Source organism: Rhodococcus sp. BP-160, assembly GCF_019836205.1.
Lineage (GTDB): Bacteria > Actinomycetota > Actinomycetes > Mycobacteriales > Mycobacteriaceae > Rhodococcoides.
This window is the reverse complement of record NZ_JABUEK010000002.1, coordinates 974081-1089423: the sequence shown is the minus strand read 5'-3', so window position 1 is coordinate 1089423 and position 115343 is coordinate 974081. Positions and strand designations below refer to the sequence as shown.

Genomic DNA, 115343 nt, shown 5'->3' with positions numbered 1-115343 from the left:
CGTGGGCCACCACGTCGTGCAGTTCGCGGGCGATGCGGGTGCGCTCGGCGGACACCGCCTCGACGGCGCGTCGGTCACGATCGGATTCGGCGACGGCGAGCCGTGCGCTGACCTCGGCGACGTAGGCCCGGCGAGTCCCGAGGAACTCCGCCGTGATGTAGGCCAGGGCGTAGAGGAGGACGAAGAAGATGGTGGAGGTCCAGTCGGACCCGAGCACGAGCCGCACGACGACGATGTCGGCCGCGAGGCCCAGCGCGAAGAGCAGGGTCGTGCGCCGGTCGGTGTACACGGCCAGCGTATAGAGCATCACCACGAAGCCGAGCTGCCCGGGCGGCAGCGTGCGCGGTTCTTCCGACGCCCACACCATCAGAGTCGCGACCTGGCCGAGTGCGAGCGCCGTCCAGGCGGCGGCCACCGGGTAGCGGCGGCGCCAGGCGATCGGCGTGGACACGGCGACCGCCATCGCCACGTAGACGAGGGGCTGCTGCACGGCAGCGACGGCCGTGAGCTCGATGAGGAAGAGTGACACCGCCAGCGCACAGTCGACCGCGAACGGACGGTGGCGGAGCCATTCGCTGAATCGGCGCATCGTGGTCGAAGCGTAGCGCGGGAGCTGTGATCGAATGTCCGCCATGGGTGCTGGTGACTGGTCGGTGTTGCTGGCTGCCGCGCTGGCGGCGGGTTGGGTGGACGCCGTGGTCGGTGGCGGCGGGCTCATCCTGCTGCCCGCACTCCTGTTGGTCACGCCGGCGGCCACGACCCAGCAGACGGTGCTGGCCACCAACAAGCTGGCCTCCGTCGCCGGCACCACCGCCGCGGTGCTGACCTTCTCCCGCAAGGTCCCGATGAACTGGCGGCTCCTCGCACCCGCCGGAGTGGTGGCCGCGGTCGGCGCGGCGTTCGGCGCCGCCACGGTCAGTCTCATCGACAAGGACCTCTTCATCCCCATCGTGCTGGTGGTGCTGGTCGGCGTCGCGGTGCTGGTGACGCTGCGCCCCACCGTCGGCGTCGTGGTGGGTGATCCGCCGACGCGCCGCCGCATCACCATCGTGGTGGTGGTGGCCGCCGTCGGCATCGGGTTCTACGACGGCATCCTCGGTCCGGGCACCGGCACCTTCCTCATCATCACGTTCGCCACCCTGCTCGGCACCGAGTTCGTGCGCAGCGCGGCGATGGCGAAGGTGCTGAATCTGGGATCCAACATCGGCGCCCTCCTGTACTTCTCGGCGACCGACGACGTCCTGTGGTTGCTCGGCCTCGCCATGGCCGTCGCGAACGTCGCGGGCTCGCTGGTCGGCTCACGCATGGCGATCTCGCGGGGCGCCGGGTTCGTGCGCATCGTGTTGCTGGTGGTGGTGTTCGCGCTCGTCATCCGACTCGGGTGGCAACAGTTCGGCTAGCGTCACCGATGTGAGAGACGTCGACAGCGATTTCGTCGCCCTGCCACTGCACGCGCTCGCGGACGCGGCGCTGACAGCGGCACGTGCGTCCGGTGCCACGCATGCGGATCTGCGGGTGCATCGACTGCGGACGCAGTCGCTCGCTCTCCGCGACGGCGAGGTGCAGTCGAGTGTCGAGGCGACGACGCTCGGCCTCGCGGTCCGGGTGATCGTCGACGGAACCTGGGGATTCGCGTCCGGTGCGGTGCTGTCGGTGGACGAGGCCGTCTCCGTCACCTCGCGCGCCGTGCTCGTCGCACAGGCGTTGCGCGACCTGAACCGGGATCCCGTCGTGCTCGCCTCCGAGCCGGTGTACGAGAACGTGTCGTGGGTGTCGGACTACGAGATCGATCCCTTCGACGTCCCCACCACCGACAAGGTCGATCTGCTGGGCGAGTACTCCGGCCGTCTGCTGGCCTCGGACGGCGTCGACCACGTGAGTGCTTTCGTGCTGCAGGTCAAGGAGCAGTCGTTCTACGCAGACCTCGCCGGGTCGCGCATCACGCAGCAACGGGTGCGACTCCACCCGCAGATCGACGCCGTGTCCGTCGATTCCGCGTCGGGTGGCTTCGATTCGATGCGCACCCTCGCTCCCCCGACGGGACGTGGCTGGGAGTACCTGACCTCCGACGGGACCGGCGCCGACGGACTGTGGGACTGGGACGACGAACTCTCGCGCATCCCCGACTGGCTCGCCGAGAAGACGAAGGCCCCCGGCGTGGAGCCGGGTCTCACCGATCTGGTGATCGACCCGACCAACCTGTGGCTCACCATCCACGAGTCCATCGGCCACGCCACGGAATATGACCGAGCCATCGGCTACGAGGCCGCCTACGCCGGAACGTCCTTCGCGACGCCCGACCAGCTCGGCACGCTGCGCTACGGCAGTGAGTCGATGCACGTGACCGCCGACCGCACCGAACGCCACGGGTTGTCCAGCATCGGGTGGGACGACGACGGCGTGGCCTCGCAGTCGTGGGATCTGGTGCGCGACGGGGTTCTCGTCGGCTACCAGCTCGACAGGGTGTTCGCCCCCCGCCTCGGGCTCGAGCGGTCGAACGGGTGCTCGTACGCGGACTCGCCCCACCACGTCCCGATCCAGCGGATGGCCAACGTCTCGCTGCAACCGGACCCGCACGTCGATCGCAGCGTGGACGATCTCATCGCCGACGTCGAGCACGGCGTCTATGTGGTGGGCGACAAGTCGTGGTCGATCGACATGCAGCGCTACAACTTCCAGTTCACCGGCCAGCGCTTCTTCCGCATCGAGAACGGGGCTCTCGCGGGCCAGGTCCGGGACCTGGCGTACCAGGCGACGACCACCGATTTCTGGGGCTCGATGGAGGCGGTGGGCGGACCGTCCACGTGGCGTCTGGGCGGCGCGTTCAACTGCGGCAAGGCGCAGCCCGGTCAGGTGGCGGCGGTGTCGCACGGCTGCCCCGCTGCTCTCTTCCGTTCGGTCAACGTCCTCAACACACGAACGGAGGCGGGTCGGTGAGCGTCAGCACTCCCCTCGGCGGCCACGATCTGGTGGAGCGTGCGCTGTCGTACGCCACCGTCTCGGACACCGTCGTGATCGTCGCCGACATCTCGGAGGCATCCCTGCGGTGGGCCGGGAACTCGATGACCACCAACGGCGTGGGTGACTCGAGGTCCTGGACCGTCGTCTCGATCGTGCGGGACGGCACGGCGGCGCGGGTGGGAACGGTCTCGTCCACGAGCATGGATCCGGATGATGTCGCCGGCGTCGTGGCAGCCGCCGAGGACGCCGCTCGTGCGGCTCAGCCCGCCACCGATGCGATGCCCCTCGTCGAGGGCGCCCCGACGCCGGACTCCGGCTGGGGCGACGTCCCGCTCCGCACGGGGATCGACGTGTTCGACTCCGTGGTACCGGGCCTGGCGCGGGGATTCGACGGAGCCGATGCGTTGTACGGCTTCGCGCATCACACGGTCCGCACCGTGTGGCTGGGCACGTCCACCGGGGTACGGCGGCGCGTCGTCGAACCTGTCGGGTCGCTCGAGATCAACGGTAAGAGGGGTGGTCTCTCGGGCGGTGCCAGTGCCTGGGTGGGCACCGGTACCCGAGACTTCCGCGACATCGATCTGGATGCGTCCCTGGCCGAACTGACGCGCCGGCTCGACTGGTCCGCCCGGACCGTCGACCTTTCCGCCGGACGCTACGAGACGATCCTCCCACCGTCCGCGGTCGCCGATCTGATGATCGATCTGCTGTGGTCGATGGACGGCCGGGGCGCGCAGGAGGGCCGCACCGCCCTGTCCGCTCCCGGCGGCGGCACCCGCGTCGGTGAGGTGCTCGGACACCTCGGTCTCACGCTGTACTCCGACCCGTCCGAGAACGGCCTCGAGTACGCCCCGTTCGTGGTCACCGGATCCTCGAGCGACGCGGTGTCGGTGTTCGACAACGGAATGGACGCCGGCCGCACCGACTGGATTCGCGACGGTGCAATCACCTCCCTTGCCTACCCACGTTCCGCCGCAGCAGAATTCGGGGCCACACCCACTGTGCCCGGTGACAACCTCGTCATGGTGGGCGGCGCCGGCGGTTCCGTCGACGACCTCGTCGCGCGCACCGAACGCGGACTCTTGTTGACGACCCTCTGGTACATCCGCGAGGTGGACCCGACGACCATGCTCCTCACCGGGTTGACGCGGGACGGCGTCTACCTGGTGGAGGACGGCCGAGTGACTGCTGCCGTGAACAACTTCCGGTTCAACGAGAGCCCGCTCGACATCCTGCGCCGCGCGACAGAGGCGGGTACGACCGTTCCCACCCTGCCGCGTGAGTGGTCGGACTGGTTCACCCGCGCAGCGATGCCCCCGATGCGGATCCCCGACTTCCACATGTCGTCCGTGAGCGCGGCCCAGTAGGAGGGGCCTCACTCGCCGGGTGCGGTGAAGTAGTCGGTGCCGTGCGAGTCGCGGACATGGACGATCCCGTCCCGGAGCATGCGGTGGTGCCACTGCCGCCGGGTCTTCAGGCCGTGGTGCCGACGACACAGCGGCGTGAGGTTGCCTGTGACGGTCCAGCCGCCTCTCCGGGGGTCGGTGTGGTCGAACGGGACCACGTGGTCGAGGTCGCAGTCCGCACTCGGCACAGCACACCCCGGATGGATGCATGTCGGATACAGGGCTGTCATCAGGGCGGCGATCGCCTCGGACGGCCGGTACGTCAACGCCCCGGCCGGGGGTACGGCGAATCCCCCATGTCCGTCGGGGTCTGCGACGGCACGGTCCAACGCCGATGGTGCGAGCGTGCGGAGGTACTCGACCTGCTCCCTGACTTTGCGGGCTGTCGTGCTGCCCAGTTTCCCCTTGATGGGGGTCCACCCCGCGGGCATGCGGCGGGTGCGGCGGACTTCCCGCCCGGCGGCGGGCACAGGCGGGCCCGGTGGTTCGGAGTCGGTCGGTGGGTCGTGCTCCGGGCATCGGCAGCTGCACCCCGCCCGCGGTTCAGTTCCGCCAGCTGCGGTGATGAGTGCTTGCCACGTCGCATCCTCGGCGATCCTCCGTGCAGTGTCCGCAGGAACCGGACCCCAACCCATGAGATGCCCGGGTTCCCCCGCCAACCCCGCCGCCGTGGCCGCGTCGAGCACGATCACCGCGGTGGCCTCGGTACGGGCGACCGTCTCCCGCTGTTCGCAGTCCTGGCCAGCACATTCACACGCGACAGCTCCGCCGGCGAGCACCGCGTGCGCTGCATCGAACAACCGCGCGGACAGCGGCCGCGGATCCGTCGCGCACACCCCACGCGCCGCCGACACGATCGCCCGCCACATCGCCGCGACCTGCTCCGCCGGGCCACGAATCGTCAGCTCCGCCTGACCGCGCGGGAGCTTCCGCACCGTTGCCGACCGCTCCCGCGTCGCCCGTTCACGCGCTTCCCGGTGCCACTGCGCGTCGAACTCCGCGAGGATCCGGTCGACCGCCGCTGCCACCGCACCCGGAGTGCACCTCGACGCGGCAGCGATCACCCGCTGCAGCAGCGCTTCGGTGGCGTTCGGAACCCCGGCCACCGACCGGCACACCGTCCGGAACGCCGCATACGCCAACCGGCCCGCATCGAACGCCTCCGCCACCGCAGGATGCGCGGTGCGGGTCAGGAACAGCCACTCGGTCACCGTGCGCGTCGACACCGACAACGCCGCCGCGACCTCCGCCACCGCACAGATCTCAGCAGCCTCCGCGTCGAACACCCCACCCGGACCGAGCACCGCCGGCCGACGCGACGACTCCTGCACGTACGCACACGACGCCCACACGGTCCGGGCGAACGACGCCTGGGCGTCGACCTTCGCCGACACCACCACATCCGTCGAAACCACTGTGTCGTACACGAATTCACCCCCGGTGATGCCCCGATCAGACCGCCCCCCGACGACCTGACCACACAGTAACCGACACCACCGACACGGAATCAGGCCGCGCGCAACGCCAACCCGACGGTGCTGCTCTTACCCTTGAAGAGCGAGCTCATCGTCACCACGATGCGGCCGGTGATGCCGTACTTCTCGATCACCACGTCGCGGGTACGCGCGGTGCCTGCGTCGTCCAGCACCTCGGCGACAGCGTCCATGGCCGGGCCCACGTTCTTTCCACTGCGGTCGCAGGTCGCGACCGTGACGCGCGGCGTGTTGCGGATCCGCTTGACCTTCCACGACTCCCGTTGCGTCCACATGAGGAGCCGGTCCCCGTCGAGCGCCGCCCAGATGGGTGTCGGCTTGGGGGTGCCGTCCTTGGTGAATGTGGTCAGGAGGACGTACTTCGCGGTGCCGACGTCACCGAACGGGTTGCTCATACGAGACAGGATAGGCCGGTCAGTCGCCCTCGAGCTCGCCTTCGCTCTCGAGGTAGGCCGCACGGAGGTCCGCGAGCACTGCCGGGTCCGGTTCCGCCCACATGCCGCGTTCCACGGCCTCGAGCAGTCGCTCGGAGATTCCGTGCAGCGCCCAGGGATTGGACGTCGACATGAACTTCCGATTGGTCTCGTCGAGGACGTACTCCTGCGTGAGCTTCTCGTACATCCAGTCCTGCACGACTCCCGTGGTGGCGTCGTACCCGAACAGGTAGTCGACCGTCGCGGCCATCTCGAATGCGCCCTTGTACCCGTGCCGCCGCATCGCGTCCATCCAGCGCGGGTTGACGACGCGCGCACGGAACACGCGGGACGTCTCCTCGTGCAGCGTGCGGGTGCGCACCGATTCCGGGCGGGTGCTGTCGCCGATGTACGCCTCGGGAGACGTGCCGGTGAGCGCACGCACGGTCGCCACCATGCCGCCGTGGTACTGGAAGTAGTCGTCGGAGTCGGCGATGTCGTGCTCGCGGGTGTCGGTGTTCTTCGCCGCCACCGCGATGCGCCGGTAGGACGAACGCATGTCGTCCGCTGCCGGGACGCCGTTCAGTCCGCGGCCGTACGCGAAGCCGCCCCACGTCGTGTAGACCTGCGCCAGATCCTCGTCACTGCGCCAGCTCTTGCTGTCGATCAACTGCAGCAGTCCGGCGCCGTACGTGCCGGGCTTGGATCCGAAGATGCGGGTGGTGGCTCGGCGGTCGTCGCCGTGCTCCGCGAGATCGGCCTGTGCGTGCGCACGCACATAGTTCTGCTCGTCGGTCTCGTCCAGGCCCGCGACCATGCGGACGGCGTCGTCCATCATCGCGAGCACGTGCGGGAATGCGTCGCGGAAGAAGCCGGAGATGCGGACCGTCACGTCGATACGCGGCCGTTTCAGCTCGTCCAGAGCGATCGGTTCGAGGTGCGTGACGCGGCGCGACGCCTCGTCCCACACGGGCAGCACGCCGAGCAGTGCGAACACCTCGGCCACGTCGTCACCCGAGGTACGCATGGCGCTGGTCCCCCACACCGACAACCCGACAGAGCGCGGGTACTCGCCGTGATCCTGCAGGTAGCGGGCCACGAGCGACTCGGCCATCGCCTGGCCGGTCTCCCACGCGAGCCGCGACGGCACCGCCTTGGGGTCGACCGAGTAGAAGTTGCGGCCGGTCGGCAGCACATTGATGAGTCCACGCAGCGGCGACCCGCTGGGACCGGCCGGGATGAATCCGCCGTTCAGCGCATGCAGTACACGGTCGATCTCCTGGTCGGTTCCGCGCAGACGGGGAACCACCTCGGTGGCCGCGAAGCGGAGGATCTCGGCGACGGTGTCGGGCAGTCCCGCGGTGATGCCGTCGACGGCGTCCACCGACCAGTCGGCGCGGTGCAGTGCCGCAACGAGACCACGTGCCTGCTCCTCTACGGCATCGACCGACGTACGGGCCTCGTCGCCGTCCTCGCTGAGACCCAATGCTTCCCGCAGACCCGGAACGGTGCGCTCCCCACCCCACATCTGACGGGCCCGCAGCATGGCAAGCACGAGGTCGACCTCCGCCTCACCGCGCGGAGCCTGCCCGAGGACGTGGAGCCCGTCGCGGATCTGCACGTCCTTGATCTCGCACAGCCAGCCGTCGACGTGCAGCAGCATGTCGTCGAACACCTCTTCGTCGGGGCGTTCCTCCAGGCCGAGGTCCTTGTGCATCTGGGCCGCGGTCATGAGCGTCCAGATCTGCTGACGGATTGCCGGCAGCTTCGCCGGGTCCAGAGTCGAGATGTTGGAGTGCTCGTCGAGCAACTGCTCGAGGCGGGTGATGTCGCCGTAGCTCTCGGCGCGGGCCATCGGCGGGATGAGGTGGTCGACGAGAGTCGCGTGCGCGCGGCGCTTGGCCTGTGTCCCCTCACCCGGGTCGTTGACCAGGAACGGGTAGATCAGTGGCAGATCGCCCAACGCGGCGTCGGTGCCGCATGAAGCGGACATGCCGAGAGTCTTGCCGGGCAACCACTCGAGGTTGCCGTGCTTGCCGAGGTGCACGACGGCGTCCGCGGCGAAACCGCCGTCCTCCTCCGGGGCCGCGAGCCAGCGGTAAGCGGCGAGGTAGTGGTGGCTGGGGGGAAGATCCGGATCGTGGTAGATCGCCACGGGGTTCTCGCCGAACCCGCGAGGCGGCTGCACCATGAGGACGACGTTGGAGAACCGCAGTGCGGCGATGACGATCTCGCCCTCCGGATCCGCTGAACGGTCGACGTACAGCTCGCCCGGTGCCTCGCCCCAGTGTTCGACGACGCCGGATCGCAGGTCCTCCGGCAGCGTGTCGAACCAGTGTCGGTAGCGCGCGGCCGAGATACGGATGGGGTTGCCCTCGAGCTGCTCGGCGGTGAGCCAGTCGGCGTCCTGCCCACCGGCGGCGATGAGCGCGTGGATGAGGGCGTCGCCGTCCTGCGCGGCGAGGCCGGGCACCGCGTCGTCACCGTCGACGGGTCCGATGTCGTAGCCCAACTCGCGCATCCGCGTCAGCAGACCGATCGCCGACGCCGGGGTGTCGAGTCCGACGGCGTTGCCGATGCGGGCGTGCTTGGTCGGGTACGCGGACAGCATCAGCGCGATGCGCTTGTCGGCTGCGGGAATTCGGCGCAGTCGAGCATGCCGGACCGCGATGCCGGCGACACGCGCACAGCGCTCGTGGTCGGGTACGTACGTGCTGAGGCCGTCGGCGTCGATCTCCTTGAACGAGAACGGCACCGTGATGATGCGACCGTCGAACTCGGGCACCGCGACCTGGGTCGCGACGTCCAGCGGGGACATGCCGTCGTCGTTCGCGTCCCACATCGCGCGGGAGCTGGTGAGGCACAGGCCCTGCAGGATCGGCACGTCGAGCGCGGCGAGCTCGGCGACGTCCCAGGCCTCGTCGTCGCCACCGGCGCCCACGTTGGCGGGACGGGTTCCGCCGGCCGCGAGCACGGTGACCACCATGGAGTCGGCTTCGCGCAACGCCTCGAGCAGTTCGGGTTCCGCGCTGCGCAGCGACGCACAGTAGATCGGGAGCGCGCGGGCGCCCTTCGCCTCGATGGCGTCGCACAGGGCATGGATGTAGTCGACGTTGCCCGCGAGGTGCTGGGCTCGGTAGTACAGGACGGCGATCGTGGGCTCTGCCCCCGTGCGCCTTTCGCGTACCTCTGGATGCGCAAAAGGCGCACGGGTGCGCAGCACACCCCACGTCGGGAGATGGGCGGGCGGCTCGAATCCGTGACCGGTGAGCAGAACGGTGTCCGACAGGAACCACGACAGCTCGCGGAGGTTGTCCGCGCCACCCTCGGCCAGGTACTGGTGCGCCTGCGCAGCGACATTCGCCGGCACTGTCGACAGTTCCATCAACTCGGCATCAGGAGCCTGCTCGCCGCCCAGCATGACCACCGGAACGGGGCCGCGGAGCACCGCGTCGATACCGCTCTCCCACATCCGGCGCCCGCCGAGAATGCGCACGACCACCAGGTCGACACCGTCCATGAGCGTCGGCAGATCGGCGTCGACGAGGATGCGGGACGGGTTGGCCCAGCGGTACTCGGCGCCGGACGCACGTGCGCTCAGCAGGTCGGTGTCGGATGTCGAGAGCAGCAAGATCACGGTGGTGGAGCCTTCCCTGGGGTTTTCGCGCCCCGTCGGCGTCGGTGTGCACCCCAGGTCTGACTTCTCCGGAGACGCTGGAGTCACAGTGGCGCGACCGCGCCGGAGTCTCACCGGCTTCCGGGGTGCTTCGCGATGATCGTACGTCGTAGCCTGGACTGCATGAGTGATGCCGGGGACAGGACCAGACGGGACGCCTGCCCCGGGGCGCTCCAACTGCACGAGGCGAAGGACGGCTTGCTGGCTCGGGTGCGTCTGCCCGGCGGCGCGCTCAGCGCCGAGCAGATGGGTGTGCTCGCGGCGGCGTCGACAGATTTGTCCGACGGTGAGTTGGTGCTCACCTCCCGGGGGAACGTCCAGCTCCGCGCGGTACGCGATCCCGACGACCTGGCCGACCGGCTCGCGGCCGCGGGACTTCTGCCGTCGGAGACCCACGAGCGGGTCCGCAACATCCTGGCGTCGCCACTCTCGGGTCGTCTCGGCGGAACGGCCGACGTCCGCGACCTGGTGTCCTCGCTGGACACCTCGCTCACGAGTGATCCTGAGCTGGCCGACCTGCCGGGTCGGGTGCTCTTCTCGGTCGACGACGGCCGCGGCGATGTGACGGGTTTCGGCGCCGACATCGGCGTCCACGCCGTCGACGAGGACGCCTTCGCCCTCATCCTCGCGGGCGCCGACAGCGGCGTCCGGGTCCCGCGGGCCGACGCGGTCGCGGTGATGCTCGACGCGGCACGCGGGTTCCGCCGCGAGCGGCAGGGGCACTGGCGCATCGCGGAGATGCCGAACGGCGTGGAGGCTGTGCTCGGTCACGTCGATCACGCTGTCGGCGACCACCCTCGGGTCGCCGTCGAGACGTCGGTGGAGCCGCCGATCGGATGGTTCGTGCAGGACGACGCCACCGTCGCGCTCGGTGCCGCACTCGCCCACGGCGTGCTGCCGGCCCGCACCGCCCTCTTCCTCGCGGCGGTCGAGAAGCCGATCCACGTCACGCCGTGGCGCGGCATCGTGCTCCTCGATCTCGACGAGGGCGTCGCCGAGCAGGTCGTGCGTGTGTTGGCCCCGATGGGCCTGATCTTCGACGCGGAGTCACCGTGGGTGCGGGCCAGCTCGTGCGTCGGCTCTCCCGGCTGCGCGAAGTCGCACTCCGACGTGCGCGCCGATCTCGACGTCGCCGTGGAGAACGGCGAGGTGGGCGACGGCCGGGAGCACTGGGTCGGGTGTGAGCGCCGATGTGGCCGACCCCGCGGTGAGGTCACCGACGTGGTCGCGAACGAGAGCGGTTACCAGCGCTCCTGAGCCGCCTGCATCCGATCAGGAGCCCGGTGCGGTCACGATCAGGTAAGTACAGCGCGGCACCGATGGTCAGTATCTGTTGGCCCGGGAAGGCGTAGTTGTCGACCAGCCAGTGGCCGGCGAGGTCGAACAGATCGCTCGGAAACATGGTTCGGCTCCGTTCTCGTCGACGACCCCGCGGTCGTTCGTCTCGGCAACGTTACGGACGATGCAGCGCGACCGGAACAGACCGAGCGTCACGATTCGGTGTCGATCCGTGGTGCCTCTCCCCCGTGCCGCGGCGCCGGACCCTGGCCGACCGCGGCGCGTCATCGCTCCCTATCGTGGAGCCATGCACGACTACATTCGCGACGGCGACGAGATCTACCGGCGCTCCTTCGCGACCATTCGCGAGGAAGCCGATCTGTCGGCCTTCTCCGACGATGTGGCCCAGGTCGTCGTGCGCATGATCCATGCCTGCGGCGAGGTGAATCTCGCACAGTCGATCGCGTCCACACCCGACGTCGTGGCCAAGGGTCGCGCGGCACTCCGCGCCGGGGCCCCGGTGCTGTGCGACGCGACGATGGTCGCGTCCGGCATCACCCGTCGACGGCTTCCAGCCGACAACGAGGTGATCTGCACCCTCAACGCACCGGACGTCCCGGAGATGGCGCGCGAGCGCGGCACCACCAGAACGGCCGCAGCGGTAGATCTGTGGGTCGACCACCTCGACGGCGCCGTCGTCGCGATCGGCAACGCACCCACCGCACTGTTCCGGCTCATGGAGTTGATCCAGCAGGGCGCTCCGCGCCCGTCCGCGATCCTGGGTGGGCCCGTGGGCTTCATCGGCGCCGCGGAGTCGAAGGACGATCTCGTCGCCTCCGTTCTCGGCCTCGACCACCTGCTCGTCCTCGGCCGCCGCGGTGGCAGCGCCATCGCCGCAGCCGCCGTCAATGCCATTGCGACGGAACGCGAATGAGCGGCAAGCTCTGGGGTGTCGGTATCGGCCCGGGTGATCCGGAGCTGGTGACGGTCAAAGCCGCGCGGGTCATCACCGCCGCCGACGTCGTCGCCTTCCACAGCGCCCGGCACGGCAAGAGCATCTCTCGCCGCACTGCGGAGCCGTACCTGCGCGAGGGTCAGATCGAGGAGCACCTGGTCTACCCGGTGACCACGGAAGGCACCGACCACCCCGGCGGGTACGACGGCGCTCTCGCGGACTTCTACGTCGAAGCGTCCGAACGTCTGGCGGCGCACCTCGAGGCCGGTCGCTCGGTCGCGCTGCTCGCCGCCGGCGACCCGATGTTCTACAGCTCGTATCAGCACATGCACGTTCGTCTCGCGCACCGCTTCGACACCGAGGTGATCCCCGGCGTCACGTCGGTCAGTGCGGCGTCCGCGGCGGTCGGGGAACCGCTCGTCGAGGGTGACGAGGTCCTGACCATCCTGCCGGGGACCCTGCCCCGCGCTGAACTCACGCGGCGACTCGAGGACACCGACTCCGCCGCGATCCTCAAGCTGGGCCGCACGTATCCCGCTGTGCGCGAAGCCTTGCGCGACAGCGGCATGATCGACCGCGCCCGCTACGTCGAGCGCGCGAGCACCACCGGCGAACGCGTTCTCGCCGCCGACGACGCGACGGACGTTCCGTACTTCTCCATCGCCGTGGTCTCGAGCCCGTCCTACGTGGTCAGCGAACCCGCTGCGTCGGGCGAGGTGGTGGTCGTCGGATTGGGTCCGGGCTCGGCCGAGTGGACCACGCCGGAGGTGCGCGGCGAGCTGCTCCGCGCCACCGATCTCGTGGGCTACACCACCTACATCGACCGGGTGCCCGTTCGAGCCGGCCAGCGTCGACACGCGAGTGACAACCGAGTCGAATCGGAACGGGCCGAGATGGCACTCGATCTCGCGTCTCGCGGCGGTCGGGTCGTCGTCGTGTCCTCCGGCGATCCCGGCGTGTTCGCCATGGCCGCAGCGGTTCTCGAGGTGGCGGCGCAGGACCGATGGCGCCACGTTCCCGTGCGCGTCTGCCCCGGGGTCACGGCCGCCAACGCGGTCGCGAGCCGCGTCGGCGCTCCCCTGGGCCACGACTATGCCGTTCTGTCCCTGTCCGATCGCCTCAAGCCGTGGGACGTGGTCGAGCGCCGCATCCGCGCGATCGCGGCGGCCGACATGGCGTTCGCCGTCTACAACCCGGCCTCGCGCTCGCGGACCTGGCAGGTGGAGGCGCTGAAGACGCTCGTGCTCGAGCACCGTGGCCCGGACACTCCCGTCGTCGTGGGCCGCGACGTCTCGGGACCCGAGGAATCGGTGACCGTCGTCCGGCTCGGGGATCTCGACCCGGCCACGATCGACATGCGCTGTCTGCTCATCGTCGGAGCGTCCACCACGACGGTCGATCACACCGCGGACGGCCCGCGGGTATTCACGTCACGGCGTTACGACACCGTCGATCCCATCGCCCGCGTCGGGAGCGGCGCGGGGAGTGCGTCGCTTCAGTAACCAGGTCACGCACTTGTCGGCTGTCGGCACCACGGGAACGTCGTCCTGAACGGGCGGCCGTTCCACCATGACGACGGGGATGCCGCGCTCGCGGGCGGCCTGAAGCTTGGCCGACGTGAGCTTGCCGCCGCTGTTCTTGCTCACCACCACGTCGATGCGGTGCTCGTCCAACAGCTCGCGCTCGCCCTCGAGGTCGAACGGCCCGCGTGACTCCAGAATGCTCGAGTGCGCGGGGACCTCGCCCTCGGGCGGATCGATGCACCGCACGATGAAGTGCCGGTCGTCCAGGGACGCGAAGTGGTGCACGCCCTGTCGGCCGATGGTGAGCAGGACGCGGGCGAGAGCGGGTCGGTCGGCGAGTGCCTGCGCTGCCGCCGGCATCGACGGCACCGTGATCCAGTCGTCCTCGGCCAGCGGGCTCCACGGCGCGCGACGCACCAGCACCAGCGGCACGTCGGCCGCCGTGCAGACCTCGACCGCGTGCGCCGTCATCGTCGCGGCGTAGGGATGCGTGGCGTCGACGACGTGCGTCACCTCGTGCTCCGTGATCCACTCGCGCAGACCGTCCACTCCACCGAAGCCGCCGATCCGCACCTCCCCCACCGGGAGCACGGGATCGGCCACTCGGCCGGCGAGCGAGGAGGTCACGGTGGTGCCGTGCAGTCCGTCCAGCTTGATCGCGAGCTGACGTGCTTCGGACGTGCCACCGAGAACCAGAACATGCATTGGGGCGACCTTACCGGCCCCGGACGGTCAGTGATCGAGCCGTCGCCGGGCCGCCGAGTACAGGAAGCTGTCCGGGAAGCCTTGGGCCGACAAGACGCGGCCCACGACCACGACCGCCGTCTTGACGATGCCCGCCGCCACCGTCGCGTCCGCGAGATCGGCCAGGGTGCCCCGCACGATCACCTCGTCCGCGCGGCTGGCGAAGGCCACCACCGCTGCGGGACAGTCGGATCCGTAGTGCGGCACGAGTTGCTCGGTGATGCTGTGGATCTGGCGCGCACCGAGATGAATGACCAGTGTCGCCCCGCTCCGTGCCAACGTGGGCAGATCCTCGCCGTCGGGCATGGCCGTCGACAACGTCGACACCCGCGTCAGCACCACGCTCTGCGAGATCCCGGGCACGGTGAGTTCGCGACCCAGCGCGGCCGCAGCCGCGGCGAACGCCGGAACACCCGGCACGATCTCGTAGTCCACGCCCGCCGCGTCGAGCCGTCGCGCCTGCTCGGCGACGGCGCTGTACAGCGACGGATCGCCGGAGTGCACGCGGGCGACGTCGAGGCCGTCACACGAGGCGGTGACGAGTTCGTCGACGATCGCGTCGAGCGTCATGCGAGCGGTGTTCACGACGCGGGCGTCTGCCGGGCACGTGTCGAGCAGTTCGCGTGGCACCAGCGACCCGGCGTACAGGCAGACCGGGCTCGACGCGATGATGCGGGCTGCGCGGACGGTCACGAGATCGGCTGCACCGGGTCCCGCGCCGACGAATCTGACGGTCACGCTGTCTCCTTCTCGTTCTTCGCGACGCTCCACTGCGTCACCGGCATCTGCGGACGCCACCCGGTGAATCCGCCGAGCGGTTCGCCGCGATGCACCTGCAGTCGTCGCAGCAGACCACCGTGCCGCTGATACCACTGCAGGAGAAGCGATTCCGACTCGGCGGTGACGGCATTGGCCACCAGCCGCCCACCCTCGGGCAGGGCGTCCCAGCAGGCGTCCATCACTCCGGGTTGCGTCGCGCCGCCCCCGACGAACACGGCGTCGGGTTCGGGCGCACCGGACAAGGAATCGGGTGCCGCGCCGCGGACGACGAGCGACGGAACGCCCAGGGCGACAGCATTGGTCCGGATGGTGGCGGATCTGGACTCGACGCGCTCGAACGCGATCGCGGAACATGCCGGATGCGTGCGCATCCATTCGATCGCGATGCTTCCCGACCCGCCGCCGACGTCCCACAGACGTTCACCCGGTGAGGGCGCGAGGGCGCTGAGAGTCAGCGCCCTGACCTCGCGTTTGGTCAGCTGACCGTCGCCCACGTAGAGCGCGTCGTCGAGTCCGGGTGCGCGCGAGACGGTGCGGCCCCGCACCTCGAGCGCGACGACGTTCAGTGAGTCGACGTCGCGCGCGTGTACCCAGTCGGTGACGGGCAGCGCACGCACCCGCTCGCGCGGTCCCCCGAGTTGCTCGAGCACGGACATGGCACTGGAGCCGAGGTCGCGGCTCAGCAGCAGAGTCGCGAGTTCGGCTGCGGTGCTCTCGTTCTCGGCGAGCACGAGGACGCGGCGTCGGTGTGTCAGGGCAGGCAGTACGGTCTCGATCGGCCTGTTCACCAGGGACACCACCTCGACGTCGTGGAGCGCCCAGCCGAGACGGGCGCACGCGAGCGACGCCGACGAGGGGTGCGGAAGGACGCGCACCGCATCGGCACCGAGGAGCCGCGTCAACGTCACGCCGATCCCGTGGAACATCGGGTCACCGCTCGCGAGCACGCATCGCCGCGTACCGGCATGCTCGTCCAGGAGACCGGTCAGAGCGGGCAGCATCGGGGTGGGCCACGCGATTCGCCGAGCCGCGGTGCCCGGCACCGCGTCGAGTTGACGCTCGGAGCCGAACAGGACGTCCGCGGATTCGACGGCGTCACGGGAGGTCGGCGACAGCCCGGCCCACCCGTCGGCGCCCACGCCCACGACGTCGATCATCGCGGCATCCGGCGCCAGATCGGACGTGGGAGGACGCGCATCAGAGCGACGAGTAGGCGCAGACGGCCGGGCACCCACACGACGTCGGTCCGCGAGCTCAACGCGCGGACCACCGCGTCGGCCACCTGGCCGGGTGTGCTCGACATCGGTGCGGGAGACATCCCCTCGGTCATCCGGCCGATGACGAAACCCGGTCGGATCAGCAGCAACCGCACACCGGTCCCGTGCAGCGCGTCGGCGAGACCGGACGCGAATCCGTCCAGTCCGGCCTTCGCCGACCCATAGACGTAGTTCGCCTTGCGGACCCGAGCGCCGGCGACGGAAGAGAAGACGACGAGCCGGCCGGATCCCTGCTCGCGCAGCGCCGTCGAGAGATGTGTCAGCATGCTGACCTGCGCCACGTAGTCCGTGTGGACGACGGCCACCGCGTGCGCCGCATCCGTCTCGGCGCGCGTCTGATCGCCGAGGATGCCGAAGGCCAGGACCGCCGTGTCGATCGGCCCGTGAGCCAGAACCGACGTCACGAGACCGTCGTGCGACGCCAGGTCGTCTGCGTCGAACTCGAGCGTCGTCACCCGACTCGCGCCGGCCGCGCGCACTCGATCCGACTCGGCGACCAGATCGTCGGACCGACGGGCGGCGAGGACGACGTGGCGGCCGCGCGCGAGGCGCTCCGCGATCTCGAGACCGATGTCGCTGCGACCACCGAGGAGCAGCAGGATGCCGGTGCTCGACTGGTCGGGTGTGGTCAGGTCACGGCCGGCCGGTGGGTGGGTCACGGCGTCCAGTGTCCTCGATTATCGTGGCGGTCATGCCCGCCACCCCCTCCTCGCTGAACGCCGACGCCGGAACCTTCCTCACCGAGCGTCATCTGGCAACGCTGGCCACGAAGCGTCAGGACGGCACACCGCACGTGGTGGCGGTGGGATTCACGTGGGATCCGGAGGCAGGTCTGGCGCGAGTGATCACGCGGGACGGATCGCAGAAGGTGCGCAACGCCGAGCGCGGCGGCTACGGCGCCGTGACTCAGGTCGACGGGGCGCGATGGCTGACCCTCGAGGGGCCGGCGCGCATCCTGCGCGAACCCGACGCCGTGCGTGATGCGGAGAACCGTTACGCCCAGCGCTACCGGACGCCGCGGGAGAACCCGGAGCGCGTGGTCATCGAGATCACCGTCACCCGGGTGATGGGCTCCCAGTCGTTGCGGGACTGAGCAATCGGGCGGCGGCCTCCCTGGCCGCCCGCGCGGTCTCGCTCGACCGCGTGATGGCCGCGGTGGTCTGAGCACCCTCGGCCAACAGCGCGATCTGCAGTCCCACGGTGGGCGACGCCCCGGCCGCGACGGCCAGCGTCGTGACATGGTCGATGAACGTCAGCTTGTGGGCGCGCGCGGCATCGGACACCGCGGGCATCGTGGCGCCGAGTTCCCCGAACGAGTTGATGAACGCGCACCCGCGGAAGTCGTCCTCGAGGAACCAGTCGTGCAGGAAGTCGAAGATAGACAACAGCTTGTCTCGCGGTGACTCGTGTGCGCTCTCGGCCTCGTCGATGCGGCTGTTCCACATCGTCGTCCGGCCGTCGAGCACCGCGGTGACGATCGCGGACTTGGACGGGAACTCCGCGTAGAGCCGTTTGAGCGGAACGCCCGCCTCGGTGCGCAGTTCGTCCATACCGACGGCCTGCACCCCCTTGGCATAGAACAGCGTGTCTGCCGCCGAGAGGATCCTGGCGCGATGATCGGTCTCCACGAACCCTCCTGTCGTCATGAGCACTTGCGGCGAGAACCAACGTTCTCTACTGTAGCCGACACGAGCGAGAACGCTCGTTCTCCACGAGAGACATTCCCGTCGAAAGGTCGCGCACGCCATGGGAAACATCACTGTCGGACACGAGAACAGCACCCCGGTCGACGTCTACTACGAGGATCACGGCAGTGGACAGCCCGTCGTCCTCATTCACGGATATCCGCTCGACGGACACTCGTGGGAGCGCCAGACCGCGGCTCTGCTCGACGCCGGCCACCGCGTCGTGACGTACGACCGTCGAGGCTTCGGACAGTCGAGCAAGCCCACGTCCGGGTACGACTACGACACCTTCGCCTCGGACCTGAACGAGGTGCTCGAAGCGCTGGATCTGCGCGACGTGATTCTCGTCGGATTCTCCATGGGTACCGGTGAACTGGCGCGGTATGCCTCGCGATACGGGACCGACCGTGTGGCGAAATTCGCCTTCCTCGCGTCGCTCGAGCCGTTCCTCCTGCAGACCGACGACAACCCGACGGGTGTGCCGCAGTCGGTGTTCGACAGCATCGAAGCCGCCGCACGCGGAGACCGCTTCGCCTGGTTCGACGCGTTCTACAAGGACTTCTACAACCTGGACGACACGCTCGGCACGCGCATCAGCGAGGCCGCCGTCCGCAACAGCTGGAATGTCGCGGCGGCGAGTGCGCCGATCGCCGCGTACGCGGTGGTTCCGACGTGGCTCACCGACTTCCGCGCCGACGTACAAACCGTCCGGGAGTCGGGCAAGCCCACGCTGATCCTGCACGGCACCGCGGACAACATCCTGCCGATCGATTCGACGGGTCGCCCGTTCCACGACGCCTTCCCCGAGGCCACCTACATCGAGGTGGAGGGCGCGCCCCACGGTCTCCTGTGGACCCACTACCAGGAGGTCAACACGGCGCTGCTCGACTTCCTCGAGTGACGTCAGAAGCGGGACGCGTCGAGCAGTGACTCCGCGACCGAAGTGTCACCGAAGACGGTGAGCACGTCGAGTGGTCGACGACGGCAGAGCACCAGCAGCAGGTGCTCTGCCGTACCCCGCAGTGCCACATCGGCTTTCCCGTGCCCGCGCGCACTGGCGAGGACGTCGGCCCCGAGCGTGAACGTCCACTCCAGGTCGTCCACGTCCGTTCCGTGCACGTGCACGGTGCGCCCGATCGACTCGGGCGTCAGGCGGTCGAGGAGCAGTCGGTGCGGATACTGCACCTCGGTCAGCTCGGCCACGGCGTCCGCGGCGGCGTCGGGATCGAGCGCCTCGGGCGCCACTCCCCCGGCGGCGCGGACGGCGTCGGCGGCGTCGATGCGGTGCACGGCGACCTCGTGTGCCTGCCGTCGGAGCCACCACGCGGCCGTGCGCGCGCCGACGAACGTCTCCACGACCGCCTCGGGATCCGTCGACTCGAACGTGGCGACCATCGCCTCCAGCGACGATCGGTACGCGGGGAGACTGTCCGGGCCCTTGGGTAACGATTCGACCTGCTGCTTCGCCACCGCGCCCGTGTCCGCACCCGGGCCCGCCAGGATCACCGCGTTCGCCCACCGGTGGACCTTGCCCGTGTGTCGGACCACGTGCTCGAGCGTCCATCCCGGCACGGTGGGTACCGGCGCCGTCAGCGCATCGACAGGCATCGACGCGAGGCGGTCGCCCTCGCGTCGCAGTGTGGCGAGGAGGTCGAGGCTCATCGCACCGGAAGCACGGTCAGGCCGTGCGGCCGCGTGTTGACCGACTCGCACCCCTCCGGAGTCACGATGACGATGTCCTCGATGCGGGCGCCCCACTCGCCGGTGAAGTACACCCCCGGCTCGATGCTGAACGCCATCCCCACCTCGAGCGGAATGTCGTTGCCCGCCACGATGTACGGCTCCTCGTGCACCGAGAGGCCGATGCCGTGCCCGGTGCGGTGCACGAAGACGTCGCCGTAGCCGGCGTCGACCAGGATGTCGCGTGCGGCGGCGTCGATCGACTCCGCGGTGACTCCGGGACGGACTGCATCGACGGCTGCCTGCTGCGCGCGCTCGAGGACCGCCACGGTCGCAGCGACCGAGTCCGACGGCTCGCCGATGCTGTAGGTCCGGGTGGAGTCCGAGTTGTAGCCCGGCTCGACGGGGCCACCGATGTCGATGACGACGACGTCGCCCTCCTCGATCACGCGCTCGGACACCTCGTGGTGCGGGTCGGCGCCGTGCGGGCCCGAGCCGACGATGACGAACGCCGCCTCGGTGTGTCCCTCCTCGAGGATCGCGGCCGAGATGTCGGCAGCGACCTGCGCTTCGGTGCGCCCGGCCGCGAGGAACTCGCCCATGCGCGCGTGGACGCGGTCGATGGCGGCGCCCGCCGTGCGCAACGCGCCGATCTCCGCGTCGTCCTTGGTCATCCGGAGCTCGCGCAGGACCGCCGTCGCCAGGACGGGCATCGCGCCGAGCGCCTCGGTCAGCGGAACGAGATGCAGGGCGGGCATGGCGTCGGTGACAGCGGTCCGGGCCGGGCCGGGAAGCAGCGCCGCGACTGCCTGATGCGGATTCACGCCGTCGACCCAGTCCCGCAGCTCGATTCCCAGGTCGGCCGCGGCCGAGTCCTTCAACGCCGCCAGTTCGATGCGAGGCACCACCACCGACGCGGGCGTGCCGTCCGCCGGGACGACGAGGCAGGTCAGACGCTCGAACGACTCGGCGCGCGAGCCGAGCAGATAACGCAGGTCGGGTCCGGGCGTGATCAGCAGCGCGTCGAGACCGGCCTCGGCAGCGAGAGCCGCCGCTCGGTCGAGGCGGGTGCGATACACGGAGGAGGGAAACCGAGACGTCATGACGCCAGGCTATCGACTCCGGTGCCGCCTACATGCGGCAGGATGTGGCGCATGACGGCCGAGAGCAGAGACACGGTACTTCTCCTCGATGCGGCGAGCCTGTGGTTCCGGGCCTTCCACGCGTTGCCCGAATCGATCACGGCGCCCGACGGTCGGCCGGTGAACGCGGTGCGTGGTTTCACCGACATGGTCGCGTCCCTCATCACGCGGACGGGTGCGTCCCGACTGGCCGTCTGCCTCGACCTCGACTGGCGTCCCACCTTCCGGGTCGATCTGGTGCCGTCCTACAAGGCGCATCGGGTGCTCACCGAGTCCGCTGCGGGCCCGGACGCGGAGGAGGCACCCGACGCACTGGGTCCGCAGGTGAACCTGATCCTGGAGATCCTCGAGGCCGCGGGCATCGCGACGGCCGGAGCGGAGGGTCTCGAGGCGGACGACGTGTTGGGAACCCTCGCCGCCACCGAGCGCGACGGCACCGTGGTGGTGGTCAGCGGAGACCGCGACCTGTTGCAGGTCGTCTCCGACGATCCGGTTCCGGTGCGTGTGCTCTACGCGGGACGCGGACTGGCGAAAGCCGAGCTGTTCGGCCCGGCAGAAGTGGCCGAGAAGTACGGGGTGCCCGCGGACCGACCCGGGCCGGGCTACGCGGAACTCGCACTGCTGCGCGGTGATTCGTCCGACGGACTGCCCGGGGTGAAGGGCGTCGGGGAGAAGACCGCGGCGTCCCTCATGCAGAAGTTCGGCTCCCTCGAGGCGTTGCTCGCCGCCGCCGACTCGGGCGACCCCGAGATGTCGGCCGGGGTGCGCGCGAAGATCCAGAGCTCCCGCGACTACATCGACGCTGCACTCCCGGTGGTACGGGTGGTGACCGATGCGGACATCATCTGGTCGCGCCCCGACGTGCTGCCGCACGAGCCCGTCGATCCGGAACGCCTCGCGGCGCTCGCCGAGGAACTCGGCGTGCAGAACTCCGTCGGCCGCCTTCTCACCGCGATGGCGCGGTGAGCTACTGGGGCCGGCCGACCTCGTAGGTGCCCTGGTCGTCCTTGACGGTCACCGTCACCGAGCGCGCCTCACCGTCCACCGTCAGGTCGCAGGAGAAGGTCGTGTTCGCCTCCACCTTCTGGCCCGACGGGCAGGACACCGCGGAGACGTCGATCGCGCCGTAGGACTCCGTCACGATCTTGGCCACCCCGCTCTGCACCGCGGAGTTGTCCAGGGTGTCGCCGCCCAGCGACGTGGCCGCGTAGATCCCACCCGCCACGACGATCGCAGCGATGACGACGCCGCCCACGATGAACGGCACCTTCGACTGCTTCTGCGCCGGCGCGGCGTTCCACTGCTGGTTGCCCTGCGGGTAACCCGGCTGTCCGTAGGGCTGCTGGCCGTACGGGGGCTGCTGGCCGTAGGGCTGTTGGCCGTAGGGCTGTTGGCCGTACTGGGGCTGCTGGCCGTAGGGCTGTTGGCCGTACTGGGGCTGCTGGCCGTAAGGCTGCTGCCCGTACTGGGGTTGCTGACCGTAGGCCTGCTGGTCGTAGCCCGGCTGCTGACCATAGGGCTGCTGACCATAGGGCTGTTGACCGTAGGGCTGCTGACCGTAGGCCTGCTGGTCGTAGCCCGGCTGCTGTCCGCTCGGGTACTGGCTGGTGGGCGTGTCCTCACCGGCCGAGGAACGGTCGTCGGGGTTGTACGGGCCGCTCATCATCGCCTCCGGTGGGTGCCTGTGGTGACTGCAGTGACTGTGGAGACCATCATGCGGCATCGACGGCGACGACTCCGCGCCGTATCGCCGAGATCGCCTTCGTGGCGGTCGCGGTGACCTCGTCGTCGGGGGACGCCGAGCGGATCTGGTCGAGCAGATCGATGACCTGGCGGCACCACCGTACGAAGTCCCCGCCGGACAGGGCGCGGCCGTGCTGACCCGCGGCGAACAGCACGTCCTCGAGCGACTCCTTGCGAGCCCACTTGTAGACGGCCACCGCGAACCCGGTGTCGGGTTCCCGCGTCGGAGGCAGCTTCAGTCGGATCTCGTCCGCGCGGAGCTCGTGCCACGCAGCGACGGTGCGGGTCAACGCGTGTCGGATGTTCCCGGTCGGACCCTGCTCCGCGCTCTCACCCTCCTGGCGCGACTCGTACACGACGGTCGAGACCACGGCGGCGAGCTCGGCCGGCCCGAGGCCTCGCCAGATTCCCTCGGCGAGGCACTCCGCGACCAGCAGGTCCGACTCCGAGTACAGACGTCCGAGCTTGGCTCCACGGTCGGTGACCGCGACCTCGCCGTCAGGACCGGCGGCCAGATAGCCGCGCTCGGTGAGCAGCGCCAGGATGCGATCGAAGGTACGGGCCAACGAGTTGGTGGTCGCGGCGACCTTCTGCTTCATCGCATCGGTGTCACGTTCGAGCCGGCTGTACTTCTCGGCCAGCCGGGCGAGGTGCTCACGATCCGGCCAGGTGTGGCACGGATGCGAGCGGACGGCGCGGCGCAGCACTCCGAGCTCGCGATCGTTGCCTGCCGACGACTGCCGGCGCCGACCGCGTCCCGGCGCGCTGATCCCCGTTCCCCGGAGCGCGGACGCCAGGTCCCGACGGGTCTGCGCCGTGCGGTGATCGACGTGGCGGGGAAGGCGCATGTGGCCGAGAGCCGACACCGGTGTGGGGAAGTCCGCCGACGACACGCGCCCCGCCCACTTGTCCTCGGTGAGCACCAGCGGCCGCGGGTCCACCGAGTTCGCGTCGGTCTCCAGGACGACAGCCAGTCCCGAGCGTCGACCGGACGGGATGGAGATGACGTCGCCGCGCCGCAGCGACACCAGCGACGTGACGGCATCGTTGCGACGATCCGTGCGGCCCTGACGCTCGAGCTCGCGTTCGCGCTCCTTGAGGCGCGCGCGCAGGGCGGTGTACTCGACGTAGGGCGAGTCCTCGCCGCCCAACTTGCCGAGCAACTCGCGCCGAGCCACGGCGTTCTTCTCGATACCGCGCACCAACCCGACGACGGACGCATCGGCCTGGTACTGCGCGAACGACCGTTCGAGCAGCATCCGGGACGCGTCGACACCCATCCGGTCGACCAGGTTCACCGCCATGTTGTACGACGGGCGGAACGAACTCCGCAGGGGGAACGTACGGGTGGAGGCCAACCCGGCCACCTCCGTCGGCTCGACACCCGACTGCCACAGCACCACCGCATGACCCTCGACGTCGATACCGCGACGACCGGCGCGGCCGGTGAGTTGCGTGTACTCCCCCGCCGACAGGTTGGCGTGCGCCTCACCGTTGAACTTCACGAGGCGCTCGAGCACCACCGTCCGCGCCGGCATGTTGATGCCGAGGGCGAGGGTCTCCGTCGCGAAGACCGCGCGGACCAGACCGCGGACGAACAGTTCCTCGACCGTGTGCCGGAACACCGGCAGCATCCCTGCGTGATGCGCGGCGATGCCCCGCTCGAGGGCGTCGCGCCACTCCCAGTAGCCGAGCACCTCGAGGTCGCTGCGCGGGATCTCGGCGGTGTGGCGTTCGACGACCTCGGTGATCTCGCGCGCCTGCTCCTCGGAGGTCAGCCGCAGTCCCGATCGAAGACACTGATCGACGGCGCCGTCGCACCCGGCGCGGCTGAAGATGAACGTGATGGCGGGGAGCAACCCCTCCTCGTCGAGGAGCTTGATGACGTCGGGCCGCGGGATCGGACGAGATTCCGGCCGGCCGGGGCGGCCACCGGACCGACCCGACCGCGGGCCACGGCCGCGTGGGGCCTCCCAGGCGCCCATGCGCTCGGCCTGCACTCGTTCCTTGACGTACCGGACGAGGTTCTTGTCCACGACCACGCCGCCCGGAGCACCGTTGTTCGCCTCGACGTCGAAGAGGTCGAACAGGCGGCGACCGACGAGGATGTGCTGCCACAGCGGAACCGGGCGGGTCTCGTCGACGACGACGGTGGTGTTGCCACGCACCGTCTCCATCCAGGCGCCGAACTCCTCGGCGTTGCTCACCGTCGCCGACAGGCTGACGAGCCGGACGTCCTCGGACAGGTGCAGGATGACCTCCTCCCACACGGCGCCGCGGAACCGGTCGGCGAGGTAGTGCACCTCGTCCATCACCACGTGCGAGAGTCCGCGCAGCGCAGGCGATTCCGCGTACAGCATGTTGCGGAGCACCTCGGTGGTCATGATGACGATCGGTGCGTCCGAGTTGATGCTCTGGTCACCGGTCAGCAGGCCGACGTAGCCCTTGCCGTAGCGCGCGACGAGCTCGGCGTACTTCTGGTTGCTCAGTGCCTTGATGGGGGTGGTGTAGAAACACTTCGCGCCGCTGGTGAGTGCGAGGTGGACGGCGAACTCGCCGACGACGGTCTTGCCGGCTCCGGTCGGCGCGCACACCAGTACGCCGTGCCCGTCCTCGAGGGCCGAGCACGCACGGATCTGGAAGGGATCGAGCGGGAACGGAAGCGACGCCGCGAACTCGGTCAGCTTCGGCCCGTCCACGAGTCGAGTCCGGATGTCGCCGGTGTTCTGCTGCCCGCTGTGATTGGCCACGACTCCAGATTAGAGGGTGTCCGCCGATGGGGGTCACTCAGACAGCGTGGGCAACTCAGAGAGTGTCGGAGTAGTCGGCGTCGGCGTCGTGACGCACCGGGACGGGCCTGCCGACCGGGGCGGCCGAGGTGTCGAGAGGCGACGCCTCGTCATCGGAGACGTTCCCCCACTCCTCGGTCTCGCGCCGTGCGCGCCGTCGATCGTTGACGCGCGCGATCTGGATGGCGAACTCGACGAGGATGCTCAGCGCGAGCGCCAGCGCGGTCATCGAGAAGGGGTCACCGCCGGGCGTGACGACGGCGGCGAAGGCGAACATCGCGAAGATGAGCCCGCGACGCCAGCCGCGGAGCTTCTCGTACTTCAGGACGCCGACGGCGTTGAGCGCGACGATCAGGAGCGGGATCTCGAAGCTGACGCCGAAGATGACGAGCAGGTTGATGACGAAGCCGAAGTACTCGGCGCCACTGAGAGCGGTGACCTGGACGTTGTCGCCGATGGTCAGCAGGAAGTGCAGGGCCTTCGCGACGACGATGTAGGCGAGGACGGCGCCGGAGACGAAGAGCACGGCCGCCGCCGTGACGAACGAGATGGCGTAGCGCCGTTCCTGGCGGTAGAGGCCGGGCGTGATGAACGCCCACACCTGATAGAGCCAGATGGGGCAGGCGAGCACGACGCCCGCGGTGATGGCCACCTTGAACCGGAGCATGAACTGCTCGAACGGTCCGGTGGCGAGCAGCCGACACGTGCCGTCGTCGGTGAGCTCGGCGCGACTCTCGGACGGGAGCGAGCAGTACGGCCCGCGGAGCAGGTCACCGAGCGACTCGATGCCCAGCAGCGAGTGCGAGTACCAGAAGAACCCCACGATCGTGGTGAGGACGATGGCCAGCATCGACCACAGCAGACGCGTGCGGAGCTCGTAGAGATGCTCCACCAACGACATGGTGCCGTCGGGATTGACGCGACGCCTGCGCTGTCGCGGATCGAACGGTATGCGCACGGTGACTCTTCGCCTGTCGACTGCGGTGCCTGGACTGAAGACTGTGGTTCGCGGTGACGGGTGCCGAGGTGCGCACGCCGCAGCGGGCGCGAACCTCGGTCACCACCCACGAAACGGCCGAGGCGACATCGCCCCGACCGTGGTGCCTGCGAGTGTCAGGCCGAGCGCGGGTGCTGCTCGTGCGTCGGTTCGGTCGACGCGACGGTCGGGGTGACCGTGTTCGGGGACGGCAACTGCGACTGCGGTGCCGGCGCCGAGTTCGTGGTGGTGTCCGGCTTCTTGCCGTCGTTCTGCATCTCCTGCACTTCACTCTTGAAGATGCGCATCGAGCGTCCCAGGCCACGTGCGGCCTCGGGCAGCTTCTTCGATCCGAACAGCAGTACGAGCACGACGATCAGGACGATCCAGTGCCAGGGTTGTAACGCACCCATGAAAACCTCCCAGTTTCGGTGGATTCGATGCTACCGGACCCGAGGGCTCCCACCCGGTGTCCGGTGGACCCGCGTACCGACCGTTCGCCGAGAGTTCACCGGACGAGTCCTGCATGTCCGGACGACTCGAGATGGGCCGGTCACGCTCCCGAGACGGCGCGATAGACGTCGAGGGCGTCGCGCGACCGAGCGGTGACCTCACGAACCAGTGCGGGCGGTCCGAGCACCCGCACTCCCGACCCCAGACCCAGCGCCAGACGGCTCATCCAGTCGAGCGTCGCGAATCGCATCGAGACCTCGATCGAGCCGTCGTCGTGCGCAGCGGTCTGCGTCATGGGGTAGTAGTCCAGAATCCACACGTGGTCGGGTGCGACGACGAGCCGTGCGAGCGGCAGCGACGGATCGTCGTGGAAGAGATCGAGTGCGTCCCCACCGGTCCGGGCCTGCTCGGGCGGTGCGGACGGCTCGTCCAGCTCGGTCGCGGCATCGATGCGGTCCAGCCGGAACAGCCGGACGCCCTCCGCGTCGCGGCACCAGGCCTGCAGGTAGCTCTGATCGTCGACGAGGACGATGCGCAACGGATCGACGGTGCGTTCGGACACCACGTCCCGCGATGCCGAGTAGTAGGTGATGTGCAGCGCGCGACCGCGGGCGAGCGCCCCACGGACGGTCGTGACACTGGGACTCTCCTGCGGCTCGGGCGTGTCGTCCGGCCCCTCGGCCGCCGCGACACCCGCCGCGGCCTCGATCTTCGCGATGGCGCGGTACGCCGCGGACGGGTCCACCATGCCGGGCATCTCGACGAGTGACCGCAGCGCGATGAGCAGTGCGGTCGCTTCCGTGGACGTCAGGCGCAGCGGCCTGTCGATACCGGCGGAGAACGTGACCTCGATGCTGTCCTCGGAGAACGACAGATCGATGAGATCGCCCGGACCGTATCCGGGCAGTCCGCACATCCACAGCTGGTTCAGGTCGTCCATCAGCTGTTTGGTCGTGACCCCGAGCTCGGCCGCGGCGTCGGCCGCGCTGATACCCGGATTGGCGATGAAGTACGGCACGAGGTTGAGCAGCCGGGCCAGCCGCGAGGACAGGCGAACGCTCATGAGCTGCTCCCGGGCGAGACGGCGTCGGTCGGCGCGCGGTGCGCGCTCACGGACAGGGTGCCGACGACGATGTCGCGGAGTTCGGTCGGCGACAGCACGATCGCGTCGGCGCCGTGGCCGGCTACCACCCGGGCGATCCACTCCCACGACCGCACCGGGATGCGGACCACGGAACCGCGTCGCCCCACGAGCTCACGCGTCTCCACCTCGGTGCCGAGACGGCGCAGCTCGAGTCCCCGTCCCTCCGACACCCAGACGTCGGCGCTGCCCGCCACGTCACCGCTCGCGGCGGCGCGGGCCACGATGACACCGAGATCGACGTCGTCGGGCTTGCGCACCGATCCCGCCGGTCCGAAGGCCACGACGTCGTCCCCGATCCGTGACAGGCGGAAGGTACGGACGGCGTCGCGCTCGGTGTCGTGCCCGACGAGGTACCAGCGTCCGGAGTGGGTGACCACTCCCCACGGCTCGACGGTGCGCTCCCGGAAGGGGGCGGCCGGGGTGGAACGGTGCGAGAACCGCACGGACCGGCCGGCGTCGATAGCGGCGAGCAGCTTGCCCAGCGCGGGCTCGGAACCTCGACTGCGGGACGGAACGGCGGTCACGGCGGCCGGCGAGTTCTCGGTGTCCACCTGCACGCCCGCGGCGCGCAACTTCAACATCGCGCTCTGAGCGGCGGAGGTGAGCTCGGGCGACTCCCAGAGTTGGACGGCCACGGCGACCGCAGCGGCTTCGTCGCTGGCCAGGTCGACATCGGGGAGTTCGTACCGGTCGCGGTTGATGCGGTACCCCTCGACAGTCGAGAAGCGCGAGATCTGACCGGTCTCGAGCGGGACGCCGAGATCACGCAGCTCGTTCTTGTCGCGCTCGAACATGCGACTGAAGGCCTCGTCGCTCGCCGAGTCCTCGTATCCGGCGACGGACTCGCGGATGCGCTCGGCGGTCAGGTACTGCCGTGTCGAGAGCAGGCAGATGACGAGGTTCATCAACCGCTCGACTTTGGAGATCGCCACCGACCCAGCCTAGTGGCTGAGCATCTCCCCACCCGTGCGCATCGCCGGGGTGGGGAGGACGGGACTCCTGTGGAGAAGGAGGACCGTCGGCCTCTACATCGACGCGATCAGGCGCTCCACGCGCTCGTCGACCGAGCGGAACGGGTCCTTGCACAGCACCGTGCGCTGAGCCTGGTCGTTGAGCTTGAGATGCACCCAGTCGACGGTGAAGTCGCGTCCCGCCTCCTGTGCGGCGCTGATGAACTCGCCACGCAGCTTCGCGCGTGTCGTCTGCGGCGGCGTGTTCACCGCCTCGTCGATCTGGTCGTCCTCGGTGACGCGCTTGACCAGTCCCTTACGCTGCAGCACGTCGAAGACGCCGCGGCCGCGCTTGATGTCGTGATAGGCCAGGTCCAGCTGGGCGATCTTCGGGTCGGACAGGTCCATCGAGTACCTGTCCTGATAGCGATCGAACAGCTTGCGCTTGATAACCCAGTCGATCTCGGTGTCCACCTTGGCGAAGTCCTGCGCCTCGACGGCGTCGAGGGTGCGGCCCCACAGGTCGACGACCTGCTCGATCTGCGCGTCCGGCTCGCGGTTGCGCAGGTGCTCGACGGCGCGGGCGTGGTACTCGCGCTGGATCTCGAGTGCACTGGCCTGGCGTCCCCCCGCGAGGCGGACGGGGCGCCGCCCCGTCGAGTCGTGGGACACCTCGCGGATGGCGCGAATCGGGTTGTCCAGGGCGAAGTCTCGGAACGAGACGCCCGCCTCGATCATCTCCAGGACGAGCGCTGCGGTGCCGACCTTGAGCATGGTCGTCGGCTCGGCCATGTTGGAGTCGCCGACGATGACGTGCAGACGACGGTACTTCTCGGCGTCGGCATGCGGTTCGTCGCGCGTGTTGATGATGGGCCGTGAGCGGGTGGTCGCGGACGACACGCCCTCCCAGATGTGCTCGGCGCGCTGCGAGAGGCAGAACGTGGCGGCCTTCGGCGTCTGCAGGATCTTGCCCGCGCCGCAGATGAGCTGGCGGGTGACCAGGAACGGCAACAGCACGTCGGAGATGCGGGAGAACTCGCCGGCGCGCACCACGAGGTAGTTCTCGTGGCAGCCGTAGGAGTTGCCCGCGGAGTCGGTGTTGTTCTTGAACAGGTAGATGTCGCCGCCGATGCCCTCCTCGACGAGACGCTGCTCGGCGTCGATGAGCAGGTCCTCGAGAACACGCTCGCCGGCGCGGTCGTGCGTGACCAGCTGCAGAAGGCTGTCGCACTCGGCAGTGGCGTACTCGGGATGGGAGCCGACGTCCAGGTAGAGCCGCGCACCGTTGCGCAGGAACACGTTGGAGCTGCGTCCCCACGACACGACACGCCGGAACAGATACCGGGCCACCTCGTCCGGGCTGAGTCGACGGTGCCCGTGGAACGTGCACGTCACACCGAACTCGGTCTCGATCCCCATGATTCGTCGCTGCACACTTCGACAGTACAACGGCATCGACCGCGGCATCGGCTACCCGAGCCCGTGGCAGCCGTAGTGTGGCGCAGGTGAATCCCCGATCGCTGCGCGGCCGTACCCGTTCCGTCGATCTGGCGCTGGTGAAGGCCAGTTTCGCGTCGCGACCGTCGGGGTTGGACCCGGCGCTGCGCACGCTCACCGGGCTCGCCGATCACAGCGTTCTGTGGGCGATCGTGGCGTCGGCGCTCGCCGCGTCCGGCGGCCCCCGACGACGAGGTGCCGTACGCGGCATGCTCGCGGTCGTGGGTGCCAGCTCGCTCGCGAACGGGGTGCTCAAGCCGCTGCTCCCCCGCGATCGTCCACCGGCCGCGTCGGTCCCCGCACTCCGGCGGATCATGACCCCACCCGTGTCGTCGTCGTTCCCGTCGGGTCACGCCGCCTCCGCCGCGGCGTTCGCGACGGGCGTGGCGCTCGAGGCTCCGCTCGCCGGTCTCCTGGTCGCCCCGCTGGCCGCGACGGTCGCGTACTCGCGAGTGCACGTCGGTGTGCACTGGCCGTCGGACGTGGTGGTGGGCGCGGCGCTCGGGGTCGCGGTCGCGCTGTCGACCCGCCGCTGGTGGGCCGTGCGCTCCACCGAGTCGGCCGAGTTGGGCCCCGCGGGGCTGGCGCCCGCCCTGCACGAGGGTGAGGGAATGCTCGTGCTGGTCAATCCGGGCGCGGGCACCCACAATTCGGAAGTCGTCGCCGACGTGGCGAAGGCCCTGCCGAGGGCGCGGTTCCTCGAGCCGGACGCCGACGACGACTTCACCGCCCAGTTCGTCCGCGCCGCAGGATCGGACGTGCTCGCGCTCGGAGTCTGCGGAGGGGACGGCACGGTGGCCGCTGCCGTCGCGGCCGCGGTGCGGACGGGGCTTCCTCTCGCGGTGTTCCCCGGCGGCACGCTGAACCACTTCGCACGGGACGTCGGCGCGGTGGAGGTGTCGGTCACCGCGGACGCCGTCACTCGCGGCGCGTCCAGCCGGGTGGATCTCGGCGGTGTGAGCATCGACGGCGGTGAGGAGATCCTCTTCGTCAACACCGCCAGCATCGGGGGCTACCCGGATTCGGTTCGGCTGCGGGACAAGTGGAGCTCACGCATCGGGAAGTGGCCCGCGGCCGCGGCCGCGATGGTGGCCGTCCTGGCGGTGGCCGAGCCGATGCACGTGGAGATCGACGGGCGCCGCGACTCGGTGTGGATGATGTTCGTCGGCAACGGCACCTACACGCCGGGTGATCAGGTGCCCATGTCGCGGCCGTCGATCGCGAGCGGTGTGCTGGACGTGCGGTTCCTGCGCGCGCACATGCGGCTCTCGCGTACCCGCCTCGCACTCGCCGCGATGACCGGGACTCTCGGCACGTCGCCCACCTACCGCCATCTGCGGGTGCCGGCGGTCTCGGTGCGCAACCTGCAGACCACGGTCGCGGTGGCGGTGGACGGGGAGGTGGCGGGCGAGGGCCGGGCCTTCGACTACCGGGCCCGGCCCTCGCTGCTCACGCTGTACGGAACGGGCACCGCCGACGCGCCGCGCGCGTGACGGGTGCTTCGTAGCCGGTCGGTCAGGTGCCCGCAGGTTCCGAACCGGGGGGCAACAGTCCCTGGAGCGCCGCTCCGGAGATCCGCCGGAACGCACGCCTCGGCCGCGTCTGTTCGAGAACGGCCACTTCGAGGCTCGTGACCTCGAGGACGCGCTTCTCCGCGGGCTCGCTCGCGGCACCGTTGGTCGGCGGCGTCGACGTGGAGTCCTGGAGCGCACCGACTGCCAGCGCGACCGCCGCGTCGAGATCGAGCCCCGAGCGGTACTTCTCGCGCAGGACCGTCGAGATCGGTTCGGTGGCACCGCCCATGACCACGAAGTCGACCTCGTCGACGATCGAGCCGTCGTACGTGATGCGGTAGAGCTGGGACCGGGGGCTCTCGTCGACGGCACCGACCTCGGCCACGCAGATCTCCACCTCGTACGGCTTGAGCTGCTCGGTGAAGATGGTGCCGAGCGTCTGCGCGTACGCCTTGGCCAACGATCGTCCGGTGACGTCCGCACGGTCGTAGGTGTAGCCCTTGGTGTCGGCGTGCACGATGCCGGCGCGGCGCAGATTCTCGAACTCGTTGTACTTGCCCACCGCGGCGAAGCCGAGGCGGTCGTACAGCTCGCTCACCTTGTGCAGTGCGGAGGACCGGTTCTCGGCGACGAAGAGCACGCCGTCCGCGTAGGTCAGCACGACCACGCTGCGACCGCGTGCGATTCCCTTGCGCGCCAGTTCCGAACGATCGCGCATGATCTGTTCGGCGGACGCGTAGTACGGCATCGTCATCGGCGCGCACCCCCTTCTTCCGATCGGTCCTGCAGTACCGCACGGGCCAGAGCCTCGATGCGGTCCGATCCCACCAGGTTCGCTCCCCCGGCACCGATGGCCACCGCCGTCGGGTAGATGCCGCGGGTCAGATCCGGTCCGCCGGTCGCCGAATCGTCGTCGGCAGCGTCGTACAGCGATTCGACCGCGACGCGCAGTGCCTCGTCCTCGGTCATGTCCTCGCGGTAGAGCTTCTTCATCGCCGACTTCGCGAACAGCGATCCCGATCCCACCGCGTGGTAGCCGGACCGTTCCTCGTAGCGGCCACCGACCACGTCGTAGGAGACGATGCGCCCCGCATGGCGGGCGTCGACGGCGTCGAGGTCGTAACCGACGAGCAGCGGAACCACAGCCAGACCCTGCATGGCCGCACCGAGATTGGCCCGCACCATGGAGGACAGCTTGTTGGCCTTGCCGTTGAAGGTGAGGGAGACGCCCTCGATCTTCTCGTAGTGCTCGAGTTCGACCGCGAACAGCCGCACCAGCTCGATCGCCATGCCGGCGGTTCCCGCGATGCCGGCGGCCGAGTAGTCGTCCGTGACGTACACCTTGTCGACGTCGCGACTGGCGATGAGGTTGCCCATCGTCGCGCGGCGATCACCCGCGAGGATGACGCCGCCGTCGAAGGTGACGGCCACGATGGTGGTGCCGTGCGGTGCGATGTCGGACTGCATCGTCGCCTCCGGGGACAGAGCGAGATCCGCACGAAAACGGTTCTCGGGCAACAGGTGCGGTGCGTAGGCCCGCAAGTGTTCACTGAAGGAGGAGAACGGCGACCCGTAGCGCAGGGTGGTGTCGCTCTCGTGGGGACGGGGAACGGAGTTCGCGTCCGTCACTGGCCGCCCTTTTGCACGTAGGCGCGGACGAAGTCCTCCGCGTTCTCCTCGAGCACGTCGTCGATCTCGTCGAGGAGATCGTCGGTCTCCTCGGCGAGCTTCTCGCGTCGTTCCTGACCCGATGCGCCCTCGGCCGAACCGTCGTCGTCATCGCCACCGCCGGAGCGTGTGGTCTGCTCTTGTGCCATAGCCGACCTCCTCGTCACGAACCGCGTGTTCTCTCGACACGCAGCGAAACTTCACCCTACCGAGCATGCGCCGTCACAGGGTGACAACCCACCGTACGTCCGGCACGGGCGGACCGTCAGGTGGTGAGCTGGTCCACCAGTTCTGCGGCCGAGTCCACCGATTCGAGCAGAGCACCGACGTGGGCCTTGCTCCCCCGCAGTGGCTCGAGGGTGGGGATACGCACCAGCGAGTCTCCACCGAGGTCGAAGATGACCGAGTCCCAGCTCGCGGCCGCGATGTCGCGGCCGAACTTGCGGAGGCACTCGCCGCGGAAGTACGCGCGGGTGTCGGTCGGGGGGTTCGAGACGGCGTCCATGACGTCCTGCTCGGAGACCAGCCGTTCCATCGATCCGCGCGCGACGAGCCGGTTGTAGAGACCCTTGTCGAGGCGGACGTCCGAGTACTGCAGGTCCACGAGGTGCAGTCGCGGCGCCGACCAGCCGAGTCCCTCGCGGTTGCGGAACCCTTCGAGCAGCCGCAGTTTCGCCGGCCAGTCGAGGAGGGACGCGCAGTCCATCGGGTCGCGCTCGAGCTTGTCGAGGATCATCGCCCACTTCTCGACCACGTCGGCGGCGCGCGGATCCTTCTCGCCCTGTGCGTCGAGATGCGCGGAGACGCGCTCGAGGTAGATGCGCTGCAGTGCCAACGCCGTCAGCTCGCGACCGTCCGCGAGCGCGACCGTGCGGCGCAGCGTCGGGTCGTGACTGATCTGGTGCACCGCCGTCACCGGACGGGCCAGCTGCAGATCGGACAGGTCCACGCCGGCCTCGACGATGTCGAGCACCAGGGCCGTCGTTCCGACCTTGAGATAGGTCGCCATCTCGGCGAGGTTGGCGTCACCGATGATCACGTGCAGGCGCCGGTACTTGTCGGCGTCGGCGTGCGGCTCGTCGCGGGTGTTGATGATGCCGCGCTTGAGCGTCGTCTCGAGGCCCACCTCGACCTCGATGTAGTCGGCGCGCTGCGAGAGCTGGAATCCGGGCTCGTCCCCGGACTGACCGATGCCGACGCGGCCCGAGCCGGTGAACACCTGGCGGGAGGCGAAGAACGGCGAGAGCCCGGCGATGATCGCGGAGAACGGGGTCTCGCGAGACATCAGGTAGTTCTCGTGGGTGCCGTAGGACGCGCCCTTGCCGTCGACGTTGTTCTTGTACAACTGCAGGCGCGGGGCGCCGGGCACGCTCGAGGCATGGCGCGCAGCCGCTTCCATGACGCGCTCCCCCGCCTTGTCCCAGATGACGGCGTCGAGCGGATCGCGCACCTCCGGTGCGGAGTACTCCGGGTGGGCGTGGTCGACGTAGAGACGCGCGCCGTTGGTGAGGATCATGTTGGCCGCGCCGACCTCGTCGGCATCGATGATCGGCGCCGGGCCACTGAACCGGCCCAGGTCGAACCCGCGTGCGTCACGCAGCGGCGATTCCACCTCGTAGTCCCAGCGCGTCCGCTTGGCCCGCGGCACACCCGCCGCGGCGGCGTACGCCAGCACCGCCTGGGTGGATGTCAGGATCGGATTGGCGGAAGGCTCGGTAGGAGAGGAAATTCCGTACTCGACCTCGATGCCGATGATGCGCTGCATGCTCTCGACCCTAGGCTATCGACCCTGTGACCCCTGATCGAGTGGGAGCGGTGACGCATGCCTGACGACGAGATCGTGGCCGTGTACGACGAGCGTGGCCACGTGGTGGGCGAAGCGCCGCGCACCGAGGTGTACGAGCGCGGCCTGTGGCACGCGAGTGCCGGCGTGCTGGTGCGATCCACCGACGGGTCACGCGTGTACGTCCACCGCCGCACGACGACCAAGTCGGTGTTCGCGGGGATGCACGACGTTCTGGCCGGTGGGGTCGTCGATGCCGGGGAGGACCCTCGACAGACCGCCTCGCGAGAACTCGCCGAGGAACTCGGCGTCGTAGCGGACGTGACGGGCGACCCGGTGGTCGGCCGCTGGACGGGACGATCCGGCGCTGCGACGGTGCGCTGCCACCTGTTCGCGTACGAGGTGCGTCACGACGGACCGATGCACCACCAGCCGTCCGAGATCGCGGACGGCTGGTGGTGGTCGGACGTCGAGGTGCTGACACACCTGGACGATCCCGCGTGGCCCTTCGTTCCGGACACCCGCGTGATCGTCTCGGCGCTGCTACAGGTGGGCGGTCAGAGGTACTGACCCGTGTTCGACTCGGTGTCGATCGAGCGGCTCGCACTGGCGTTCTTACCGGTGACGAGCGTGCGGATGTAGACGATCCGCTCACCCTTCTTGCCCGAGATGCGCGCCCAGTCATCGGGATTGGTGGTGTTGGGCAGATCTTCGTTCTCGGCGAACTCGTCGACGATGGAGTCGAAGAGGTGTCCGACGCGCAGACCCGGTGTCCCGGTGTCGAGCACCGACTTGATGGCGTACTTCTTCGCGCGGTCGACGATGTTCTGGATCATCGCGCCCGAGTTGAAGTCCTTGAAGTACAGGACCTCCTTGTCACCGTTGGCATAGGTGACCTCGAGGAATCGGTTGTCGTCGCTCTCGGCGTACATGCGCTCGACGACGCGTTCGATCATGCCGCGGATGCAGGCGGCGCGATCGCCGCCGAACTCCGCGAGATCGTCGGCGTTGACGGGCAGCGAGTCGTCGAGATACTTCGAGAAGATGTCGAGCGCGGACTCGGCGTCCGGCCGCTCGATCTTGATCTTCACGTCCAGACGGCCCGGGCGAAGAATGGCCGGGTCGATCATGTCCTCGCGGTTGGACGCACCGATCACGATGACGTTCTCGAGGCCCTCGACACCGTCGATCTCGGCCAGCAGCTGAGGAACGACGGTGGTCTCCACGTCGGACGAGACGCCCGACCCACGGGTACGGAAGATGGAGTCCATCTCGTCGAAGAACACGATGACGGGAGTGCCCTCCGACGCCTTCTCGCGAGCCCGCTGGAAGATCAACCGGATGTGGCGCTCCGTCTCACCGACGAACTTGTTGAGCAGCTCGGGGCCCTTGATGTTGAGGAAGTAGGACTTCGCGTCGCGTGCGTCCTGCCCCCGTGCCTCGGCGATCTTCTTCGCCAGTGAGTTGGCGACCGCCTTGGCGATGAGTGTCTTGCCGCAGCCGGGAGGCCCGTAGAGCAACACACCCTTGGGCGGGCGCAGCGAGTACTCACGGAACAGATCCTTGTGCAGGAAGGGCAGTTCCACGGCGTCGCGGATCTGCTCGATCTGCCGCCCGAGGCCGCCGATGTCCTCGTAGCCGACGTCGGGGACCTCCTCGAGCACGAGGTCCTCGACCTCGGCCTTGGGAATGCGCTCGAACGCGTAGCCGGCCTTGGTGTCGACCAGCAACGAGTCGCCGGGGCGCAGGCGGCGCGACGGCCCGTCCGGATCCTCCGGTGCCTCGTCGTCGGCCATCTCCTGCAGCGGAGTCGCCAACCACACGACACGTTCCTCGTCGGCGTGGCCGACGACGAGGGCGCGCTTGCCGTCCTCGAGGATCTCGCGAAGGGAGCTGATCTCGCCGACGCGTTCGAATTCACACGCCTCGACGATGGTGAGGGCCTCGTTCAGACGCACGGTCTGGCCGGGCCGGAGTGCGGTGGCGTCGACGTTCGGCGAGCACGTCAGGCGCATCTTGCGGCCCGAGGTGAACACGTCCACCGTCGCGTCGTCGTAGGTGTGCACCAGGACGCCGTAACCGCTGGGCGGTGCGCCGAGCCGGTCGACCTCCTCGCGCAGGGCGATGAGCTGCTGGCGCGCCTCCTTGAGCGTCTCCATCAGCTTCGTGTTGCGTGTGGAGAGCGAGTCGACCCGCGACTCGAGATCACGCACGTCGGTGTTACGGGTGTCCGCCGACGGCGCACCCCCACGGGAAGCGTCGAGTTGTCGGCGCAGGACGGTGGCCTCGGCTCGCAGGGCATCGAGTTCGGCCAGGACTGCGGACTGGTCCGGGTTGTCTGTAGGGCTCATGCAGGACTCCTCCCAAAGCGATTTCTCAACGCTACCGGGCGAAACGCGAACGTGTGTGACGACCGTGGTCAGACACTGTCACCGACCACCGACAGACAGCGGACGAACGGCACACGGTCGGTGCATGAACCCCCGGTGTCAGGCGGGTTCGGTGGGGGTCTTGCCGGCCCGTCGCTGCGGTTTCGGGGTGACGGTGCCCTCGGCCAGACGACGCGCACTGACCAGGAACGCGGTGTGCCCCTGCATGCGGTGCTCGGGTCGCACTGCCAGCCCGACGACGTGCCACCCCCGCACGATCGACTCCCACGACCGCGGCTCGGTCCAGCACTCCTGCGCACGCAGGGCCTCGACGACCTTGGACAACTGCGTGACGGTGGCCACGTAGACGATCAGCACGCCGCCCGGAACCAGCGCACCGGCGACGGCGTCGAGTGCGTCCCACGGCGCCAGCATGTCCAGCACCACCCGGTCGACCATGCCCTCGTGACGCGCGACGTCGAACGCGGCGACGTCGTCGATCACCAGGTCCCAGTTCTCCGGCCGCTCGCCGAAGAAGGTCTCCACGTTGCGCACCGCGTGCACGGCGTGGTCCTCGCGCACCTCGTAGGAGATGACGCGCCCCTGCGGACCGACGGCACGCAGCAGCGAACACGTCAGGGCGCCGGAACCGGCACCCGCCTCGAGCACGCGGGCACCCGGGAAGACGTCGCCCTCGTGCACGATCTGGGCGGCGTCCTTGGGGTAGATGACCTGCGCGCCGCGCGGCATCGACAGCACGTAGTCGACGAGGAGCGGGCGCAGAGCGAGATACGGGGTGCCGTTCGTCGACTTCACGACGCTGCCCTCGTCGACACCGATCAGATCGTCGTGGCGGATCCCGCCGCGGTGGGTGTGGAACTCCTTGGCCGCGTCGAGCACCACCGTGTAGTGCCGCCCCTTGGCGTCGGTGAGCTGCACGCGATCACCGACGCGGAACGGTCCGCTCGCGCGCGCAGACGTGTCGGTGTCGGTCGGTTCCACGGGTGGTCCTCTTTCCGGTGCACTCTGGTCCCGCCCACGAAGCGGGGCGCTCTCGGGGCGCGACGCGCCCCGGGGAACTGTAGGGCAGATACCGGATCGTGTCGGTGAGCGGGCATAGTGTCGGCGCCGTGAGCATCTCGACCGAAGACCCCGTCGTCACCGACGTCGCCGCGGCGGCACCCGACCGTCCTCGCCGTCGTCCCGCGTTGTCGCCCTCGCGCGCAGCGGATTACAAGCAGTGCCCCCTGCTCTACCGGTTCCGGGCCATCGACCGCCTGCCCGCACCGCCGTCGAAGGCGCAGTTGCGCGGCACCCTCGTGCACTCCGCCCTCGAGTCGCTCTACGCGTTGCCCGCGGTGGACCGGGTCTCGACGCGGGCCGGCACCCTCGTGCAGGAGGAATGGGACGCCATGGTCGTGTCGCACGAGTACGCGGCCGATCTCGTCGAGGAGCACGAGCGCGAGAAGTTCGTCGCCGAGGCGCAGTCGCTCGTGGCGTCCTACTACTCGCTCGAGGACCCCACACGGTTCGACCCCGAGTCGTGCGAGCAGCTCGTCGAGACCGAACTGGACGACGGCGTGCTGTTGCGCGGCTACATCGACCGCATCGACGTCGCGCCCACCGGGCAGCTGCGCGTCGTCGACTACAAGACGGGCAAGGCGCCGCGCGAGATCGCCGAGGCCAAGGCGTTGTTCCAGATGAAGTTCTACGCGGTGGTGCTGATGCGCACGCGCGGCATCGTTCCCGCGCAGCTGCGCCTGCTGTTCCTGAAGGACAGCCAAATTCTCACCTACGCCCCGGACGAGGACGAGCTCCGCCGGTTCGAACGGACGCTGTCCGCCATCTGGACGGCCATCCGGTCCGCCGGCGAGACGGGCGACTTCCGCCCCAAGCCCGGAAAGCTGTGTGGGTGGTGCGACTTCCAGGCCCTGTGCCCGTCCTTCGGCGGCACTCCGCCCGAGTACCCGGGGTGGCCGAGCGAGCCGACGGAGGTCACGGCGTGAGCGAGGATGCACTCTTCGTCCGTGTCGAGGGAACCGATCGCTATCGTGCCACGCGGCTCACCACGAGTGTGTGGGCGGAGACCATGCAACACGGCGCTCCCCCGTCGGCGCTGCTCGCGCGAGCACTGGAGCAGTGTTCGCCGGTGCCGGGCACCCGGCTCGCGCGGGTGACGATGGAGATCCTCGGGCCGGTGCCCGTCGGAGAACTCACCGTGCAGGCCCGTGTGGAACGCCCCGGTCGACGGGTCGCCATGCTGTCGGCCGACCTCGTCGCGGATCTGCCCGACGGGTCGACCAGGGCGGTCGCGCGTGCCACGGCCTGGCGCGTGGCGATGACCGACACCTCGGCGGCCGGGCAGACTCTCGATCCACCGTTGGTGCCCGGTCCGGACGAGTCCGAGGCCGGGTGGGCATTTCCGGACCACTGGCACGGCGGGTTCCTCGACAGTCTCGAGTTCCGGGGCGCCCGCCCGGTGACGGCGTCGGAGCCCGGCCGGGTGTGGGCACGTCCGAGGTATCCCGTGGTGGCCGGCGAGCAGACGTCGCCGATCGTCGGACTGTTCGCCGTGGCGGACATCGCCAATGGCGTCGCGGCGCTTCTCGATCCGACGGAGTGGACGTTCCTCAACACCGATCTGACGGTGCAGATCGTGCGCGAACCCGTCGGCGAATGGGTGGGTGTGCAGGCCCGCACCGCGATCGGCGACGACGGCATCGGGCTGTGCACCTCGACGTTGTACGACGCGACGGGGTCGGTGGGCCGCACGTTCCAGACACTCGAGGTGCGCGCTCGCGCCTGACGTCTCCACACCGGATCAGCCGAGCCGGACCACCTGTCCGACGCGGAAGATCCCCGCGGGATCGTGCTGTTCGGCCAGGGCTCCGAGCCAGGCCCGAGTGTCCTCGTCGTAGACCCGTGCGAGGTGAGCGGGGTCGTCGGACGCCGCGAAGTTGGGCAACGCACCACCGGTCGACCACGGTGCCAGAGCCTCCACGACTGCCTCGCCGTGCGCGATCACCGCATCGGCGACGGGAGGCGCCAGCACTCCGATGCACAGGAGGCTGTAGGCGGCCTCGCGATGGCAGTACACGTCGGGATGCGGTCCCGGCCGGCCGAGAGCGCCGCCGAGCAGCCTCAGCTCCACGATCACCTGCGGTGAACTCGACGCGGGGCCGGTCATGACCAACACGGTCGCTGCCGCCTCCTCGTCGAATACGCGGAGCATCGTCGTGGCCTCACGTGTCGGCATCGGATCCACCGGGTCGGCATGCACCGACCCCACCGCCGCGTACGGAATGGTCGTGACCGTGTCGATGACGGTCGGGGCCGCAGCGCGCATCGGCGCGAGAACGTCGGCTGCGATCCCCGGCTCCGCGACCGATGCGAAACGCACCGCGACCACGAACTTCCCGGCCAACGGTTCCGGCACGCCGGGCAGCGGTGGAAGCTGGAGGAACGCCAGCGAGGTGTTGTGCTCCTCGGTCAGCGTGGCGCTCCACACCCGCCACGCCTCGAGTACCGCCGCCGCGTGCCGGCCGTCGTAATACAGTGCGCCCGCGTAGAACTCGGCGATCGGCAGCAGCTCCGTCTCGACCGCGGTGACGATGCCGAGTGTCGACTTGCCCCCACACAGGCCGCGGAAGAGATCGGCGTCGCTGTCCGGTGTCACCCGGCGCAGTGTGCCGTCGCCCGTGACGAGATCGAACGCGCGCACACGACTCGACGAGACCCCGTACGTCCGAGCCACCGGCCCGATTCCCCCACCGGTCAGAAATCCCGTGACGCCGGTGTTCGGCGACGACCCACACAGCGGCGCCGATCCGGACGGCGCACCGGCGTCGAGAACCTGCTGCCACAGGACCCCGGCGCCGAGCCGGGCGACGCGCGTGTCGGGGTCGATCGTCAGTTCGTCGAGATCACCGGTGAGGACCAGAATCGTGTCCGGACCGATGCGCACCGCCCCGTGTCCGGTGGCCTGCACGGCCACGCGAAGCCCGGCCTCGCGCGCTGCCCGCACGGTGGCGGCGACATCGTCCGCGGTGGCGGCCGCGACGACTGCCACCGGATCGACGGGGACGGCGACGTTCCACGGCACCGACCGCTCGTATCCGGGCTCCCCCGGACGCGACAGTGTTCCGGTGAGTGCGGCGGCGAGCGAGACCAGCAGGTCGGGGCTCGCAGAATCGACGACGGTCATGACGGATCCTCTCGACGACGCGACTCTAGCGACGAGAGGAGACTGGTCGGTACCGATCAGAAACTACTGGGACCGATCACAACGGAGCGGACGCGTCAGAATGCGCGGCACGACCGGATGTCGGACGCCAGAATCGCCTTGGCGCCGAGCTCGGCGAGCTCGTCCATCACGGCGTTGTGTCCCTTGCGCGGAACCATGGCACGAATGGCCACCCACGCCTCGTCAGCGAGCGGGGACAGCGTCGGCGACTCGAGGCCGGGCGTGATCTTGACGGCGTCGTCGAGGATGCTGCGCGGGCAGTCGTAGTCGAGCATCAAGTACTGCTGGGCGAAGACGACGCCCTGGACACGCGCGATGAGCTGGTTGCGCGCCTTGTCGTCGACGGGCGAGCCCGCCTGCTCGATGAGCACGCCTTCCGAATCGCACAGGGATTCACCGAACGCCACCAGGTTGTGTTGACGCAGTGTGCGTCCCGAGCCCACGACATCGGCGATCGCATCGGCGACACCCAACTGGATGGAGATCTCGACGGCTCCGTCCAGACGGATCACGGTGGCCTCGAGGCCCCGCGCCGCGAGGTCCCGGCGGACCAGGTTGGGGTACGACGTGGCGATGCGGAGCCCCGCCAGATCGTTCGGGGTCCACTCCTTGCCGGCCGGCGCGGCGTAGCGGAAGGTGCTGTTGCCGAATCCGAGTGCGAGCCGCTCGGTCACGGGTGCGCCCGAATCGAGCGACAGATCCCGGCCGGTGATGCCGAGATCGAGCTCACCCGAGCCCACGTAGATGGCGATGTCCTTGGGACGGAGGAAGAAGAACTCGACGTTGTTGGCGTTGTCGAGCACGGTGAGATCGCGGGAATCGGCGCGGCGACGGTAGCCCGCCTCGCTCAGAATCTCTCCGGCGAGCTCGGACAGGGAACCTTTGTTGGGGACGGCGACGCGAAGCATGGTGGGACTCCTGGGGTGCGGGAAGATCGGTGGCGGTGGAAGTGGGGTGGTCCGCTCACAGATGTCGGTAGACATCCTCGAGGGAGAGGTTCTTCCCGACCATCAACACCTGGATCCAGTACAGGAGCTGCGAGATCTCCTCCGCCAGCGCCTCGTCCGTCTCGTGTTCCGCGGCGATCCACACCTCGCCGGCCTCCTCGAGAATCTTCTTGCCCTGCTGATGCACACCCGCGTCCAACGCGGCGACGGTGCCCGAGCCCTCGGGCCTGGTGGCAGCGCGGTCGGTGAGCTCGGCGAACAGGGACTCGAAGTTCTTCACGGGTGATGATTGTTCCACGACGCGGCCCGCGGACCGCTATCAGTGTCCCCCGGCGCGCGCAGACCGGAGATCGTCCAGGGTGAGCCCCTCGAGGCTGGTATGGAACGTACGGCCCGGTCCGCTGGGCACCTGCACCTCGGAGGGCACCACGACGACGGCGCATCCCGCCGAGACGGCGGACTCGGTTCCCGTGGGCGAATCCTCGACGGCGACGCACGACGCCGTGTCGACACCGAGCAGCTCTGCGCCCCGGCGGTACGGATCGGGAGCGGGCTTCGCGTGCGTCACCTCGTCGCCGCACACGGTCGCGCCGAAGCGGTGACGGCCCAGCGTCTCGAGCGCGATCTCCGTCAGCATGCGCTCGGTGTTGGTGACGAGGGCACAGCCCAGACCGGCCGACTGCACCAGATCCAGCGCCGCCTCCGCACCCGGACGCCACGGCAGACCACCCGCGAACAGCTCGACAACACGGCCGTTGAGCCAGGCAGCGGACTCCGCCAGGTTCTCCGGCGACGCCTCCCGTCCCACGTGCGCGTAGACCTTCGCCAGCGCACCCATCATCGAGTTGCCCAGAGTCGACTCCCGCACCTCCGGAGTGAGCTCGCGCCCGAGTGACTCGGACAGCTCGTACACCGCGATGTCCCACAGGCGCTCCGAGTCCAACAGCGTCCCGTCCATGTCGAACAAGACGGCCTGGAGCTCAGACATCCGACCGGCCTCCGGCCTGCCCGCTCAACTCCGACCGGCCTCCGGCCTGCCCGCTAGACATTGAAGTACTTCGCCTCCGGGTGGTGCAGCACGAACGCATCCGTCGACTGCTCGGGGTGCAACTGCAACTCGTCGGACAGATCCACCCCGATGCGCTGGGGTTCGAGCATCGCGACGAGCTTGATGCGGTCCTCCAGATCGGGGCACGCGCCGTACCCGAACGAGTACCGGGCACCGCGGTACTCGAGCTTGAAGTACCCCTCCACGTCGGACGGATCCTGGTCCACCAGCGACCGGCCGTCGGGAAGCACGAGCTCCTCGCGCACGCGGCGGTGCCAGTACTCGGCCAGGGCTTCCGTGAGCTGGACGCCGATGCCGTGCACCTCCAGGTAGTCGCGGTACGCATCCGCCTTGAACAGCTCGTTGGCGAAGTCGGCGATGGGCTGACCCATCGTCACCAGGTTCATCGGGAGCACGTCGACGACGCCGGTCTCCCGAGCGAGTTCGCGGGAGCGCACGAAGTCGGCGATGCACAGGAACCTGCCGCGGTCCTGACGCGGGAAGGTGAAGCGGAAACGTTTCGCCGCATCGGGTTCGGGTGATTCCAGCACGACGACGTCGTCACCTTCGGACACCGCCGGGAAGTACCCGTAGACCAGCGCCGCGTGCGCGAGGATGCCGTCCGTGCTGAGACGGTCCAGCCAGTACCGCAGCCGCGGCCGGCCCTCGGTCTCCACCAGATCCTCGTAGGACGGGCCCTCACCGGCGCGTGCGCCGCGCAGACCCCACTGACCGAGGAACAGGGCACGCTCGTCGAGAAGCCCCGAGTACTCGGACAGCGAGATGCCCTTGACGATGCGGCTGCCCCAGAACGGCGGCGACGGCAGTTCCTTCTCGACGGAAACGTCGGACCGCTCGGGGATGATCACGGGTGCTTCGGCGGCCTTGCGCTTCTCCGCGATGCGACGCGAACGCTCGTGCCGTTCCTTGCGCTCGGCGGTCTTCTGCTTCGCGGCGAGGGCTTCCTCGCTGTTCTCCGCCGGTGCCACACCACGCTTGGTGTTCATGATCGTGTCCATCAGGCGCAAGCCCTCGAACGCGTCACGCGCGTACGACACCTCACCCTCGTAGACCTCGGCGAGATCGTTCTCGACATAGGACCGGGTGAGCGCTGCGCCACCGAGCATGACGGGGAACTTCTCGGCGACGCCCTTGGCGTTGAGCTCGAGCAGGTTCTCCTTCATGACCACCGTGGACTTCACCAGCAGACCGGACATGCCGATGACGTCGGCACGCTTGTCCACCGCGGCGTCGAGAATCGCCGAGATGGGCTGCTTGATACCGAGATTGACCACCTCGTAGCCATTGTTGCTCAGGATGATGTCGACGAGGTTCTTGCCGATGTCGTGGACGTCGCCCTTGACGGTGGCGAGCACGATGCGGCCCTTGCCGTCCTCGTCGGACGCCTCCATGTGCGGCTCGAGGTGTGCCACAGCCGCTTTCATCACCTCGGCGGACTGCAGCACGAACGGAAGCTGCATCTGCCCGGACCCGAACAGCTCACCGACGGTCTTCATGCCGGACAGCAGCGTCTCGTTGATGATCGCGAGCGGCGGCTTCTCCTGCATCGCCTCGTCGAGATCGTCTCCCAGCCCGGCACGCTCACCGTCGACGATGCGGCGCTCGAGGCGATCGAACAAGGGAAGGCCGGCCAGTTCCTGTGCCCGCGACTCGCGTGCGGACGCCGCGGAGACGCCTTCGAACAGCGCCATGAGCGCCTGCAACGGGTCGTAGCCCTCGCGGCGACGGTCGTACACGAGGTCGAGCGCGACCTGGCGCTGCTCCTCGGGGATACGCGCCATGGGGAGGATCTTCGACGCGTGAACGATGGCCGTGTCGAGCCCGGCCTCCGTGCACTCGTGCAGGAAGACCGAGTTGAGCACCTGCCTCGCAGCAGGATTGAGGCCGAACGAGATGTTCGAGATACCCAGGGTGAAGTGCACCTCGGGATGACTCTCGTGCAGTCGACGGATGGCCTCGATGGTCTCGATGCCGTCCCGCCGGACCTCTTCCTGACCCGTCGAGATGGGGAACGTCAAGGTGTCGAGGATGATGTCCGATTCCGGCAGACCCCAGTTGTCGCGGATGTCGGCAATGAGCCGCTCCGCGATGCGGATCTTCCAGTCCGCCGTCCGGGCCTGACCCTCCTCGTCGATCGTCAGCGCGACGACCGCCGCTCCGTGACGCTTGACCAGCGTCATGATGCGCTGGAAGCGCGAGTCGGGCCCGTCGCCGTCCTCGTAGTTGACGGAGTTGACCGCGCTGCGCCCACCGAGGTGCTCGAGCCCGGCCTCCAGGACTGCGGGCTCGGTGGAGTCGAGCATGATCGGCAGCGTCGAGGAGGTGGCCAGGCGCGAGGCCAGAGCCGACATGTCGGCAGCACCGTCGCGGCCGACGTAGTCGACGTTGAGATCGAGCATGTGCGCGCCGTCGCGCGTCTGGTCCTTCGCGATGTCGAGGCACTTCTGGTAGTCCTCGGCCAGCATCGCGTCACGGAACGCCTTCGAACCGTTGGAGTTGGTGCGTTCGCCGATCATGAGGATGCTGGCGTCCTGCTCGAACGGCACCGCTGCGTAGAGAGACGAGACACCCTTCTCGGGCTTCGGGTCCCGCACTCCGCGGCGCGCGTCGTGCACCGCGTCGGCGACCTGGCGGATGTGCTCCGGGGTGGTTCCACAGCAGCCACCCACCAGGGAGAGGCCGAACTCGGTGACGAAGCCGCTGAGCGCCTCGGCCAGCTCGTCGGGACCGAGCGGGTACTCGGCACCCTTGGGGCCGAGCTGCGGCAGGCCGGCGTTGGGCATGACCGAGACCGGCACGGTGGCATGCCTGCTGAGGTGACGCAGGTGCTCGCTCATCTCGGCGGGGCCCGTGGCGCAGTTGAGGCCGATCAGGTCGACCCCGAGCGGCTCGATCGCGGTCAGTGCCGCGCCGATCTCGCTGCCCAGCAACATCGTGCCGGTGGTCTCGACCGTCACGTGCGTGATGATCGGGATGCGGATGCCCAGCTGCTCCATCGCGGCCTGACTGCCGAGGATGGCGGCCTTCACCTGGAGCAGGTCCTGGCACGTCTCGATCAGGACGGCGTCGGCGCCACCGTCGATCATTCCCAGCGCTGCTTCGGCGTAGGCGTCGCGCAGCGCCCGGAACGGGGCGTGGCCGAGGGTGGGCAGTTTGGTGCCCGGCCCCATGGACCCGAGCACGAAGCGGCCCATGCCGTCTCGCCCGGTACCCATCTCGTCGGCGACCTCGCGGGCCAGGATCGTTCCCTTGTAGGACAGCTCGCGGATGCGGTCCGAGATGTCGTAGTCGGCGAGGTTGGGGAGGTTGCACCCGAAGGTGTTGGTCTCGACGGCGTCCGCGCCCGCCTCGAAGTACTCCCGGTGGATCTGGCGGAGCACGTCGGGACGCGTGTCGTTGAGGATCTCGTTACAGCCTTCGAGGCCGCGGAAATCGTCCAGCGTCAGGTCTGCGGCCTGCAGCATCGTTCCCATGGCACCGTCGCCGATGACAACACGCTGGGACAGCGCATCGAGCAGGCGTGATCGGAATTCGACAGGCATGCCCCCAAGCGTAGTGGTCTGTCCCGACAGCTCTGGTCGTAGGCTGGGCGGGTGAGTGCGCCAGAAACGCCCGAGGGCGATCTCCCCGTGGTCCAGGACCCCCCGACAGACCTCGCCGCCGGCGTCGCTGCCGAGCTGGTGGCCGGTGTCGGAGCGGACGATCAGGACTCCGCGACGGACGAGTCCGAGCTGGACGAGATCCTGCCGACCCTGCGCAGCCCGATTCTCGTCGCGGCGTTCGAGGGATGGAACGACGCGGGCGACGCCGCGAGCGGCGCGGTGGAGCATCTCGAACTGATCTGGGACGCGACGCCCCTGGCCGAGCTCGACTCCGAGGACTACTACGACTACCAGGTCAACCGCCCGACGGTCCGACAGGTGGACGGTGTGACGCGCGAGATCGAGTGGCCGTCGACGCGATTGTCGGTGTGTTCGCCTCCCGGCAGCGACCGCGACGTCGTGCTGCTGCGCGGTATCGAGCCCAACATGCGGTGGCGGAGCTTCTGCGACGACCTGCTCGAGTTCATCGACCAGCTCGGGGTCGAGACGGTCGTGATTCTCGGCGCACTGCTCGCCGACACGCCCCACACCCGGCCCGTTCCCGTGACCGGCACCGCGTACAGCACCGAGTCGGCGGAGCAGTTCAACCTCGAGCAGACCCGGTACGAGGGCCCGACCGGCATCACCGGTGTTCTGCAGGACGAGTGCGTCAAAGCGGGGATTCCGGCAGTGTCCCTGTGGGCGGCGGTACCGCACTACGTGTCCCAGCCGCCGAACCCCAAGGCCACCGTCGCCCTGCTCCAGCGTGTCGAGGACGTCCTCGACATCGAGGTGCCGCTCGGCGAGCTGCCGTCCCAGGCGGAGGACTGGGAGGAGTCGGTCACCGAGATGACCAAGGACGACGACGAGATCGCCGAGTACGTCCGCACCCTCGAGGAGCGCGGCGACGCCGAGGTCGACATGTCCGAGGCCGTCTCCAAGGTGGACGGCGATGCGCTGGCCGCCGAGTTCGAGCGCTACCTGCGCCGACGCGGGCCGGGCAGCTTCGGGCTGTGACGCGCGCTCGTCACCGGTGAGCGCGCGACTCGCACGGCTCCGCATCGGCGCTCTGTACGCCGGCGGCTTCCTGGGCCCGTTCGGCGGCGGAGTGGTGTCCTCGATGCTGCCCGAGATGGGCGCGGATCTGGGGGTGTCCACCGGGTCGGCGGCATCGACTCTCAGCGCGTACCTGTTCCCGTTCGCCCTGGCCATGCTCGTGTCGGGCACCCTCGGCGCGCGATGGGGCCGGGTGCGCACCGTGCGCCTCGCCTACCTGCTCTACGTCGTTTCGTCGCTCCTGTGTGCGGTCGCGCCCACGCTCGACCTGTTGCTGGGTGCGCGCGCACTGCAGGGCATCGGCAATTCCTTCACGACGCCGCTGCTCCTCGCGTCACTGGCGGCCGTCACTCCCCGCGAGCGACTGGGACGGGTGCTGGGTACCTTCGGCGCCCTGCAGGCGGCGGGTCAGACCAGTGCGCCGCTGGTCGGGGGCCTCGCCGCCGAGTTCGACTGGCGGTACGCGTTCGTCGTGCTGGCCGTCGTCGCCGCGATCCTCGGGCTGGTCGGGCTCCCCGCGGCCACCGCGCCGTCCACCCCCGGCGGTCGTCCCGAACGGTTGCGCGACGCTCTCACCGTCCCGGTCCTCCGCGTGGCAGTGGTCGCGCTCCTCGGCTGGGGCGCGCTCGGGGGACTCAACTTCCTCGTCGCCTTCCGCGCCGAAGACACTTTCGGTCTGTCCTCCACACAGCGCGGACTGCTGCTGACCGTGTTCGGGGTCGCCGGAATCCTGGTGGCGCGACGCGTCGGTGGACTGATCGACCGCATCGGGCCACGCCGAGCGATCGTGGGTGCCGCTCCTGTCGGCGCGGTCCTCATCGCCCTCGCCGGCACCATGCCCAGCCTGGTGGTCGTCGGCCTCGTCTGGGCGGCAGCGGGTGTCGCCAGCCAGTTCATCCTGGTCGGCGTCAACGCCGCTGTCCTCGGCTCGTCGGGGGCGAACCGCGGCGGCGCCGTGTCGGTCGTCCAGTCGTTCCGGTTCTCCGGGGCGGCCTTCGCTCCTCTCGCGCTCACCCCGCTGTACGCGGTGCACCCGACGTCGGCCTTCGTCATTCCCGCCGTCCTGCTGGCAGTGGTCGCGCCGCTGGTGATGACCGGGCGGAAGACCTGACACTGCGGCGGCCGCGCTCGAGAGTGAATGATGACGCCGCCGTAACACGGGCGCAGCAGTGCCGTCACCGCGTGCACGGACAGTCGTCCCATGGCCAGCACTCCGAAGTTCATCCAAGGCGTCTTTCCCTTCGTCGGGCACGGCCTGGGCAAGTCCGAGCTTCTCGACGCCGCCACGGCGTACACCGTTCCGTCGGGCCTGACCGCCCAGCCGCTCTACTTCCGCGGCGGTAACTCCTCCGACGAACTGGTCGTCGTCACGCTCACGCGCGACGGAGAGTCGATGCGCGTGTTCCCGATGGGCGCGAAGGCGAGCGTCAACGTTCCGCTGCGCGTCGTCGAGGACGTCGATCCCGACTCGGTTCTCGAGCTCACCGTCGCGGCGCCCGACGGCTGCAGCGGCGAGGTCGTCGTCGATTTCGGGATGATGATCTTCTGATGCCGGCTGCAGGAGAACGGCAACGACTGCTCGTCGTCGGCAACGGAATGGCGGGGGCTCGCACCGTCGAGGAGATCCTCGGCCGCGACCGTGCGAAGTTCGACGTCACGATGATCGGCGACGAGCCGTACGGCAACTACAACCGCATCATGCTCTCGCACGTGCTCTCGGGCGAGTCGTCCATCGACGACGACGATCTGATGCTCAACCCGATGGCCTGGTACCGGGAGAACGGTGTCACCCTCCACGTCGGAGACCGGGCGGTGGCGTTGGACCGCTTCGCCAAGAACGTGACGTGCGAGAGCGGACGCGTCGTCCCCTACGACACCGTGATCATCGCGACCGGGAGCACGACGTTCTTTCCCAACATGGACGGACTGCGTGAGGCCGACGGCAGACTGGCGCGCGGCGTCTTCGGTTTCCGGACGATCGAGGACACCAACGGCATGCTGCAGATGGCGTCCTCCCGCGACGGCATCCGCGCCGTCGTCATCGGTGGTGGACTGCTGGGCCTCGAAGCCGCCTACGGTCTGCGCACGCAGGGCATCGACGTGGACGTCGTGCACTCCCCCGGTCACCTGATGAACCAGCAGCTCGACGAACGTGGTGGACGCGTGCTGCGCAACAAGATCGAGGACCTCGGCGTCGGCGTGTACACGTCCAAGCGCACCACGGCTGTGTTGCGGGACGAGAGCGGTGCCGTCACCGGGGTCGCGTTCAACGACGGCTCCACCCTGCCCGCGGACATGATCGTCGTGACGGCCGGTATCCGCCCCAACGTCGACCTCGCGCGGCGGGCCGGACTGGTGATCGAGCGCGGCATCGTCGTCGACGATCAGATGCGGTGCGAGGACGAGGGAGCGATCCACGCCGTCGGGGAATGCTGTCAGCACCGCGGTGAGGTGTACGGCCTCGTGGCCCCGCTGTGGGAGCAGGCGTCGGTCCTGGCCGACGTGCTGACCGGCGCGAATCCGGCTGCGGCATATCATGGTTCGAGGCTGACGACGAAGCTGAAGGTCGCGGGCGTCGATGTTGCGGCCATGGGTGTCAAGGGTCCCGAGCGGGACACCGACGAGTTCGTGCAGTTCTACGAACCCCGCAGCGGCACCTACAAGTCGGTGGTCGTGCGGGACAACAAGCTGATCGGCGCGATGCTGCTGGGCGACATCAGCAAGGTGAGCTTCCTGACTCAGGCGTTCGACGAGAAGGTACCGCTTCCCGACGAGCGCATCAGCATGCTGTTCGACATGGGTACGCCGAGCGCGGAGACCGGCGCCGCCGAACTGTCCGACGATGTCCAGGTGTGCAACTGCAACGGGGTCACGAAGGGCGACATCGTCGCCTGCGTGCACGGCGGGGCCACCACCGTCTCCGAGGTCGTGGGAAAGACCCGTGCGGGCAAGGGATGCGGATCCTGCAAGGGCCTGGTCGCCGACATCGTCGCCTGCGCCGCCGGTGGAGCGCTCGCGGTCGATCCCGCGGCGGACTGGTACGTCCCCTGTATCCCGATGTCCAAGCCCGAGCTGATCGAGGCCGTCCGCTCGCAGAACCTCCGGTCCGTCTCCGCAGTCTTCGATGCGTTGGCCGACGCCGAGGACGCGACCGCGAAGATGCCGCTGGCCTCGCTGCTGCGCGTGGTCTGGGGACCCGACTGGGTCGACGAGCGAGGCGCGCTGTTCATCAACGACCGCGTTCACGCCAACATCCAGCGCGACGGCACCTTCTCCGTCGTGCCGCAGATGAAGGGCGGCGTGACCACCCCGGACCAGTTGCGGCGCATCGCCGATGTGGCCGACAAGTACGGGGTCCCGCTGGTCAAGGTCACCGGTGGACAGCGCATCGATCTTCTCGGCATCAAGAAGGAGGACCTGCCGAAGGTGTGGGGCGATCTCGACATGCCGTCCGGGTTCGCGTACGGCAAGAGCATGCGCACCGTGAAGACCTGTGTCGGCAGCGATTTCTGCCGTTTCGGACTCGGTGACTCCACCGCACTCGGCATCGCGATCGAGGAACGGTTCCAGGGTCTCGAAACTCCCGCAAAGCTCAAACTGGCCGTGGCCGGATGCCCCCGCAACTGCTCCGAGGCGCTCTGCAAGGACTTCGGTGTGGTGGCCGTCGGCGACGGCCGCTGGGAGATCTACATCGGCGGCGCGGCCGGCGCACACATCCGCAAGGGCGACGTCCTCGCCACGGTCGACTCCCCCGAGGAGGTCCTGACCCTCGCGGGCCGGTTCATCCAGTATTACCGCGAGGAGGCGAAGTGGCTCGAGCGCACCTACGCCTTCGTCCCGCGGGTCGGCCTCGAGACGTTGCAGCGACTGCTCGTCGACGACGCCGAGGGTCTCTGTGCAGGACTCGACGAGCGCATCCAGATATCCATCGACGGCTACACCGATCCGTGGAAGGAACGCGCGGCGCCGCGGTCACCGGCCCAGTTCGCGCCCTCCCTCCCGCTTCTCCCGCTGCCTCAGGTGCCGGTTCGATGACGACGGCACAGGCGACCGTGGTGGGAACCGTCGACGATCTCACCCCCGGCGAGGGCCGGACCTACGTGGTCGACGGACGACAGATCGCCGTCTTCCTCCTGACCGACGGGACGGTCCGCGCCATGGACGCGGTGTGCCCCCATCGCGGCGGGCCGCTGGCGGACGGGCAGATCGACGGGGCCGTCGTCGTGTGTCCCCTGCACCAGTACCAGTTCTCCCTGGACACCGGCCGGTGCACCACCGACGGCATCGGAACGGTCGCGACCCACCGTGCCGACGTCGTCGACGGGCAGGTGGCTGTCCGACTGTCCTGACCGCCTACCCTGTTGCAGTGACCGAATCCGCCGACTCCTTCGTGGTGGACGACAGGCTCCGGCTCTTCTCGTTCGCGACAGCCGAGAAACGGGCCGACTACCTGCGGGTTCTGCGCGCTTTCGAACATGCACGCACCGGCTACGTCGTTCTGCTGCACGCCGGCGAGGTGGCCGAGATCCTGGCCCGCACCGACGGCGGCGACACTCTGACCGGCGTCGAGATCGGCCCGCTGCTCGAACAGTTGCACACGTGGGGCGTCCTCGAACGCAGCTACGACGGCACCCGCGCGGCCACGCTCGCCGAGTACCGCAATCGCCACTACGTCTACCAGTTCGGTCAGGTCGGCTACCAGGCATACCGCGCCGTCGAGGACGTCCTGGCCGCCCGCCCCGAGGACGCCTCGCTCTCGCGTCTGGTGCTGCCCGAGCTGCTCGCCGACCTGGAGGATCTCGCGGCGGCGAACCTCGCCGGGGACGCCGACCTGGTGTACCGCAAACTCGATCGGCTCGACACCGCTCTCAACGACATGGCCACCCGCGCCGCGCACTTCTACCTGTCGCTGGGCGACCTCGTCCGCACCACGGACGTCACACCCGAGTCGTTCCTGGCACACAAGGACGCATTGCTCTCCCACATGCGGGAGTTCTCCCTCGACCTCGCCCGCTTCGGCCCCAAGCTCACCGCCGCCATCGAGCGGGTGGATGCCACCGGACTCGACTCGCTGCTCGACCGGGTGGCAGCCAGTGACGAACGCGTCTTCCTCAGCCGCGAGGAGCGCCGCGCCGACTGGGCGGGCCGGTGGACCGGTCTCGTGCACTGGTTCACCTCCACCGACGGCGAGCTCACCGAGTCGGATCGTCTGCGGGAGGGCACCATGAGCGCCATCGCCGCCGTGCTGTCGCTGCTGCGCCGCGTCACCGAGACCCGCAGGGGCGGAGTCAGTCGCGAGTCCCAGCTGCGACATCTCGCCGGGTGGTTCGCGTCCGCTCCCTCCGAGGAGTCCGCCCACGCCCTGTTCGGTGCCGTGTTCGGCCTCGGCCGGCCTCGTCACCTGTCGATGGTCCACCCCGACGACGACATCATTCCCACCACGCGATCGTGGTGGGACGCTCCGCCCGTCGAGATCTCGCGCACGCTCGCCGAGACCGGTCGGCCCCCCGCCGCCGGTGCTCCTGCCAGGGTCCACCGCAACGACGCCGGTGTCCGGCGTCTGCGCGAGGAACAGCTGAGCGTGCAGCGTCGCCGCGCTCAGGCCGCGCGATCACTCGCCGAACACGGGGTGTACGAACGGGATCTGACCAACGAGGAGACCGACGTGCTGCTCGGGCTGCTCAACGCCGCCCTCACCGCACGCGTCCCGGTCAGCGGCCGCGTGGGCAGCTCGACCGGCTCCGAGGGTGGCGTCACCCTGACACTGGCACCGCACGAGCAGTCCACCGTGGTGCGCACCGAACGCGGTCTGCTGCACCTCGAACGGCTGTCACTCACCATCGGCGCGCGGCGATGAGAGCACGCACCATTCCGAGCCTGGCACTCGACTCCTACCAGCGCGCCGCCCGAGTCGTGTTGTCCCACCACCTGATCACCCGCACCTACCCGGACCGCATCGCCCTGCCCCTGGTTCGCCGATGGGCCACGGAACTGCGCGAGGACATGCTCGATCTCTTCGGATACCGACTCGAGGTCACGGAGACCACGGCCCGGCTCTACCCCGTACTCGACCGGTTGGACGCGAGTCGACCGGCCCGCACGACCTCCGACCGCGTCTTCGACCGTCGCCGCTACGCATTCCTGGCGCTCACCCTGGCGGCACTCGGTCGCGCGGGTGACCAGATCACGTTGTCCGAGTTGGCGGTTCAGGTCGCCTCCGATGCCGGACGGGTGGTCGGGGTCGACCTCGACACCGAACGCGCGACCGACCGGGACGCCTTCGTCGACGCCGTCGGCTGGTTGTCCGTTCGCGGTGCGATCACCCTGGCCGACGGTGATGCCGGCGGGTGGGCGCACAACCCCGACGCGGGAGAGGCCTTGTACGACATCGACCGCTCCGTCGTCGTGGCCCTGTTTCGTCCACCGCGCGCGCTCCAGCATCTGCGCAGCACGGCACACCTGCTGCACAGCACCACGGACGACCCGGCCGATCGCGCTCGCCGTGCCCGCCGTGCGCTCGTCGAGCAGCCCGTGGTCCACGGCCCCGACTCGGTGCCGGACGACCGGTCCGTCGAGGATGTCCGGCTGCTGACCGGACTGTCCGTCGAACGCCGGGCGGAGGGCATCGCGCTCATCGACACGTCGGGACGCCTGTCGGACATCAGGTTTCCGTCCACCGGCACGGTCGCGCAGGTCGCCCTTCTCCTCGCCGGTGAGATCGCGGAGCGGGTACTCGATCCCGATGCCGACGATCGGACCACGCTCGAGGCGGACATCGACCCCACCGACGAGCTGCTCGCGGCACTCGACAGCGCGATCCCGGACGGCGGCGTCGTGGACGACCTGGTCGACGACTCGGTCGCCCCGGACACGGTGGAGGCGTCGGACGAGCCGATCCGGCACCCGTTCGTCGCGGACTCCTGGCTCGACGAGACCGTCGGCGCCCTCGTCGACGCCTACGGCCGCACCTTCGCCGCTCAGTGGCAGGCGGACCGTGCCGGGGTTCGCGCGGCCGCTGTCGCACTCCTGACGAACCTCACTCTGGTGGCACCGGTACGCGGGGGCATCGTCGCGTTGCCGGCCCTGGCGCGCTATCGGGGAGTGGTCGTCACCGTCCGAGAACAGGCGTCCGCCGGCCTCTTTCCCACCGATCACACGAGCACCCTCGAGGAGCACACCCCGTGACGCGCAGCACCCGATTCCGGCCCACGCGCGCCGGCATCATCAACCTCTGGGACTACCGCGATCAGGAGTTCTCGTTCGCCGACGGTCGGCTGGTGTTGCGTGGCCCCAACGGATCCGGCAAGACCAAGGCACTCGAGGTGCTGTTCCCGTTCGTGTTCGACGGCCGGATCGAGCCGCGTCGCCTCAACCCGTTCGCGGGTGAGGAACGCACCATGAAGTCCAATCTGCTCTACCGCGGCCAGGATTCGGCGCACTCGTACGTGTGGATGGAGTTCGCACGTGGCGATCGGGACGAGCCCGAAGCGGTGACCGTCGGCATCGGCATGCGTGCGACACGGTCGGCGGACAAGGTGACGCGCTGGTACTTCGTCGCCGACGGCCGCGTGGGCGTCGACTTCTCGCTGCTGGGCACCGACGACAGGCCGCTGACGAAGAAGCAACTGGCCGAGCAGATCGGGACCGACGCCATCGTCGATCGGCCGGTGGACTACCGCGCCGCCATCGACGCGCGACTGTTCGGTCTCGGCGCCGAGCGGTACGACCAGCTCATCACCCTGATTCTCACGCTGCGACGCCCGCAGTTGGCGAAGAACCTCGACCCGAAGGGCTTGTCTCGCGCGCTGTCCGACGGACTGCGCCCCCTCGACGAGCACCTCGTCCTCGAGGCGGCGCGCTCCTTCAGCGACATGGAGGAGGTGGGCCGCGCCCTCGAGGGACTGGTGCAGGCCGACCAAGCGTCGAAGAGGTTCGTCGAGGTCTACTCGAAGTACCTTGCCGTCCAGGCGCGCACCGACGTCGATCAGGTCGGTCGACGTCTCGAGGCCGTCGACCACGCCACCGTCGCCCTCTTCGCCGCCAAGGGCTTGCGTGAACGACGACGGGTCGAGCGCGTCGAGGCGGAGAAGCGGTACGAGGCAGCCGAGCGCGCACTCGATCTCGCCGTCGCCGACCAGCAGACCTTGCAACGGTCCACCGCCTACGAGGGCAAGCAGCAGCTCGACGATCTCGCGGATGCGGTCCGCAAGCTCGAGGTGTCCACCGTGCAGCAGCGCGACAAGGCTCGCAAGGCGACGGAGGCCGTCGACGTCCGGCGACGAGAGGCAGACGAGGCCGCAGTGGCGCTGCGGGAGTCGACCGCGTCGATCGTCCGCGCCGAGGACGAGCTCCTCGCGGCCGCCGAGGACGCCGGCATCGCCTGGACGCCACTCCCCCGCGACGCCCGTACCGACCAGATCACGGCAGCGGTACGCGGTCATGCCGAGGAGCGGGACGGGGACGTCCGGGCCGTACGTGCCGCGCTGTCCGTCGTCGACCGTGCCACCACCGAGCGTGCCCGTACCGAACGGGCCGCCGACCGCGCCCACACACTGCACGACGCCGCGGTGGCCTCCGTCCGCGAGGCCGAGGCCGCCGTCGAGTCGTCCCGTGCCGTGACGGCGGAATCGCTGCGCGCGTGGTGGGCCACGCACGCCTCGGTGCTGGACGACGGCGAGATCCTCGAGTCGTTGCACACCGCGCTCGCACGCATCGGCGAGGACGACGCACCCACGCTCGGCGAGGTACTCGGCGACGGAGTTCGCGAGCTGCTCGACACGGTGCGGGACCGACGGAGTGCTGCACTGCAGGACCGGGACGACGCGGCGCGCACCATCACCGAGTCGACGGCCGAGCGCGCGTCGGTCGCCGCCGAGCACGACGACGCTCCCCCGGCGCTGCGCACCCGTACCGGCGACCGTGCGGGTCTCGACGGCGCACCGTTCTGGACACTCGTCCGCTTCGCCGACGACGTCAGCGCCGACGATGCCGCGGCCCTCGAGGCCGCGCTCGACGCGGCCACCCTGCTGGACGCGTGGGTCGCCGACACGGCTCCGACGGGGCTCGTCTCGGATCAGTACCTGACCGCCACCGCACCGGTGACCGGGCGATCGCTGGCCGACGTCCTCGTCGTCGAGGACGACATCCCCGTGCAGCACAGCACCGTGCGGGCGATCCTCGACTCGATCGCTCTGGACGACGTGGGCAGTTCTGCGGGGGTCGGACGGGACGGGAGCTTCGCGCACGGTCTCGTGCGCGGCGCGCACCACAAGGACGCCGCCGAGTACATCGGAGCGACGGCACGAGCTGCACGGCGCACGTCCCGCATCGCGGAGATCGACGAGGCCTTCGAGGTGGCCACCGCGCGGCGCGACGAGGCCGATCGAGTCGCCGAGCAGTGTCGAGAACGTCTCGACTCGATCCGCGCCGCCGTCTCGACGGTTCCTCGTACGTCGGAGGTCGCCGCGGCGCTCCGGGCGGTCACGTCGGCCGCCGGCGCTCTGCGATCGACGACCGAGTCGGTCGCGTCCGCCGACCGAGAACTGGACCACGCGATCGCCGAACTGTCTGCCGCCGAACGACGTCTGCGGACGGACGCCGTCGCGCGGCGGGCTCCGTTCACGCCGCGAGACCTCGACGCGCTCGCGGCGGCGATCCGCCACTTCGAGAACACCGGTTCCGCCATCCTGCGCCACCGCGGCGACGCGGACCGGTCCGCCGAGCGCGACCGGGAAGCTGCCGGGCGCCTCGACGAGGCCATGATTCTGGCCGAGGAGTACGCGGAGGAAGCGGCCATCGCCGAATCCGAATACGAGCAACAGCACGCCAAGTTGGAGATGCTGCGGGACTCGCTCGGTGCGAGCGCCGAGAAGATCGATGCCGAACTCGACGCGATCAGGATGCGCATCGAGGCGTGCAAGACCGAGCAGCGCGCCGCCACGAAGGCGGACCGTGAATCGGGCGAGGCCATCGGCAAGGCGGAGGGCGCGCACGAGACGGCCGTCGCCGGACTGACGACCGCGTTGACCGAAGCGCTCAGCGACGCCGCGCGACTGGCTCCCTACGCGCACCGCGATCTGCTGGCGGTGCTCGGTGCGGCGCGCGACTGCTCCTGGCCGGCGAGCGACGCGGCCTGGTCGACGGTCGAGCAACTGCTCTACCGAACCGACACGGCTGCCGGGCCAGACGAGGCCCCGGACGTGCTGCCCCCGGAAGTGCACCGACTGCACACCGAGCTGACCGAGGCGACGGCGCAGGTCAAGGTCAGCGATGCGAGCCGCCGCTCCACACGCAGCGCGCTGACGGCGGCGTTGCAGGAGTTCGACGCTCAGCTGGCCGCGTCGGGTCAGGATTTCCGGCTCAGTTGGGACGCGGCCGACGGGGTCACCGTGGTGCGGGTGCAGGACGAGCAGGGCCACTCCACCATCGCGGACTTCGCGGATCGCATCGACGCGGCACGACGCGACCAGGAGACGCTGCTCACCGATGCCGAGCGCCGCATCCTCGAGGACGCTCTGCTCACCGGCCTGGCGCAGCAGATCCACGAGCGCACGGTCGACGCCCGCGAACTGATCGCCCGTATGGGATCGGAGATGAAGCAGCGACGCATGTCGTCGGGCAACACCATCGGCGTGCACTGGGTGCTCGCGGACAACCTCGACGACAGCACCCGTGCCGTGTCGAAGCTGCTCGAGCGGGACGCCTCCGCGCTCGGACCCGAGGAACTGGCCGAGATGCGTGTGCACTTCGCGGCACAGATCCGGACGGCGCGGGCGCAGCATCCCGAGCGCTCGTACCCCGAGATCCTCAGTGCCGCACTGGACTACCGGCAGTGGCGCGTCTTCGCGTTCACGCTCATCTCCGGTGACGGCTCCGAGGACCGGCTCACCGTCGCACGCCACAGTGCGCTCTCGGGCGGCGAGCAGTCGGTGTCGCTGCACCTCCCGCTCTTCGCGGCGGCGCACGTGATGCTGTCGTCCGCGGACCCGCACTCACCGCGCTTGCTCGCACTGGACGAGGCGTTCGCGGGTGTCGACGACAACGGCCGCAGCGAACTCCTCGGTCTCAGTGTGCAGTTCGACCTGGACCTCTTCATGACGGGCTACGACCTCTGGATCACCTACCGCGACGTGCCCGGGTGCGCCCACTACGACCTCGCGCACTCGACGGTCGAGAACACCGTCAGCGCAGCGCTTCTCGTGTGGGAGAACGGGGAGTTGCTCGCGGAGCACGACGGGTCCGACCTGGCGGCGGCACTGGGCTCGCCGTTGAGCCGCCGCGTCGACCTCCCCGCGGAGGGTGGGCTGGACTTCGCCGAGGTGTGATGGTGGGTGTGGTGCTCCTCTCGTGACCCCATTCGAGCGGGAACCCGCTCGAAAGCTGGGCGAGCGGAGCAGAACCATCACCGCCGCGCGTGCCGACGACGTCGTACCTCCGCGACGATCTCGTCGGCGACGGCACCGGGATCCTTCAGCACGTCGAACGCGGCATACCGCAGAACTCGCAGATCGCCGAGGATCAGAACGTTCTGCCGTCGCCTGTCGTGGCGAAACACCTCCGGTGCACTGTGGAATGCGTACCCGTCCACCTCCACCACCAGGTTGGCGAGCTCGTCGTAGAAGTCCACCACGAACGCACCCACCCGGACATTGGTCTGCATGCGGAGATGTCGCCGAATCAGCTCACGCCCGAGTACTCGCTCGGGCTCGGAGGCGAAGCCGCGCGCAGCGGTGTCGACGAGGCGCCGCGCACGGATGTGCCCGCGCCGGCCAGGTAGTGCGTCGAGGAGCGCGCGAACGCGGTTCTCGTCGACCTCGTGCACCAGAGCGTCGTCCACGAGCCGCTCGGCAGCGGCATCGCTCAGCACCGCCGCGCAGTCGATGAGGGTCTGCTCCCGAGTGGTGACCGGCAACCCCAGCACCTCGTCGCAGGCACCCTGCCTGCGTCTGTGCACCGTCAACCATTCAGGTGCCCGTGGCCTTGCGAATTCGCCGACCAGAGCGTGAACACCGGACGGTTCGCCGATCCACCCGTACAGCCGGGCAGCACTCGTATGACTCAGCAACGCGTCGGGGCGCCACAGAGTCACGGCCAGGCAGCGGTCGAACCAGGCGGGCTCCTCCTGGCAGAAGACTCCGGGCAGCACGCGGTGGAAGCGTCGACGAATCGTCGTGGCGGACATTCCGGCACCGGTCAACTGGGCGAGGGTCGACACTCGAGTGACGGGCACAGCATCGACGATGGCCCATCGCGGACACTGCCCGATGACGGCGATCTGCGGCGATGGTCGACCCCGGGGACGGACGGCTACCTGTGGATGTGGAGTTTCTGCTCCGCTCGAGCGCCGAATCGGCGGGATCCCGCTCGATATCGCACCGAGAAGAGCAAAAACACCACTCCCGACGAGCTAGAGCTTCACACCCAGCAGCGCGTCCACCGCCAGCGACACCAGCCCCGGCGCCGCGGGGTCGGAGCCGCCGAGCGTCACGGCGTCGTGTGCCCACGCATCGATCGCGTCGAGTGCCTTGGCGGAGTCGAGATCGTCGGCCAGGTGCTGGCGTACGCGGGCGACGGTGTCCTCGGCGGACTGTGCCGACTCGAGCGCCACGGCCTTGCGCCACAACGCGAGTCGGTCCTGCGCAGCGGCGAGGATCTCGTCGGTCCAGGTGCGGTCCTGCCGGTAGTGGCCGGCGAGGAGACCGAGGCGGATGGCACCGGGATCGACACCCGCAGCGGTGAGCTTCGAGACCAGGACGAGATTGCCCAGCGACTTGGACATCTTCTCGCCGTCGAGGCCGATCATGCCGGTGTGCACGTAGTGTCGCGCGAAACGGTCTGCGCCCGTGAGCGATTCGGCGTGGGCCGCGGAGAATTCGTGGTGCGGGAAGATGAGGTCACTGCCGCCACCCTGCACGTCGAAGCCGGATCCGATGCGGTTCAACGCGATCGCCGCGCACTCGATGTGCCAGCCGGGGCGCCCCGGACCGAACGGCGAGGGCCACGACGGCTCGCCCGGACGCTCGGCCTTCCAGACGAGGGCGTCGAGAGGGTCGCGCTTGCCGGGGCGGTCGGGATCTCCGCCGCGCTCCGCGAAGAAGGTGTCCATCGTCGCCCGGTCGTACCCGGACTCGTAGCCGAACTGCTCGGTGGCGTCCGCGCGGAAGTACACGTCGGGGTACTCGGCGTCGTCCACCACGTAGGCGGCGCCCGAGGCGACGAGCTTCTCGACGAGCTCCACGACCTCGGTCACGGACTCGACCGCGCCGATGTAGTCGCGCGGCGGGATGACGCGGAGCGCGGTCATGTCCGACCGGAAGAGGTCGGTCTCGCGCTGTCCGAGCGACACCCAGTCGTCGCCGTCGCGTGCCGCGCGCTCGAAGAGCGGGTCGTCGACGTCGGTGACGTTCTGGACGTAGTGCACGTCGTGGCCGGCGTCGCGCCACACCCGGTTGACGAGGTCGAACGTCAGGTAGGTGGCCGCATGGCCCAGGTGCGTCGCGTCGTACGGGGTGATGCCGCAGACGTACATGGTGGCGGTCGAACCGGGCGCGACGGGACGCACGGCGCGATCGGCCGTGTCGTACAAACGGAGCGGCGGGCCCTCGCCCGGCACGCTGGGAACGTCCACTTCGGGCCACGACTGCATGGGTGAAGACTATCCGGTCGGGCCGGAGCCGCCGCCGCGTGCCCGGTCTAGAACGCGGGCCAGGGAATGGGCCTGCTGGAGTCGGGCGCCGGCATGACCGGTTCCGCGAGCAACCGCGACACGCGACCGGCCAGCGCCTCGATCTCCTCGTCGGTGATGTGCGGCGCGAGGGTGTCCCCGAAGGCACCGCGCAGGTCGCGGGAGAAGTCGACGAGGTCGGCCACCAGCGCGGCGTCGACGGGTCGACCGGCCCACCCCCACAGCACGGTCCGCAGCTTGTTCTGCCGGTGCAGGGCGATGCCGTGGTCCACGCCGTACACGGAGCCGTCGAGTGCCTCGAGCACGTGTCCGCCCTTGCGGTCGGCGTTGTTGATGACGACGTCGAGCACGGCCATCCGGTGCAGCCGCGGATCGTCCGCGTGCACCAGTGCCACCTCGTCGCCGGCATCGTCGTAGGCCCGGAGCACGGGGATGTAGGACGAGGGCACTAGGTCGGGGCGGCAGAGGTCCACCATGTCGTAGCCCTCGCCCTTCTCGGGGAGGCGCTCGACGGTGTCGATCCACCGCTGCACCATGCCGACGCCGAGCGGACCGTCCCGTAGCACGGTCGTGGGCACGACGCCCCAGCCCAGTGCGTCGGAGATCAGGTAGGACGAGATCTCGCGGCCCGCCAGCGTGCCGTCGGGGAAGTCCCACAGCGGCTGTTCCCCGCGCACCGGCTTGTAGACACAGCGCAGTGCCGGCGCCGGATCCTCACGCTCGATCTCGCACACGAGCGTCGCGTTGGACGCCTGCACCACGCGACCGACGATGGTCATCTCGCCGTGCGCGAGCAGGTCCGTGTCGTCGTCGGTCCAGGGCGCGGTGGCGTCGCCGGCGGAGGTCAGGACTCGTCCCCGAACTCGGTGGTGTCGCTTCCCAGCACGGTGCCGCGCCGGTACCCGTTGGTCCGCACGCACATGTGACCACCGGGCGCGAGGGGCTCACCGCAGAGCGGGCACGGGGGCCGACCGGCAGCGATGACGCGCTCGCTGCGCGCGGCGAACTCACGGGCCTGCTCCGGACTCAGGAACACCCGCACGGCGTCCGGACCCTCGTCCGTGTCGTCGAGCACCACCGACTCGTCGATCTCGGTCTCGGTGATGGCGAGCAGCTCCACCACGACGGCGCCGGCGTCGGCATCCCAGCCCAGACCCATGGTCCCGACCCGGAACTCGGCGTCCACGGGCATCACCAGTGGGTCGACGTCGCTCGGATCGGCTTCCTCGGGTGGCACATCGGTACCGAAGCGCCTCGCCACTTCGTCGAGCAGGAGCCCGACACGGTCGGCCAGGACCTGAACCTGCTGCTTCTCGAGTGCCACCGACACCACTCGGGCGTCGTGCACTGCCTGGAGGTAGAAGGATCGATCGCCGGGCTCACCCACCGTTCCGGCGACGAACCGGTCGGGGGTGCGAAAGACGTGAATCGCGCGTGGCATATCTGCACCTCCAAAGATCGCGCCGCCGAACTGCCGCGGCTGTGACTCCCATTATCCGCGTGTTGTCACTGTCCGGTGGAACCACCGGGGACGGCGTCCGATTCCGACGCGGTCGGAGCCTGGTCGGACGGGGCCTCGGCAGTGGTGTCCGTCTCGGCGGGCGGCGTCGGAACGAACTGCGTCAGATCCCCACCGAGATCGCCGAGACGATGGACGAACGGCCGCGTCTCGGTGTACCGGACGACACTGATCGACGCCGGGTCCACCACGATGCGCTGGAACTGGTCCAGGTGCGACCCCAGAGCATCGGCCAGGACGGACTTGATGACGTCGCCGTGCGAACAGGCCACCCACAGCACGTCGGCGCCGTGCTCGGCGGCGAGCCGCGCGTCGATCTCACGGATCGCGCGCACCGCCCTGATCTGCACGTCGGCGAGGCCCTCACCCCCGGGGAAGACGGCAGCGGACGGGTGCTGCTGCACCACCTTCCACAGCGGCTCCCCCACGAGATCCTTGATCGGCTTGCCGGTCCACTCGCCGTAGTCGACCTCGAGCAGCCGATCCTCCACGACGGGTTCGAGCTCGCGCGCCGCAGCGAGGGGCGCGACCGTCTGTTCGCACCGGAGCAACGGTGATCGCACGATCGCCGCGAGCGTAAGCACCTCGAGACGGGCGACGACGCGCTCCGCCTGCTCCCGACCGAGATCGTCGAGTTCCACGCCGTCCGACCTGCCCGCGAGCGTGCCGGCCGTGTTGGACGTCGAGCGTCCGTGGCGCAGAAGTATGACCGTCATGACCTCAGCCTAGTGAGACGCGAGGGGCGCCCGGCGTCGCGGTGGCGTCAGTTCGCTGCGACGACACCCGTGGCGAGGAGGCCGAGAACCGCGACGCCGACGACGATGCGGTACCCGACGAACCAGTACAGCGAGTGGTTCTCGACGAAGCGCAGCAACCAGGCGATGGAGGCGTACCCCAGTACGAAGGCCACGAGCGTCGCCACGACGAGCTGGGATCCCGACGCCTGCAGACCTTCGCCCGCCGGTTCGAAGGCATCCGGCAAGGAGAAGAGTCCGGACGCGGTGACGGCCGGGATCGCGAGCAGGAACGAGAAGCGGACCGCGGCGGCACGCGTCAGCCCCATGAACAGACCGGCACTCGTGGTGGCGCCGGATCGGGACACGCCCGGGATGAGCGCGAGACACTGCGCCGCGCCCATGACGAGGCCGTCGCGGGTGGTGAGCTTCTCGATCGGTCGCGTCTGTCGGCCGACCTTCTCCGCGACGGCGATGACCACGGCGAACACGATGAGCAGCGTCGCGATGATCCACAGGTTGCGCGCGCCCGTCCGGATCGCGTCCTTGAAGACGAAGCCGAGCACCCCGATCGGGATGGTGGCGAAGATGACGTACCACCCCATGCGGTAGTCCAGCGTGTCGCGCTGGGACTTGTCGGCGATTCCGCGGAACCACGCCGCGACGATGCGCCCGATGTCGCGGGCGAAGTAGAGCAGGACCGCGGCCTCGGTACCGAGCTGCGTCACCGCGGTGAACGACGCGCCGGCGTCGTCACCGAAGAAGACCTCGGAGACGATGCGCAGGTGTGCAGAGGAGGAGATGGGGAGGAACTCGGTCAACCCCTGCACGGCGCCGAGCACGAGGGCCTGCACCCAGGACATCGATTCCGCGATCATCGCTGCTCTCCTGCCGTCCGATTCCGCGGCGCGCAGACGCCACCGACGAGGTTTCCTGTCGAAGTCACGAGGCACGACCGTACTAGGGTCGTGCCTCGACCACCGTGTCGGCAGGACGAGACACGGACGGAACACGGCGAAACGGATGCACTGCCTTCATGAAGCACAGAACGGTCGGGAGCAGCGGGCTGCGGGTGTCACGCCTGGGGCTCGGAACGGGTGAATGGGGACGCGGAGTCGACGGTGACGACGCCGCGGCGCAGGTGACGGCGTTCGTCGACGCGGGCGGGACCCTCGTCGACGCGTCCGCCTCGTATGGAGACGGACGCGCGGTGCGGGTGTTGGCCGAAATCGTCGACGACGTGGTTCCGCGCGGTGAGCTGGTTCTCAGCATCGATTCCGGCGTCTCGCGTCCGGACACCTCGGGGCACTGGACCGTCGACTGCTCGCGGCGCGCGCTCCTCGCAGACCTGGACAGGACACTGCGCGAGCTCGGCACCGATCACCTCGATCTGTGGAGCGTCGGCGCGTGGGATCCGCAGACCCCTCTCGGTGAGGTGGCGGCGACTCTGGAGCACGCGGTCTCGTCCGGGCGGGTCCGCTACGCGGGTGTTCGCGGCTTCACGGCGTGGCAGCTGGCCACCGTGTCGGCGTCCGTCGACATCACCGCGGCGCAGGCGGAGTACTCCCTGCTCGCGCGCGGCGCCGAGGACGAGCTGTTCCCCGCGGCCGACCACCACGGCGTGGGCGTTCTCGCGGTGTCGGCTCTGGCGGGCGGCGTGCTCACGGGCAAGTACCGGGACGGTGTACCCGCGGATTCACGCGGCGCGGACGATCACCGACGCCACGCGCTCGCACCCTTCCTCGGTGAGGACGGCGGGAAGGTGGTCGAGGCTGTCATCACGGCGGCCGACGGTCTGGGCACGTCGCCACTCGCGGTGGCTCTGGCGTGGGCCCGAGATCGCCCCGGTGTCGCGTCGGTCGTGGTCGGGACGCGGGACATCGGTCAGCTGACGGGTGTGTTGGCCGCCGAGGAGGTCGCGCTTCCGTCGGCCATCACCTCCGCGCTGGACGACGTCAGTTCCTGACCGTCACTTCGGGTCGATCGCGTTGCCCAGCCGCCCGAGCAGCGATCGCAGGAGTGTGGTGTCGGGCGGCTGCGGCGAGTCGAGCGGACGGACGTCGGCGACCGCGTCCCGGACCGCGGCGACGATCGAGCGCTCGTCCGAGAGGTCGACGTCCGTGACATCGCGCTCCGCGACCGCGTCGACGTCGAGATCGTCGGGAACGGCCTGCGCCAGGTCGGAGCGGTAGACCTCCACGCGCAACGACTTACCGCGTACCCGGAAGGCGAAGCTCCGCCCGTCCGGAGTGGACCCGAACCCGTGGGCGTGCGCCCCCACCGACACGTCCTCCACCGAGAACTCCGCATTGCTCGGCCCCGTCATGCGCCCTCCCTCGCTCTCTCTCGTCGACAGGCACTCGTCGAAAAGTACAGACGCGTCATGGTGGACACATCCCTCCCCTGTGCTCGCGCCGGGACGGCGAGATGATCGGATGAGAGAAGACCTGAAGGAGAATCACCCCCATGGCACCCCGACCGACCAGTGCCCACTCGGCACGACGCAGCAGTACCCGTTTCGTCCTTCTCGGCCTCGCCCTGGTGACGACGGTCACAGCAGGATGCGCGAACTCCGACGATCCGGAGCAGCTGAACACGCGTGAGCCGGAGGTCGCCGCGGTGTCCCCCGACACGACCGTCACGCCGGCGGGCGTCACGGCCGACCCGCGCTTCGGCGGTCCGGCCACCGTCGACGGCCTCGCGATCGAGCCTCGCGACCGGATCGCCGGGATCCTCACCGACGACGGTACGACGCTGCTGCTGACCCCGCTCGACTCGGAGGAGAATCCGCGCTCGGTGCGACTCTCCGCACCCGGCACGTCCGTCTCCGCCGGCAGGGACGGCGAACTGTTGGTCACGTCGTCGTCGGGCATCAGCCGGGTGGACGCGCAGTCCGGTGCGACGACGGACGTCGCGGTCGACGGCGGCGCCGCCTCGGTGACGCCGTGGGACGACGGGTACGCCATCGGGACGCCGACCGGAACCGTCGTGATCACGGGAGCCGACGGCGCGGTCGAGAGCACCATCCCCGGTCAGGCGTCGGTCGACGGTCTCGTACGCACCGGAGACGATCTGGTGTCCCTGGACACCCGGCAGACGTCGGTGACGTCCGTGAACGTCGGTGCCGAACGTCTCGGCGCCGCGCTGCGCGCAGGCGACGGGGCCACCCGCATGACCGGATGCGCCGACGGTGCCGTCGTGGTCGCCGACACGACCGACGACGAACTGCTCGTCTTCACGGGCGACCCCGATCTGATCATGCGACAGCGCTACCCCGTCGCCGGCTCCCCGTTCGCCGTCGCGTGCGAGGACGACGGCACCGTGTGGGTGACCGTGACCGCACTGAACGAGGTGGTGGGATTCGACATCACCTCCGGAATTCCTGTCGAGTCGGCACGGTTCCCCACAGTGCGCCAGCCCGACTCGCTCGCCGTGGACTCGCAGTCCGGCGAACTTTTCGTAGGCTCGAACAGTGGCGCCGGGGTCCAGGTGATCCCGACCCGGGCGTGAGTGCCCGCGAGGACGAGAGCGAGATCCGTGAACCGGAACAACCGTGCGATGCCCGTCGGCTGGGAGACCCAGTCGGACGACTGGGAGTACGTGCCCATCAAGCTGCCGCCGGACGTCACCCGAGTGACGGCCTCGATGCGGCTGGCCATCTCCGCCGAGTTCGGTGGGTGGGAGCTCTCCCGGGTCCGGCTGTACACCGACGGCAGCAGGCGAGTACTTCTCAAACGACGCAAGACCGCGCACCACGTGCCCGATCCCGGTCTCTGACCGAGTGGCGGCGCCGCACCACCGACGAGATTCCCCGACGAGAGGTTTCCAGGCTGTGAGCCCCTACCGGCTGCTGCTCCGCGCGATGTTCCTGCTCCCTCCGGAACGCATTCATCACCTCGCATTCGCGGCGATGGTCGCGGTGACTCGATTCGCGCCCCTGCGTGCGCTGGTCTCGCGCGTGCTCTCGGTCCGAGATCCGGCACTGCGGACGACCGCCTTCGGCGTGACGTTTCCCACCCCGGTCGGGCTGGCCGCCGGTTTCGACAAGACCGGTGAGGGTGTCGACGCGTGGGGTCCGCTGGGGTTCGGTTTCGCGGAGGTCGGCACCGTGACCGCGCAGGCGCAACCCGGAAACCCACAGCCTCGACTCTTCCGGCTTCCCGCCGACCGAGGCCTGCTCAACCGCATGGGTTTCAACAATCCGGGTGCTGCGGCGGTGGCCGAGCGTCTGCGCGGACGACGCGGGGACATCCCGGTCGGCGCCAACATCGGCAAGACGAAGGTGGTTCCCGCGGCGGACGCCGCGATCGACTACACGGAGAGTGCGCGGCTGCTCGGCCCGCTGTCGGACTTCGTCGTGGTCAACGTGAGTTCGCCGAACACCCCCGGACTGCGGGATCTGCAGGCGGTGGAATCGCTGCGGCCTCTGCTGGCCGCCGTGGCGAGCGTCGTGACGGTGCCCGTCCTGGTGAAGATCGCGCCCGACCTGTCGGACGACGACGTCGACGCGGTGGCAGACCTGGCCATGGAGCTGGGATCCGCCGGCATCGTGGCGACCAACACGACCATCGGGCGCGACGGGCTGCGGACGGCCGGGGCCGCGGATCTCGGAGCGGGTGGCGTCTCCGGCCCGTACGTCGCGGACCGATCACTCGAGGTGCTGCGCCGACTGCGTGCACGCGTCGGGGACTCGATGACGCTGATCTCGGTCGGCGGCGTCGAGACCGCCGACGACGCGTGGGAACGCATCCTCGCCGGTGCCACCCTCGTGCAGGGGTACACCGGCTTCGTCTACGGCGGTCCGTTCTGGGCGCGTCGCGTCGCCGTCGGCCTGGCTCGACGAGCTCGGGCCGCGGGATTCGCCTCGGTGGCCGACGCGGTCGGCACGGAGACTGTCCCGCGGCCCGGGCCGCGCTGACTCGGTTCTCGTCAGCTCTGCTCGTACGTGCCCACGATGACGGCACGCGCGATGGCGTGACTGAAGAGGTTGAATCCGAGGTACGCCGGTGACGCACTCTCGTCGATCTCGAGCTTCTCGACGTCGACGGCGTGTACCGCCACGAAGTAGCGGTGCGGTCCGTGCCCCTGCGGGGGTGCGGCACCGATGAACCGGGCCAGGCCCGCGTCGTTGCGCAGCGTGATCGCGTCGTTCGGCAACCCGGTGGAGCTGTCGTCGCCCGCTCCGGTGACCAGGGTGGTGGTCGAGACGGGGATGTTCGCCACCGCCCAGTGCCAGAAACCGGACGCCGTCGGCGCATCGGGGTCGTAGACGGTGACGGCGAAGCTCTTGGTCTCCTCCGGGAAACCCGACCACGACAGCTGCGGCGAGTTGTCGTGGCCGCCTGCGCCCATGATGCCGCTGACCTGGTCCTCGTGGAGCGGCTGACCGTCGGTGACGTTGTCCGACGTGAGCTCGAACGACGGCAGCGACGGCAGTGCGGCGTAGGGATCGTGTGACATGAGGTCCTCTCGGGAGATATGGGTTCGGGGGTTGTCAGCTGTGCAGAAGGAAGTGCTCGAAGACCTTGGTACCGAAGATCAACGACTCGACGGGTACCCGTTCGTCCACGCCGTGGAACAACGCCGCGAAGTCGAGCTCGGGCGGCAGCTTGAGCGGCGCGAAGCCGAAGCAGCGGATGCCCAGCTTGGCGAACGCCTTGGCGTCGGTGCCGCCGGACAGCATGTAGGGCACCGTGCGACCGTTCTCGTCGAACGCCAGGATCGCGTCGTTCATCGCGTCGACGAGGTGCCCGTCGAACGTGGTCTCGTACGGCTCCAGGTCGGTGATCCAGGACCGTTCGACGTGCGGACCGATGAGCGCGTCGACCTCGCGCTCGAACTGCGCCTTGCGTCCCGGCAGGACGCGGCAGTCGATGGTGGCGGAGGCCGTCTGCGGGATGACGTTGGCCTTGTACCCGGCCGAGAGCATCGTGGGGTTTGCCGTGTCGCGCAGTGTCGCGCCGACGATGCGGGCGATGCTGCCGAGCTTGGCGAGGGTGCCGTCGATGTCGGGCGACTCGGGGTCGAAGGCCAGGCCGGTCTCCGAGCTCACGGCGGCGAGGAACTCGGTCACCGAGTCCGTCATCACCAGCGGGAACTGGTGGTTACCCAGTGCTGCAACGGCTTCGGCGAGGTACGTCACGGCGTTGTCCTCGTGCAGGAACGATCCGTGACCGGCGCGAGCCTTGGCCGTCAGACGCATCCAGGCGAGCCCCTTCTCCGCCGTCTCGACGAGGTAGAGGCGACGCTCGTCGCCCTCGGGGGTGGACACCGTCAGCGAGAAGCCGCCGACCTCGCCGACGGCCTCGGTGACACCCTCGAACAGATCGGGTCGGTGCTCGACGAGCCAGTGCGACCCGTACCTGCCGCCGGCCTCCTCGTCGGCCAGGAACGCGAAGACCAGGTCGCGGGGCGGGACGGTGCCGGCCGACTTGAACTGTCGGGCCAGCGCCAGGGCCATGCCGACCATGTCCTTCATGTCGACGGCGCCGCGTCCCCACAGGTAGCCGTCCTCGACGGCACCCGAGAAGGGATGCACGCTCCAGTCGGCGGGCTCGGCCGGAACGACGTCGAGGTGGCCGTGCACGAGCAACGCGCCGCGTGAGCTGTCGGCGCCGGCCAGTCGGGCGAAGACGTTGCCGCGGCCGGGCGCACCCGACTCGACGTACTCGGTCTCGTACCCCACGGCCTCGAGCTGGCGCGCCACCCACTCGGCGCACTCCTTCTCGCCGGCGGTGGTCTCGAGCTCACCGGTGTTGGAGGTGTCGAAGCGGATCAGCGACGAGACGAGGTCGACCACCTCGTCCACGGCCACGGTCTGCTTCTCGGTCTGGTGGTCGTTCTCTCCTGTTGCGGACACAGCTCGTTCCTACCACTCCAGGTGCCTCGGCAGGTGCTGCGACGTGCGGTTTTGGTCCAGGGCGCGGTATCGGCTAGATTTAGCGACCGCACCGAGAACATGGGTGCGACGCGATCGTGAACTGTGTGTGACCAGCAGGGCGTGACGCGGGTTGTCCGAGTGGCGGAATGGCAGACGCGCTAGCTTGAGGTGCTAGTGTCCTATTAACGGACGTGGGGGTTCAAGTCCCCCCTCGGACACCGAAGACAGACCGACGAAAGCCCCGATTCCTCACGGAATCGGGGCTTTCGTCATGACACGGGAGCGTGGAGGCGGCGATGACGGAGCACAGCGTGACGGGCATCGACCCCGACGAACTCGCCGCGTGCCTGCGCGTGCTCGACCGCGCGGCGGCCCTGGACGACGATCACCCCGACGCCGTGACCGTGCAGCGTGCCACGGCCGGCATGTTCAAGGCCGCGAAGAAGCGTCGCCGCCTGGAGTCGCGCGCCCGCGTCGCCGACGCCGACCGCGCCGTCGTCGCCGCCACGGCGACCGGATCACCCGACCGCATCGACGACGAGACCGCCGGGCTGGCGCTGACGTCGGCCACCACCACCGAGACCGCGGGCACACTGCAGCGTGCGCGTCCCTGCTACATCTGCAAGCAGCGGTACACGACGGTGGACGCGTTCTATCACCAGCTCTGCCCCGAGTGCGCCGCCCTGAACCACGCGAAGCGGGACGCCCGGACCGATCTCACCGGCCGCCGCGCCGTGCTCACCGGCGGGCGCGCGAAGATCGGCATGTACATCGCGTTGCGCCTGCTGCGCGACGGTGCTCACCTGACCATCACGACGCGCTTCCCCGCGGACGCGGTGCGCCGGTTCTCCTCGATGTCCGACAGCCACGACTGGATGCATCGGCTGTCCGTCGTCGGCATCGACCTGCGTGATCCCGCGCAGGTGGTCGCGTTCGCGGACTCCGTCGCGGCGGAGGGCCCGCTCGACATCCTGATCAACAACGCCGCTCAGACCGTCAAGCGGTCCGCCGGCTCGTACACCGCCCTCGAGGACGGTGAGCACGGCGTCGATCTGGCAGCGCTCGGGGTGCGCACGTTCGGCGCGACGAGCGATGCCCACCCGGCAGCGCTGGTGGGAGCGTTCGGCGAGACCGACGGCGACACCGTCGCTCTCGACACCGCCGTCATGGCGAACATGGGGCCGTCGCAGGTGACCTCCATGGCCCTCGTCGCCGGTTCGGCGTCCCTGCAGCGCATGGCTGCCGGAACGGCGATCGACGCGGGTGGGCTGGTACCCGACGAGGCGCCGACCAACAGCTGGGTGCACACCGTCGACCAGGTGGATCCCGTCGAGCTGCTCGAGGTGCAGCTGTGCAACTCGGTGGCGCCGTTCATCCTCGTCTCGCGCCTGCGCGCCGCCCTGGCGGCGTCGCCGCATCGTCGGTCCTACGTCGTCAACGTCTCCGCGATGGAGGGCCAGTTCGGCCGCGGCTACAAGGGACCGGGGCATCCGCACACCAACATGGCCAAGGCCGCACTGAACATGCTGACGCGCACCAGTGCGAACGAGATGCTCGACGACGGCATCTCGATGAGCGCGGTGGACACCGGCTGGATCACCGACGAACGCCCGCACCCGACGAAGATCCGCCTCGCCGACGAGGGCTTCCACGCGCCCCTGGATCTGGTGGACGGCGCGGCTCGTGTCTACGACCCCATCGTCCAGGGTGAGCTCGGTGTCGATCTGCACGGGAAGTTCCTCAAGGACTACGCGGCCTCGCCCTGGTGACACCGCCGAACCCCCGTGTCGTGCGCCTGGCGGCCGCCCACGTGGTGCAATGTCGTGATGGGCGACGAGGTCGAGCAGCGCACGTTCAGCCGTAAGGACCGGCAGATGTTCCGGCACAAGGTGCAGGAGTGTCTGGACGCCCTGGCGGCGATGTTGGCGGACGACACCTTCCGGGTGGACGAGCCACGCCTGGGCATGGAGATCGAGCTCAACCTGGTGGACGAGTCGATGCAGCCGGCCATGGCCAACGCGGCCGTGCTCGAGGCGATCGCCGATCCGGACTTCCAGACCGAGCTGGGCCAGTTCAACATCGAGATCAACGTGGCCCCGGAACCGCTGGCGGGCGACCGGATGCGCATCCTGGAGAACGGATTACGCACCTCCCTGGACACCGCGGACGCCCGTGCTCGTGAGCAGGGATGCGCCCTGGCGATGATCGGGATGCTGCCCACGCTGGGCAAGGATCACTTCGCCCACCATTGGTTGTCCAGCAATCCGCGATACGACCTGCTCAACCAACAGATCTTCGCGGCGCGCGGCGAGGACATCGAACTGTCGATCACCGGGGTCCCTCTGCCCGGCAGCCACGACATCGAGTCGTTGAACGAGATCTCCGACACGATCCTCCCCGAGGCCGCGTGCACCTCCGTGCAACTACACCTGCAGGTCTCGCCAACGGAGTTCCCCGCGCACTGGAACGCCGCGCAGGCGCTGGCGGGAGTGCAGGTGGCACTGGCCGCCAACTCCCCCTTCCTCGCCGGCAAGGCACTGTGGCACGAGACCCGGATCCCCCTGTTCGAACAGGCGACGGACACGCGCCCACAGGAACTCAAGAACCAGGGAGTACGACCCCGCGTGTGGTTCGGCGAGCGCTGGATCACGTCGATCTTCGATCTGTTCGAGGAGAACTCGCGGTATTTCCCCGCGCTGCTGCCGGTCGTGTCCGACGAGGATCCGATGGCCGAACTCGCGGCGGGCCGAGCGCCCGGCCTGACCGAGCTGAAGATGCACAACGGCACCGTCTACCGATGGAACCGTCCGATCTACGACACCTCGAACGGCGAGCAGCACATCCGCCTCGAGAACCGCGTTCTTCCCGCAGGGCCGACCGTGCTCGACGTCCTCGCCGACGCGGCGCTGTACTACGGCACCCTGCGGTCGCTCGTCGACGCGGACCGGCCGGTGTGGACGCAGATGTCGTTCGACGCCGCCGTGGAGAACCTGCACTCGGCGGCCCGCGGCGGGTTCGACTCGAGGCTCTACTGGCCGGAGGTCGGCTGGATCTCGCCGCAGGAGCTGGTCCTGCGCCGACTGCTGCCCATGGCCGAGGCGGGTCTCGCGTCGTACGGCGTGGACACCGAGGTGCGCGACCGCTACCTCCGGGTCATCGAGGGTCGATGCCTGCGCCGTCAGTCCGGATCGGTGTGGCAACGCAATGCCGTCGTCGCACGCGAGCGTGCCGGGGAGTCGCGCGAGCGCGCGGTGGCGGGCATGTTGTCCGACTACCTACAGCTCATGCACGAGGGCGAGGCCGTCCACACGTGGTCGTGGTGAGTGATGGTGGGTCACAGGAGCGCTTGTAGGCTCGGGTGATGGCCGAGACTTCCGCACCTGATCCATCCGAACTCGACACTGCGTCCGATCTCGACACGGCAGGGGATCGCGAGTTGGACGTCGTCGTCTACGGCGCCACCGGTTTCGTGGGCGCGCTCACCGCCGAGTACCTGGCGAATCATGCCCCGCAGGGCACGTCGATCGCTCTCGCGGGCCGGTCCCGATCCAAGCTGGAGTCGACCCGTCGCGGTCTGCCGTCCCGCGCCGCCGACTGGCCACTGCTCGTCGCGGACGCGGACGACGAGGCCGCGCTCACCGACATCGCTTCTCGCACACAGGTCGTCATCACCACGGTCGGGCCGTACGCGAAGTTCGGACGCACGCTCGCGCACGTCTGCGCGGCGCACGGCACGGACTACGTCGACCTCACCGGCGAAGTGCTGTTCGCTCGCCTCAGTGCCGACCAGAACCACGATCTCGCACACTCCACCGGCGCTCGGATCGTGCACTCCTGCGGCTTCGACTCGGTGCCGTCCGACATCGGCGTGCACGCGCTCTACTCCAAGGTCCACGAGGACGGAGCAGGCGACCTGACCGACACCACCCTCGTCGTGACGTCGATGAGCGGCGGAGTCAGCGGCGGCACCATCGACTCGCTGCGCGGCCAGATCGACGAGATCACGAAGGACCGCGCCGCGGCGAAGATGGCGGCGAGCCCCTACTCGCTCAGCCCCGACCGCTCGATCGAGCCGGATCTGGGACGCCAGAGCGACACCCCCATCGTCAAGGGCGCCGACATCCACCCCGATCTCAAGGGGTGGAAGGCACCGTTCGTGATGTCCTCGTACAACACTCGGGTCGTGCGCCGCACGAACGCGCTGCTCGGATACCCGTACGGCAAGAACTTCCGCTACAGCGAGGTCATGAGCGTCGGCTCGTCGCCCGCCTCCCCGGTGATCGCCGGTGCCGTGCTCGCCGGACTGGGCGCCTTCGTCGCGGGCATGGCCTTCAAGCCCACCCGTTTCCTCCTCGACAAGATCCTGCCCAAGCCGGGCGACGGTCCCAGCGAGAAGACCCGGCAGAAGGGGCATTTCACGATCGACGTCTACACCACCACCAGCACCGGTGACCGGTACGTCTCGCGCGTGAAGGCGAAGGGCGATCCTGGCTACGCGGCCACCGCCATGATGCTGGGCGAATCGGCACTGGCGCTCGCGCTCGACCGTGACGCACTCCCCTCCGTCGGCGGCGGCGTGCTCACCCCGGCCTCCGGAATCGGTGACGCGCTGATCCACCGACTCCGCGGCGCCGGCATGGAGATCTCCGCGCGCAAGGTATGACCGACCTGCTGCACCGGTACCAGGCCGACCTGGGTCTCGCTCAGGCCGCCGACATCACCGTGCGACCCGTGTCCGAGGGCGTGTTGTCGTCGACCCTGCCGGTGGCCGCGCTGGCCGTCGGTGCGGTCGCTGCACTCGGTTCCGCGGTCGACCGGTTCCGCGTGGCCTCGGGGCTGACCGCGCCGTCACCGCGCGTGGTGGTCGGCGATCGGGTCGCGGCGTCGTTCGCGGGAGACAGACTGTTGCGCATCGACGGGCGGCCGGTCGCAGGGTTCGCCGCCCTGTCCGGCTTCTTCCGCACCGCGGACGGGTGGGTGCGCACCCACGCCAACTACCCGCACCACCGGGCGCGACTGCTCTCGCTACTCGAGCTCGCCGACGACGCCGACCACACCGCCGTCGCGGCGGCTCTGCTCCGCCACGAGGCTCTGGACGTGGAGGAGCGTGCAGCAGAACTCGGCGCGCTCGTCGTGGCGGTGCGGACCCCGGACGAGTGGTTCGGCTCGGCGCCCGGCCGTTTCACGCGTTCCGGCCCCATCGTCTCGTCCACCGTGCGTCCCGACGGTCTGCCGTCGCTCCCCGAACCACCGACCGACCCGATGCGACCGCTGGCCGGGGTGCGCGTACTGGATCTCACGCGGGTCATCGCCGGCCCGGTCGCCGCGCGCGATCTGGCCCTCCTCGGTGCATCGGTACTGCGGGTCGACTCCCCACTGCTGCCGGAGATCGAAGCCCAGCACCTCGACACCGGCGCCGGCAAGTACTCGACACTCCTGGACGTGCTCGTCGACGACGACGACGAGCGACTGACGGCGCTGATGTCGTCGGTGGACGTGGTGGTCGGCGGCTACCGGCCGGGCTCCTACATCGACGACCACCTCCGCGCGCACCGGCCGAGCGGAGCGATCATCGGGACGGTGAGTGCGTGGGGCGGCCGGGGGCCGTGGGCACGGCGGCGCGGATTCGACAGCCTGGTGCAGGCGGCGTCCGGCATCGCGAACATGTGCGGCGGGAAGGCCGGAGGCCGGTCGGATGACGGCGGGAAGGCCGGAGGCCGGTCGGATGACGGCGGGAAGGCCGGAGGCCGGTCGGATGACGGCGGGAAGGCCGGAGGCCGGTCGGATGACGGCGGGACGGCCGGGGTTCCGGGGGCGCTGCCGGTGCAGGCGCTCGACCACGCGTCCGGCCACCTGCTGGCGGCGGGGATCGTCGACGCTCTGACCCAGCGCCTCGACGGTGGCATCGGTAGGACGGTGTCGGTCTCGTTGGCACGCACTGCCGCCTGGCTGCTCGATGCCGACGGCAGGGTCGACACTCCGGCCGACCCCGTGCTGCCGACGGACGAGCACACCGTCCTCCACGACGACGTGCGCACGGCCCGACCGGCGCTCGCGGAGTACGACGATCACCCCTTCCCGGCCCGCCCGTGGGGATGCGACGAGCCGCGCTTCCCGTCCTGACAGGATGGCGGCATGACCGACGTCGACTCCCCCGCCCGCACTCGACTCCTCGTCGACGTCGACACCGGAATCGACGACTCCCTCGCTCTGGTCTATCTGGCTGCGAGTCCGGAGGCCGAGATCGTGGCCGTGTGCTGCACGGCGGGCAACGTGCCCACCGCGCAGGTGACACGGAACACGCTGTCCTGGTTGGAGATCTGTGGTCTGACCGACGTGGAGGTGGCCGTCGGCGTCGACGCACCTCTGGTCGCCCCGCTGATGACGACGGAGGACACGCACGGTCCGCTGGGAGTGGGCTACGCGAATCTGCCGGCGCCCACCATGACCGTCTCCGATCGGACGGCGGCGCAGGCGTGGGTGGACCTGGCGCGCGAGAACCCGGGCGAGCTGGTCGGACTGGTGACCGGTCCGATGACGAATCTGGCTCTGGCACTGCGGCTCGAGCCCGCACTACCCGTGCTGCTGAAGCGTCTGGTGATCATGGGCGGCAGCATCGATCACCCGGGGAACACGACGCCCACCTCCGAATGGAACGTGGCGGTCGACCCGGAAGCTGCGAAGGAGGTGTTCGACGCCTTCGACGCGGTGCCCTCGGGCCGGGAGCCGATCGTGTGCGCCCTGGGCCTGACGGAACGGATCGAGATGCGTCCGTCTCACGTGGCACGTCTGGCAGAGATCGCCGGATCCGTTCCGGTGGAGCATCTCTCGATCGACGAGGTGGGAGCACGCTCGACGGCGTCGGTGCCCGTCGTGCGGTACCTGACGGACGCGGTGCGGTTCTACATGGAGTTCCACCACGCGCAGGGTGAGGGATACCTGGCGCACATGCACGACCCGTTCGCGGCGGCCGTCGCACTGCACCCGGAGATCGCCGAGTACGCCCTGGCCACCGTCGACGTCGAACTCGTCGGGACCCTCACGCGGGGAACGACGGTGGCCGACCGGCGCGGGTTCTGGGGACGTCGCCCCAATGCCGCGATCGCCGTGTCGACCGATCCGGACGCCTTCTTCGATCACCTGCTCGCGACGGTCGGGGCGTTCGCCGCCGGGACCTGAGTTCAGCCGTCGAAGGCGGTCAGGATCTCCTGCGCACCCAGTGCGGCCGTGAGCGATCCGTCGGCCACGCGCCTCTCCACGTCGGCGCGGACGGCGGTCACCGCGGGACTCGACGACAGTCGGCGCATCAGCTGGTCCTGCACCATGGTCCACACCCACTGGACCTGCTGGTCGCGGCGGCGGGCGTCGAAGTCGCCTGCCGCGGTGAGGACGTCGCGATGGCGGCACACAGTGTCCCAGAACTCCGTGAGTCCGGTCTCCTCGATCGCGCTCATCGTCAGCACGGGCGGCGTCCACAGGGCGTCGTGCGGGTAGATCAGTCGGAGCGCTCCGGCGAGTTCGCGCGCGGCACCCTTGGCGTCGCGGAGATGGTTCCCGTCGGCCTTGTTGACGGCGACCACGTCGGCGAGTTCGAGGACACCCTTCTTGATGCCCTGCAGCTGATCTCCCGTGCGCGCGAGCGTCAGGAAGCAGAAGGTGTCCACCATGCCCGCGACCGTGATCTCGGACTGCCCGACCCCCACGGTCTCCACCAGCACGACGTCGTAGCCGGCCGCCTCGAGCAGCACGATCGTCTCGCGGGTCGCCTTCGCGACACCGCCGAGGGTTCCCGACGTCGGGGACGGCCGGATGTACGCCTCGGGCGCGACCGTGAGCCGTGCCATCCGTGTCTTGTCCCCGAGGATGGAGCCCCCGGTACGGGTCGACGACGGATCCACCGCGAGAACCGCGACGCGGTGGCCCTTCTCGATGAGCGTCATGCCCAGGGCGTCGATGAACGTCGACTTGCCGACTCCCGGTACGCCCGTGATGCCCACCCGATGTGACCCCCCGGCGTGCGGAAGGAGCTCGAGCAGCATCTGTTGGGCGAGGTCGCGATGGTCGTCGCGGGTGGACTCGACGAGGGTGATGGCACGCGCCAGCCCGGCACGCTCACCGGCCCGCACCGAGGCCACGAGCGCGTCGAGATCGATCGCCGGACGCGTGGGACGTGCTGCGGTCGCGTCGGACATGCTCAGGCGTTCGCTCCTGCGTCCGAGACGGCCGCGCCGTGACCCAGGCTCTCCGCGAGCTGGCCGATGAGATCGACCGCGGCGTCGGCGATCACCGTGCCGGGCGGGAAGATCGCGGCCGCCCCGGCCTCACGCAGCGCGTCGAAGTCGCCCGGCGGGATGACGCCGCCGACCACGACCATGATGTCGGACCGGCCGACGGCGGCGAGTGCTTCCCGCAGCGCCGGAACCAGCGTCAGGTGACCGGCGGCGAGCGACGACACCCCGATGACGTGGACGTCGTTGTCGGCGGCCTGGTTCGCCACCTCCTCGGGGGTCTGGAACAGGGGGCCGACATCGACGTCGAAGCCGATGTCGGCGAACGCCGTCGCGATGACCTTCTGCCCGCGATCGTGTCCGTCCTGCCCCATCTTCGCCACCAGGATGCGGGGTCGGCGGCCCTCCGCCTTCGCGAACGCCGTCGCCAGCTCGCCTGCATGCACCATGTTCGTGGCCTTCCCCGCCTCGTCCCGGTAGACACCGCTGATCGTGCGGATCTCGGCGCGGTGCCGTCCGTAGACCTTCTCGAGAGCGTCGGAGATCTCGCCCACCGTCGCCATGGCCCGCGCCGCGTCGACGGCGAGGGCGAGCAGGTTGTTCTCCATCCCGCCGTCGGTGGACGCGGCCGCCGCGGTGAGGGCGGACAGCGCCGCCTCGACGCGGCCGGGGTCGCGCTCCTCGCGCAGCCGCTCCAGCTTCTCGATCTGCTCGGTGCGCACCCGCGAGTTCTCGACCTTGAGCACCTCGATGGCGTCGGGCTCGTCGGGAACGTACTTGTTGACACCCACCAGCGGCTGCCGACCGGAGTCGATGCGCGCCTGTGTCCGCGCCGCCGCCTCCTCGATGCGGAGCTTCGGGATGCCCTCGCCGATGGCCTTGGCCATTCCGCCGGCCTCCTCGACCTCGGCGATGTGCGCGCGGGCCCGATCGGCGAGCTGGTGGGTCAGCCACTCCACGTAGTACGAGCCGCCCCACGGATCGATGGGCCGCGTCGTGCCGGACTCCTGTTGCAGCAGCAGCTGGGTGTTGCGGGCGATCCGGGCGGAGAAGTCGGTGGGCAGCGCGAGCGCTTCGTCGAGCGCGTTGGTGTGCAGTGACTGCGTGTGTCCCTGCGTCGCCGCCATCGCCTCGATACACGTGCGGGAGACGTTGTTGAAGACGTCCTGCGCCGTCAGCGACCAGCCGGACGTCTGCGAATGTGTGCGCAGCGACAGTGATTTCGCGCTGGACGGGTCGAACTTCTGCACCAGCTCCGCCCACAGCAACCGGCCCGCGCGCAGCTTGGCGACCTCCATGAAGAAGTTCATGCCGATGGCCCAGAAGAAGGACAGCCGCGGGGCGAACGTGTCGATGTCCATGCCCGCGGCCAGCCCGGCGCGGATGTACTCCACCCCGTCGGCGAGGGTGTACGCGAGCTCCAGATCGGCCGTCGCGCCGGCTTCCTGGATGTGGTAGCCGGAGATGGAGATCGAGTTGAACTTCGGCATGTGCGTCGAGGTGTACGCGAAGATGTCGGAGATGATCCGCATCGACGGCTCGGGCGGATAGATGTAGGTGTTGCGCACCATGAACTCTTTGAGGATGTCGTTCTGGATGGTGCCGGCGAGCTTCTCCGGTCCGACGCCCTGCTCCTCCGCCGCGACGACGTACAGCGCCAGGATCGGCAGCACGGCGCCGTTCATGGTCATCGACACCGACACCGACCCCAGGTCGATCCCGTCGAAGAGTTGGCGCATGTCGTAGATCGAGTCGATCGCGACACCCGCCATGCCGACATCGCCCTGCACGCGCGGGTGGTCACTGTCGTAGCCGCGGTGCGTCGCGAGGTCGAACGCGACCGACAGCCCCTTCTGACCGGCAGCGAGGTTACGACGGTAGAACGCGTTGGACTCCGACGCCGTCGAGAATCCGGCGTACTGACGAATCGTCCACGGTTGGTTGACGTACATCGTCGGGTACGGACCGCGCAGGAACGGAGCCGTGCCCGGGTAGGAGTCGAGCGGGTACCCGGCCTCGGCCGCCTCCGCCCGGTCGGCGCCGGTGTACAGGGGTCGGACGTCGATGCCCTCGGGGGTGGACCACACCACCTGCTCGGGCGAGTAGCCGTGAGCCGCCGCGGCCGCCTCGACGTGGGCGCGCGCATCGTCGGCCGCCGGCGCTGCCGCGTCCGCACCGCGGGGGTCGACGAGCGGAACGTCCGCGAAACTGCCCACGGGGCCCATGTCACCAGCGTCGTCGGTCATGCGGTGTGTCCTTCCGTACGAGCCTCGCCGGTGAGTGCATCGAGAAGAGCACTCAGTTCGGCGACGGCATCGATGGTGAGCGTGAGATGTCCGTCCGGGGTCTGTTCCGGCGACGCGTCCGCGAAGGCCGAGGCACCGCCGGCGACGAGCACCGTCCGCACCCCCGCCGACCGCAGAGCGGCGACGGCGTCCGGTCCCTCGGCGGCGTACCGCTTGTCGGTGCCGCACAGCACGGCGATCGGCGAGGCGGTCTCGCGTGCCACCGCGGCGAGATCGGCTCCCGCACCGGGGTTCACCGCCTCGATCCCGCCCGACGCCATGAGGTTCGCCGCGAACGTGGTGCGTCCGTTGTGTTCCGCGACGCTGCCCAACGGCGCCAGCAGCACCACCGGGCGACTGCCCTTGTCCGCCAGCACCGCGTCGCTGCGATCACGCAGCGCCTCGAACTCGGCGGCGTACCGCGTCGCGGGACGTCCGGCGACGGTGCCGTTCCCCGAGGCCGCGGGCGTCGGCTCCTGCAGGTTCGGGAACTCGTTGACACCGGTGACCGCGGTGCGGCGGTGGGCGATGTCGCTCGCACGGGCGGCTCGGGTCTCCTCGACCCGGCGCGCGATCTCACCGGACTCCAGCGCGGCGCGGTAACCGCCGGCGGCCTCGACCGCCTGCAGGACCGACCACGCCGAGTCCGCGAGCGCGTCGGTGAGCGACTCGACGTACCAGGAACCACCGGCCGGATCGACCACCCGACCAAGGTGGGACTCCTCGAGCAGGAGCAGCTGGGTGTTGCGCGCGATCCGTGCGGCGAAGGTCTGCGAGACGTCCGCGGCGCCGCCGGGAATCGCGGCGTCGAACGGCAGGACGGTCACCGCGTCGGCTCCGCCCACACCGGCGCCGAACGCGGCCAGCGTCGTGCGCAGCATGTTCACCCAGGGATCGCGCTGCGTCATCATCGCCGCCGAGGTGACGGCGTGCTGTGGGGCCCCGCCGTGCTCCGGCGCCCCGAGCACCTCGGCCACCCGGGCCCAGACCCGCCGGGCCGCACGGAACTTGGCGATGGTCTCGAACTGCTCGTCGGTGGCCGCGAGCCGGAACTCCACCTGTCCCAATGCCTCGACAGTGGACAGTCCCGCCGCCGTGAGCGCGCGCAGATACTCGAGTCCGGCCGCGACGGTCAGACCGACCTCCTGCGCGTCTGCCGACCCGGCAGCGTGGAACACGGTGCCGTCCAACGTGATCGCGCGCACCCGCTCGGTGCGCGCCACTGCCCGCACCGCGAGATCGATCGCGTCCTGCTCGCTCGCACCCGGGAGGTCGGCGAATCGATCGGTCAGCGGTGACGCCCCCAGTCGGACGTCGGCGGCGGCACCGCGCTCGTCCAGGAGCGCGAACAACGCGTCGGCCACCGCTGTGACGTCCGCACCCGCGTCCAGTGTCAGGGGCGCGAGGTCGAGCAGGACCCCGTCGAGTGCGCGGGCCAGGCCCTCGGCGCCCACGGACGCCGTGTCGAGCCACAGGGCGCTCGTGCCGTTCTGCAGCGCGTCGAGGAGCTGGTCGTTGAGCGTCGCCGCGTCCGAGTCCGCACCGGCGGGACGACCGAACCGACCGGCGACCAGCCACCCGACGTTGACGTCGCGATGCGCGTCCGTGCCGCGCGTGAAGGGGAAGGTGCCGGGCAGCGGAGCCTCGGCAGTCTCGTCCAGCGGCCCGTACAGGGGCCGCACCGTGACCCCGTCGTACGTGGTCACTTCGAGCAGCGTCTCCGGATGCTCGGGGAGCTCCGAGACGTCCACCCGACGAGCCTTGGCCAGCACCCCGGCCACGCCGCGGCGCCAGGTCGCGAAACCCTCCTCGGCGCTGCTCACCGGTACGGCCGCGCCGACGTCCTCGGCAGCGACGGAATCCGGTGTCCCGGTGTGTGACGTGGCCATGTGTCCCTTTCGCGCCTGCGGATGCTGTGATGTTAACCGCACTCCGGGCACGCTATCCCGAGTCCCATCACAGTGGCCTGAGACAAACTTCACACTAGTAGGGCGTCCGAGCATCGGTCCTCCTAGTGACCGTTCCGACCGCGTCGACGAGCACCGCTCGCATCGCTCTTCGGTAGCGTGAGCAGACGTGACGACCCCCGACATCGACCCGCACGACACAGTGCCGTCGGAGGAGTCGATCGTCGTCGGAGGCCGCCGCGCGCTCGTGCTGCGCGTGGCCGCGACCGTCACCGTGCTCGCCGCCCTGATCGTCGTGGCACTGCTCGTACCCCTCCCCACCATCGACCGCGTGCGGGAGTGGGCCGTCGCCGTCGGGCCGGCCTTCCCCCTCGTCTTCTTCGCGGCGCACGCGATCATCACGGTGGCGCCGATCCCCCGCACCCTGTTCACGGTGTCGGCGGGTGTGCTGTTCGGACCCGTGACGGGGGTCGGTGTGGCGGTCGCAGCGACGACCGTGAGTGCAGTGCTCGCGTTCCTGCTGGTCCGAGCACTCGGCCGCGACGTGGTGACCGCACGCTGGGACCATCCGGTGATCCGGGCCGTCGATTCCCGTCTCGCGCGACGGGGATGGTTGGCGGTGGGGAGTCTTCGACTCATCGCGCCGGTGCCGTTCTCGGTGGTCAATTACTCCGCCGGCCTGTCTTCGGTGGCCGTGGTGCCGTTCGCGCTGGCGACGGTGGTCGGGGTGATCCCGGGAACGGTCGGCATCGTGTTGCTCGGCGACGCTCTGGCCGGTCACGGCGATCCGGTCCTGCTCGCGATCTCGGGGGTCTGCATTGCCGTGGGCGTCGTGGGACTGATCCTGGACGCGCGGATGCCGGTGGCCGGCGATCGATGAGGTCAAGGTCATGGGCTTGATGTGGACGGATCAAGGTCGACGACGAACTTTGTACGTCGCAACGCATCAAGACTCGAGGCTTGATTCCGACTGATCAAGCTTCTAGGGTTGATCGATGTTCGTTCTGACCGTGGACCAACGCGGAAGTCGACGCGACATCGATCGCGTCGCCGACATCCTCGACCGAGCCACCGACCTGGTGCGCCCGTTCGAACGCACGGCCGGCGACGAGGTCCAGGGTGTGGCGGACGACGCGTCGGTGGCGCTCGACCTCGCCCTCGACTTCCTCGAGGACGGGCACTGGAGCGTCGGGATCGGGGTGGGGGCCGTGGAGGATCCGTTGCCACGCTCCACCAGAGCGGGTCGGGGCCCGGCGTTCGAAGCCGCGCGGGACGCCGTCGACAGCGCCAAGAACGCCGTCGCCCACATCGCGGTCCGCGGCGGTGACGCCGAGTCCGCCGGCGATGCCGACGCCGTGGTGGCACTGCTCGCACTGCTCCTGGTCCGGCGCACCGAGCAGGGCCGCGCCGCGGTCGACAGTGTCCGCAGGCTCGGATCGCAGACCGCCGTCGCCGAGGAACTGTCCATCACACCGCAGGCAGTGTCCCAACGACTGGCCGTCGCGGGGTGGCAGGCCGAGCGTGCAGCACGACCGGTCGTGGCGCGGATGCTCGCGCTCGCCGATCTGCGCGCACGCGGAACGGACGCCTGATGGCGACCACCCTCGCGCTGCTCGCACTCGCGCTCTCCGCCGGAGCAGCACTGCTTCCCGCCCGACCGGTGCCGACGATCCCACCGACGGCTGCGCCGGGACGCCGCGTCCGGTGGCTGCCGCCGCTGCGCTGGTGGCTTCCGGCACTCCTGTCCGCCGGGATGCTCGCACTGGCGGGTCTCGCCGCCGCGATCGCCGGCGCACCGGTCACCGGGCCACCACTCGTCGTCGCGATGGTCCTGGTCGTCGCGGTCGCCGTCACCGGCGGCACCGTCGTCGTTCCCGCGGTCTTCCATCTCGCGCGCCGACGGCCCGAGCCCGGAGACGGCGATGCCGACGACGAGCGCCCCGTCCTGCGTGGGGGGCTCGTCATCGGCACACTCGAACGCATCGCCGTCGTGGTCGCGGTGCTCACGGGGTGGCCCGAGGGCATCGCCGTGGTGCTCGCGGTGAAGGGACTCGCGCGCTACCCCGAACTCCGTGACCCGCGGGCGTCCGAGTACTTCATCATCGGAACCTTCACCAGCGTGCTCTGGGCACTCGCCGCGGGCGGCATCGGCGCGGGCCTGGCTGCCTGACCGTCAGCGGTCCAGTTCGCGCGGTGCGTCGTCGCCCGACCCGGACCCGTCCGGCGTGGAGGCCTCGACGGCCTTCGCGGGCTCCGGAGCCGAGTCCCGCGCCGGGTTGGGTGCGGCGGCCAACGACGTGTCGACAGGCTTGCGTGCCACGGCCTCGGCGTCGGCGACCGCCCGAGCGATGGCCGGGTCCGTCTTCGTGTCGAACCAGTCGGCCACCTCCGCGGAGTCGTCCTCCGGCTTGGAGTGCGTCTCGCCCTGGTCGCTGGGCTCGAAACGGAAGACGCCGTCGTCGCCCGGCGCACCGAGATTCTTGGCGAAGCCCTTCAGGGCATCACCGAAGTCGGACGGCACCACCCACATCTTGTTCGCATCACCCTGCGCCATCTTCGGCAGCGTCTGCAGGTACTGGTAGGCGAGCAACTCGGGCGTCGGCTTGCCGGCCTTGATAGCCTCGAACACCTTCTCGATGGCCTTCGCCTCACCCTGTGCGTTGAGGTACTTGGCCGCCCGCTCACCCTGCGCACGGAGGATGCGGGACTGACGCTCACCCTCGGCGGAGAGAATGGCGGCCTGCTTGGCGCCCTCCGCGGACAGGATCTGCGACTGCTTGTCACCCTCGGCCGTCTTGATGGACGACTCACGGTGTCCCTCGGCCGTGAGGATGGTGGCGCGCTTCTCGCGGTCCGCCTTCATCTGCTTCTCCATCGACTCCTGGATGGAGGGCGGCGGATCGATGCTCTTGAGCTCCACTCGGGCGACACGCAGGCCCCATCGCCCGGTGGCCTCGTCCAACACTCCGCGGAGCTGGCCGTTGATGGAGTCACGCGAGGTGAGCGTCTCCTCCAGGGTCATACCGCCGACCACGTTGCGAAGCGTCGTCGTGGTGAGCTGCTCGACGCCGACGATGTAGTTGCTGATCTCGTAGACCGCGGCCTGCGGGGTGGTGACCTGGAAATACACGACGGTGTCGATGGACACCGTCAGGTTGTCCTGCGTGATCACCGGCTGCGGTGGGAAGGACACGACGCGCTCACGCAGGTCGACCTTCGCTCGGACACGGTCGACGAACGGCACGAGGAACGTGAGCTGCCCGGAGACCGTCTTCGAGTATCGGCCCAGACGCTCGATCACCGCGGCCTCGGCCTGCGGCACGAGCGTCACCGACTTCGCCACCACCACGGCGACGAACAGCACCACCACGGCAAGGGCGATCAAGGCGGCATAGTCACCCATCTAGGGTCCTTTCCACACGACGGCCGTGGCGCCGTCGATCTTCATCACGGTCACGGTCGTTCCGGCCGCGTACACCTCGGTGGGATCGAGCGGACGAGCCGTCCACACGTCACCGTCCAGCCGCACCGTGCCGGAGTGCTGATCGATGGCATCCAGCACCTGCGCGGATCGCCCGGTGAGCGCGGCGATCCCGGTGGGGGTCGGCGGGGGCGTCGAGAACCGGCGGGTCAGCACCGGCCGGACACCCAGGATGAGGGCTCCGGACAGGATCGCGAACACGATCGCGTCGCCCCACACGGGGAAGTCGGTCAGCGCCGAGATGCCCGCGGTACCCAGGGCCCCGCCGGCCAGCATGAGAAGGAAGAAATCTCCGGACAGCGCTTCACCCGCAGCGAGAATCACCGCTCCGACGAGCCACAGAAGTGCAACCACGAACTCCACAGTAGCGACGAACGACGAGCCCGTGGGGTGCGCGCGACCGTCGTGGGGAGATCGTTACCGACCTGTCTCCCCGTTCTCGTCACCCAGGGTGACGAAGTCGACGAGGCGCTCCACCGCGCCGATGAGCGGCGCCTCGAGATCGCGAAAACTGGACACCGCACCGTAGACCCGGCGCCACCCGTCCTGCGGTGTGCCCCAACCCAACTCGCGGCAGATGCCGGTCTTCCAGTCGGTGCCGCGCGGGATCCGTGGCCATGCCTCGATGCCCACCGCGGCGGGCTTCACCGCCTCCCACACATCGATGTAGGGGTGTCCCGTGACCGTCACGTACGGGCCGAGGGACCGCGTCAGGCGGTCCTCCTTCGAGCCGTCGACGAGGTGGTCGACGAGAACCCCCACCCTGCGTCCCGGCCCGGGTCCGAACTCCTGCAACCGCTCTGCCAGGTTGTCCAGTCCCTCGAGATGCTCGACGACCACACCCTCGACCCGCAGGTCGTGGCCCCAGACCCGTTCGACGATGGCGGCGTCGTGAATGCCCTCCACCCAGATACGGCTGGGCAGAGCCACTTTCGCTCGTACGTTCTCCACCCGCGTCGACCCGGAGGCCGAGCGGGTCGGAGCGACGGCACGGGTCGGCGCCGGACGCGTCAGCGTCACCGGGCTTCCGTCGACGAGGAAGGCGGCCTCGCGCATCGCGAAGAGCCTCCGTACGCCTCGGCCGTCCTCGAGCCGGACGAAGTCACCGTCGTACGTGCGCTCGAAACCCACCACGGCGCCGCAGAATCCGGTCGCCGCGTCCTCGACCACCACGTCCCGTTCGGCCGCCATCGTCGGGACCACGCGTCGCGCTCGCCTCGCGTGCCCGGCGAAGATGTCGCCGCCGTACCGGTTGTCCGCTGTCATCGTCTTCCCTCGCCCTCCGCGCTCACTCCCGGGACAGGACTGTCGGGTCACCGGGCCGTCCCACGGTATCGGCGCCGCGCACTCCCCGACCGCAGCCACGCCGGTCGCCTCCGACGCCGCCTATGATCGGACGGTGTCGTCCCCATCCTCGAGCCTCGCCATCTGGTGCGGCGCCTGGCTCGCCGGAGCCGCGCCGCCCGACGACGTGATCGATGCCCTCACCGAGTGGGCACCGTTGGCCCTCGTCGTCGCCGCCGATCCCGAGACAGCCGAGCGGCACGACCTCCCGTGGCCCACTCCTCGTGACATCGGCATCGCCCAGTTGCTCCGAGTCGTCCGCGCCGCGGCGCCCGTCGGCGACCGCGAGGTGACCGTCGACATGGTTCTTCCCGCCCCCGGTGACGTCGCCGGGCTGCCGACCGACTCCGCGTTCTCGGCCGCCGCCGTGCTCGCGGGCGAAGGCGTCGTCATCGGAGTGCCGGGTCAGCCGGGTGTCGGACTCGTCCCCACCGACGAGGGCCCCGACGTCATGCGGTGGACGGTGTTCACCGTCACCGTGCCGGTCACCTACCAGGAGCTGGCGCTCGGGGAGATCGAGTACTCGATGCGGGACACCGTCCGGAGTGCGGCCGAGGCCCTCACCGCGGTGCAGACGGTCGACACCGGCCGTTCCGGCGGCGACCCGCACACGATGATCGCCGAGCGCCTCGCCATCGCGAGCCGCCATCGCTACCCGCCGCTCCCCGAACGCACCACCCGAGTTCTCGACACGGCCGATCGGGTGGACGCCATCCTCGCGGCCGCGCAGACGTCGGCGCCCTCGGAGGCACCCAGCAGCAGCGGTGCCGAGGCCCGCGAGGCCGTGCTCCGACCGTTGCGTCGCGCCGTGCGCGCCGCGCGCCGTGCCGCCGTGCGCGCCGCCGTGGACGGGTACCTGTCGCCCGATCGCCGCTAGCGGTACCCCCTCGCGCGGGTGGGTGGTTCCGGGATGTTCGAGCTGTCAGGCCGGGCGGCGACGCACCGGGGGCTCGCAGCAGTCGGGATTGCACGGCGTTCCGTCGACGGTCGTCCCGAAGGCGGGCTCGGAACCCAGACGCAGCGGTGCGGTGCCCGCGGTGCGTTCCTCGACCAGCGTCCGCACGAGCCGGGCAAATCGGGGGTCCGCACCCGGCGTGCCTGCGCGCTCGAGAGCGATGCCCAGTTCCTGCGCCTTCTCGACGGCCTCGGTGTCCAGGTCCCACACCACCTCGAGGTGATCCGAGACGAACCCGACCGGGCAGATCACCACGGCGTCGACGCCCGTCTCCGCCAGGGCCTCGAGGTGATCGCAGATGTCGGGATCCAGCCACGGGATCTGCGGCGGTCCCGACCGGGACTGCCACACGACGTCGAACTCGTCGACACCTGCTGCGGCGGCGCACAATCGGGACGCCTCGGTGACCTGACGGCTGTAGAGGTGGCCGCCCGCCGACGGCGGACCCGCGGCCTCGTCCGCCGAGACGGGCACCGAGTGCGCCGTGAAGACCACGCGAGCACCGGCCCGGCGATCCGCCGGAAGCCTGCCGATCGCCGCGCGGATCGCGTCGGCGAAGGCATCCACCATGAGCGGATGGTCGTAGTACTGCCGCAGTTTCGTGAGCTGCGGAGCGCCCTCCCCCACGGCGGCGCGGGCGCGGGCGATGTCTTCGTGGTACTGCCGACAGCCCGAGTACCCGCCCCAGGCCGAGGTGGGGAACACCAGCGCGTTGCGCACGCCGTCGGCCTTCATCGCGGCGACGGTGTCCTCCGCCATGGGGTGCCAGTTGCGGTTACCGAAGTACACCGGCAGATCGATGCCCGTGAGCGCGAACTCGGTCTCGACCGCGGCGATGATCTCGCGGTTGAGTCGGTTGATCGGCGAGACCCCACCGAAGTGGTGGTAGTGCTCGGCGACGGCATCGAGGCGCTCGGGCGGGATTCCGCGGCCACGGGTGACGTTCTCCAGGAACGGCCGCACCTCGTCCGGCCCCTCGGGCCCACCGAAGGACAGCAGCAGAAGCGCGTCGTAGGTCATGACGCCATTGTGCCGGAACCCGTTTCGGTGGACCCGAGAGGATGCTCGGATCGAGGCGAGATGTCAGAGATTCTCGGGCAGCCAGGTGTTGTGGCTCGCGCCGCCGTCGACGTAGACGATCGACCCGGTCGTCGCCGGCAGCCAGTCCGACAGCAGCGCGCAGATCGACTTGGCCACGGCCGTCGGGTCGTTGAAGTTCCAGCCGATAGGGGACGCACCGTTCCAGTACTCGTTGAGCTGGTTCATCTTGTCCGCGTCACCCGTCGCGGTACCCGCGATGGCCTTGGCGGCGAGCGTCTTGATAGGGCCCGCGGCGACCAGGTTGGAACGGACCTTCTTGGCCTCGCCGACCTCGCGGGCGACGTAGCGGTTGACCGACTCGAGCGCAGCCTTCGCCACGCCCATCCAGTTGTAGAACGGCATCGCCGTGCGCGGATCGAAATCCATGCCGACGATCGATCCACCCTCGTTCATGACGGGGAGCACGGCGCGTGCGAGCGAGGCGTAGGACCAGGCAGAGATCTGGAACGCGGCGGCGGCGTCGGGACCCGGTCCCTCCAGGAACGGCTTGGACCCCGGGCCCATCAGGGTGCGCGGAGCGAACGCGATGGAGTGCAGAACGCCGTCGATGCCCTCCGGAGCGACCTCGGAGATGCGACCGGCGAGTGCGGCGAGATGCTCCTCGTTCGTCGCGTCCAGCTCGATCGCCGGCGGCACGGGCTCCGGCAGTCGCTGGGCGATCCTGTCGATCAGTCGCAGCCGGTCGAACCCGGTGATGACGACCTTGGCGCCCTGCTCCTGCGCGACCTTGGCCGCGTGGAACGCGATGGACGCGTCGGTGATGATCCCGGTGATCAGGATGGTCTTGCCTTCGAGCAGTCCGCCCATGTGCGTGTGCCTTTCGTGTGAAGTCTGGTGTGCCCGAGTCGATCGGGCAGGAGTCGGGTCGAGGTGGGCTAGTGGCCCATGCCCATACCGCCGTCGACCGGGATGATCGCGCCGGAGACGTAGCTCGAATCGGGTGACGCGAGGAAGCTCACCACCGCGGCGACGTCCTCGGGAGTACCGAGTCGCTTGAGCGGGATGTACTCGCGCGCGGTGTCCCGGAGTTTGTCGTCGAGCTCGGCCGTCATGTCGGTCTCGATGAACCCGGGTGCCACGACGTTCGCGGTGATCGAACGCGAGCCCAGCTCACGGGTGAGCGAGCGCGCCATGCCGACGACACCCGCCTTGGAGGACGCGTAGTTGATCTGGCCGGGTCCGCCGGCCTGACCGACGACGGAACCGAGGAAGACGAACCGTCCGAAGCGTGCCCGCAGCATCGAGCGGCTCGCTCGCTTGGCCACCCGGAACGCGCCGGTGAGATTGGCGTCGATGACGGAGGTGAACTGCTCCTCGGTCATCCGCATCAGCAGGGTGTCGTCCGTGATGCCCGCGTTGGCGACGAGCACCTCGACGGGGCCCTGATGCTTCTCCACCTCGGTGAACGCGGCATCGACGGACGCGGTGTCGGTGACATCGCACTGCACCCCGAACAGTCCGTCCGGTGCACCCGAGCTGCGGTGCGTGACCGCGACCTTGTGGCCGTCCGCGGCGAGTCGGCGGGCCACGGCCAGGCCGATGCCCCGATTACCGCCGGTGACGAGCACGGACCGGGAGACGAATCCCCCGCCGGCCGTCGCGTCGGGTGTCGCGGACTCGGGCGCAGAGGACATACGGATGAACCTTCTCTCTCGGGGGTGCTGCTCGCAGCAACGGCCAGTCGGTGGGCGATCACGGACGTCGTCGATCGCCTCGACCCGCGCGTACTTTACCGATGCGTTTCAGGGGACTCGCTGGCGTAGTGACAATGCTGTGACAAGTCCCGCCGACACGAACAGCACTCCGGCGATCAACCAGGGCCGACTCGCGTCACCGCGGGTGGTCTCGTAGCCGATCTGCTCCTCGAGCGTGTCGTACACCTCGGTGAGTTCCTCGAGACTCGACGCCGTGAAGAAGTTGCCACCCGACAGGCGTGCGATCTCCTCGAGCGACGGGTCGTCGACGGGCACCGCGACGCGCTGGGTGTCGCCCTGCTCGTCGGTGATGTCCACCGTGCCGTAACTGGTGCCGAACGAGATGGTGGAGACCGGGATCCCCTTCGTCTCCGCCTCGCGGGCCGCCGTGTACCCACCGCGCGGGTCGTCCGGGTTCTCGGGAACGGTCTGCTTGCCGTCGGACAGCAGCACGATCCGTGCCGGCGGCGCCGCGTCCGATCCACCGAGCACCGCGCCGAGTGTCTCGATCGACTGCATCGCCGTGAAGATGGACTCGCCCGTGGCGGTCCGCTCGGCCAGCTGCAGCCGATCGATGGCCGATTTCGTCGCCTCACGATCGGTGGTCGGTGAGACCAGCACCGATGCCGTGCCCGCGAACGCGACGAGTCCGAGGTTGATGCCGGGAGTCAGGCCGTCGGCGAACTGCTTGCCGGCCTCCTGCGCCGCTGCCAGTCGCGTCGGCTGGACGTCGGTGGCCTCCATCGACAACGACACGTCGATGACCAGCATGACCGTCGCCCGATTACGCGGAACCCGTTGATCGGACGTCGGTCCGGCCAGTGCGACGGTCAGAAAGAGCAGCCCCACGAGCACGAGCGCCGTGGGGACGTGGCGCACCAGTCCGGGGCGCTGCGGTGCGACGCGTTCGAGCAACTCCATGTTGGTGAAGCGCATGGTGTTGCGCTGACGGCGGCGCTGCGCGAGCACGTAGGCCACCACCAGGCCCGCGACCACGAGGAGGAAGAGCAGCCACCAGGGTGACGAGAAATCGGACAGGCTCACCGCGTACTCGCTCCCATGCTCGCGCCGTGGCGTCGCCGGGACACGAAGCGGACGACGTCGGCGATCCAGTCGCCGTCAGTCCGCAGGGTGAGCCGAGGCGCGCTGCAGCCACGCAGGATCTTCTCGACGTTCGCGCGGTGCGCCGCAGCGGCGGCCGCGAAGTCCTCCCGCAACCGGGGTGTCGTGCTGAACTCCCGCGTCCGTCCCGTCTCCGGGTCGTGCAACACCACGTCACCGACATCCGGCAGCTCGAGGTCGCGGGGGTCGACGACCTCCACGGCCAGCACGTCGTGGCGCGCCGCCAGGGCGCGGAGCGGACGCTCCCAGTCCGTCGGACCGAGGAAGTCGCTGACGACGACCACCATGCCGCGTCGACGTTCGGGCCGTCGCAGAGCGTCGATGGCGCCGACGAAGTCGCCGCGGGTGCCGTCGGGTGCGTGCGGTGTGGTGGCCACGGTGCGGAGCAGGGACTGGATGTGAGCCCGACCGCCCCGCGCGGGGACCCGGACGACGCGTTCGCCCGTCGCGACGACGGCGCCGATGCGGTTGCCGCCGCCACTGGTCAGATGCGCGATGGCCGATGTGGCCGCGACGGCGAGGTCCCGCTTCTCGCACCCCGCGGTGCCGAAGTCGAGGGAGGCCGACAGGTCGATCGCCATCCACGTCTCGAGCTCGCGGTCCGCGACGCTCTGCCGGACGTGGGGGTGCGTCGTCCGGGCGGTGACGGACCAGTCCATCTGACGTACGTCGTCGCCCGGCTGGTACTCACGTGCGTCGCCGGGTTCCGATCCCGGGCCCGGTATGAGACCCAGATGATCGCCGTGCAACACACCGTCGAGTCGGCGGCGAACGGTCAGCTCGAGGGTGCGCAGCGCAGCCGACAACCGGGGGTCCTCCAGCGACCCCGAGGCGAAGGACGGAGGCGCGCCGCGCAACGACTGTTGCACGGCGGGCGCGCCGAACACCGGATCACCGGGCCGGCCACCCGTGGGTGACGCCATGGTCACCGCGTGGGATCGGTCGCGGGAGTCTGCTTCTGCATCCACGGCGCCGGGCCACCCTGCTGGGGACCGTTCTGCTGAGGGCCACCCTGCTGAGGCGATGCGTCGGGACCGGGCTGGAACTGTTGCGGTCCGCCCTGCCCCTGCTGCTGGGGCCCGGTCTGCTGGGGCCCGTTCTGCTGGGGCCCGTTCTGCTGGGGCCCGTTCTGCTGGGGCCCGTTCTGCTGGGGCCCGTTCTGCTGGGGCCCGTTCTGCTGGGGCCCGTTCTGCTGGGGCCCGTTGTGCTGGGGCCCGTTGTGCTGGCGAGCCTGCGGCTGGATCGGCTGCGCGCCGACCTGCGGCAGACCCACGGTCTGCAGGATGCGCGTGATGATCTGCTCGGGTGTGATCTCGTCGGCCAGGGCGTCGTACGAGAGTACGAGACGGTGCCGCAGCACGTCCGGCACCACGTCGAGGACGTCCTGCGGCACGACGTAGTCCCGTCCACGCAGGAACGCCAGCGCACGGGAGGCACTGATGATGCCGAGGGTCGCACGGGGTGACGCGCCGTAGGCGATCCAGCCGGCCACGTCGTCGAGGCCCACGTCGCGCGGAGTACGGGTGGCGGCGATGACGCGCACGACGTAGTCGACCAGAGCATGGTGGACGAACACGGACGCCGCGACGTTCTGGAGGCGCACCAACTCGACCGGGTCGAGGATCTGCTTGGGCTTCGGTGCCGCGACGCCCATGCGGTAGACGATCTCGCGCTCCTCCTCGACCGTCGGGTAGTCCACGACGATCTTGAACAGGAAGCGGTCGCGCTGCGCCTCGGGAAGGGGGTACACGCCCTCGTTCTCGATGGGGTTCTGCGTCGCCATGACCAGGAACGGATCCGGCATGGGGTACGTGTGACCACCGATGGAGACGTGGCGCTCGGCCATCACCTCGAGGAGAGCCGACTGCACCTTGGCCGGAGCTCGGTTGATCTCGTCCGCGAGCACGAAGTTCGCGACCACCGGGCCGAGCTCGGTGTCGAATTCTTCTTTGCCCTGACGGTAGATGCGCGTACCGATGAGGTCGGTGGGCACCAGGTCGGGCGTGAACTGCACGCGGGAGAACGAGCCCCCGACCACCGTCGCGAACGTCTCTACCGCCAACGTCTTCGCCACACCGGGAACACCCTCGAGCAGGACGTGCCCCCGTGCGAGAAGCCCGACGAGGATGCGTTCGACCAGTCGGTCCTGACCGACGATGACGCGTTTGACCTCGTAGACGGCCTTCTCGAGCGTCTGCACGTCCCGAGAGATGTCGGTCGTGTCGGTCTCTCGTGACGTCACCTGTGGAACCACCGCTTTCTACCCGGACTCTGCTGCCGAGCACCACTATTGCAGGTGGCGAGGACACATGACGTTCTACCTGCTCGGACGGGGTGTCACTCCACCATGCGGACGGCGTACGGCGTCATGCCGTCGAAACGGACGGGCGACACCTTCACCACCGATCCCGACTGCGGAGCCTCGAGCATCTTGCCGTCACCGAGGTAGAGGGCGACGTGCTGCGAGGCGCCCGGACCGTAGAAGATCATGTCGCCGCGGCGCATCTGGGACGACGGCACCTGCTTGCCGGCCGTGTACTGGTAGCCGGTGTAGTGCGGGAGCGAGATCCCGAGTCCACCGAAGGCGTACATCATGAGGCCGGAGCAGTCGAAGCCCACCTTGTTGTAGTCGCCGTAGCTGTCGGCGACACCGCCGTCACGGATGCCCTTGGTCGGCCCGTTCTCGTTGCCGCCACCCCACGAGTAGGGGGTGCCCAACACGGACATGCCGCGGTCGATGACGAGTTCGATGGCTGCGGACCCGGTGAGCGACGGATCCTTGGTGGCGGTCCCGCGACCGCCGCCGGACGACGTGCTGCCCGACGACGTGCTGCCCGACGACGTGCTTCCCGACGACGAGGTACCCGAGGACGTGCCGCCCGAGGACGTGCCGCCCGAGGACGAGGTACCGGACGACGTGCCGCCCGACGAGGTGCCGCTCGACGTCGATCCGGTCAGGTCGGTGTGGTCGCGCTCCCCGTCCACCAACGCTGCGGCACGATCGGCGGCGGCCTGGTTCGCGGCCACCCGGGCGGCCGCGGCCACCGCTGCCTCCTGCGCTGCCTGCGCGGCTGCCGCGGCGGCGGCTTCCTCCGCCTGACGCTGCTGGTCCCACTGCGAGTACGCGTCGCGCTGTCCCTCGAGCCCCGCGGCGTCGTTGCGCGCCTGCTCGAGCTCGGCGGAGGCGCTGTCCCGCTGTGCCTCGACGGCCGCTTTCTGCGCTGCCTGCTCCTGCTGTGCGGTCACGGCCGCGGCGATGGCCTGTTCCGCCTCGTCCTTCTTCGCGTCCGCTTCCGCGGAGGCACGGTCGGCCTCGATCTTGCTCTGGCGTGCGGTGGAGTCTCGGTTGGCCTCCTCGGTACGCGCCCGCTGCAGGCTGTCCAGGGTGGCGTTCTGCTTGGCGGACAGCATCCGCAGGATCTGCGCGCGATCGAGCACGTCCTGCGGCCCCTGCGCGTCCAGCAGTGAGGAGACACCGGCGGACCCGGTGCCCTTGACGTAGTCGGTGACGGCGAAGGCGTCGAACTTCTTCTGCGCGTCGGAGATCATCTGGCCGGCGTCGCGGAGGGCCTGTTGCGCGATGCCGACGGCCGCGGCGGCGGCGTCGGCGACGGTGCGAGCGTTCTGCAGGTCGACGAGGGCCTTGTTGACGTCCTCGCGCTTGACGGCCACCTGCGCGTCGATCGCGGCGAGCTGCTGGTTGGCCGAGGCGACCTGGTCGATGAGTCGACCGACTCGTCCGAGCTGGTCCCCCACGCGCGCACCGGCGGCGGCGATGTCGGAGTCGGAGGGATTGGGCGGGGGCGGCGGCACGGCGGACGCGAGACTCGGTGCGAGGAACCCCGTCCCGGACAGCAGCAGCGTCGTCGCGACGACGGCGCCCCCGATCGTGCGACGCAGAGCCCGCGATCGACCGACGTGCCGTCGACCTCCGGAGTATCGCTTCACCTGTTCGTCTCCCTCACGTCCGCAGTGCGGATTCACCCACCGCACGCGTGGGGAGGACACGACGCAGCGTGACAGGATCCCGGACCACAGCCGACAACGGCCGACCCGGGAGCAACGACCAGCCCCTCTGCGACACTTCTTCCCCAAGCAGTGCCATGCGAACCGTACGACACTTCGAACGCTTAAGGAACTCCAGTCACAAATGACACATGTGTCATTCCGCCGACCGCATCCGCGCTGATCAGGACGTTGTCCGAGAAAGATTCGTTGAGACTTTTTTTGGGAACGGTCACTGCCCGTCGGGCGTGACGGCCTCTCGATCGGTGACATCTCCCGAACGATGTCGGCGTTCGTTCACCCACCAGGTGCCGCCGAGCACGGCGACGACCACGAGAACGAGGCCCAGAGTGATGCCGGTCCACGGTGGGCCGGGCTCGACGAGCACGTCGAGGAAGTTGTCCGCGGACTGCACCGCGTTGCCGGTGTACGCCTGATCCTGACCCGCTTCGAGCGTCACGCGATCGACCGAGTCGCTGAACGTGCCGACCTGTCCCGGACCGATCACGAGGACCGTCCCACCGTCGGTGGCACCGACCGACGTGGCGAGATCGCGGAGCTGCGAATCGAGCGGCGCCGGCGCGTCGAGCACGACGATGCTCAGGTCGATACCGTGCTCGCCGGCGCGCGCCACGACACCCTCGAGCCCGACGACGTCCTGACCCGGCGCGGCCACCCCGTCGTCCGCGACGTCGGCGAGGGTCGCCTGCAGGTCGACGAACGTCGGCACCTCGCTGATCATCGGGAGGGCGACCAGCGGCTGATCACTCAGCGGTAGGGCCGGGAGAGGAGAGAGAGACATCGTCCGTCCGTTGTCGTCGATCGCGAGGCGATGCGGTGGATCGCGAGGCGATGATGGTCGAAGTGTGTGCGCCGTCGAGCGGGACCCTACGGGACGGGACCGTCGCCGAGTCCGAGGCGCACCGAGGTGCACGGAGGCAGCCCTTCGTTGCGCCCGGAACGCTGCCGGGGAACGATGAGTGCGCACCACGGTGAGAGCGACACGGCGATTCGGCCACTCGTTCTCACAGGACAAGCGTACTGTTAGAATCGAAACACCGAGACTGCGGCGGCCTCGACGCCACCCGGGTGCACCCTCACCCACGGCGATGTCCGCCCGCTCTCGCCACGCCGTCGACACAGCCCCGTCGACGGCAGCCCAGAAGACGAGTGGAGCTGACGTGACCGCAAGTATCGATTCGTTCGGCGCCAAGGGAACGCTGGAGGTCGGAGAGAACTCGTACGAGATCTTCCGCCTGAAGGCCGTCCCCGGCACCGAGAAGTTGCCCTATGCCCTCAAGGTCCTCGCGGAGAATCTCCTGCGCACCGAGGACGGCGCGAACATCACCAAGGACCACATCGACGCGATCGCCGCGTGGGACCCGTCCGCCGATCCGAGCATCGAGATCCAGTTCACGCCGGCCCGCGTGATCATGCAGGACTTCACCGGTGTCCCCTGCATCGTGGACCTCGCGACCATGCGTGAGGCCGTCACCGCTCTCGGTGGCGACCCGGAGAAGGTCAACCCGCTCGCTCCGGCCGAGATGGTCATCGACCACTCCGTCATCATCGACGTGTTCGGCCGCGCGGACGCCTTCGAGCGCAACGTCGACATCGAGTACCAGCGCAACGGTGAGCGCTACCAGTTCCTGCGGTGGGGCCAGGGTGCGTTCGACGACTTCAAGGTCGTCCCGCCCGGCACCGGCATCGTGCACCAGGTCAACATCGAGCACCTCGCCCGCACCGTCATGGTGCGGGGCGGTCAGGCCTACCCCGACACGTGTGTCGGCACCGATTCGCACACCACGATGGTCAACGGCCTCGGTGTGCTGGGCTGGGGCGTCGGCGGCATCGAGGCCGAGGCGGCCATGCTGGGCCAGCCCGTCTCCATGCTCATCCCGCGCGTCGTCGGCTTCAAGCTCAACGGCGAGATCAAGCCGGGCGTCACCGCGACCGACGTGGTGCTCACCGTCACCGACATGCTGCGCAAGCACGGCGTCGTCGGCAAGTTCGTCGAGTTCTACGGCAAGGGCGTGGCCGAGGTCCCCCTGGCCAACCGCGCGACGCTCGGCAACATGAGCCCCGAGTTCGGTTCCACCGCGGCGATCTTCCCGATCGACTCGGAGACCGTCGACTACCTGCGCCTGACCGGACGCTCCGACGAGCAGCTCGCGCTCGTCGAGGCGTACGCCAAGGAACAGGGCATGTGGCACGACCCCGAGAACGAGGCGACGTACTCCGAGTACCTCGAGCTCGACCTCGGCGACGTGGTGCCGTCCATCGCCGGACCGAAGCGTCCGCAGGACCGAATCCTGTTGTCGGAGTCCAAGATCGCGTTCCGCAAGGACATCCACAACTACGTGGGTGGCGAGGACGTCGACGCCACCCCGTCGAAGCTGGACGAGGCACTCGACGAGACGTTCCCGGGCTCGGATCCGGCCACGCTGTCCTTCGCCGACGACGATGCGGCTCCGCTGCACTCCGCCGCCGGCAACGCCGAGGGTCGCCCGACCAACCCGGTGCGCGTCGACTCGGACGAGCAGGGCTCGTTCGTCCTCGACCACGGCGCCGTCGCCATCGCGTCGATCACCTCGTGCACCAACACCTCGAACCCGTCGGTCATGCTCGGCGCTGCCCTGCTGGCCAAGAAGGCCGTCGACAAGGGTCTGACCAGCAAGCCGTGGGTCAAGACCTCGATGGCGCCGGGCTCACAGGTGGTCACCGACTACTACGACAAGGCCGGCATGTGGCCGTACCTGGAGAAGCTCGGCTTCTTCCTCGTCGGATACGGCTGCGCCACGTGCATCGGTAACTCGGGACCGCTCGATCCCAAGATCTCCGAGGCCATCCAGGACAACGACCTCACGGTCACCGCGGTCCTGTCCGGTAACCGCAACTTCGAGGGTCGCATCTCCCCCGACGTGAAGATGAACTACCTGGCGTCCCCGCCGCTCGTCATCGCCTACGCGCTGGCCGGCACCATGGACTTCGACTTCGAGCACGACGCACTCGGTCAGGACAACGAGGGCAACGACGTCTTCCTGAAGGACATCTGGCCCTCGCCCAAGGAGATCCAGGACACGATCGACTCGTCCATCTCCAAGGAGATGTACACCAAGGGCTACGCCGACGTCTTCAAGGGCGACGAACGCTGGCGCGGACTGCCCACCCCGGACGGCAAGACGTTCGAGTGGGACCCGCAGTCGACCTACGTGCGGAAGCCCCCGTACTTCGACGGCATGCCCAAGGACCCGGAAGCCGTCACGGACATCTCCGGTGCGCGCGTGCTGGCGTACCTCGGAGACTCGGTCACCACCGACCACATCTCCCCCGCCGGCAACATCAAGGCAGGAACGCCTGCTGCGCAGTACCTCGACGAGCACGGTGTCGAGCGCAAGGACTACAACTCCTTCGGCTCGCGTCGCGGCAACCACGAGGTCATGATCCGCGGAACGTTCGCGAACATCCGGCTGCGCAACCAGCTCCTCGACGACGTCTCGGGTGGCTACACCCGCGACTTCACGCAGGACGGTGGCCCGCAGGCCTTCATCTACGACGCGTCGCAGAACTACCAGAACGCCGGCATCCCGCTGGTCGTCCTGGGCGGCAAGGAGTACGGCTCCGGATCCTCGCGTGACTGGGCTGCCAAGGGCACCCGCCTGCTCGGCGTCAAGGCCGTCATCACCGAGTCGTTCGAGCGCATCCACCGCTCCAACCTCATCGGCATGGGCGTCGTCCCGCTGCAGTTCCCCGCCGGCGAGTCGGCGGCGTCGCTGAAGCTCGACGGCACCGAGACCTTCGACATCTCGGGCATCACCGAGCTGAACGAGGGCCGCACGCCGAAGACGATGCACGTCACCGCGACGAAGGACGACGGCTCTGCCGTCGAGTTCGACGCCGTGGTCCGCATCGACACCCCCGGCGAGGCGGAGTACTACCGCAACGGCGGCATCCTGCAGTACGTGCTGCGCAACATGATCGGCTGATCACCGCAGTGATCACTGCCCCGTGAGGGGAGCAGAACGCGCACGACCGCGCCGCGATACCGCGTGTATCGCCGGTTCGGTCGTGCGCGTTCTGCGATCAGCACGATGTCCCCAGCACACGACAGGAGCACCGAGTGCCGAAGGTCAGTGACGACCATCTCGCGGCGCGCCGAAGTCAGATCCTCGACGGCGCGCGCCGCTGTTTCGCCGAATACGGTTACGAGGGCGCCACGGTGCGGCGACTCGAGGAGGCCACCTCGCTCTCGCGAGGAGCGATCTTCCACCACTTCAAGGACAAGGACGGGCTGTTCCTCGCGCTCGCCCGCGACGACGCGCGCCGCATGGCCGATGTCGCCGCCGAGCAGGGGCTCGTCCAGGTGATGCGGGACATGCTGGCCGCCCCCGACCAGTTCGACTGGCTCGGTACGCGTCTAGAGATCGCTCGGCGGCTCAAGACCGACGCCGAGTTCCGGGCCGGGTGGTCGGAGCGCTCGGTCGAGCTGCAGGACGCCGTCCTGTCACGTCTCGAGCGTCAGAAGTCTGCGGGCCGACTGCGGGACGACGTGCCCACCGCGGTACTGCTGGGATACCTCGACCTCGTCATGGACGGTCTCGTGACCCGCATCGCGTCGGGCCAGGGCACCGAGAACCTGTCGGCCGTCCTCGACCTGGTCGAGGAGTCGGTCCGTCGCGATCGGCCGTGAGCCGACTCAGGCGAGCGTGATCAGGTCGAGGTAGTCCTGCGACCAGTGGTCCTCGTTGCCGTCCGGCAGGAGGATCACTCGTTCGGGAGACAGTGCCTCGGCCGCACCCGGATCGTGCGTCACCAGCACGACGGCGCCCTTGTAGCTCCGCAGCGCCTCGAGGACCTGCTCACGCGAGATCGGGTCGAGGTTGTTGGTCGGCTCGTCGAGCAGCAGCACGTTGGCCGCCGACGAGACCAGGCCGGCGAGCGCGAGTCGCGTCTTCTCACCGCCGGAGAGAGTGCCGGCCGGCTGTTCGAGCTGCGGGCCGGTGAACATGAACGCACCGAGCAGCGACCGCAGCTCCTGCTCCGGGGTGTCCGGTGCCGCGTGCCGCACGTTCTCCCAGACCGACGCCATGTCGTCGAGGGTGTCGTGTTCCTGGGCGAAGTAGCCGATGCGTAGACCGTGACCGGGCTCGATCTGGCCCGAGTCGCTCTTCTCCGTGCCGGCGAGGATGCGGAGCAGCGTCGTCTTGCCGGCGCCGTTGAGGCCGAGCACCACGACGCGGGAACCGCGGTCGATGGCCAGATCCACACCCGCGAAGATCTCCAGGGACCCGTACATCTTGGTGAGGTTCGACGCCATGAGCGGCGTCTTGCCGCACGGTGCGGGCTCGGGGAAGCGGATGTGTGCCACCCGGTCGGACACGCGTTCCTCGTCGAGGTTCGCCATCAGCTTGTCGGCACGCTTGGCCATGTTCTGGGCGGCCACGGCCTTGGTGGCCTTCGCACCCATCTTGGCGGCCTGCGCGCGCAGAGCGCCGGCCTTCTTCTCCGCATTGGCACGCTCGCGGCGACGACGCTGCTCGTCCGTCGAGCGCGCGTCGAGGTACTTCTTCCAGTTCATGTTGTAGACGTCCGGCTCGCCGCGGACGGCATCGAGGAACCACACTCGGTTCACGACGTCGTTCAGCAGCTCCACATCGTGACTGATGACGATGAGCCCACCCTCGTGGCTCTGCAGGAAGCCGCGGAGCCAGGTGATGGAATCGGCGTCGAGGTGGTTGGTGGGCTCGTCGAGCAGCAGCGTGGTGGCCGAGCGACCACCACTGCCGTCGGACGCCGCGAACAGGATGCGTGCCAGCTCGACGCGGCGGCGCTGACCGCCGGAGAGGGTGCGTAGGGGCTGCGCCAGGACACGGTCGGGAAGTCCGAGGCTGTTGCAGATGCGCGCCGCTTCGCTCTCGGCCACGTAGCCGCCGAGCGAGGCGAAACGCTCCTCGAGCTCGCCGTATCGGCGGACGGCCTTGTCGAGGCGATCCTCGTCGGCCACCTCGGCCATGAGCGCCTGCTGCTTCTCCATGTCGTGGAGCAAGGTGTCGAGTCCGCGGGCGGACAGGACGCGGTCCTTGGCCAGCAGGTCGAGGTCGCCCTCCTTGGGGTCCTGCGGCAGGTAACCGATGTCCCCGGTGCGGGTGACCGAGCCGGCGTAGGGCTCGCCCTCTCCTGCCAGAATGCGGAGAGTGGTGGTCTTCCCGGCGCCGTTGCGGCCCACGAGGCCGATGCGGTCGCCGGCCTGCACGCGCAGGGCGGGCCCGGGAGCGGACAGAAGAGTACGCACGCCGGCACGAACCTCCAGGTCGGTGGCGGTGATCACGGTGCGAACTCCTCGATCGTCGTAGTTGTCCGGTGGCAGACCGGGCGCAGCGCGAAGTCGACTGCGCAGCAATCCCTCATTTTAACGCCTCCGCGGGCTCCCACGGTCCACGCAGACGTGACTCCGCTAACGTTCGACGCATGGAGAAGGAACAGGATCTGCAGGGGCGTGTCGCCGTGGTCACCGGCGCGAGCCGCGGAATCGGTCGGGCCATCGCGGCCGACCTCCTCGCTCGCGGCGCCGCCGTGACGGTGACCGCCCGCAAGAAGGAGCAGCTCGACGCCACCGCCGAGGAGCTGCGCGCCGCGGTACCGGGGGCCACCGTGCTCGCCATCGCCGGCAACGCCGGGGACGAGGAGTCCCGCCGCGAGACGGTCGACCGCACGGTCGCCGAGCTCGGCTCACTCGACATTCTGATCAACAACACCGGCATCAATCCGGTGTACGGATCGCTGATGGAGGCCGATCTGGCCGGCGTCCGCAAGATCTTCGAGGTCAACGTCGTCGCGACACTCGGCTTCATCCAGGAGGCGCACCGAGCGTGGATGGGCGAGCACGGCGGCTCGGTCGTGAACCTCGCCAGCGTGGCGGGAATCCGATCCACCGGAGTCATCGCCGCGTACGGCTCGTCCAAGGCGGCGCTCATCCGGCTGACCGAGGAGCTCGCGTGGCAGCTCGGACCCTCGATCCGTGTGAACGCGGTGGCCCCGGGCGTCGTCAAGACCAAGTTCGCCGAGGCACTCGTCGCCGATGGCGAGGAGGCGGCGGCCGCCGGCTACCCGATGAAGCGGCTGGGAACGCCCGAGGACGTGGCCTCGCTCGTCGGGTTCCTCGTGTCCGACGCCGCGTCGTGGATCACCGGCGAGACGGTGCGCGTCGACGGCGGACTGCTGGCGACGGGAACGTTCTGACCGACGTCCTCGTCGTCGGCGCCGGCCCGTCCGGCCGCGCGGCGGCACATCGCTGCGCGGCCGCGGGGGCAACGGTGACTCTCGTCGACCCCCGTCCGGATCGTCGATGGATCAACACGTACGGGATGTGGACCGACGAGATTCCGGACTGGGTGCCGGAGTCGACGCGCGCGTCCACGTCCTGCTCCCCCGTCGTGGTCGGCACACGCCGACACGTGGTGGACCGGGGGTACTCGGTGCTCGACACCGGACGACTGCAGGACGACCTCACGCTCGACGGAGTGTCGGTGGTCGCGGAGTCCGCGGCGGAGGTCACGCCCACGTCGGTGACCCTGCGGAACGGCACCTCCCTGTCCGGCGGCACGGTGATCGACGCCCGCGGCTCGGCGGTCGGACCCGGCGTCCCCGAGCAGACGGCCCACGGGGTCGTGGTCGACGAGGAGACCGCTGCACGTGCCTGCGGCGGCGAGTCCGCGGTGATCATGGACTGGCGGCGGGACAACGGTGCGGACGCGGACGCAGTGCCGTCCTTCCTGTACGTCGTGCCGCTGGGCGGCGGCGCGGTGTTGCTCGAGGAAACCTGCCTGGTCGGCCGGCCCGGCCTCACCTCACCCGAGCTCGCGCGTCGGCTGCTCGCACGACTGGCTGCGCGGGGTGTGACTCTGCGCGGCGACGAGCCCGTCGAGCGGGTGCGCTTCGCGATGCGTCCGCCGACCCGTCCGACGCGCGGGGTCGTCACCACCGGGACGCGGAGTCCGGCTCTGCACACCGCCACCGGGTACAGCGTCGCTGCTTCCCTGCGCCGAGCGGACGTCATCGCGTCGGCCGTGCTGGACGGCGGCGGCGTCGACTCGGCGGGATCGCGGGCGGTCACCCGGCTGCGGTCGGTGGGCGCGGACGCTCTGCTGTCCTTCCCGCCCGATGCCCTCGCGCCGTTCTTCGACCGATTCTTCGAGATGCCGTCGACGCTGCAACGCGCCTATCTGTCGTCGGACGACGACGTCGCCGGCATGTCCCGGGCGATGCTGACGCTGTTCTCGCGGATCGGTTCGTCCGACCGCCGCGTGATCCTCGGAGCGGTCCGTCGGGCGATGTTCTCCGCAGCGGTGGGGACGCGTTCGTGACGGGTGGTGGAAATGTGACCGGGCGTGCCCCAAGATTGGACACATGCGATCGATCTGGAAAGGCTCCATCGCCTTCGGCCTGGTGAACGTCCCGGTCAAGGTGTACACGGCCACCGAGGACCACGACATCAAGTTCCATCAGGTCCACGGCAAGGACGGCGGTCGCATCAAGTACGACCGGAAGTGCTCCGTGTGCGGTGAGTCGGTGCAGTTCGCCGACATCGACAAGGCCTACGAGACCCCCGACGGCGACCGGGTGATCCTGACCGATCAGGACTTCTCGTCGCTGCCCGCCGCCGAGAAGCACGAGATCCCGGTTCTCGAGTTCGTGCCGACCGACCAGATCGATCCGATCCTGTTCGACAAGAGCTACTACCTGGAGCCGGACTCGACGTCCCCGAAGGCGTACGTGCTCCTCCGGGAGACCTTGTCCACGACCGATCGCACCGCACTGGTGCACTTCACGCTGCGACAGAAGACGCGCCTCGCGGCCCTCCGCGTGCACGACGACGTGCTGATGATCCAGACGCTGCTGTGGCCCGACGAGGTGCGGGCCGCCGAGTTCTCCTCGCTCGACGACGTCACCGCGCCCCGCCCCAACGAACTGAAGATGGCGGGGGCGCTCGTCGAGAGCATGTCGGGCGACTTCGACCCGTCCGAGTACACCGACGACTACCAGATCGAACTCCGCAAGGTCCTCGACGAGATGATCGAGAACGGCGGCGAGAAGGTGGTGCACGCCGAACCGGAGGACACCGACTCGGGAGAGGACGCCGAGGTCGTCGACCTGGTCGCGGCACTCCAACGCAGCGTCGAGGCGGCGGGCCGGTCCGGCCGTGGTCGTCGCGGCGACACCGACTCGGCATCGACGAAGGACGAGTCGGGGAACGAAGAGTCCGCGACGAAGGCTCCGGCGAAGAAGGCAGCCGCGAAGAAGGCACCGGCCAAGAAGGCGGCGGCGAAGAAGGCGGCGGCGAAGAAAGCGCCCGCCGAGAAGACGGCCGCGAAGAAGGCGGCGGCGAAGAAGGCCGGGAGCGGCACGTCGTCGGGCGACGAGGACCAGCAGCGCAAGGGGGCGTGAGGTCTCACGACCACGGCGTGCGCGTCCGCACGGGCCTCACAATCAAGTGCCCACGGAACCGTATGTCTCACAACGCCAAACGTGGTTGATCACCCCAAGGATGCTTTTACTCTCTCTGGAGAGACACAGCGAGTCGTCCCGGTCACACCGGCGACGGGCGCCGCATCCATCGGGGGAGATCACATGTTCGACGAGTACACGTTCAGCACTGTCGCCAACGACGGGCACCTGGTCAGTCCGGTCGTCGCTCTGACGGGCGACGCGCCGTCGCTGTTGTTCTCGCGAAAGTATGCGGACGTCGCGGCGCTGTCCGCCGGCGACCACGAGCTGCTGCGACCGATCGTCGATCCGAGCACCGCCGAGCAGGTGCGCTCCATGGCGCCGCCCGCCGACGAGATCGCGCTGGTGTTCGGTGCCAACGGCTTCGTCGGAGCGCATCTCGTCGCGGAACTGTCTCTGCGCCCCGGAATCACGACGGTCTACGCCGGTGTCCGATCCGCCGGCGACTCCTCCGCCGCCGAGCGTTTCGAGGAGACCGTCGCCCAGTACTCGATCACCGGGATCGATCTCGCGAAGATCGTCGTCATCGAGGCGGTTCCGACCCGGACGAACTTCGGTCTGGACGAGGACACCTACCTGCGGCTCCGCGGCACCGTCGACCAGGTGTTCAACTCGGCCAGTTCCACCGACTACGACTCCAGCTACCTCGAGTTGCGACAGGACTGGTTCGTCTCCCTGCTGCGCGTCGTCCAGTTCACCCTGGAGGACCGTCGCAAGCACCTCACCTACATGGGGTCGATCGGCGCCTTCATCTACACCAGCCCGGAGGACTTCCTGCGTCCCGATTCCTGGTGGTACTCGGGCTACTGCCAGATGAAGTGGATCAACGGTCAGCTCCTCGGATGGCTCGCACGGGACGGCGTCGCCTCCGTCACCCTGGTCGAGTCGCCGTACGTGCTCGGCAGCACCACCGTCGGCAAGGACCCGGGTCGCGTCTACAGCTTCTGGCGCGCGATCGAGCTGGCGAACAGTGTCGGTGCGATGTGGGACGGTCCGGGCATGAACTACGCGCCCGTCGACGTGCTCGCGCGCGTGCTGGCGGACAACGCTCTCGGCGACGGCACGCTCCCCCACCTCGTGCCGTCCAATCCGGTGCCCTACAGCAACGCCGTCCTGGCATCGGCTCTCGGCCTGGACCTCGTGCCGTGGGCGGAGTTCAAAGCGATCGTCGACAGCAAGATCCCGGCGGAGAAGACGGCGTCCCTGCTCGGGTCCGACGTCAACGACCTCATCCGCCGTTCCAACGCACCGTCGCTCATGCCGTCGTCCTTCGACGGATCCTCGTGGGATCACGATGCGCTCTTCGCGCTGTACCTGTCGGTCATCCAGTTCCGCGACGCGACGGCGCGCCGACCCCGACTGGTCACCGCGTGAGCAGAAGCGCACAGACCCGCGACGTCCTCGGTCGTGCACGATGAGTCGCGTCCCGCCGCAACCGATGTTCCTGGAAACCGGCGCGAGGTACCGGGTCCGGGTGTTCCTCGGCGATTTCGTGAACTTCACCCTCGGGCTCGTCTACTACGTCGCCTGCGCGACCCTCGGAGTGCTCGCCGTCGCGATCGACGCCGTGCTGCGCACCCATCTCTACGACGCGTTCATCGCACTGGTCGAGCGCATCGACCACGGTAAGGAGACGGCGGTGGAGCCGTCGTGACCAGAGCAGCCACCACCGCTGGAACCGTGGCTCTCGCTGCGCTCGTAGGCGGGTACTCGTACTGGCGCAGCGCCGCCTTCCTCCGTGATCCGGAGCGGTCGGTGCCCCCGGACCCGTCGTCCATCGTGTCGGCGGCCGACGGGTACATCACCTACGTCAAGCGTGTCGAGTCGGGCCAGATGCCGGTCGCCGTGAAGAAGCGGCGCACCATCCGGCTGTCCGAGTACGCCGGGATCGACTCCGACGCCAGCGGGTGGCTCGTCGGCACCTACATGACCGAGCACTCGGTCCACCGCAATCGCGCACCGATCGAGGGGGCGGTGGTGGTGCGTGAACACCGCGGCGCGGCGCCGTTCAACAGGTCGATGGCTCGCATGACGGCGAACCTGTTCCTGCACCGCACGCCCTACGACGAGGGGTGCGAGTACCTCCTGACCAACGAGCGACTCACCATCGGTGTCCGGCACGCCGACGGTCCCACCGTCTTCGTCACACAGATCGCCGATCTGTGGGTGGACCGGATCGTCGCCCACGTCGAGGTCGGTCAGAATCTCGCTCGCGGCGAGCAGTACGGCCTGATCCGCTTCGGGTCACAGTGCGACGTGTTCCTTCCCGACGCTCTGCTCGACGGCGACGTCCTGGTACGGCCGGGGCAGTACGTGTGGGCCGGTGAGTCGGTGCTCGCCCGATCCCTCGTGCGGCCGGCACCGACGACCCGGAGCACGATGCAGAACGATCTCGAGGAGGCCCTCTCATGACCTCACGTACGGTCGGTCGGCCGGTCACGACCGCGGCCGTGACCATCACGGCGGTACGCACCCGTCGCGACTGGACGGCCTTCGCGAAAGTCCCGTTCGCGGTCTATCGGAACGACCCGAACTGGATCCCCGGCGACATCGCGGACGTGGACTCGATGCTGCGTCGGCCGTCGGAGAAGACGCGGAGCCGGATGACGAGTCAGGCGTTCCTCGCGTATCGCGGTCGGCGGCTCGTGGGGCGGATCGCGGCCATCGCCGACCTGGTCTTCATCTCGCACTACGAGGAGCAGACCGCGTACTTCGGCTACTTCGAGTGCCTCGACGACCGGGAGGCCGCGCACGCTCTGCTCGACGCCGTGGCCGCCTGGGCTCGGGGGCGGTCGCTGAGCACCGTGGTGGGTCCGATGAGCCCGTCACTGCTGTGGAGCGCGGGAGTGCTGGTGCACGGCAACGACATTCCGCCGCTGGTCGGGATGCCCCACAATCCCCCGTATTACGCCGATCTCCTCGAGTCGTGGGGTATGACCAGCATCAAGGAGTTCCACAGCTTCTATCACGACGACCCGCACACGCTCGTCCAGTCGCCGCCGTTCGCACGCAAGTACGCGATGGGCCAGAGGTGGAAGGCGCGGTCGTCCGTCGTCGTCCGGCCGATGAATCCGGCGACGTTCGACGAGGACGTGGCCAAGCTGCGCGTGCTCTACAACACCGCATTCGCGTCGTTCTGGGGATTCACGCCCGTGGAACCCGACGAACTCGATGCGCTCGTGGCGACCATGCGTCCGATCCTCGATCCCGAGATCGTGCTGTTCGCCGAACTCGACGGCGAGGTCGTCGGCTTCGTCATGGGGATCCCGGACGTGAACAAGGCGGCCCTCGGAGCGGTGCGCTCACGGTTCGGCATCGTGCGCGATCTCCACACGATCGCGCGGTGGCGGGGGCCCGGCGGACGCAGACACCGCACGCACGTGCGGCTCGACATGATGTTCGTGGACCCGAGCTGCCCCGACAAGGGCACCTCGGCACTGCTGATCTTCGAACTGTTCCAGCGCCTCCACGACGGCGGATACGCCTCCGTGGAGGCAGCCCCCGTGCTGGCGGACGGAGGCTGGTTCCACTCGGTGCGTTCGTCCTACCCGGTGGACCCGAGCAGGACGTACCGCATCTTCTCGCGTGAGATCGGGTGAGCCGGCTCTAGACGGTGAAGCCGAGCGCGCGCAGCTGCTCGCGGCCGTCGTCGGTGATCTTGTCCGGTCCCCACGGCGGCATCCAGACCCAGTTGATCTTGAGGTCCTCGGCCAGACCACTGCGCACCAGGGCGGTGCGGCTCTGGTCCTCGATGACGTCGGTCAACGGGCACGCCGCGGACGTCAGCGTCATGTCGAGGGTGACCACGGCCTCGTCGTCGATGGTGATTCCGTAGACCAGTCCGAGGTCGACGACGTTGATGCCGAGCTCGGGGTCGACAACGTCACGCATGGCCTCCTCGAGGTCTTCGATGACGGAATCGGGCGCCACTGCGCCGTTGTCGGTATCGGTCATGATCGTCCTCCACTGTTCGCGTGCTCGTCCTGCGTCTCCACAGTACGAACAACGGCGTCCTTGAATGCCATCCATCCGAGCAGCGCGCACTTCACGCGTGCCGGGTACTTCGCCACACCAGCGAAGGCGATGCCGTCGCCGATGACGTCCTCGTCACCCTCGACGGTGCCGCGGCTGCCGACCATCGCCGAGAAGGCGTCCACCGTGAGAAGCGCGTCCTCGACGGAGAGTCCGACGACCTGGTCGGTCAGAACCGAGGTGGCCGCCTGACTGATCGAGCACCCCTGCCCGTCGTAGGACACGTCGGCCACGACACCGTCGGCGACGTTCACGCGCAACGTGACCTCGTCACCGCACGTGGGGTTGACGTGGTGCACCTCGGCGCCGAACGGCTCGCGGAGCCCACGACCGTGCGGGTGCTTGTAGTGATCGAGGATCACTTCCTGGTACATCTGTTCCATTCTCACGCGGCACCGCCGACGCCGAAGAACGACTGTGCCGTGCGGATCGCGTCGCGCAGCGCGTGCACTTCCTCCACCGTGTTGTAGACGGCGAACGAGGCACGGGCCGTCGCGGCAAGGCCGAAACGACGGTGCAGCGGCCACGCGCAGTGATGCCCGACGCGGATGGCGACGCCCTCGTCGTCGAGGATCTGCCCCAGATCGTGCGCATGGATGCCGTCGACGACGAACGACACGGCTCCCCCGCGGTCCTGCGTGTCCGTGGGCCCGATGATGCGGAGCCCGTCGATGGTGGCGAGCTCCGACAGTGCGGCAGCAGTGAGCGTCTGTTCGTGCGCGGCGACGGCGTCCATCCCCAGCGCGTTCAGGTACTCCACGGCGGCACCCAGACCGACGACCTGCGACGTCATGGGCACACCGGCCTCGAACCGCTGCGGGGGCGGTGCGTAGGTGGTCTGCTCCATCGTCACGGTCTCGATCATCGACCCGCCGGTGATGAAGGGAGGCATCTCGGCCAGGAGCGCCGACTTGCCGTACAGGACACCGACCCCGGACGGTCCGAGCATCTTGTGCCCGGAGAACGCCGCGAAGTCGACGTCGAGCGCGGAGACGTCCACCGGCATGTGCGGCACCGACTGGCAGGCGTCGAGGACGACCAGTGCGTCGACCGCCCGTGCACGACGGACGAGTTCCTCGGTGGGAGCCACCGCGCCCGTCACGTTGGACTGGTGGGTGAACGCGACCACGCGCGTGCGGTCGGTGAGCTCGAGCGAGTCGAGATCGATCCGGCCGTCGTCGGTGACCCCGTACCACCGGAGCGTCGCACCGGTGCGGCGTGAGAGCTCCTGCCATGGAACGAGATTCGCGTGGTGTTCGAGCTCGGTGATGACGATCTCGTCACCGGGACGCAGCGACCGCGCGAAGCGGTCGTCGCCGAGGACGTGCGTGACCAGGTTGAGCGACTCGGTGGCGTTCTTGGTGAACACGATCTCGTCCGCGCGGGCACCCACGAAGGCGGCAATGCCCGCGCGGGCACCCTCGTAGGCGTCCGTGGCCTCTTCGGCCAGCTGGTGGGCCCCGCGGTGCACGGCGGCGTTGCAGGTGGTGAGGAAGTGCCGCTCGGCATCGAGCACCTGCACCGGACGTTGAGACGTCGCGCCGGAGTCGAGGTACACGAGAGGCTTGTCGTCTCGCACGGTACGACCGAGGATCGGGAAGTCCTCCCGAAGCCTCGCGACGTCCAGGGTGCCGACCGACGCGACGGCCGTCATGCGCCCGCGGTGGTCTTCGTGAAGCGCTCGTATCCGTTCGCCTCGAGCTCGTCGGCCAGCTCGGGTCCACCGGACTCGACGATGCGGCCCGCGGAGAACACGTGCACGTGATCGGGCGTGATGTAGCGCAGGATGCGGGTGTAGTGCGTGATCAGGAGAATGCCGCCGTTCTCCCGCTCCTTGTAGCGGTTGACACCCTCCGACACGACCCGCAGGGCGTCGACGTCGAGGCCCGAGTCGGTCTCGTCGAGGATGGCGATCTTCGGCTTGAGCAGACCCAGCTGCAGGATCTCGTGGCGCTTCTTCTCGCCGCCGGAGAAGCCTTCGTTGACGCTGCGCTCGGCGAAGGCCGGATCGATGTCGAGCTCGGTCATCGCCTCCTTGGCCTCCTTCACCCAGTGCCGCAGCTTCGGGGCCTCGCCGCGCACGGCGGTGGCAGCGGTGCGGAGGAAGTTGGACATGGAGACACCGGGAACCTCGACGGGGTACTGCATCGCGAGGAACAGGCCGGCGCGAGCACGCTCGTCCACGGACATCTCCTGCACGTCCTCACCGTCGAGCAGGATGGTGCCCGAGGTGACGCGGTACTTGGGATGGCCGGCGATCGCGTAGGAGAGCGTCGACTTGCCCGAGCCGTTGGGGCCCATGATGGCGTGCGTCTCGCCCGACGAGACCGTCAGATCGACGCCCTTCAGGATCTCGATCGGCTGCGCGGCGTCGTCGGTGTTCGCGACGTCGACGTGCAGATCGCGGATTTCGAGAGTGGACATGATGTTCCTTGCCTGTCTGTGAATCGGGAGAAGGTGGTCGCGCGAGGGGTCAGACGCCGGTGATGGCGAGTTCCGCCTCGACCGCGTCGGAGAGACGCTCACGGATGGACGCGACCGGGATCTTCGCGATGATGTCGTGGAAGAAGCCGCGCACGACGAGCTTGCGTGCCTGGTCCTCCGGGATGCCGCGAGCACGGAGGTAGAACAGCTGCTCGTCGTCGAAGCGACCCGTGGCACTCGCGTGACCGGCCCCGACGATCTCGCCGGTCTCGATCTCGAGGTTCGGGACGGAGTCCGCGCGCGCGCCGTCGGTGAGAATCAGGTTGCGGTTGAGCTCGAACGTGTCCGTCCCCTCCGCCTTCGCACCGATGACGACGTCGCCGACCCACACGGTGTGGGTGTCGGGCTTCTTCGACGCCGGGTCGCCCTGCAGGGCGCCCTTGTAGACCACGTTGGACTTGCAGTGCGGCGCGGTGTGGTTGACCAGCAGGCGCTGCTCGAGATGCTGACCGTCGTCCGCGAAGTACAGGCCCAGGAGCTCGGCGTCGCCACCCGGACCGGTGAAGTTCACCGTCGGTGTCAGGCGCACCAGGTCGCCGCCGAGGCTGACCGACACGTAACGCAGGACGCTGTCGCGGCCCACCTTCGCGTGATGCGACGCGACGTGCACCGCGTCGTCGTCCCACTCCTGCAGCGCGACGACCGTGAGGTGTGCGCTGTCCGCGACGACGAACTCGACATTCTCGGCGTAGGTTCCGCTGCCGCGCTGCTCGAGCACGACGGTCGCCTTGGCGAACGCCTCGACGCGGATCTGGACGTGGCCGTAGGCGACGACGTCCGCTCCCGGACCGTCGACCGTCACGATCAGCGGATCCGCGAGCTCTGCCTCGGAGGCCACCGTGACGACGGTGGCCGAGTCGAAGGACGAGTACGCCTGGGCGGCGACCCGATCGGCCGGCGCACCCGCGGTGCCGAGCCGCGCGTCGTCACGACCGACGGTCTCGACGCGCACGGACTCGGGCGCATCGGTGACCGTCACGGTCGCGGAGCCCGTGGCCACGGCGGTGCCGTCGTGGAGACCTCGCAGGCGCCGCAGCGGTGTGAAGCGCCAGATCTCGTCGCGGCCGGACGGCACCTCGAACGCGGCGACGTCGTAGGACGAGAACTGCGCGCCCTTGTTCGCGACGATCGCGCGCTTGTTCTCGGTGGCGGGGTTCTCGCCGGTGAGGGCAGCCTTCACCCCGGTGTCGGTGTGGGGCAGGGTCATCCGACCGATCCCTCCATCTGCAGCTCGATCAGGCGGTTGAGCTCGAGGGCGTACTCCATCGGGAGTTCCTTGGCGATGGGCTCGACGAAGCCGCGCACCACCATGGCCATCGCCTCGTCCTCGGTCATGCCGCGGCTCATCAGGTAGAACAGCTGATCGTCGCTGACCTTGGAGACGGTGGCCTCGTGGCCCATCGTCACGTCGTCCTCACGGATGTCGACGTACGGGTAGGTGTCGCTGCGGCTGATCTGATCGACCAGGAGTGCGTCGCACTTGACGGTCGACTTCGACCCGTGCGCGCCCTTGTTGATCTGGATCAGGCCGCGGTACGACGCCCGGCCGCCGCCGCGAGCGACGGACTTGCTCACGATGTTGGAGGACG

At 69.3% G+C, this 115343-nt stretch carries 102 protein-coding genes, 1 tRNA gene and 1 riboswitch (2 of these 104 running past the window's edge); of the genes, 44 read left to right on the top strand and 59 right to left on the bottom strand.

Going from position 1 to position 115343, the window contains the following annotated elements; translation table 11 throughout:
* Positions 1-589, bottom strand: partial view of a sensor histidine kinase gene (locus tag HQ306_RS11535; RefSeq protein WP_222631167.1) — the beginning only. Its footprint begins 617 nt before the window's first position; 589 of the gene's 1206 nt are visible here — the first part of the coding sequence; it begins with the start codon at positions 587-589; the stop codon falls past the left edge of the window.
* A gap of 43 nt (positions 590-632) precedes the next feature.
* Here HQ306_RS11535 and HQ306_RS11530 point away from each other — a divergent pair, with 43 nt between their 5' ends.
* Genes HQ306_RS11530 through HQ306_RS11520 form a run of 3 tightly spaced genes read left to right on the top strand, consistent with a single transcriptional unit; the run spans position 633 to position 4328 of the window.
* The gene (locus tag HQ306_RS11530) at positions 633-1400 is read left to right on the top strand and encodes a TSUP family transporter (RefSeq protein WP_222631166.1); all 768 of its coding nucleotides are present in this window, start codon (positions 633-635) and stop codon (positions 1398-1400) included.
* 10 nt (positions 1401-1410) lie between these two features.
* Entirely contained in the window at positions 1411-2937 is a 1527-nt protein-coding gene (locus tag HQ306_RS11525) for a TldD/PmbA family protein (protein ID WP_222631165.1), read from the top strand.
* Complete coding sequence (locus HQ306_RS11520; protein ID WP_222631164.1) at positions 2934-4328, top strand: metallopeptidase TldD-related protein; 1395 nt, start codon at positions 2934-2936, stop codon at positions 4326-4328. Before HQ306_RS11525 ends, HQ306_RS11520 begins: the two co-directional genes overlap by 4 nt.
* 8 nt (positions 4329-4336) lie before the next feature.
* Here HQ306_RS11520 and HQ306_RS11515 read toward each other — a convergent pair whose 3' ends face one another.
* From HQ306_RS11515 to cobN, 3 genes are all read right to left on the bottom strand, one after another.
* Entirely contained in the window at positions 4337-5794 is a 1458-nt protein-coding gene (locus HQ306_RS11515; protein ID WP_222631163.1) for an HNH endonuclease signature motif containing protein, read from the bottom strand.
* Between the two features lie 80 nt (positions 5795-5874).
* Complete coding sequence (locus tag HQ306_RS11510; RefSeq protein WP_222631154.1) at positions 5875-6255, bottom strand: PPOX class F420-dependent oxidoreductase; 381 nt, start codon at positions 6253-6255, stop codon at positions 5875-5877.
* Positions 6256-6274: 19 nt separating this feature from the next.
* The gene (gene cobN, locus HQ306_RS11505) at positions 6275-9910 is read right to left on the bottom strand and encodes a cobaltochelatase subunit CobN (protein ID WP_222631152.1); all 3636 of its coding nucleotides are present in this window, start codon (positions 9908-9910) and stop codon (positions 6275-6277) included.
* Positions 9911-9967: 57 nt separating this feature from the next.
* Positions 9968-10032: riboswitch (cobalamin riboswitch) on the bottom strand.
* 40 nt (positions 10033-10072) lie between these two features.
* Between cobN and cobG the strand changes: the two genes are divergently transcribed.
* The 3 genes from cobG to cobJ all read left to right on the top strand — a co-directional run bounded on the left by cobG (position 10073) and on the right by cobJ (position 13684).
* Entirely contained in the window at positions 10073-11206 is a 1134-nt protein-coding gene (gene cobG / locus HQ306_RS11500; RefSeq protein ID WP_222631150.1) for a precorrin-3B synthase, read from the top strand.
* Between the two features lie 328 nt (positions 11207-11534).
* Complete coding sequence (locus tag HQ306_RS11495; protein ID WP_222631148.1) at positions 11535-12161, top strand: precorrin-8X methylmutase; 627 nt, start codon at positions 11535-11537, stop codon at positions 12159-12161.
* Entirely contained in the window at positions 12158-13684 is a 1527-nt protein-coding gene (cobJ, locus tag HQ306_RS11490) for a precorrin-3B C(17)-methyltransferase (RefSeq protein WP_056444552.1), read from the top strand. The genes HQ306_RS11495 and cobJ overlap by 4 nt, the downstream gene beginning before the upstream one ends.
* On the opposite strand, the gene HQ306_RS11485 is transcribed toward cobJ, so the two are convergent.
* From HQ306_RS11485 to HQ306_RS11470, 4 genes are read right to left on the bottom strand one after another with little or no spacing between them, the layout of a single operon-like run.
* Positions 13613-14410 carry a cobalt-precorrin-6A reductase gene (locus tag HQ306_RS11485; protein ID WP_222631146.1) on the bottom strand — a complete coding sequence of 266 codons (798 nt, stop codon included), beginning with the start codon at positions 14408-14410 and terminating at the stop codon, positions 13613-13615. The two genes, cobJ and HQ306_RS11485, sit on opposite strands and share 72 nt — an antisense overlap.
* Positions 14411-14437: 27 nt before the next feature.
* Entirely contained in the window at positions 14438-15187 is a 750-nt protein-coding gene (cobM, locus tag HQ306_RS11480) for a precorrin-4 C(11)-methyltransferase (protein WP_222631144.1), read from the bottom strand.
* Positions 15184-16386, bottom strand: a complete 1203-nt coding sequence (gene cbiE, locus HQ306_RS11475) for a precorrin-6y C5,15-methyltransferase (decarboxylating) subunit CbiE (RefSeq protein ID WP_222631143.1) — start codon at positions 16384-16386, stop codon at positions 15184-15186. Before cbiE ends, cobM begins: the two co-directional genes overlap by 4 nt.
* Positions 16383-17165, bottom strand: coding sequence for an SDR family NAD(P)-dependent oxidoreductase (locus HQ306_RS11470; protein ID WP_308115431.1), 783 nt, complete (start codon positions 17163-17165; stop codon positions 16383-16385). The genes cbiE and HQ306_RS11470 overlap by 4 nt, the downstream gene beginning before the upstream one ends.
* Before the next feature lie 32 nt (positions 17166-17197).
* On the opposite strand from HQ306_RS11470, the gene HQ306_RS11465 reads away from it, so the two are divergent.
* Positions 17198-17599, top strand: a complete 402-nt coding sequence (locus tag HQ306_RS11465; RefSeq protein ID WP_056444561.1) for a PPOX class F420-dependent oxidoreductase — start codon at positions 17198-17200, stop codon at positions 17597-17599.
* Here the strand turns inward: HQ306_RS11465 and HQ306_RS11460 are convergent.
* A complete protein-coding gene (locus HQ306_RS11460) occupies positions 17562-18152 on the bottom strand; it encodes a TetR/AcrR family transcriptional regulator (protein ID WP_027505372.1) in 591 nt (196 codons plus the stop codon). The genes HQ306_RS11465 and HQ306_RS11460 overlap by 38 nt on opposite strands.
* A 100-nt stretch (positions 18153-18252) precedes the next feature.
* Between HQ306_RS11460 and HQ306_RS11455 the strand changes: the two genes are divergently transcribed.
* Positions 18253-19092 (top strand): alpha/beta fold hydrolase, encoded by an 840-nt coding sequence (locus tag HQ306_RS11455; RefSeq protein WP_222631135.1) that lies wholly within the window; start codon positions 18253-18255, stop codon positions 19090-19092.
* Between the two features lie 2 nt (positions 19093-19094).
* On the opposite strand, the gene HQ306_RS11450 is transcribed toward HQ306_RS11455, so the two are convergent.
* A complete protein-coding gene (locus HQ306_RS11450; protein ID WP_056444564.1) occupies positions 19095-19853 on the bottom strand; it encodes a maleylpyruvate isomerase family mycothiol-dependent enzyme in 759 nt (252 codons plus the stop codon).
* Complete coding sequence (locus HQ306_RS11445) at positions 19850-20974, bottom strand: Xaa-Pro peptidase family protein (protein ID WP_027505369.1); 1125 nt, start codon at positions 20972-20974, stop codon at positions 19850-19852. The genes HQ306_RS11450 and HQ306_RS11445 overlap by 4 nt, the downstream gene beginning before the upstream one ends.
* Positions 20975-21016: 42 nt before the next feature.
* On the opposite strand from HQ306_RS11445, the gene HQ306_RS11440 reads away from it, so the two are divergent.
* The gene (locus HQ306_RS11440; RefSeq protein WP_027505368.1) at positions 21017-21979 is read left to right on the top strand and encodes a 5'-3' exonuclease; all 963 of its coding nucleotides are present in this window, start codon (positions 21017-21019) and stop codon (positions 21977-21979) included.
* Between the two features lies 1 nt (position 21980).
* On the opposite strand, the gene HQ306_RS11435 is transcribed toward HQ306_RS11440, so the two are convergent.
* From HQ306_RS11435 to pafA, 7 genes are all read right to left on the bottom strand, one after another.
* Complete coding sequence (locus tag HQ306_RS11435; RefSeq protein WP_222631133.1) at positions 21981-22676, bottom strand: DUF4333 domain-containing protein; 696 nt, start codon at positions 22674-22676, stop codon at positions 21981-21983.
* Positions 22677-22725: 49 nt separating this feature from the next.
* A complete protein-coding gene (locus HQ306_RS11430) occupies positions 22726-25455 on the bottom strand; it encodes an RNA helicase (protein ID WP_222631544.1) in 2730 nt (909 codons plus the stop codon).
* 106 nt (positions 25456-25561) lie between these two features.
* Positions 25562-26503 (bottom strand): twin-arginine translocase subunit TatC, encoded by a 942-nt coding sequence (gene tatC, locus HQ306_RS11425; protein ID WP_056444573.1) that lies wholly within the window; start codon positions 26501-26503, stop codon positions 25562-25564.
* Between the two features lie 155 nt (positions 26504-26658).
* Positions 26659-26934: a Sec-independent protein translocase subunit TatA gene (gene tatA, locus HQ306_RS11420; protein ID WP_222631131.1), complete on the bottom strand. Its 276-nt coding sequence runs from the start codon at positions 26932-26934 to the stop codon at positions 26659-26661.
* Between the two features lie 140 nt (positions 26935-27074).
* Positions 27075-28037, bottom strand: a complete 963-nt coding sequence (locus HQ306_RS11415) for a YafY family protein (protein ID WP_027505363.1) — start codon at positions 28035-28037, stop codon at positions 27075-27077.
* On the bottom strand, positions 28034-29050 hold the full coding sequence (locus HQ306_RS11410; protein WP_222631129.1) for a YafY family protein: 1017 nt from the start codon (positions 29048-29050) through the stop codon (positions 28034-28036). The genes HQ306_RS11415 and HQ306_RS11410 overlap by 4 nt, the downstream gene beginning before the upstream one ends.
* A 93-nt stretch (positions 29051-29143) precedes the next feature.
* Positions 29144-30502, bottom strand: a complete 1359-nt coding sequence (gene pafA, locus HQ306_RS11405; RefSeq protein ID WP_197027762.1) for a Pup--protein ligase — start codon at positions 30500-30502, stop codon at positions 29144-29146.
* Positions 30503-30774: 272 nt separating this feature from the next.
* Between pafA and HQ306_RS11400 the strand changes: the two genes are divergently transcribed.
* Positions 30775-32058, top strand: coding sequence for a bifunctional phosphatase PAP2/diacylglycerol kinase family protein (locus HQ306_RS11400; RefSeq protein ID WP_374197744.1), 1284 nt, complete (start codon positions 30775-30777; stop codon positions 32056-32058).
* A 22-nt stretch (positions 32059-32080) separates the two neighbouring features.
* Here HQ306_RS11400 and prcA read toward each other — a convergent pair whose 3' ends face one another.
* The 4 genes from prcA to dop all read right to left on the bottom strand — a co-directional run bounded on the left by prcA (position 32081) and on the right by dop (position 35512).
* On the bottom strand, positions 32081-32833 hold the full coding sequence (gene prcA, locus HQ306_RS11395; RefSeq protein WP_027505359.1) for a proteasome subunit alpha: 753 nt from the start codon (positions 32831-32833) through the stop codon (positions 32081-32083).
* On the bottom strand, positions 32830-33708 hold the full coding sequence (gene prcB, locus HQ306_RS11390; RefSeq protein ID WP_222631127.1) for a proteasome subunit beta: 879 nt from the start codon (positions 33706-33708) through the stop codon (positions 32830-32832). The genes prcA and prcB overlap by 4 nt, the downstream gene beginning before the upstream one ends.
* Complete coding sequence (locus HQ306_RS11385; protein ID WP_027505357.1) at positions 33705-33896, bottom strand: ubiquitin-like protein Pup; 192 nt, start codon at positions 33894-33896, stop codon at positions 33705-33707. Before HQ306_RS11385 ends, prcB begins: the two co-directional genes overlap by 4 nt.
* A 116-nt stretch (positions 33897-34012) precedes the next feature.
* Positions 34013-35512, bottom strand: a complete 1500-nt coding sequence (gene dop / locus HQ306_RS11380) for a depupylase/deamidase Dop (protein WP_027505356.1) — start codon at positions 35510-35512, stop codon at positions 34013-34015.
* Between the two features lie 57 nt (positions 35513-35569).
* On the opposite strand from dop, the gene HQ306_RS11375 reads away from it, so the two are divergent.
* Entirely contained in the window at positions 35570-36100 is a 531-nt protein-coding gene (locus HQ306_RS11375) for an NUDIX domain-containing protein (RefSeq protein ID WP_056444586.1), read from the top strand.
* Here HQ306_RS11375 and arc read toward each other — a convergent pair.
* Together arc and HQ306_RS11365 are read right to left on the bottom strand one after the other, a co-directional pair.
* Positions 36088-37881: a proteasome ATPase gene (gene arc, locus HQ306_RS11370; RefSeq protein ID WP_027505354.1), complete on the bottom strand. Its 1794-nt coding sequence runs from the start codon at positions 37879-37881 to the stop codon at positions 36088-36090. The genes HQ306_RS11375 and arc overlap by 13 nt on opposite strands.
* 138 nt (positions 37882-38019) lie before the next feature.
* Positions 38020-38901, bottom strand: a complete 882-nt coding sequence (locus tag HQ306_RS11365; RefSeq protein WP_027505353.1) for a tRNA (adenine-N1)-methyltransferase — start codon at positions 38899-38901, stop codon at positions 38020-38022.
* 128 nt (positions 38902-39029) lie between these two features.
* Between HQ306_RS11365 and HQ306_RS11360 the strand changes: the two genes are divergently transcribed.
* A complete protein-coding gene (locus tag HQ306_RS11360; protein ID WP_374197729.1) occupies positions 39030-39905 on the top strand; it encodes a RecB family exonuclease in 876 nt (291 codons plus the stop codon).
* On the top strand, positions 39902-40705 hold the full coding sequence (locus HQ306_RS11355; RefSeq protein WP_056445157.1) for a thioesterase family protein: 804 nt from the start codon (positions 39902-39904) through the stop codon (positions 40703-40705). The genes HQ306_RS11360 and HQ306_RS11355 overlap by 4 nt, the downstream gene beginning before the upstream one ends.
* A 15-nt stretch (positions 40706-40720) precedes the next feature.
* Here the strand turns inward: HQ306_RS11355 and HQ306_RS11350 are convergent, their stop codons facing one another.
* From HQ306_RS11350 to metH, 5 genes are all read right to left on the bottom strand, one after another.
* Positions 40721-42103, bottom strand: coding sequence for an FAD-binding oxidoreductase (locus HQ306_RS11350; protein ID WP_222631126.1), 1383 nt, complete (start codon positions 42101-42103; stop codon positions 40721-40723).
* A 95-nt stretch (positions 42104-42198) separates the two neighbouring features.
* Positions 42199-43050 carry an ATP phosphoribosyltransferase gene (hisG, locus tag HQ306_RS11345; RefSeq protein ID WP_027505349.1) on the bottom strand — a complete coding sequence of 284 codons (852 nt, stop codon included), beginning with the start codon at positions 43048-43050 and terminating at the stop codon, positions 42199-42201.
* Between the two features lie 55 nt (positions 43051-43105).
* The gene (locus tag HQ306_RS11340) at positions 43106-43369 is read right to left on the bottom strand and encodes a phosphoribosyl-ATP diphosphatase (protein WP_027505348.1); all 264 of its coding nucleotides are present in this window, start codon (positions 43367-43369) and stop codon (positions 43106-43108) included.
* Between the two features lie 39 nt (positions 43370-43408).
* Positions 43409-44077, bottom strand: a complete 669-nt coding sequence (locus HQ306_RS11335; RefSeq protein WP_222631124.1) for an HAD family phosphatase — start codon at positions 44075-44077, stop codon at positions 43409-43411.
* A gap of 53 nt (positions 44078-44130) precedes the next feature.
* A complete protein-coding gene (metH, locus tag HQ306_RS11330) occupies positions 44131-47700 on the bottom strand; it encodes a methionine synthase (RefSeq protein ID WP_222631123.1) in 3570 nt (1189 codons plus the stop codon).
* Between the two features lie 189 nt (positions 47701-47889).
* On the opposite strand from metH, the gene HQ306_RS11325 reads away from it, so the two are divergent.
* The 8 genes from HQ306_RS11325 (at position 47890) to HQ306_RS11290 (ending at position 60119) form a co-directional block, all read left to right on the top strand.
* On the top strand, positions 47890-48756 hold the full coding sequence (locus HQ306_RS11325; protein ID WP_197027772.1) for a PAC2 family protein: 867 nt from the start codon (positions 47890-47892) through the stop codon (positions 48754-48756).
* 16 nt (positions 48757-48772) lie between these two features.
* The gene (locus HQ306_RS11320; RefSeq protein WP_308115429.1) at positions 48773-49906 is read left to right on the top strand and encodes an MFS transporter; all 1134 of its coding nucleotides are present in this window, start codon (positions 48773-48775) and stop codon (positions 49904-49906) included.
* 90 nt (positions 49907-49996) lie between these two features.
* Complete coding sequence (locus HQ306_RS11315; RefSeq protein WP_042572487.1) at positions 49997-50344, top strand: hypothetical protein; 348 nt, start codon at positions 49997-49999, stop codon at positions 50342-50344.
* Entirely contained in the window at positions 50344-52830 is a 2487-nt protein-coding gene (gene nirB / locus HQ306_RS11310; protein WP_222631119.1) for a nitrite reductase large subunit NirB, read from the top strand. The genes HQ306_RS11315 and nirB overlap by 1 nt, the downstream gene beginning before the upstream one ends.
* Entirely contained in the window at positions 52827-53144 is a 318-nt protein-coding gene (locus tag HQ306_RS11305) for a Rieske 2Fe-2S domain-containing protein (protein ID WP_056444601.1), read from the top strand. The genes nirB and HQ306_RS11305 overlap by 4 nt, the downstream gene beginning before the upstream one ends.
* Positions 53145-53161: 17 nt before the next feature.
* The gene (locus tag HQ306_RS11300) at positions 53162-54652 is read left to right on the top strand and encodes a TIGR02677 family protein (protein WP_235578918.1); all 1491 of its coding nucleotides are present in this window, start codon (positions 53162-53164) and stop codon (positions 54650-54652) included.
* On the top strand, positions 54649-55980 hold the full coding sequence (locus HQ306_RS11295) for a DUF2398 family protein (RefSeq protein WP_222631118.1): 1332 nt from the start codon (positions 54649-54651) through the stop codon (positions 55978-55980). The genes HQ306_RS11300 and HQ306_RS11295 overlap by 4 nt, the downstream gene beginning before the upstream one ends.
* The gene (locus HQ306_RS11290; protein ID WP_222631116.1) at positions 55977-60119 is read left to right on the top strand and encodes a TIGR02680 family protein; all 4143 of its coding nucleotides are present in this window, start codon (positions 55977-55979) and stop codon (positions 60117-60119) included. Before HQ306_RS11295 ends, HQ306_RS11290 begins: the two co-directional genes overlap by 4 nt.
* A 77-nt stretch (positions 60120-60196) precedes the next feature.
* Here HQ306_RS11290 and HQ306_RS11285 read toward each other — a convergent pair whose 3' ends face one another.
* The 6 genes from HQ306_RS11285 to HQ306_RS11260 form a co-directional block, all read right to left on the bottom strand.
* Positions 60197-61024, bottom strand: coding sequence for a DUF559 domain-containing protein (locus HQ306_RS11285; RefSeq protein WP_222631106.1), 828 nt, complete (start codon positions 61022-61024; stop codon positions 60197-60199).
* A 177-nt stretch (positions 61025-61201) separates the two neighbouring features.
* The gene (gene mshC, locus HQ306_RS11280; protein ID WP_027505337.1) at positions 61202-62440 is read right to left on the bottom strand and encodes a cysteine--1-D-myo-inosityl 2-amino-2-deoxy-alpha-D-glucopyranoside ligase; all 1239 of its coding nucleotides are present in this window, start codon (positions 62438-62440) and stop codon (positions 61202-61204) included.
* 47 nt (positions 62441-62487) lie between these two features.
* The gene (locus HQ306_RS11275; protein WP_373425285.1) at positions 62488-63327 is read right to left on the bottom strand and encodes an SCO1664 family protein; all 840 of its coding nucleotides are present in this window, start codon (positions 63325-63327) and stop codon (positions 62488-62490) included.
* Positions 63324-63920 (bottom strand): DUF3090 domain-containing protein, encoded by a 597-nt coding sequence (locus HQ306_RS11270; protein WP_027505335.1) that lies wholly within the window; start codon positions 63918-63920, stop codon positions 63324-63326. The genes HQ306_RS11275 and HQ306_RS11270 overlap by 4 nt, the downstream gene beginning before the upstream one ends.
* Before the next feature lie 65 nt (positions 63921-63985).
* The gene (locus HQ306_RS11265; RefSeq protein ID WP_222631104.1) at positions 63986-64714 is read right to left on the bottom strand and encodes a histidine phosphatase family protein; all 729 of its coding nucleotides are present in this window, start codon (positions 64712-64714) and stop codon (positions 63986-63988) included.
* Positions 64715-64761: 47 nt separating this feature from the next.
* Entirely contained in the window at positions 64762-65607 is an 846-nt protein-coding gene (locus tag HQ306_RS11260) for an undecaprenyl-diphosphate phosphatase (protein ID WP_027505333.1), read from the bottom strand.
* 161 nt (positions 65608-65768) lie between these two features.
* Between HQ306_RS11260 and HQ306_RS11255 the strand changes: the two genes are divergently transcribed.
* Entirely contained in the window at positions 65769-66698 is a 930-nt protein-coding gene (locus HQ306_RS11255) for an aldo/keto reductase (protein ID WP_222631102.1), read from the top strand.
* Positions 66699-66701: 3 nt separating this feature from the next.
* On the opposite strand, the gene HQ306_RS11250 is transcribed toward HQ306_RS11255, so the two are convergent.
* On the bottom strand, positions 66702-67058 hold the full coding sequence (locus HQ306_RS11250) for a hypothetical protein (RefSeq protein WP_027505331.1): 357 nt from the start codon (positions 67056-67058) through the stop codon (positions 66702-66704).
* A gap of 140 nt (positions 67059-67198) precedes the next feature.
* Between HQ306_RS11250 and HQ306_RS11245 the strand changes: the two genes are divergently transcribed.
* The 3 genes from HQ306_RS11245 to HQ306_RS11235 are packed head-to-tail and all read left to right on the top strand — an operon-like array spanning position 67199 to position 69650.
* Positions 67199-68242 carry a hypothetical protein gene (locus HQ306_RS11245; protein WP_222631100.1) on the top strand — a complete coding sequence of 348 codons (1044 nt, stop codon included), beginning with the start codon at positions 67199-67201 and terminating at the stop codon, positions 68240-68242.
* Between the two features lie 48 nt (positions 68243-68290).
* Positions 68291-68509, top strand: a complete 219-nt coding sequence (locus tag HQ306_RS11240) for a DUF5703 family protein (protein WP_037185612.1) — start codon at positions 68291-68293, stop codon at positions 68507-68509.
* Between the two features lie 55 nt (positions 68510-68564).
* Complete coding sequence (locus tag HQ306_RS11235; RefSeq protein ID WP_307092970.1) at positions 68565-69650, top strand: quinone-dependent dihydroorotate dehydrogenase; 1086 nt, start codon at positions 68565-68567, stop codon at positions 69648-69650.
* Between the two features lie 11 nt (positions 69651-69661).
* Here HQ306_RS11235 and HQ306_RS11230 read toward each other — a convergent pair whose 3' ends face one another.
* Together HQ306_RS11230 and HQ306_RS11225 are read right to left on the bottom strand one after the other, a co-directional pair.
* A complete protein-coding gene (locus HQ306_RS11230; protein ID WP_027505328.1) occupies positions 69662-70192 on the bottom strand; it encodes a YbhB/YbcL family Raf kinase inhibitor-like protein in 531 nt (176 codons plus the stop codon).
* Between the two features lie 34 nt (positions 70193-70226).
* Positions 70227-71591 carry a M20/M25/M40 family metallo-hydrolase gene (locus HQ306_RS11225; protein WP_081821196.1) on the bottom strand — a complete coding sequence of 455 codons (1365 nt, stop codon included), beginning with the start codon at positions 71589-71591 and terminating at the stop codon, positions 70227-70229.
* A gap of 153 nt (positions 71592-71744) precedes the next feature.
* Between HQ306_RS11225 and HQ306_RS11220 the strand changes: the two genes are divergently transcribed.
* The 6 genes from HQ306_RS11220 to HQ306_RS11195 all read left to right on the top strand — a co-directional run bounded on the left by HQ306_RS11220 (position 71745) and on the right by HQ306_RS11195 (position 78791).
* Positions 71745-71830 (top strand) — tRNA-Leu (locus HQ306_RS11220).
* 78 nt (positions 71831-71908) lie between these two features.
* Positions 71909-73381 carry an SDR family NAD(P)-dependent oxidoreductase gene (locus tag HQ306_RS11215; protein ID WP_037185609.1) on the top strand — a complete coding sequence of 491 codons (1473 nt, stop codon included), beginning with the start codon at positions 71909-71911 and terminating at the stop codon, positions 73379-73381.
* Positions 73382-73438: 57 nt separating this feature from the next.
* Positions 73439-74935 (top strand): glutamate-cysteine ligase family protein, encoded by a 1497-nt coding sequence (locus HQ306_RS11210; protein WP_222631098.1) that lies wholly within the window; start codon positions 73439-73441, stop codon positions 74933-74935.
* A 38-nt stretch (positions 74936-74973) separates the two neighbouring features.
* Positions 74974-76275 (top strand): trans-acting enoyl reductase family protein, encoded by a 1302-nt coding sequence (locus HQ306_RS11205; protein WP_056444622.1) that lies wholly within the window; start codon positions 74974-74976, stop codon positions 76273-76275.
* The gene (locus HQ306_RS11200; protein ID WP_222631096.1) at positions 76272-77735 is read left to right on the top strand and encodes a CoA transferase; all 1464 of its coding nucleotides are present in this window, start codon (positions 76272-76274) and stop codon (positions 77733-77735) included. Before HQ306_RS11205 ends, HQ306_RS11200 begins: the two co-directional genes overlap by 4 nt.
* 12 nt (positions 77736-77747) lie before the next feature.
* Positions 77748-78791: a nucleoside hydrolase gene (locus HQ306_RS11195; RefSeq protein ID WP_222631094.1), complete on the top strand. Its 1044-nt coding sequence runs from the start codon at positions 77748-77750 to the stop codon at positions 78789-78791.
* Positions 78792-78793: 2 nt separating this feature from the next.
* Here HQ306_RS11195 and meaB read toward each other — a convergent pair whose 3' ends face one another.
* Genes meaB through HQ306_RS11180 form a run of 3 tightly spaced genes read right to left on the bottom strand, consistent with a single transcriptional unit; the run spans position 78794 to position 84014 of the window.
* On the bottom strand, positions 78794-79804 hold the full coding sequence (gene meaB / locus HQ306_RS11190) for a methylmalonyl Co-A mutase-associated GTPase MeaB (protein ID WP_027505321.1): 1011 nt from the start codon (positions 79802-79804) through the stop codon (positions 78794-78796).
* Between the two features lie 2 nt (positions 79805-79806).
* Complete coding sequence (gene scpA / locus HQ306_RS11185; RefSeq protein ID WP_235578919.1) at positions 79807-82086, bottom strand: methylmalonyl-CoA mutase; 2280 nt, start codon at positions 82084-82086, stop codon at positions 79807-79809.
* Entirely contained in the window at positions 82083-84014 is a 1932-nt protein-coding gene (locus HQ306_RS11180; RefSeq protein ID WP_222631092.1) for a methylmalonyl-CoA mutase family protein, read from the bottom strand. The genes scpA and HQ306_RS11180 overlap by 4 nt, the downstream gene beginning before the upstream one ends.
* Positions 84015-84288: 274 nt before the next feature.
* On the opposite strand from HQ306_RS11180, the gene HQ306_RS11175 reads away from it, so the two are divergent.
* The 3 genes from HQ306_RS11175 to HQ306_RS11165 all read left to right on the top strand — a co-directional run bounded on the left by HQ306_RS11175 (position 84289) and on the right by HQ306_RS11165 (position 86202).
* Complete coding sequence (locus HQ306_RS11175) at positions 84289-84912, top strand: TVP38/TMEM64 family protein (protein ID WP_285186007.1); 624 nt, start codon at positions 84289-84291, stop codon at positions 84910-84912.
* Between the two features lie 115 nt (positions 84913-85027).
* Positions 85028-85624 carry a hypothetical protein gene (locus tag HQ306_RS11170; RefSeq protein ID WP_027505318.1) on the top strand — a complete coding sequence of 199 codons (597 nt, stop codon included), beginning with the start codon at positions 85028-85030 and terminating at the stop codon, positions 85622-85624.
* Positions 85624-86202: a hypothetical protein gene (locus tag HQ306_RS11165; protein ID WP_222631090.1), complete on the top strand. Its 579-nt coding sequence runs from the start codon at positions 85624-85626 to the stop codon at positions 86200-86202. Before HQ306_RS11170 ends, HQ306_RS11165 begins: the two co-directional genes overlap by 1 nt.
* A gap of 3 nt (positions 86203-86205) precedes the next feature.
* On the opposite strand, the gene HQ306_RS11160 is transcribed toward HQ306_RS11165, so the two are convergent.
* From HQ306_RS11160 to HQ306_RS11150, 3 genes are all read right to left on the bottom strand, one after another.
* A complete protein-coding gene (locus HQ306_RS11160; protein ID WP_051613228.1) occupies positions 86206-87435 on the bottom strand; it encodes an SPFH domain-containing protein in 1230 nt (409 codons plus the stop codon).
* The gene (locus HQ306_RS11155) at positions 87436-87867 is read right to left on the bottom strand and encodes an NfeD family protein (RefSeq protein WP_027505316.1); all 432 of its coding nucleotides are present in this window, start codon (positions 87865-87867) and stop codon (positions 87436-87438) included. It abuts the gene before it with no gap.
* 63 nt (positions 87868-87930) lie between these two features.
* Positions 87931-88779, bottom strand: coding sequence for a DUF3097 domain-containing protein (locus tag HQ306_RS11150; protein WP_056444639.1), 849 nt, complete (start codon positions 88777-88779; stop codon positions 87931-87933).
* Positions 88780-88912: 133 nt separating this feature from the next.
* On the opposite strand from HQ306_RS11150, the gene HQ306_RS11145 reads away from it, so the two are divergent.
* Positions 88913-89734, top strand: a complete 822-nt coding sequence (locus HQ306_RS11145) for a hypothetical protein (RefSeq protein ID WP_222631088.1) — start codon at positions 88913-88915, stop codon at positions 89732-89734.
* A gap of 45 nt (positions 89735-89779) precedes the next feature.
* On the opposite strand, the gene HQ306_RS11140 is transcribed toward HQ306_RS11145, so the two are convergent.
* From HQ306_RS11140 to HQ306_RS11105, 8 genes are all read right to left on the bottom strand, one after another.
* Complete coding sequence (locus HQ306_RS11140; RefSeq protein ID WP_222631087.1) at positions 89780-90832, bottom strand: ferrochelatase; 1053 nt, start codon at positions 90830-90832, stop codon at positions 89780-89782.
* Between the two features lie 63 nt (positions 90833-90895).
* A complete protein-coding gene (gene inhA, locus HQ306_RS11135) occupies positions 90896-91720 on the bottom strand; it encodes an NADH-dependent enoyl-ACP reductase InhA (protein WP_027505312.1) in 825 nt (274 codons plus the stop codon).
* Between the two features lie 68 nt (positions 91721-91788).
* The gene (gene fabG1, locus HQ306_RS11130; protein ID WP_037185384.1) at positions 91789-92547 is read right to left on the bottom strand and encodes a 3-oxoacyl-ACP reductase FabG1; all 759 of its coding nucleotides are present in this window, start codon (positions 92545-92547) and stop codon (positions 91789-91791) included.
* 108 nt (positions 92548-92655) lie between these two features.
* Positions 92656-93651: a VWA domain-containing protein gene (locus tag HQ306_RS11125; protein ID WP_027505310.1), complete on the bottom strand. Its 996-nt coding sequence runs from the start codon at positions 93649-93651 to the stop codon at positions 92656-92658.
* Positions 93648-94658 (bottom strand): DUF58 domain-containing protein, encoded by a 1011-nt coding sequence (locus HQ306_RS11120; RefSeq protein WP_374197736.1) that lies wholly within the window; start codon positions 94656-94658, stop codon positions 93648-93650. The genes HQ306_RS11125 and HQ306_RS11120 overlap by 4 nt, the downstream gene beginning before the upstream one ends.
* The gene (locus HQ306_RS11115) at positions 94655-95971 is read right to left on the bottom strand and encodes an AAA family ATPase (protein ID WP_222631083.1); all 1317 of its coding nucleotides are present in this window, start codon (positions 95969-95971) and stop codon (positions 94655-94657) included. The genes HQ306_RS11120 and HQ306_RS11115 overlap by 4 nt, the downstream gene beginning before the upstream one ends.
* 95 nt (positions 95972-96066) lie before the next feature.
* A complete protein-coding gene (locus HQ306_RS11110) occupies positions 96067-97677 on the bottom strand; it encodes an NlpC/P60 family protein (protein WP_374197704.1) in 1611 nt (536 codons plus the stop codon).
* A gap of 289 nt (positions 97678-97966) precedes the next feature.
* Positions 97967-98536 carry a DUF6676 family protein gene (locus HQ306_RS11105; protein WP_261769386.1) on the bottom strand — a complete coding sequence of 190 codons (570 nt, stop codon included), beginning with the start codon at positions 98534-98536 and terminating at the stop codon, positions 97967-97969.
* Between the two features lie 379 nt (positions 98537-98915).
* On the opposite strand from HQ306_RS11105, the gene HQ306_RS11100 reads away from it, so the two are divergent.
* Together HQ306_RS11100 and HQ306_RS11095 are read left to right on the top strand one after the other, a co-directional pair.
* Positions 98916-101720, top strand: coding sequence for an aconitate hydratase (locus HQ306_RS11100; RefSeq protein WP_308115428.1), 2805 nt, complete (start codon positions 98916-98918; stop codon positions 101718-101720).
* 134 nt (positions 101721-101854) lie between these two features.
* On the top strand, positions 101855-102424 hold the full coding sequence (locus HQ306_RS11095; protein ID WP_027505306.1) for a TetR/AcrR family transcriptional regulator: 570 nt from the start codon (positions 101855-101857) through the stop codon (positions 102422-102424).
* 6 nt (positions 102425-102430) lie between these two features.
* On the opposite strand, the gene HQ306_RS11090 is transcribed toward HQ306_RS11095, so the two are convergent.
* Positions 102431-104062: an ABC-F family ATP-binding cassette domain-containing protein gene (locus HQ306_RS11090; RefSeq protein ID WP_027505305.1), complete on the bottom strand. Its 1632-nt coding sequence runs from the start codon at positions 104060-104062 to the stop codon at positions 102431-102433.
* A gap of 140 nt (positions 104063-104202) precedes the next feature.
* Between HQ306_RS11090 and HQ306_RS11085 the strand changes: the two genes are divergently transcribed.
* The 7 genes from HQ306_RS11085 to HQ306_RS11055 all read left to right on the top strand — a co-directional run bounded on the left by HQ306_RS11085 (position 104203) and on the right by HQ306_RS11055 (position 110837).
* Positions 104203-104973: an SDR family oxidoreductase gene (locus tag HQ306_RS11085; protein WP_222631078.1), complete on the top strand. Its 771-nt coding sequence runs from the start codon at positions 104203-104205 to the stop codon at positions 104971-104973.
* Entirely contained in the window at positions 104970-106097 is a 1128-nt protein-coding gene (locus tag HQ306_RS11080) for a lycopene cyclase family protein (protein WP_222631532.1), read from the top strand. The genes HQ306_RS11085 and HQ306_RS11080 overlap by 4 nt, the downstream gene beginning before the upstream one ends.
* Positions 106098-106140: 43 nt before the next feature.
* Positions 106141-107178: a Ku protein gene (locus HQ306_RS11075; protein ID WP_222631076.1), complete on the top strand. Its 1038-nt coding sequence runs from the start codon at positions 106141-106143 to the stop codon at positions 107176-107178.
* Between the two features lie 183 nt (positions 107179-107361).
* The gene (locus tag HQ306_RS11070; RefSeq protein WP_261769385.1) at positions 107362-108612 is read left to right on the top strand and encodes an SDR family oxidoreductase; all 1251 of its coding nucleotides are present in this window, start codon (positions 107362-107364) and stop codon (positions 108610-108612) included.
* Between the two features lie 40 nt (positions 108613-108652).
* Complete coding sequence (locus HQ306_RS11065) at positions 108653-108892, top strand: hypothetical protein (RefSeq protein ID WP_156380493.1); 240 nt, start codon at positions 108653-108655, stop codon at positions 108890-108892.
* Positions 108889-109650 carry a phosphatidylserine decarboxylase gene (locus HQ306_RS11060; protein WP_222631074.1) on the top strand — a complete coding sequence of 254 codons (762 nt, stop codon included), beginning with the start codon at positions 108889-108891 and terminating at the stop codon, positions 109648-109650. Before HQ306_RS11065 ends, HQ306_RS11060 begins: the two co-directional genes overlap by 4 nt.
* Positions 109647-110837, top strand: coding sequence for a GNAT family N-acetyltransferase (locus tag HQ306_RS11055; RefSeq protein ID WP_222631072.1), 1191 nt, complete (start codon positions 109647-109649; stop codon positions 110835-110837). The genes HQ306_RS11060 and HQ306_RS11055 overlap by 4 nt, the downstream gene beginning before the upstream one ends.
* Positions 110838-110844: 7 nt before the next feature.
* Here the strand turns inward: HQ306_RS11055 and HQ306_RS11050 are convergent, their stop codons facing one another.
* The 6 genes in view from HQ306_RS11050 to sufB are tightly spaced (at most 49 nt apart) and all read right to left on the bottom strand, a layout consistent with a single transcriptional unit that may run on beyond the window.
* Positions 110845-111192, bottom strand: coding sequence for a metal-sulfur cluster assembly factor (locus tag HQ306_RS11050; RefSeq protein WP_027505300.1), 348 nt, complete (start codon positions 111190-111192; stop codon positions 110845-110847).
* Positions 111189-111659, bottom strand: a complete 471-nt coding sequence (gene sufU, locus HQ306_RS11045) for a Fe-S cluster assembly sulfur transfer protein SufU (protein ID WP_027505299.1) — start codon at positions 111657-111659, stop codon at positions 111189-111191. The genes HQ306_RS11050 and sufU overlap by 4 nt, the downstream gene beginning before the upstream one ends.
* Positions 111656-112924, bottom strand: a complete 1269-nt coding sequence (locus HQ306_RS11040) for a cysteine desulfurase (protein ID WP_222631070.1) — start codon at positions 112922-112924, stop codon at positions 111656-111658. The genes sufU and HQ306_RS11040 overlap by 4 nt, the downstream gene beginning before the upstream one ends.
* Positions 112921-113694 (bottom strand): Fe-S cluster assembly ATPase SufC, encoded by a 774-nt coding sequence (gene sufC / locus HQ306_RS11035; RefSeq protein ID WP_027505297.1) that lies wholly within the window; start codon positions 113692-113694, stop codon positions 112921-112923. The genes HQ306_RS11040 and sufC overlap by 4 nt, the downstream gene beginning before the upstream one ends.
* A 49-nt stretch (positions 113695-113743) precedes the next feature.
* Positions 113744-114961, bottom strand: a complete 1218-nt coding sequence (gene sufD / locus HQ306_RS11030) for a Fe-S cluster assembly protein SufD (protein ID WP_222631068.1) — start codon at positions 114959-114961, stop codon at positions 113744-113746.
* A protein-coding gene (gene sufB, locus HQ306_RS11025) for a Fe-S cluster assembly protein SufB (protein ID WP_027505295.1) crosses the window boundary here: on the bottom strand, positions 114958-115343 show its 3' end. The gene runs 1066 nt beyond the window's last position; 386 of the gene's 1452 nt are visible here — the last part of the coding sequence; its start codon lies off the right edge, out of view — the gene reads right to left on this strand; the stop codon is at positions 114958-114960. Before sufB ends, sufD begins: the two co-directional genes overlap by 4 nt.

What these genes read in the sequence shown, in the direction of transcription:
- HQ306_RS11400 (WP_374197744.1), top strand. Translation starts at nt 30,775, where the DNA reads ATGCTCGCGGTCGTGGGTGCCAGCTCGCTCGCGAACGGGGTGCTCAAG.
- HQ306_RS11140 (WP_222631087.1), bottom strand. Translation starts at nt 90,832, where the DNA reads ATGACCTACGACGCGCTTCTGCTGCTGTCCTTCGGTGGGCCCGAGGGG.
- HQ306_RS11455 (WP_222631135.1), top strand. Translation starts at nt 18,253, where the DNA reads ATGGGAAACATCACTGTCGGACACGAGAACAGCACCCCGGTCGACGTC.
- HQ306_RS11245 (WP_222631100.1), top strand. Translation starts at nt 67,199, where the DNA reads ATGGCACCCCGACCGACCAGTGCCCACTCGGCACGACGCAGCAGTACC.
- HQ306_RS11415 (WP_027505363.1), bottom strand. Translation starts at nt 28,037, where the DNA reads ATGAGCGTTCGCCTGTCCTCGCGGCTGGCCCGGCTGCTCAACCTCGTG.
- nirB (WP_222631119.1), top strand. Translation starts at nt 50,344, where the DNA reads ATGCCGGCTGCAGGAGAACGGCAACGACTGCTCGTCGTCGGCAACGGA.
- HQ306_RS11085 (WP_222631078.1), top strand. Translation starts at nt 104,203, where the DNA reads ATGGAGAAGGAACAGGATCTGCAGGGGCGTGTCGCCGTGGTCACCGGC.
- HQ306_RS11375 (WP_056444586.1), top strand. Translation starts at nt 35,570, where the DNA reads ATGCCTGACGACGAGATCGTGGCCGTGTACGACGAGCGTGGCCACGTG.
- HQ306_RS11195 (WP_222631094.1), top strand. Translation starts at nt 77,748, where the DNA reads ATGACCGACGTCGACTCCCCCGCCCGCACTCGACTCCTCGTCGACGTC.
- HQ306_RS11170 (WP_027505318.1), top strand. Translation starts at nt 85,028, where the DNA reads ATGTTCGTTCTGACCGTGGACCAACGCGGAAGTCGACGCGACATCGAT.
- HQ306_RS11465 (WP_056444561.1), top strand. Translation starts at nt 17,198, where the DNA reads ATGCCCGCCACCCCCTCCTCGCTGAACGCCGACGCCGGAACCTTCCTC.
- inhA (WP_027505312.1), bottom strand. Translation starts at nt 91,720, where the DNA reads ATGGGCGGACTGCTCGAAGGCAAGACCATCCTGATCACCGGGATCATC.
- metH (WP_222631123.1), bottom strand. Translation starts at nt 47,700, where the DNA reads ATGCCTGTCGAATTCCGATCACGCCTGCTCGATGCGCTGTCCCAGCGT.
- cobJ (WP_056444552.1), top strand. Translation starts at nt 12,158, where the DNA reads ATGAGCGGCAAGCTCTGGGGTGTCGGTATCGGCCCGGGTGATCCGGAG.
- HQ306_RS11445 (WP_027505369.1), bottom strand. Translation starts at nt 20,974, where the DNA reads ATGACGTCTCGGTTTCCCTCCTCCGTGTATCGCACCCGCCTCGACCGA.
- sufC (WP_027505297.1), bottom strand. Translation starts at nt 113,694, where the DNA reads ATGTCCACTCTCGAAATCCGCGATCTGCACGTCGACGTCGCGAACACC.
- HQ306_RS11210 (WP_222631098.1), top strand. Translation starts at nt 73,439, where the DNA reads ATGGGCGACGAGGTCGAGCAGCGCACGTTCAGCCGTAAGGACCGGCAG.
- arc (WP_027505354.1), bottom strand. Translation starts at nt 37,881, where the DNA reads ATGAGCCCTACAGACAACCCGGACCAGTCCGCAGTCCTGGCCGAACTC.
- mshC (WP_027505337.1), bottom strand. Translation starts at nt 62,440, where the DNA reads ATGCAGTCGTGGCCCGAAGTGGACGTTCCCAGCGTGCCGGGCGAGGGC.
- HQ306_RS11050 (WP_027505300.1), bottom strand. Translation starts at nt 111,192, where the DNA reads ATGACCGATACCGACAACGGCGCAGTGGCGCCCGATTCCGTCATCGAA.
- HQ306_RS11270 (WP_027505335.1), bottom strand. Translation starts at nt 63,920, where the DNA reads ATGCCACGCGCGATTCACGTCTTTCGCACCCCCGACCGGTTCGTCGCC.
- HQ306_RS11265 (WP_222631104.1), bottom strand. Translation starts at nt 64,714, where the DNA reads ATGACGGTCATACTTCTGCGCCACGGACGCTCGACGTCCAACACGGCC.
- hisG (WP_027505349.1), bottom strand. Translation starts at nt 43,050, where the DNA reads ATGCTTCGCGTCGCCGTCCCCAACAAAGGTTCCCTGTCCGAGCTCGCC.
- HQ306_RS11315 (WP_042572487.1), top strand. Translation starts at nt 49,997, where the DNA reads ATGGCCAGCACTCCGAAGTTCATCCAAGGCGTCTTTCCCTTCGTCGGG.
- HQ306_RS11250 (WP_027505331.1), bottom strand. Translation starts at nt 67,058, where the DNA reads ATGACGGGGCCGAGCAATGCGGAGTTCTCGGTGGAGGACGTGTCGGTG.
- fabG1 (WP_037185384.1), bottom strand. Translation starts at nt 92,547, where the DNA reads ATGTCCTCTGCGCCCGAGTCCGCGACACCCGACGCGACGGCCGGCGGG.
- HQ306_RS11495 (WP_222631148.1), top strand. Translation starts at nt 11,535, where the DNA reads ATGCACGACTACATTCGCGACGGCGACGAGATCTACCGGCGCTCCTTC.
- cobG (WP_222631150.1), top strand. Translation starts at nt 10,073, where the DNA reads ATGAGTGATGCCGGGGACAGGACCAGACGGGACGCCTGCCCCGGGGCG.
- HQ306_RS11105 (WP_261769386.1), bottom strand. Translation starts at nt 98,536, where the DNA reads ATGTCTCTCTCTCCTCTCCCGGCCCTACCGCTGAGTGATCAGCCGCTG.
- dop (WP_027505356.1), bottom strand. Translation starts at nt 35,512, where the DNA reads ATGCAGCGCATCATCGGCATCGAGGTCGAGTACGGAATTTCCTCTCCT.
- HQ306_RS11530 (WP_222631166.1), top strand. Translation starts at nt 633, where the DNA reads ATGGGTGCTGGTGACTGGTCGGTGTTGCTGGCTGCCGCGCTGGCGGCG.
- HQ306_RS11040 (WP_222631070.1), bottom strand. Translation starts at nt 112,924, where the DNA reads ATGACGGCCGTCGCGTCGGTCGGCACCCTGGACGTCGCGAGGCTTCGG.
- HQ306_RS11165 (WP_222631090.1), top strand. Translation starts at nt 85,624, where the DNA reads ATGGCGACCACCCTCGCGCTGCTCGCACTCGCGCTCTCCGCCGGAGCA.
- scpA (WP_235578919.1), bottom strand. Translation starts at nt 82,086, where the DNA reads ATGACCGACGACGCTGGTGACATGGGCCCCGTGGGCAGTTTCGCGGAC.
- HQ306_RS11460 (WP_027505372.1), bottom strand. Translation starts at nt 18,152, where the DNA reads ATGACGACAGGAGGGTTCGTGGAGACCGATCATCGCGCCAGGATCCTC.
- HQ306_RS11350 (WP_222631126.1), bottom strand. Translation starts at nt 42,103, where the DNA reads ATGACCGTCGTCGATTCTGCGAGCCCCGACCTGCTGGTCTCGCTCGCC.
- HQ306_RS11485 (WP_222631146.1), bottom strand. Translation starts at nt 14,410, where the DNA reads ATGCATGTTCTGGTTCTCGGTGGCACGTCCGAAGCACGTCAGCTCGCG.
- HQ306_RS11205 (WP_056444622.1), top strand. Translation starts at nt 74,974, where the DNA reads ATGGCCGAGACTTCCGCACCTGATCCATCCGAACTCGACACTGCGTCC.
- HQ306_RS11440 (WP_027505368.1), top strand. Translation starts at nt 21,017, where the DNA reads ATGTGGCGCATGACGGCCGAGAGCAGAGACACGGTACTTCTCCTCGAT.
- HQ306_RS11510 (WP_222631154.1), bottom strand. Translation starts at nt 6,255, where the DNA reads ATGAGCAACCCGTTCGGTGACGTCGGCACCGCGAAGTACGTCCTCCTG.
- HQ306_RS11335 (WP_222631124.1), bottom strand. Translation starts at nt 44,077, where the DNA reads ATGTCTGAGCTCCAGGCCGTCTTGTTCGACATGGACGGGACGCTGTTG.
- HQ306_RS11070 (WP_261769385.1), top strand. Translation starts at nt 107,362, where the DNA reads ATGTTCGACGAGTACACGTTCAGCACTGTCGCCAACGACGGGCACCTG.
- meaB (WP_027505321.1), bottom strand. Translation starts at nt 79,804, where the DNA reads ATGTCCGACGCGACCGCAGCACGTCCCACGCGTCCGGCGATCGATCTC.
- HQ306_RS11435 (WP_222631133.1), bottom strand. Translation starts at nt 22,676, where the DNA reads ATGAGCGGCCCGTACAACCCCGACGACCGTTCCTCGGCCGGTGAGGAC.
- HQ306_RS11305 (WP_056444601.1), top strand. Translation starts at nt 52,827, where the DNA reads ATGACGACGGCACAGGCGACCGTGGTGGGAACCGTCGACGATCTCACC.
- HQ306_RS11065 (WP_156380493.1), top strand. Translation starts at nt 108,653, where the DNA reads ATGAGTCGCGTCCCGCCGCAACCGATGTTCCTGGAAACCGGCGCGAGG.
- HQ306_RS11450 (WP_056444564.1), bottom strand. Translation starts at nt 19,853, where the DNA reads ATGAGCCTCGACCTCCTCGCCACACTGCGACGCGAGGGCGACCGCCTC.
- HQ306_RS11160 (WP_051613228.1), bottom strand. Translation starts at nt 87,435, where the DNA reads ATGGGTGACTATGCCGCCTTGATCGCCCTTGCCGTGGTGGTGCTGTTC.
- cbiE (WP_222631143.1), bottom strand. Translation starts at nt 16,386, where the DNA reads ATGATCGACGTCGTGGGCGTGGGCGCCGACGGGTGGGCCGGGCTGTCG.
- HQ306_RS11200 (WP_222631096.1), top strand. Translation starts at nt 76,272, where the DNA reads ATGACCGACCTGCTGCACCGGTACCAGGCCGACCTGGGTCTCGCTCAG.
- HQ306_RS11295 (WP_222631118.1), top strand. Translation starts at nt 54,649, where the DNA reads ATGAGAGCACGCACCATTCCGAGCCTGGCACTCGACTCCTACCAGCGC.
- HQ306_RS11215 (WP_037185609.1), top strand. Translation starts at nt 71,909, where the DNA reads ATGACGGAGCACAGCGTGACGGGCATCGACCCCGACGAACTCGCCGCG.
- sufD (WP_222631068.1), bottom strand. Translation starts at nt 114,961, where the DNA reads ATGACCCTGCCCCACACCGACACCGGGGTGAAGGCTGCCCTCACCGGC.
- prcA (WP_027505359.1), bottom strand. Translation starts at nt 32,833, where the DNA reads ATGACGATGCCGTACTACGCGTCCGCCGAACAGATCATGCGCGATCGT.
- HQ306_RS11180 (WP_222631092.1), bottom strand. Translation starts at nt 84,014, where the DNA reads ATGGCCACGTCACACACCGGGACACCGGATTCCGTCGCTGCCGAGGAC.
- HQ306_RS11255 (WP_222631102.1), top strand. Translation starts at nt 65,769, where the DNA reads ATGAAGCACAGAACGGTCGGGAGCAGCGGGCTGCGGGTGTCACGCCTG.
- HQ306_RS11230 (WP_027505328.1), bottom strand. Translation starts at nt 70,192, where the DNA reads ATGTCACACGATCCCTACGCCGCACTGCCGTCGCTGCCGTCGTTCGAG.
- HQ306_RS11385 (WP_027505357.1), bottom strand. Translation starts at nt 33,896, where the DNA reads ATGGCACAAGAGCAGACCACACGCTCCGGCGGTGGCGATGACGACGAC.
- HQ306_RS11055 (WP_222631072.1), top strand. Translation starts at nt 109,647, where the DNA reads ATGACCTCACGTACGGTCGGTCGGCCGGTCACGACCGCGGCCGTGACC.
- tatA (WP_222631131.1), bottom strand. Translation starts at nt 26,934, where the DNA reads ATGGGTGCGTTACAACCCTGGCACTGGATCGTCCTGATCGTCGTGCTC.
- HQ306_RS11240 (WP_037185612.1), top strand. Translation starts at nt 68,291, where the DNA reads ATGCCCGTCGGCTGGGAGACCCAGTCGGACGACTGGGAGTACGTGCCC.
- HQ306_RS11075 (WP_222631076.1), top strand. Translation starts at nt 106,141, where the DNA reads ATGCGATCGATCTGGAAAGGCTCCATCGCCTTCGGCCTGGTGAACGTC.
- HQ306_RS11150 (WP_056444639.1), bottom strand. Translation starts at nt 88,779, where the DNA reads ATGACAGCGGACAACCGGTACGGCGGCGACATCTTCGCCGGGCACGCG.